The sequence below is a fragment of the Jatrophihabitans sp. genome (assembly GCA_036389035.1).
In the GTDB taxonomy this organism is placed as follows: domain Bacteria; phylum Actinomycetota; class Actinomycetes; order Mycobacteriales; family Jatrophihabitantaceae; genus Jatrophihabitans_A.
This window is the reverse complement of sequence record DASVQQ010000031.1, coordinates 1-90722: the sequence shown is the minus strand read 5'-3', so window position 1 is coordinate 90722 and position 90722 is coordinate 1. Positions and strand designations below refer to the sequence as shown.

At 69.1% G+C, this 90722-nt stretch carries 83 protein-coding genes and 1 tRNA gene; 37 read left to right on the top strand and 47 right to left on the bottom strand.

Annotation, left to right across the window (positions count from 1 at the left end):
- The 4 genes from VF557_16740 to VF557_16725 all read right to left on the bottom strand — a co-directional run.
- Positions 1-996, bottom strand: a 996-nt coding sequence (locus tag VF557_16740; protein HEX8081861.1) for an excinuclease ABC subunit UvrA, incomplete at its 3' end; no start/stop codon positions are given.
- Between the two features lie 33 nt (positions 997-1029).
- Entirely contained in the window at positions 1030-1479 is a 450-nt protein-coding gene (locus VF557_16735; protein ID HEX8081860.1) for a pyridoxamine 5'-phosphate oxidase family protein, read from the bottom strand.
- 9 nt (positions 1480-1488) lie between these two features.
- Positions 1489-1899: a VOC family protein gene (locus tag VF557_16730; GenBank protein HEX8081859.1), complete on the bottom strand. Its 411-nt coding sequence runs from the start codon at positions 1897-1899 to the stop codon at positions 1489-1491.
- Between the two features lie 5 nt (positions 1900-1904).
- A complete protein-coding gene (locus tag VF557_16725) occupies positions 1905-2354 on the bottom strand; it encodes a helix-turn-helix transcriptional regulator (GenBank protein HEX8081858.1) in 450 nt (149 codons plus the stop codon).
- A gap of 370 nt (positions 2355-2724) precedes the next feature.
- On the opposite strand from VF557_16725, the gene VF557_16720 reads away from it, so the two are divergent.
- The 3 genes from VF557_16720 (at position 2725) to VF557_16710 (ending at position 5668) form a co-directional block, all read left to right on the top strand.
- Positions 2725-3075: a hypothetical protein gene (locus VF557_16720; protein ID HEX8081857.1), complete on the top strand. Its 351-nt coding sequence runs from the start codon at positions 2725-2727 to the stop codon at positions 3073-3075.
- A 43-nt stretch (positions 3076-3118) separates the two neighbouring features.
- Positions 3119-3430, top strand: a complete 312-nt coding sequence (locus VF557_16715; GenBank protein HEX8081856.1) for a hypothetical protein — start codon at positions 3119-3121, stop codon at positions 3428-3430.
- Positions 3431-3658: 228 nt separating this feature from the next.
- The gene (locus VF557_16710) at positions 3659-5668 is read left to right on the top strand and encodes a DUF4157 domain-containing protein (GenBank protein ID HEX8081855.1); all 2010 of its coding nucleotides are present in this window, start codon (positions 3659-3661) and stop codon (positions 5666-5668) included.
- Between the two features lie 23 nt (positions 5669-5691).
- Here VF557_16710 and VF557_16705 read toward each other — a convergent pair whose 3' ends face one another.
- Together VF557_16705 and VF557_16700 are read right to left on the bottom strand one after the other, a co-directional pair.
- Entirely contained in the window at positions 5692-6060 is a 369-nt protein-coding gene (locus VF557_16705) for a cupin domain-containing protein (protein ID HEX8081854.1), read from the bottom strand.
- A 39-nt stretch (positions 6061-6099) separates the two neighbouring features.
- Positions 6100-6510, bottom strand: coding sequence for a GNAT family N-acetyltransferase (locus tag VF557_16700; protein HEX8081853.1), 411 nt, complete (start codon positions 6508-6510; stop codon positions 6100-6102).
- Between the two features lie 121 nt (positions 6511-6631).
- On the opposite strand from VF557_16700, the gene VF557_16695 reads away from it, so the two are divergent.
- The 5 genes from VF557_16695 to VF557_16675 all read left to right on the top strand — a co-directional run bounded on the left by VF557_16695 (position 6632) and on the right by VF557_16675 (position 11485).
- Positions 6632-7642: a 1-aminocyclopropane-1-carboxylate deaminase gene (locus VF557_16695; protein HEX8081852.1), complete on the top strand. Its 1011-nt coding sequence runs from the start codon at positions 6632-6634 to the stop codon at positions 7640-7642.
- 53 nt (positions 7643-7695) lie between these two features.
- Positions 7696-9354 (top strand): DUF885 domain-containing protein, encoded by a 1659-nt coding sequence (locus VF557_16690; GenBank protein HEX8081851.1) that lies wholly within the window; start codon positions 7696-7698, stop codon positions 9352-9354.
- Positions 9351-10103 carry a glycerophosphodiester phosphodiesterase family protein gene (locus VF557_16685; GenBank protein ID HEX8081850.1) on the top strand — a complete coding sequence of 251 codons (753 nt, stop codon included), beginning with the start codon at positions 9351-9353 and terminating at the stop codon, positions 10101-10103. Before VF557_16690 ends, VF557_16685 begins: the two co-directional genes overlap by 4 nt.
- A gap of 76 nt (positions 10104-10179) precedes the next feature.
- Positions 10180-10905: a thymidine kinase gene (locus VF557_16680; GenBank protein ID HEX8081849.1), complete on the top strand. Its 726-nt coding sequence runs from the start codon at positions 10180-10182 to the stop codon at positions 10903-10905.
- Between the two features lie 214 nt (positions 10906-11119).
- Entirely contained in the window at positions 11120-11485 is a 366-nt protein-coding gene (locus VF557_16675; GenBank protein ID HEX8081848.1) for an RNA polymerase-binding protein RbpA, read from the top strand.
- Positions 11486-11648: 163 nt separating this feature from the next.
- Here VF557_16675 and VF557_16670 read toward each other — a convergent pair whose 3' ends face one another.
- The 3 genes from VF557_16670 to VF557_16660 are packed head-to-tail and all read right to left on the bottom strand — an operon-like array spanning position 11649 to position 15734.
- Positions 11649-12398, bottom strand: a complete 750-nt coding sequence (locus VF557_16670; GenBank protein ID HEX8081847.1) for a polyprenol monophosphomannose synthase — start codon at positions 12396-12398, stop codon at positions 11649-11651.
- Positions 12379-14100: an apolipoprotein N-acyltransferase gene (lnt, locus tag VF557_16665; GenBank protein ID HEX8081846.1), complete on the bottom strand. Its 1722-nt coding sequence runs from the start codon at positions 14098-14100 to the stop codon at positions 12379-12381. Before lnt ends, VF557_16670 begins: the two co-directional genes overlap by 20 nt.
- Positions 14097-15734, bottom strand: coding sequence for an amidohydrolase family protein (locus VF557_16660; GenBank protein ID HEX8081845.1), 1638 nt, complete (start codon positions 15732-15734; stop codon positions 14097-14099). The genes lnt and VF557_16660 overlap by 4 nt, the downstream gene beginning before the upstream one ends.
- Before the next feature lie 106 nt (positions 15735-15840).
- On the opposite strand from VF557_16660, the gene VF557_16655 reads away from it, so the two are divergent.
- Positions 15841-16875, top strand: coding sequence for a LacI family DNA-binding transcriptional regulator (locus VF557_16655; protein ID HEX8081844.1), 1035 nt, complete (start codon positions 15841-15843; stop codon positions 16873-16875).
- Between the two features lie 193 nt (positions 16876-17068).
- Here the strand turns inward: VF557_16655 and VF557_16650 are convergent, their stop codons facing one another.
- Positions 17069-18058: a carbohydrate kinase gene (locus VF557_16650; GenBank protein ID HEX8081843.1), complete on the bottom strand. Its 990-nt coding sequence runs from the start codon at positions 18056-18058 to the stop codon at positions 17069-17071.
- A 39-nt stretch (positions 18059-18097) separates the two neighbouring features.
- Between VF557_16650 and VF557_16645 the strand changes: the two genes are divergently transcribed.
- Positions 18098-19030: a 5'-3' exonuclease gene (locus VF557_16645; GenBank protein ID HEX8081842.1), complete on the top strand. Its 933-nt coding sequence runs from the start codon at positions 18098-18100 to the stop codon at positions 19028-19030.
- Between the two features lie 4 nt (positions 19031-19034).
- On the opposite strand, the gene VF557_16640 is transcribed toward VF557_16645, so the two are convergent.
- The 10 genes from VF557_16640 to VF557_16595 all read right to left on the bottom strand — a co-directional run bounded on the left by VF557_16640 (position 19035) and on the right by VF557_16595 (position 29538).
- Complete coding sequence (locus VF557_16640; protein ID HEX8081841.1) at positions 19035-21836, bottom strand: DEAD/DEAH box helicase; 2802 nt, start codon at positions 21834-21836, stop codon at positions 19035-19037.
- A gap of 70 nt (positions 21837-21906) precedes the next feature.
- Positions 21907-22083: a hypothetical protein gene (locus VF557_16635; protein ID HEX8081840.1), complete on the bottom strand. Its 177-nt coding sequence runs from the start codon at positions 22081-22083 to the stop codon at positions 21907-21909.
- A 123-nt stretch (positions 22084-22206) separates the two neighbouring features.
- Complete coding sequence (locus VF557_16630) at positions 22207-23691, bottom strand: MFS transporter (GenBank protein ID HEX8081839.1); 1485 nt, start codon at positions 23689-23691, stop codon at positions 22207-22209.
- On the bottom strand, positions 23673-24584 hold the full coding sequence (gene tatC, locus VF557_16625) for a twin-arginine translocase subunit TatC (protein ID HEX8081838.1): 912 nt from the start codon (positions 24582-24584) through the stop codon (positions 23673-23675). The genes VF557_16630 and tatC overlap by 19 nt, the downstream gene beginning before the upstream one ends.
- Positions 24581-24775, bottom strand: coding sequence for a hypothetical protein (locus VF557_16620; GenBank protein HEX8081837.1), 195 nt, complete (start codon positions 24773-24775; stop codon positions 24581-24583). Before VF557_16620 ends, tatC begins: the two co-directional genes overlap by 4 nt.
- A gap of 11 nt (positions 24776-24786) precedes the next feature.
- Entirely contained in the window at positions 24787-25743 is a 957-nt protein-coding gene (locus VF557_16615; GenBank protein HEX8081836.1) for a WYL domain-containing protein, read from the bottom strand.
- The gene (locus VF557_16610; GenBank protein HEX8081835.1) at positions 25740-26780 is read right to left on the bottom strand and encodes a WYL domain-containing protein; all 1041 of its coding nucleotides are present in this window, start codon (positions 26778-26780) and stop codon (positions 25740-25742) included. Before VF557_16610 ends, VF557_16615 begins: the two co-directional genes overlap by 4 nt.
- 80 nt (positions 26781-26860) lie before the next feature.
- Complete coding sequence (gene pafA / locus VF557_16605) at positions 26861-28219, bottom strand: Pup--protein ligase (GenBank protein ID HEX8081834.1); 1359 nt, start codon at positions 28217-28219, stop codon at positions 26861-26863.
- Positions 28220-28294: 75 nt separating this feature from the next.
- Positions 28295-29008 carry a zf-HC2 domain-containing protein gene (locus VF557_16600; GenBank protein HEX8081833.1) on the bottom strand — a complete coding sequence of 238 codons (714 nt, stop codon included), beginning with the start codon at positions 29006-29008 and terminating at the stop codon, positions 28295-28297.
- Positions 29005-29538 carry a sigma-70 family RNA polymerase sigma factor gene (locus VF557_16595; GenBank protein HEX8081832.1) on the bottom strand — a complete coding sequence of 178 codons (534 nt, stop codon included), beginning with the start codon at positions 29536-29538 and terminating at the stop codon, positions 29005-29007. The genes VF557_16600 and VF557_16595 overlap by 4 nt, the downstream gene beginning before the upstream one ends.
- Before the next feature lie 185 nt (positions 29539-29723).
- Between VF557_16595 and VF557_16590 the strand changes: the two genes are divergently transcribed.
- Positions 29724-30245 (top strand): Rieske (2Fe-2S) protein, encoded by a 522-nt coding sequence (locus tag VF557_16590; protein ID HEX8081831.1) that lies wholly within the window; start codon positions 29724-29726, stop codon positions 30243-30245.
- Between the two features lie 116 nt (positions 30246-30361).
- On the opposite strand, the gene prcA is transcribed toward VF557_16590, so the two are convergent.
- The 6 genes from prcA to arc all read right to left on the bottom strand — a co-directional run bounded on the left by prcA (position 30362) and on the right by arc (position 37268).
- Positions 30362-31249, bottom strand: coding sequence for a proteasome subunit alpha (prcA, locus tag VF557_16585; GenBank protein ID HEX8081830.1), 888 nt, complete (start codon positions 31247-31249; stop codon positions 30362-30364).
- Between the two features lie 69 nt (positions 31250-31318).
- Entirely contained in the window at positions 31319-32098 is a 780-nt protein-coding gene (gene prcB / locus VF557_16580) for a proteasome subunit beta (protein HEX8081829.1), read from the bottom strand.
- Positions 32099-32172: 74 nt separating this feature from the next.
- Positions 32173-32379 (bottom strand): ubiquitin-like protein Pup, encoded by a 207-nt coding sequence (locus VF557_16575; GenBank protein HEX8081828.1) that lies wholly within the window; start codon positions 32377-32379, stop codon positions 32173-32175.
- 111 nt (positions 32380-32490) lie between these two features.
- A complete protein-coding gene (gene dop, locus VF557_16570) occupies positions 32491-34008 on the bottom strand; it encodes a depupylase/deamidase Dop (GenBank protein ID HEX8081827.1) in 1518 nt (505 codons plus the stop codon).
- 156 nt (positions 34009-34164) lie between these two features.
- Positions 34165-35490, bottom strand: coding sequence for an MFS transporter (locus VF557_16565; GenBank protein HEX8081826.1), 1326 nt, complete (start codon positions 35488-35490; stop codon positions 34165-34167).
- Positions 35491-35525: 35 nt separating this feature from the next.
- On the bottom strand, positions 35526-37268 hold the full coding sequence (gene arc, locus VF557_16560) for a proteasome ATPase (GenBank protein ID HEX8081825.1): 1743 nt from the start codon (positions 37266-37268) through the stop codon (positions 35526-35528).
- A 181-nt stretch (positions 37269-37449) separates the two neighbouring features.
- On the opposite strand from arc, the gene VF557_16555 reads away from it, so the two are divergent.
- On the top strand, positions 37450-37743 hold the full coding sequence (locus VF557_16555; GenBank protein HEX8081824.1) for a ferredoxin: 294 nt from the start codon (positions 37450-37452) through the stop codon (positions 37741-37743).
- Positions 37744-37766: 23 nt separating this feature from the next.
- On the opposite strand, the gene VF557_16550 is transcribed toward VF557_16555, so the two are convergent.
- The gene (locus VF557_16550) at positions 37767-38720 is read right to left on the bottom strand and encodes a tRNA (adenine-N1)-methyltransferase (GenBank protein HEX8081823.1); all 954 of its coding nucleotides are present in this window, start codon (positions 38718-38720) and stop codon (positions 37767-37769) included.
- A 68-nt stretch (positions 38721-38788) separates the two neighbouring features.
- Positions 38789-39985, bottom strand: a complete 1197-nt coding sequence (locus VF557_16545) for a site-2 protease family protein (GenBank protein HEX8081822.1) — start codon at positions 39983-39985, stop codon at positions 38789-38791.
- 100 nt (positions 39986-40085) lie between these two features.
- Between VF557_16545 and lepB the strand changes: the two genes are divergently transcribed.
- Together lepB and VF557_16535 are read left to right on the top strand one after the other, a co-directional pair.
- Positions 40086-40865, top strand: coding sequence for a signal peptidase I (gene lepB / locus VF557_16540; protein HEX8081821.1), 780 nt, complete (start codon positions 40086-40088; stop codon positions 40863-40865).
- 108 nt (positions 40866-40973) lie between these two features.
- The gene (locus tag VF557_16535) at positions 40974-41999 is read left to right on the top strand and encodes a RecB family exonuclease (protein ID HEX8081820.1); all 1026 of its coding nucleotides are present in this window, start codon (positions 40974-40976) and stop codon (positions 41997-41999) included.
- A 51-nt stretch (positions 42000-42050) separates the two neighbouring features.
- Here the strand turns inward: VF557_16535 and VF557_16530 are convergent, their stop codons facing one another.
- Positions 42051-42746: an HAD family phosphatase gene (locus VF557_16530; GenBank protein ID HEX8081819.1), complete on the bottom strand. Its 696-nt coding sequence runs from the start codon at positions 42744-42746 to the stop codon at positions 42051-42053.
- The gene (gene metH, locus VF557_16525; GenBank protein ID HEX8081818.1) at positions 42743-46327 is read right to left on the bottom strand and encodes a methionine synthase; all 3585 of its coding nucleotides are present in this window, start codon (positions 46325-46327) and stop codon (positions 42743-42745) included. Before metH ends, VF557_16530 begins: the two co-directional genes overlap by 4 nt.
- A gap of 140 nt (positions 46328-46467) precedes the next feature.
- On the opposite strand from metH, the gene VF557_16520 reads away from it, so the two are divergent.
- Entirely contained in the window at positions 46468-47331 is an 864-nt protein-coding gene (locus VF557_16520) for a PAC2 family protein (protein ID HEX8081817.1), read from the top strand.
- 171 nt (positions 47332-47502) lie between these two features.
- Positions 47503-48402, top strand: coding sequence for a PP2C family serine/threonine-protein phosphatase (locus VF557_16515; protein ID HEX8081816.1), 900 nt, complete (start codon positions 47503-47505; stop codon positions 48400-48402).
- Here VF557_16515 and VF557_16510 read toward each other — a convergent pair.
- Positions 48359-49048: a hypothetical protein gene (locus VF557_16510; protein ID HEX8081815.1), complete on the bottom strand. Its 690-nt coding sequence runs from the start codon at positions 49046-49048 to the stop codon at positions 48359-48361. The two genes, VF557_16515 and VF557_16510, sit on opposite strands and share 44 nt — an antisense overlap.
- 22 nt (positions 49049-49070) lie before the next feature.
- Positions 49071-50303 (bottom strand): cysteine--1-D-myo-inosityl 2-amino-2-deoxy-alpha-D-glucopyranoside ligase, encoded by a 1233-nt coding sequence (gene mshC / locus VF557_16505; protein ID HEX8081814.1) that lies wholly within the window; start codon positions 50301-50303, stop codon positions 49071-49073.
- A 66-nt stretch (positions 50304-50369) separates the two neighbouring features.
- Here mshC and VF557_16500 point away from each other — a divergent pair, with 66 nt between their 5' ends.
- Positions 50370-50819 carry an SRPBCC family protein gene (locus VF557_16500; protein ID HEX8081813.1) on the top strand — a complete coding sequence of 150 codons (450 nt, stop codon included), beginning with the start codon at positions 50370-50372 and terminating at the stop codon, positions 50817-50819.
- Between the two features lie 42 nt (positions 50820-50861).
- On the opposite strand, the gene VF557_16495 is transcribed toward VF557_16500, so the two are convergent.
- Genes VF557_16495 through VF557_16475 form a run of 5 tightly spaced genes read right to left on the bottom strand, consistent with a single transcriptional unit; the run spans position 50862 to position 54874 of the window.
- The gene (locus tag VF557_16495) at positions 50862-51620 is read right to left on the bottom strand and encodes an SCO1664 family protein (protein ID HEX8081812.1); all 759 of its coding nucleotides are present in this window, start codon (positions 51618-51620) and stop codon (positions 50862-50864) included.
- Complete coding sequence (locus tag VF557_16490; protein HEX8081811.1) at positions 51613-52185, bottom strand: DUF3090 domain-containing protein; 573 nt, start codon at positions 52183-52185, stop codon at positions 51613-51615. The genes VF557_16495 and VF557_16490 overlap by 8 nt, the downstream gene beginning before the upstream one ends.
- 10 nt (positions 52186-52195) lie before the next feature.
- A complete protein-coding gene (locus VF557_16485) occupies positions 52196-52924 on the bottom strand; it encodes an MSMEG_4193 family putative phosphomutase (protein ID HEX8081810.1) in 729 nt (242 codons plus the stop codon).
- Positions 52925-52932: 8 nt separating this feature from the next.
- Complete coding sequence (locus tag VF557_16480; GenBank protein ID HEX8081809.1) at positions 52933-53775, bottom strand: undecaprenyl-diphosphate phosphatase; 843 nt, start codon at positions 53773-53775, stop codon at positions 52933-52935.
- Between the two features lie 37 nt (positions 53776-53812).
- On the bottom strand, positions 53813-54874 hold the full coding sequence (locus VF557_16475; GenBank protein ID HEX8081808.1) for an LLM class F420-dependent oxidoreductase: 1062 nt from the start codon (positions 54872-54874) through the stop codon (positions 53813-53815).
- A 102-nt stretch (positions 54875-54976) separates the two neighbouring features.
- Here VF557_16475 and VF557_16470 point away from each other — a divergent pair, with 102 nt between their 5' ends.
- From VF557_16470 to VF557_16455, 4 genes are all read left to right on the top strand, one after another.
- Positions 54977-55945, top strand: a complete 969-nt coding sequence (locus VF557_16470) for an aldo/keto reductase (protein ID HEX8081807.1) — start codon at positions 54977-54979, stop codon at positions 55943-55945.
- Between the two features lie 86 nt (positions 55946-56031).
- Positions 56032-58059 (top strand): AAA family ATPase, encoded by a 2028-nt coding sequence (locus VF557_16465; protein HEX8081806.1) that lies wholly within the window; start codon positions 56032-56034, stop codon positions 58057-58059.
- Between the two features lie 144 nt (positions 58060-58203).
- Positions 58204-59781 carry a molybdopterin-dependent oxidoreductase gene (locus VF557_16460; protein ID HEX8081805.1) on the top strand — a complete coding sequence of 526 codons (1578 nt, stop codon included), beginning with the start codon at positions 58204-58206 and terminating at the stop codon, positions 59779-59781.
- 123 nt (positions 59782-59904) lie between these two features.
- Complete coding sequence (locus VF557_16455; protein ID HEX8081804.1) at positions 59905-60135, top strand: DUF5703 family protein; 231 nt, start codon at positions 59905-59907, stop codon at positions 60133-60135.
- Positions 60136-60145: 10 nt separating this feature from the next.
- Here the strand turns inward: VF557_16455 and VF557_16450 are convergent, their stop codons facing one another.
- On the bottom strand, positions 60146-61504 hold the full coding sequence (locus VF557_16450; GenBank protein ID HEX8081803.1) for a M20/M25/M40 family metallo-hydrolase: 1359 nt from the start codon (positions 61502-61504) through the stop codon (positions 60146-60148).
- 61 nt (positions 61505-61565) lie between these two features.
- On the opposite strand from VF557_16450, the gene VF557_16445 reads away from it, so the two are divergent.
- Positions 61566-61649 (top strand) — tRNA-Leu (locus VF557_16445).
- A gap of 117 nt (positions 61650-61766) precedes the next feature.
- Here VF557_16445 and VF557_16440 read toward each other — a convergent pair.
- Positions 61767-62057, bottom strand: a complete 291-nt coding sequence (locus VF557_16440; protein ID HEX8081802.1) for a hypothetical protein — start codon at positions 62055-62057, stop codon at positions 61767-61769.
- A 407-nt stretch (positions 62058-62464) separates the two neighbouring features.
- Here VF557_16440 and VF557_16435 point away from each other — a divergent pair, with 407 nt between their 5' ends.
- The 4 genes from VF557_16435 to VF557_16420 all read left to right on the top strand — a co-directional run bounded on the left by VF557_16435 (position 62465) and on the right by VF557_16420 (position 65891).
- Complete coding sequence (locus VF557_16435) at positions 62465-63142, top strand: SAVMC3_10250 family protein (protein HEX8081801.1); 678 nt, start codon at positions 62465-62467, stop codon at positions 63140-63142.
- An 81-nt stretch (positions 63143-63223) separates the two neighbouring features.
- Positions 63224-64369 carry a TerD family protein gene (locus VF557_16430; GenBank protein ID HEX8081800.1) on the top strand — a complete coding sequence of 382 codons (1146 nt, stop codon included), beginning with the start codon at positions 63224-63226 and terminating at the stop codon, positions 64367-64369.
- 22 nt (positions 64370-64391) lie between these two features.
- On the top strand, positions 64392-64946 hold the full coding sequence (locus tag VF557_16425) for a hypothetical protein (GenBank protein HEX8081799.1): 555 nt from the start codon (positions 64392-64394) through the stop codon (positions 64944-64946).
- Between the two features lie 363 nt (positions 64947-65309).
- On the top strand, positions 65310-65891 hold the full coding sequence (locus VF557_16420; GenBank protein HEX8081798.1) for a hypothetical protein: 582 nt from the start codon (positions 65310-65312) through the stop codon (positions 65889-65891).
- Positions 65892-65897: 6 nt separating this feature from the next.
- On the opposite strand, the gene VF557_16415 is transcribed toward VF557_16420, so the two are convergent.
- From VF557_16415 to VF557_16405, 3 genes are all read right to left on the bottom strand, one after another.
- Positions 65898-66677 carry a class I SAM-dependent methyltransferase gene (locus VF557_16415; protein HEX8081797.1) on the bottom strand — a complete coding sequence of 260 codons (780 nt, stop codon included), beginning with the start codon at positions 66675-66677 and terminating at the stop codon, positions 65898-65900.
- Between the two features lie 222 nt (positions 66678-66899).
- Positions 66900-68141 (bottom strand): MFS transporter, encoded by a 1242-nt coding sequence (locus VF557_16410; protein HEX8081796.1) that lies wholly within the window; start codon positions 68139-68141, stop codon positions 66900-66902.
- Positions 68138-68686, bottom strand: a complete 549-nt coding sequence (locus tag VF557_16405) for a helix-turn-helix domain-containing protein (protein ID HEX8081795.1) — start codon at positions 68684-68686, stop codon at positions 68138-68140. Before VF557_16405 ends, VF557_16410 begins: the two co-directional genes overlap by 4 nt.
- A 343-nt stretch (positions 68687-69029) precedes the next feature.
- On the opposite strand from VF557_16405, the gene VF557_16400 reads away from it, so the two are divergent.
- From VF557_16400 to VF557_16385, 4 genes are all read left to right on the top strand, one after another.
- Positions 69030-69581 (top strand): DUF4177 domain-containing protein, encoded by a 552-nt coding sequence (locus tag VF557_16400; GenBank protein HEX8081794.1) that lies wholly within the window; start codon positions 69030-69032, stop codon positions 69579-69581.
- A gap of 119 nt (positions 69582-69700) precedes the next feature.
- The gene (locus tag VF557_16395) at positions 69701-70687 is read left to right on the top strand and encodes an asparagine synthetase A (GenBank protein ID HEX8081793.1); all 987 of its coding nucleotides are present in this window, start codon (positions 69701-69703) and stop codon (positions 70685-70687) included.
- Positions 70688-70803: 116 nt separating this feature from the next.
- Positions 70804-71487, top strand: a complete 684-nt coding sequence (locus VF557_16390; protein ID HEX8081792.1) for a response regulator transcription factor — start codon at positions 70804-70806, stop codon at positions 71485-71487.
- The gene (locus VF557_16385) at positions 71488-72801 is read left to right on the top strand and encodes an ATP-grasp domain-containing protein (GenBank protein HEX8081791.1); all 1314 of its coding nucleotides are present in this window, start codon (positions 71488-71490) and stop codon (positions 72799-72801) included. It abuts the gene before it with no gap.
- A gap of 59 nt (positions 72802-72860) precedes the next feature.
- Here the strand turns inward: VF557_16385 and VF557_16380 are convergent, their stop codons facing one another.
- From VF557_16380 to VF557_16365, 4 genes are read right to left on the bottom strand one after another with little or no spacing between them, the layout of a single operon-like run.
- Complete coding sequence (locus VF557_16380) at positions 72861-75992, bottom strand: amino acid adenylation domain-containing protein (GenBank protein ID HEX8081790.1); 3132 nt, start codon at positions 75990-75992, stop codon at positions 72861-72863.
- 15 nt (positions 75993-76007) lie between these two features.
- On the bottom strand, positions 76008-77792 hold the full coding sequence (locus VF557_16375) for an amino acid adenylation domain-containing protein (protein ID HEX8081789.1): 1785 nt from the start codon (positions 77790-77792) through the stop codon (positions 76008-76010).
- Positions 77793-77818: 26 nt separating this feature from the next.
- The gene (locus tag VF557_16370; protein HEX8081788.1) at positions 77819-78037 is read right to left on the bottom strand and encodes an MbtH family protein; all 219 of its coding nucleotides are present in this window, start codon (positions 78035-78037) and stop codon (positions 77819-77821) included.
- On the bottom strand, positions 78030-79298 hold the full coding sequence (locus VF557_16365) for a glutamate synthase-related protein (protein HEX8081787.1): 1269 nt from the start codon (positions 79296-79298) through the stop codon (positions 78030-78032). The genes VF557_16370 and VF557_16365 overlap by 8 nt, the downstream gene beginning before the upstream one ends.
- A 236-nt stretch (positions 79299-79534) precedes the next feature.
- On the opposite strand from VF557_16365, the gene VF557_16360 reads away from it, so the two are divergent.
- Complete coding sequence (locus tag VF557_16360; protein ID HEX8081786.1) at positions 79535-80713, top strand: hypothetical protein; 1179 nt, start codon at positions 79535-79537, stop codon at positions 80711-80713.
- A 113-nt stretch (positions 80714-80826) separates the two neighbouring features.
- Here the strand turns inward: VF557_16360 and VF557_16355 are convergent, their stop codons facing one another.
- The gene (locus VF557_16355) at positions 80827-81822 is read right to left on the bottom strand and encodes a TauD/TfdA family dioxygenase (protein HEX8081785.1); all 996 of its coding nucleotides are present in this window, start codon (positions 81820-81822) and stop codon (positions 80827-80829) included.
- Positions 81823-82005: 183 nt separating this feature from the next.
- On the opposite strand from VF557_16355, the gene leuC reads away from it, so the two are divergent.
- From leuC to VF557_16325, 6 genes are all read left to right on the top strand, one after another.
- Positions 82006-83382, top strand: coding sequence for a 3-isopropylmalate dehydratase large subunit (leuC, locus tag VF557_16350; GenBank protein HEX8081784.1), 1377 nt, complete (start codon positions 82006-82008; stop codon positions 83380-83382).
- 10 nt (positions 83383-83392) lie between these two features.
- Positions 83393-83998 (top strand): 3-isopropylmalate dehydratase small subunit, encoded by a 606-nt coding sequence (gene leuD, locus VF557_16345; GenBank protein HEX8081783.1) that lies wholly within the window; start codon positions 83393-83395, stop codon positions 83996-83998.
- 103 nt (positions 83999-84101) lie between these two features.
- Positions 84102-84452, top strand: coding sequence for a nuclear transport factor 2 family protein (locus VF557_16340; GenBank protein HEX8081782.1), 351 nt, complete (start codon positions 84102-84104; stop codon positions 84450-84452).
- A 9-nt stretch (positions 84453-84461) separates the two neighbouring features.
- The gene (locus VF557_16335) at positions 84462-85568 is read left to right on the top strand and encodes a branched-chain amino acid aminotransferase (protein ID HEX8081781.1); all 1107 of its coding nucleotides are present in this window, start codon (positions 84462-84464) and stop codon (positions 85566-85568) included.
- On the top strand, positions 85565-86824 hold the full coding sequence (locus tag VF557_16330; protein HEX8081780.1) for a Zn-dependent hydrolase: 1260 nt from the start codon (positions 85565-85567) through the stop codon (positions 86822-86824). Before VF557_16335 ends, VF557_16330 begins: the two co-directional genes overlap by 4 nt.
- A partial coding sequence (locus VF557_16325) for an amino acid adenylation domain-containing protein (GenBank protein ID HEX8081779.1) occupies positions 86821-90722 on the top strand: 3902 nt, incomplete at its 3' end. The genes VF557_16330 and VF557_16325, both read left to right, overlap by 4 nt.

Here is a 90722-nt window from a genome sequence, read left to right as displayed (position 1 = left end):
GTCTCGGATCTCCATCGCGCAGGCATCGGCGATGTTCACCTTCCCGATCTTCGACGAGCGCGCTTCTTCGCTGAGCCGGGTGCCGTCGCAGTCCGGGCAGGTGGTGAACGTGATCGCCCGCTCGACGAAGGCGCGGATGTGCGGCTGCATCGCGTCGACGTCCTTGGCGAGCATCGACTTCTGGAGTTTCGGGATCAGGCCCTCGAAGGTCAGGTTGATCCCCTCGACCTTGATCTTCGTCGGCTCCTTGTGGAGCAGGTCCTGCAGCTCCTTCTTGGTGTACTTCCGGATCGGCTTGTCGGGGTCGAAGAAGCCACAGCCGCGGAAGATGCGGCCGTACCAGCCCTCCATGCTGTAGCCGGGGATCGTGAGCGCGCCTTCGTTCAACGACCTGCCCTCGTCGTAGAGCTGCGACAGATCGATGTCCGTGACCGCGCCGCGGCCCTCGCATCGCGTGCACATGCCGCCTGTGCGGGTGTAGGTCGCCCTCTGGGTCTTGGTCTTGGCGCCCCGCTCGATCGTGATCCCGCCGCTCGCCCGGACCGAGGGGACGTTGAAGGCGAACGCGCTGGGCGACCCGATGTGCGGCTGCCCGAGCCGGCTGAAGAGGATGCGCAGCATCGCGTTCGCGTCGGTGGCCGTGCCGACCGTGGAGCGCGGGTCCGCGCCCATGCGCTGCTGGTCGACGCTGATCGCGGTGGTCAGCCCGTCGAGGACGTCGACGTCGGGCCGCGCCAGCGTCGGCATGAAGCCCTGCACGAAGGCGCTGTAGGTCTCGTTGATCAGCCGCTGGGACTCCGCGGCGACGGTGCCGAACACCAGCGAGCTCTTGCCCGAGCCGGAGACCCCGGTGAACACCGTCAGCCGGCGCTTCGGGATCTCGACGCTGACGTTCTTGAGGTTGTTCACGCGCGCGCCGTGCACGCGGATCAGGTCGTGGCGGTCGGGGTCGCGCAGCGCGGGCGACTGCGGGTCCGTCCTGGTGGCCATGCTCATCGTCCCTCCATCTGTTCAGACCGGTCAGCTGTGTCAGACCAGCCAGGTGCCGTCGCGCATGAGCGTCCGGCCCGCGATCTCGTTCGCCTCACGCCACGCCTGCACCCGGACCGGCCGCAGCACGAAGAAAACGTATCCCGTGCTGCGGCGCGGATCCCAGTCAGCCTGTGCGACGTAGGCCTCGCCCAGCACATCGTCGGCCGCGACGTCGACCGCCTTCTCGATGACGGCGTCGATCATCACCACGTCGCGGGTCGGTCCGACGCCGAGCCGGGCCTGGCCGGACGCAGTCAGGTTGCGCGCGGTGGTCGAGGACCCGTCGACCGCGATCACGACTCGCTCGTCCACCCAGGCCAGCGAGACGGGCACGAGGTACGGCGCGCCTGCGGCCGAGGCGGTGGCGACCCAGACGTCGATCGCCTGGGTCGCCAGCATCGCCAGCGTGTCGGCCTTGCGGGTCTCACCGTCTCGGGCTTCGCCCATCACGACGGCTCAGCGCAGTTCCTGGATGCGGATCAGGTTTCCCGCGGGGTCGCGGAAGGCGCAATCCCGAATCCCGTACGGCTGCTCGGTCGGCTCCTGGACGACGTCGACGTCGCTGGCCTGCAGCTGGTCGAAGGCGCCGTCGAGGTCCTTGGTGGCCAGCAGGATCCAGCCGTAGGTGCCCTTGGCCATCATCTCGGTGATGACGCGGCGCTCGTCGTCGGTGATGCCGGGGTCGACTGCCGGCGGCGCCAGCAGGATGGAGGTGCCGGGCTGGTCGGGCGGGCCGACCGTGATCCAGCGCATCCGGCCCTGACCGACGTCGTTGCGGACCTCGAAGCCGAGGACGTCGCGGTAGAAGGCCAGTGAGGCGTCGGGGTCGTCGTGCGGAAGGAAGGTGGTGTGAATGGTGATGTCCATGGCAGTCACGTTAAGCCCGGCGCGGAGACGGGCGCTTCTCGATTCCTGATCGGTCTGGTCACCTGCTTGGCCACGCACGGCGGCAACTCCGGAGCTCCCTGCGCCGCCAGCCGCCGGTAGGTGCTGGGTGGCATGCCGACCAGCTCGGTGAAGCGAGTGCTGAAGGTGCCCAGCGACGAGCAGCCGACCGCGAAGCAGACCTCGGTGACGCTGAGGTCACCGCGCCGCAGCAGCGCCATCGCGCGCTCGATGCGCCGGGTCATCAGATAGCTGTAGAGCGATTCGCCGTAGGCGAGCTTGAACTCGCGGCTGAGGTGCCCGGCCGACAGGTGCACCCCGCGGGCCAGCGCCTCGACGTCCAGCGGCTGCGCGTACTCCCGGTCCATCCGGTCGCGGACCCGGCGCAGCAGTGCGAGGTCGCGCAGGCGCTGCGCCTCGGCGGGTCTGCTGGTCACCTGTGCGATCGTGCCACGTCGCGCCGGATTGCCCCGCCCGGCGGCCCTCGCACCCCCGCCATCTCTATAGGCTCCGCGAAACCCGTACGAGTGCAGGTATTCCACCCAGGAGGAACCCAGCGGTCACTATCAGGAGTTGGCGCCAGCACAAGGTTCGGGCCTTGCCGTGGGACTTCGGACAAATGGCCTGGCAGGGGACCTCTTCGGGCTGTTCCTACCGGCACGCGATCACCACTACGACCCATGGCCTCAACGCGCCGACGCCTGATCGAAACCCGGGTGCCGGTCAACGGCCTGGAACCTACACTTCGACCGGAGGTATGCCTCCTTCAACTGGTTGTCACTACTGCGAGAAGTTCTGAGGTCAGCGATGGCGAGCCGTGCGTTACAGGAGCTCGATGAACTCGTCGACGAGCGACTGAGCCGGTGGGACATCCGCCGCCAACAGGACGGTGACAGAGTCACCTACGACGTTTCCTCACCCGATGGCAGGCGAGTCGAACTGGGCCAAAACCATAGCGTGCATCTCTGGTTGTCCCTGCCACAGGGCTGGCGCTCGGATACCGCCGGCGATGACGTGGAGAGCCTGGTCCATGACTTCAACGAGTACATCAGCATGGCTGACGCCATTCTGCGGGGGCAGCTGGTTGTCCCGCCCCGTGAGCCGGGTTCTCGGCGCCAACGGTGGGTGGTTCCCGAATTCGACCTGTTCATGAGATGACTTGCCATTCCAACCCAGGGAATGTGCCCGGCGAGGTTGTGGAATGAAGCAACTTACAAAAAACGAGCTCGAAGAGTTGGACCGGCTCTGGGATGAGTTGGGACGGCTCTTTCCCTATACCGGTGGCCCGCCGATGACGGACGACGAGGTGATCGAGGCATCCCTGGATGCGATGTTGGCAGGAGTCGTCAGTAGCGGCGGTGGAATGACTCGTGATGGCTTGGCCCTGTTCGAAGAGGCCGTTGCCTGGAAGGCTCGCTCCCCAGCGCTGCAGAGCATCCTCGATCGCGTGGCGGCCGTTCTGGGGCTGGATGAGGATACTCAAGGCGAGGCCGGTGATGATAAATCGCGTTAACCGGGCAAAAGCCAGCTCGGCGTGTAAGCTGCCCGTGAAGCAGTTTCGGGCACACGTAGGAACTCACTGGTCATGGGACAGGATCGGCCTCAAGCGACGCCAACGCGTGCGCGTGGCTCTGCTGACCGGTCCGACGACTCCCTGCATGACCGTGCCACCGAGGTCGCCGAGTACGCGGCCCCCGTGCTGGACCAGCAAGCCCTCGCGCTGCCCGCACCAGGACTTGGCGTGGCAGGACTGGACGTGGCAGGACTGGGCGTGGCAGGACTGGCGGTCGCCGGCGGCGCCGGCCCGCTGCTGCGAGAGCTGTCCGGCGCAGCCGACCCGCTCGGCGGCAACCCGATTCCGGACGGGGTGCTATCCGCTCTGCGCCGGCGCAAGGGCGGCGGCCGGCCGCTGACCCCCGGCATGGCCACCGAGATCGGCCAGCAACTGGGCCCGGCGGCCAGCGCCGCGCGGATCCACACCGACGGCGAGGCCGATCACATCGCCCGATCGGTGCAATCGGTGGCGTTCAGCTACGGCTCGGACGTGTACTTCACCCAGGGCGCCTACTCCCCTGACTCCCAGTCCGGTCAGCGGCTGCTGGCCCACGAGCTCTCCCACGTCCGGCAGAGCGCGACCGGCTCCTCCGGTGGCGGGCCGATCGTCGGCGCGGCCAATGACCCCGCCGAGCACGAGGCCGACCGCAGCGCCGACCAGGTTCTGGGCGCGCTGCGCCGGCAGGCGGTCGGGCGTGGCACCCCGGCCTGCGACCATGCCAGTCACCCCGAGCACAGCGGGCACCTCGCGGTGTCGGTACTGGCGAGAACGACCCTGGCCAGCTCCACCGGTGAACTGGTGCGCCGGGCCTATACCGAGCAGGAGCGCCCGGGCATCCTGCAACTGGCGCAGCTGGAGAACTCCCAGGAGCGGCTCATCGCCCTGGAGGCGCACAACTGGTCCAGCGCCGACACCATCGCACTCGCCTCGCGGAAGCCGGCGCCGACCTACGCCGAGCTGAACTCGATCATGGCCAAGCTGACAGCTGCTCAGCTCGCCCAGATCCAACCGAGCTGCGCCAGCCTGGCCGAGGTGCTGGCGCTGGTGGCCACCGCGTGGCCCGCCGCCGACCTCGCCCGGCACGCCGCCTTCGACCCCCGCCCGACAGCGCCCGAGCTGCAGGCGGTGATCGCGTTCTTCACCCCGGAGCAGGTCGATTACGTGATGAACGTCAGCTCCAGCTGGGCTGACATCGTGGGCTACGCGGGCAGCGGCTGGTCGGCCGAGGACCTGGCGGGCACGGCCAGTATCCAACCGGCGGCGTCGGTGAGCCAGTTCCGGACCATCGTCAGCCGATTCAGCTGCGCCCAGCTCGACAAGCTGATGGAACCGTCCGCCTTCACCTGGGACAAGCTGACCGAGCTGGCCGAGGCAGCGGAGCCGGACCCGCAGTCGCCGGCGCTCACCCTCAAGGATGTGCTCGTCGCCTGCAACTCGCTGATCAAAGAGGACGTGGCGGCCCTTGACGAGCTGGGCCTGAAGGTGTCGGCACGCCGATATCAGGCCCTGGTGATCGGCACCGACTCCCTTACCGAGATCGACTACAGCCAGGTGATGGACTACCTCAAGGACGCTCGCTGGTTCAGCATCTGCTTCGACACCGCTCAGCGGCTGTTCGACGATCTGGGCGATGTGGCCGCCAACTCCTCGGACGGCGCCCGGGACGCCAAGTATGCCCAAGCCGACCAACGCAAACGGGCTCACCTGCTGGAAACCCACCTACTCGCCGCGAGCGCCGGCGGCACGCCGATGATCTTCAACATCCACATGGGCGGCCACGGTTTCAGCCTCACCGTCATCGGCACGAAGGTCTATCAGCTGGAGGCCTTCGCCTCCCACGCCGACGATGACGCCGACGTGCTGAAGAACTTCGAGGACCTCAGCGCGTCGCTGGTGACCAGCATCCGCTCCAACAACACCTACGGCATCGCCGAGGTCACCGCGGCGATCGTCGACATGACCTCGACCAGCCGCAAGAAGCGGACCGCGGCAGCCCAGGTCATGGGCTGGAACCCGGGACCGTGCGGGTTCATCGACCTGAAGACGGACACCATCACCGACCCGATGGCGATCTGGTGGGAGTCGGCCAGCCTGCACAGCAACGCCCAGATCGTCACCAACATCGCCCTGCGCATTCAGCGGCAACGCGCGGAGATCCGCAAGAAGTTCGGCATCAAAGACGACGATGACGCCTAAGGGCCGCTGACCGCTGCCAGCCGCTACGCCAGGGAGTCGTCGTAGCCGGCCGTCAGCGGGCCGCCGGCGGTGCCGGTGTTGACCACGCCGGCCGGCTCGATCAGCACCGCGCGCACCTCGCCGTCGGCGACCGGGCAATGCTCGACTCCGCGCGGCACCACGAACAGCTGGCCGGGCCGCAGCGTCACGTCGCCGTCCCGGAGCTGGATTCGCAGCTCGCCGTCCAGCACCAGGAACAGCTCGTCGGTGTCGTCATGGGTGTGCCAGATGAACTCACCCTGCAGCTTGACGACCTTGATCTCGTAGTCGTTGAGCCGAGCGACCACCTTCGGCGCCCACTGCTCGGAGAACGCGGACAGCTTCTCGCCGAGATCGACGGGGACGTTTGCCATGGGCAAAGCTTGGCAGAATCGACAGCGACCCGTGAGGGGTCAGCCGCCCTCGAGCCAGCGGCCGACCACTTTGCTCATGCCGACGGTCTGCGGCCGGAAGCCGAGCGTCTCGTAGAAGGCCTGCATGTCGTCGGTGAACAGCCCGACGTGCTGGCCGGGCACGGTGGCCAGCAACCGGTTGACCACCTCGCGCCCGACGCCGCGCCGGCGGTACGGGGTCGCCGTCCAGATGTCGACCAGGTAGGCGTTGCAGACCCCGTCGCTGAGAATCCGGCCGTTCGCCACGAACTGCCCGTCGCAGCGTCCGAAGATCACGGCGTGGGAGTTCTGGTGCGAGACCCGGTACTGCTCGGGAGTGCGCAGGTTGTCGAAGTCGTCGGCCACCAGGGCCTGCTTGAGCGCCGACCAGTCCACGTCGTCCAGCTCGGAGGAGAACACGATCTCAGCCACCGGCTGAGCATCTCATCCGCCGCGGGTCGCCTCAACGACCGGTGGCGCACCTAGGCTGGTCGCGGCGCCACCAGCGCCGTCCACCTGGCGCCGAGGCGTCCGAGATCAGGAGTCGTAGAAGATGGCCTTGAGCGACTTTCCCCGCTATCCGCTGCTCTTCGGGCCGAGCCCGGTGCATCCGCTGGAGCGCCTGAGCGCCCATCTCGGCGGCGCCCAGATCTGGGCCAAGCGCGAGGACTGCAACTCCGGCCTGGCCTACGGCGGCAACAAGACCCGCAAGCTGGAGTACCTGGTTCCCGAGGCGCTGGCGCAGGGCGCGACCCACCTGGTCTCGATCGGCGGCGTGCAGTCCAACCACACCCGCCAGGTCGCGGCGGTCGCGGCCAAGCTCGGGTTGCAGGCCCGGCTCGTGCAGGAGAGCTGGGTGGACTGGCCCGACTCGGTCAACGACCGGGTCGGCAACATCCTGCTGTCGCGGATCATGGGTGCCCACGTCCAGCTCGTCGAAGCCGGTTTCGGCATCGGCTTCAAGCAGAGCTGGGAGAACGCCCTGGCCGAGATCACCGACGGCGGCGGCGTGCCCTACCCGATCCCGGCAGGCGCCTCCGACCACCGGCTGGGCGGCCTCGGCTTCGCGAACTGGGCGTATGAGGTGCAGCAGCAGGAGGCCGAGCTGGGCGTCTTCTTCGACACCATCGTCGTCTGCAGCGTGACCGGTTCCACCCATGCCGGGATGATTGCCGGGTTCGCCGGGCAGGACCGGCCACGCCGGGTGCTGGGCATCGACGCCTCGGCCAAGATCACCGAGACCCGGGCCCAGGTCGAGCGGATCGCGCGCAACACCGCCGAGCTCATCGGCCTGGAACGGGAACTGCGCGACGACGAGATCACCGTGCTGGACGGCTGGGCCGGTGACTACTACGGCATTCCGGTCCAATCCACCCTGGACGCGATGCGGCTCACGGGCAGCCTGGAAGGCGTGATCATCGATCCGGTCTATGAGGGCAAGTCGATGGCCGGGCTCATCGACCTGGTCAGCACCGGTGAGATCGCGCGCGATTCGATCGTGCTGTACGCCCATCTGGGTGGCCAGCCGGCGATCAACGCCTATAGCGCGCTGTTCAAATCCTGACAGTGCAGCAACCAGTGCAGCCAACAGTGCCGTTCCGCGACTACCGTCTGGCCATGACCTCTGAACACTTCACCAAGATCGCCAACGACGCGGTGGCCTCGTTATGCGCGCATTACCCCGATACGGCCACCATGCTGGGTGATCACAGCCATGACGACCAGTTGAGCGATCCGTCGGCTGCCGCCGGACAGCGCCGCGCCGACGAGCTCCGCTCGCTGATCGCGCGACTGGACGAGCTGCCGGCCGACCAGCTGGACACCGCGGACGCCGTCGACCGTGACATCCTGCGGACGGCGTCGGAAAGTGAGCTGCTCAGCCTGACAGACCTTGACGAGGCCAGCTGGAATCCGATGGTCCACAACCCGGGGCAAGCGTTGTACGCGCTGCTCACCAGAGACTTTGCTCCGTTGCCGGAACGGTTATCCGGCGTGGCCGGCCGGCTGCGCGCGGTTCCGGACTACCTCGAGGCGGCCCGCGGCCGGTTGAGCGGCATGTCCGCAATTCACGTCCAGACCGCTATCGGGCAGTTCGAGGGCACCCTTGCCCTGATCGAGGGCGAGATTCCCGCGGCGATAGCCGAGACGGGCGGCAGCCCGGACCTGTCGCAGGAGATCAGCCGGGCGGCGGCGGCGGTACGCGAGCACCAGGACTGGTTGCGTGCCGAGCTGGCCGGAGCGCAGCGGCCCGCCAGGCTCGGCAACGATCTCTACGCCAGCAAGTTGGAGCTGGTGCTGGCCACCCCGTGGCAGCCCAAGCTGTTGCTGGAGCAGGCCTACCGCGATCTGGACCGGGTCGAGAGCGAGCTGGCCGACCTGGTCGGCCAGACCACCGGGTCGGCGAACCCCGACCGGGCCGCGATCGCAGCCGAGTTCAACCGGTTGGCCGCCGACGCGCCCACCAGCGAGACCATCCTGCAGCTGTGCCGGGAGGCGATGGCCGAGACCACCGACTTCGTGCGCAAGCACGACCTGCTCACCCTGCACGACGATCCGGTGGAGATCATCGAGATGCCCGAGATCGATCGCGGCGTGGCGGTGGCCTACTGCGTAGCGGTCGGGGTGCTGGAGACCGCGCCGCTGGCCACCCAGTTCGCGGTCTCGCCCACGCCGAAGGACTGGTCAGAGGATCAGGTCCGCTCGTTCTACCGCGAGTACAACAACCACATGCTGCACAACCTCACCATCCATGAGGGGATGCCCGGCCACGTGGCGCAGCTGTCGCACAACCAGCGTTACCAGGGCGCCAACCCGATCCGCGGGGTGTTCGGCAGTGACTCGTTCATCGAGGGCTGGGCGGTCTATGCCGAGGAGCTGATGGCCACCCTGAAGTACCGCGGCGAGATCTCCGCCGAAGCGGCCGCGGCGGTGCGCATGCAGCAGCTGAAGATGCAGCTGCGTGCCATCCTGAACACCATCATGGACGTGTCCTTCCACTCCGGTGACCTCGACCAGCGCGAGGCCATGGAGCTGATGATGACCCGCGGGTACCAGGAGGAAGGCGAGGCCACCGGCAAGTGGCGTCGGGTGCAGCTGAGCTCGACCCAGCTGTCCTGCTACTACGTCGGCTACCTCGAGGTCCTGCAGCTGGTCGCCGACCTGCGCCAGGCCCACCCGTCCTGGTCGGACCGGCAGCTGCACGACACCATGCTGAGCTTCGGCTCGCCGCCGGTGCGCTACCTGCGCCAGCTGTTGGGACTGCCGCCGGCCGCATGAGCTCACCACCCCGGCCGGCGGTCGGAATCGCCCACCGGGGCTTCTCCCCGGACGGCGCCGAGAACTCGATGGCGGCCTTCCAGGCTGCCGTCGATCTCGGCTACCGGCACCTGGAGACCGACGCGCGGGTGACCGGCGACGGGGTAGCGCTCGCCTTTCACGACCCGATCCTGGACCGGGTGACCAACTCACACGGGCAGCTGCGGCAGCTGAGCTGGCGAGAGGTCAGCGCGGCCAGAATCCTGGACCGGGAGCCGATCCCCCGGCTGGAGGAGGTGCTGGACGCGTTCGGCGAGGTCAGCGTCAACATCGACGTCAAGTCCGACGCCGCGGTCGGGCCGACGCTGGACGCGATCCGGCGCACCAACTCCTGGCGTCGGGTGCGGCTGGCCTCCTTCTCTCCCGCCCGGTTGCTGCAGCTGCGCCGCAGCGCCGGGCCGGCGACGCCGAGCGCGCTGACCGCCACCGAGGTGGCCGCGCTGAGCCATGGCCGGTTCGGCCCGCTGTCCGGGCCGCCCAGGCGTGCCGGCCTGGCCGCTCAGGTGCCGCCGCGGGTCGGACCGCTGCAGGTCGTCGGGCCCCGGTTCATCGCCGCCGCCCGGGCCCGCGGCATCGAGGTGCACGTCTGGACGGTCAACCTGCGCGCCGAGATGGTCCGGCTGCTCGACCTCGGGGTCGACGCGATCGTCACCGACCGGGCGGACCTGCTGCGCGAGGTGCTGCGCGAGCGCGGCCAATGGCAGGCCTGAGCGGGTAGGCGAGACTCGGGTAAGCCGGTGACGTCGTGCACGGCTGAGCCCGCTACGGCGGGTAATCTCGCAAGTCGTGCCTGCCATCCGTGCCGACCTGCCCCCTGGCCGCGACAGTGCCCTGGCCGCGGTGCCCGCGGCCGGCAACCGCCGCGAGATACCGATGCCCGCTCACCTGAAGTTCTTCTACGGGCCGATGGACTGCGGCAAGTCCACGCTGGCCCTGCAGGTCGATCACAACCACGCCCGGCAGGGCCGGTCCGGGCTGATCCTGACCCGCTATGACCGCTCGGGCCGGGCCCGGGTCACCACCCGGGTGGGGCTCAGCCACGATGCCATCGAGGTCACCGACGAACTCGACCTGTGCAAGCTGGTCCGCCAGAACTGGGCGCTGGGCCGCCGGGTCGATTACCTGATCGTCGATGAGGCCGGCTTTCTCAACCCCGAACACGTCGACCAGCTCGCCGAGCTGGTGGACGAATACCACGTCGATGTCTACTGCTTCGGCCTGGCGACCGACTTTCGGAGCCTGCTGCTGCCCGGCGCGAAACGGCTGATGGAGCTGGCCGATGAGATCTCCGAGATCCAGGTCGAGGTGCTGTGCTGGTGCGGCATGCCCGGCAAGCACAACGCCCGCGTCATCGCCGGCCGGGTCACCCGCGAAGGCGACACGGTGCTGGTGGCCGACACCGTCGCGACCGGCGGGAACGACGTCAGGTACCAGGTGTTGTGCCGCGCGCACTACCGCCGGGGTGACCTGGGTTCCGCCCCGACGCTGGGTGAGCAGCTGACCCTGGACTGAGTGCTCCCGGCCCGCTCGCCGACGTGCCGGGGACCGGTCATGGGCAGTCGGCGGGGAGAGATGGGTCTCAGTGTGCCATCGATTACGGCAAAAAGTGCAAACTGAGCGCTAGACTGCCAGTTCCCCCCGCTACGGTCGCTAGGCTGTGGGGAATCATCTGCCGGGACTGTTCGTTGGAAACTCGGTACCCATGCATGGGTGAGGAGTGATCACAATGGCCGATCGTGTACTCCGGGGCAGCCGCCTCGGCGCTATCAGTTACGAAACCGAATACGCCGCCGAACCGGCGCCGCGTCAGCACATCAAGTTCAAGTGCGAACGCGATCACGAGTTCAGCGTTCCTTTTGCTCACGATGCCGAACTGCCCGCGACCTGGGAATGCCGCCTCGACGGCACTACCGCCAAGGCCGTGGACCTGCCGGAACCGGAGCCCAAGAAGGTCAAGGCCCCGCGTACCCACTGGGACATGCTGATCGAGCGGCGCACCATCGCCGACCTCGAAGAGGTGCTCGCCGAGCGCTTGGACGTGCTGCGTGCCCGCCGTGGCGGCTCTGGCGCGAAATCCCCCAAGACCGCCTGAGCCAACCCCGACCCCCTAACCCGGGGTCAGCTTCGAACCGGCCCGACATTCCGTCGGGCCGGTTTCTTAGTTCGGCGGGCTTTTGGTTCGGCGGGCTCTTGGTTCGAGCGGGCTTAGTCCGTCGGGGGGTTCTCAGGTCGGCCGGGTTCTGGCTCGGCCGGCTTCAGTCGGACCGGCTGCCGACGGACTCCCGGGTCCTGCCCACCAGCCTGCGCAGCTGAGCGACCCGGTGCGCGGCACCCCACTCGGTGACCCGCAGCAACGCCTCCCGGACGATGTTCCCGCTCATCTTCGACTCGCCGCGCTCACGCTCGGCGAAGGTGATCGGAACCTCGGTTACCCGGAACCCTGCCTGCACGGCACGCCAGGCAAGGTCGACCTGAAAGCAGTAACCCTCCGAGGCGATCGAGGACAGGTCGATCGTCTGCAACACCGAACGCCGGTAGGCCCGGTATCCGCCGGTGGCGTCGTGCAGGTCGATGCCGAGCGCCAACCGGGTGTAGAGGTTGCCGCCGCGGGAGAGCAGCTCCCGTGACCGGGGCCAGTTCAGCACCTGGCCGCCGGGCACCCACCGCGAGCCCAGCACCAGGTCCGAGTGTCCGATGGCGGCCAGCAGCCGGGGCAGCTGCTCCGGCGCGTGCGAGCCGTCGGCGTCCATCTCGACCAGGACGTCATAGCCGGCAGCCAGCCCGAGCCGGAAGCCGGCCACGTAGGCCGCTCCCAGCCCGGCCTTCTGGTCGCGGTGCAGCACCTGGATCTGGGCGTCGTTCGCGGCGATCTCGTCAGCCACGGCGCCGGTGCCGTCCGGGCTGCCGTCATCGACGACCAGGATGTCTGCCTCGGGCACCGCGGCCCGCACCCGGTCCACGATCGGCGGCAGGTTCTCGCGTTCGTTATAGGTGGGGATGATCACCAGCGTCCGAAGTCGCTCCCCCGGCCCTGCTGCCGACCTGCTCGCGGCCTCGGTCACCCGTACCCCTCTCCTGTCGTCCCGATCGTGCCGCCGGGGCGCCACCGCGGATCCGGCGTGCCAGCCGCCGGTTCAGCCAGCCGCCGACCACCAGTCCGAGCAGGCCCAGGGCGACCAGAGTCCACTCGGCAGCCGCGCCGGTCCGAGTGGCCAGCGTAGTCGAACGGGACAGCGGCACCGTCCGGACCAGCACATCGGCGGTGAACAGCGGCCCGGACGCGGCCAGCATCCGCCCGTCGGCCCCGATGATCGCCGACTTGCCGCTGGTCGCCACCTGCACGACCGTGCGGCCGTGCTCGACGGCACGCAGCCGGCTCATCTCCAGCTGCTGGTAGGTCTCGGCGCTGTGGCCGAAGGTGGCGTTGTTGGTCTGCACCACCAGCAGCTGGGCGCCGGCCCGCACCGAGGAGGTCACCAGCGAGTCATAGGCGATCTCGAAGCAGATCACGTCACCGACCGGGAACGGGGTCTGGGTCAGCAGGCCGTCGCCGGACCCGGCCACCATGTCCCGGCTCACCAGGTCGACCTTGTCGCTGACGGCGCGGGCCAGCGACCGCAGCGGGATGTACTCCCCGTACGGCACCGGGTGCCGCTTCACGTACCGCTGGCCGGGTCCCGGCGCGGCCGAGTCCGACGGCATCCAGACGATGCCGGCGTTGGTGACGTGGGTGGGCCCGGGGCCGTCGATCAGGGCGCCGACCAGGATCGGCACGCCGACCGCGTCCACCGCGCGCTGGATCACCGCCGCGGCGTCGGGGTTGGTCGTCGGATCGATGTCAGAGGCGTTCTCGGGCCACAGCACCAGGCTCGGCCGGGGCGACCGGCCGGCCTTGACGTCGGCCGCGAGCTTGAGGGTCTGGGCGACATGGTTGTCCAGCACCTGGCGCCGGCGGGCGTTGAACTCCAACCCCCGGTCCGGCACATTGCCCTGGACGGCGGCCACCGTGACGCTGCGGCCGGCCCCGTCCGGACCGGGTTGGGCGCCCGGGGCGGGCGGATCGGCCGGGCGCAGCGGGTAGGCCAGCGATCCGCCGACCAGCACCACCAGGACGGCGGCCGCCAGCTGGCCGGCGCGCCGCGCGAGGTCGGGGTCTGACAGCTCGCGCCGCGCGAGGCCGGTGTCGGACACCTTGTGTCGATCGCCCAGCACCGCGGCCGCCAGCAGCGCGCCGATCAGCGCCACCGCGAAGGTCACCAGCGGCGCGCCGCCCAGCGCGGCGAACCATTTCAGCGGTGACTGGGCCTGGCTGAACGCCCAGCGGCCCCAGGGGAAGCCGCCGAAGGGCAGCCGGCCGCGCAGCGCCTCCTGCGCCACCCACAGGGCAGCGGTGAGCACGGTGCCGAACCGCACTCGCTGGACCACCGGCAGCGCCGCGCCGAGCAGTATCAGGAACCAGGTCTGGGAGAACACCAGCACCAGCCATGGCACCGCGCCGACATAGGTCGCCGTCCAGTGCAGCATCGGCAGGAACAGTCCGGCCCCGTAGACCAGGCCGAGCAGCGCCCCGCGGCGCGAGCGCTGACCCGACACCGCGATCGACAGGCCGGCCACCGACAGGAACGCCAGCGGCCAGATCCCGACCTTCGGAAAAGCCGCGGCGCCCAGCAGGCCGGACCCGGCGGCCAGCAGCAGTCGGTAGATCACGGCAACTCACCCGAGTCGAAGATCTGCCGGCCGCGCACCACCGTGCGCAGGCACCGCGGCAGGTCCAGGCCCGCGGCCAGGTCCGGCAGGCCGGGAACGCCGGAGCGCTCGTCGGTGCTCCACTGCGACAGCCGCTCGTCGGGGGCGTCCACCCCCAGCGGGCCGGCCGCGAAGACGGCGTAGCTGGCCGGGGCGCCGGGAGCCAGCACGCCCGAGCCGTCGGAGTCGGCGCGGGCGGCCCGCCAGCCGCCGCGGGTGTGCGCGGTCAAGGCCGCGCGCGGGCTCAAGGCGTGCGCGGGGTTGCTCGGATGGACCGCGGCCCGCACCCCGCCCCACGGATCCACCGGCGTTACGGGTGAGTCCGCCCCGAAGGCCAGCGGCGCCCCGGCGGCGGCCAGCGCGGCCAGCGGGTTCAGCCGGCGGGCCCGCTCGACCCCGAGCCGCTGGGCGTACATCCCCGAATCGCCGCCCCAGCTGGCGTCGAAGGCGGGCTGCACCGACGCGATCAGGCCGGTGCCGGCCAGCGCGGCCACGTCGGTGATCAGCTCGGCGTGCTCGATCCGGTGCCCGGCGGCCGAGACCCGCGGGCCGAGCCGGTCAGCGGCCAGTCGCATCGCCGCCACCACCTGGTCGGTGGCGGCGTCGCCGATGGCGTGGAAGCCGCCCTGCAAGCCGGCCTCGGTGCACTCGATCAGATGCTCGGCCAGCTCGGCGGTGTCATAGCGCAGGTAACCGCATCCGGTGTCGCCGGCCGGCAGCTCGCCCAGGTCGACATAGGGGTGCAGCATGCCGGCGGTGTGCGAGCCGATCGAGCCGTCACAGAACAGGTCACCGCCCGCGCCGATCGCGCCGAGTTCGGCAGCCGCCGCGGCGCCGCGCAGCTCGCCCCAGTACCCGTACACCTCCGGATAGGGCTCGTCCTGGGCGTGACCTGCCCCGCCCGCTGCTCCTGCCACCAGCGCCAGCAGGCCGGCCAGGTCCTCGGCACTGGAGATCTCCGGGCCGGCCATCTCGTGGACGGCAGCCACCCCGTGCGCGGCGGCGTGGCGCAACGCGATCCGCTGCAGCTCGCCGCGCTGGCCGGCGGTGATGGCCGACCGGGCAACCGCCCGCGCCGCGTGGTGGGCGGCCTTGGTGAGCCGGCCGTCGGCGGAGTAGCCGTCCAGGCCGGCGATGCCCGGGACCGAAGCCAGCAGGGCCGAGGACACCACCGCCGAATGGGCGTCGGTGCGGGCCAGGTACACGACGCCGCCGTAGCTGGCGCGGTCCAGCTCCGCTGCGGTCGGCGCCCGGCCCTCCGGCCACCGGGTCTCGTCCCAGCCCGAGCCGAGCAACGGCCGGCCACCGCTGGACCGGGCGGCCCGCTCGACTGCTCCCAGCGCCTCGGCCAGCGACCCGGCGGACCCCAGCACCAGCCCGCTCAGCGACAAGCCGGTGTCGGTGGTGTGAAAGTGCGCGTCGACGAACGCCGGGATCACCAGCGCTCCGTCGAGGTCCACAACGCGGTCGGCCGCCATGGTCGAGGCCGAGGCGTCGTCGCCGAGCCAGGCCACCTCCGCGTCCGAGACCAGCAGCGCGCTGGCGTTGCGGGCCCACGAGCTGTAGATCCGTCCGTTGATCAGCAAAGTGCGCACCACGCGAGTGTGCCAGCCCTATCTGTGGGCGGGTCGAGACGTCAGCGCTGGCTCTGGTGTGCCCCATCGCATACGGTGCCGTAAAGACTTACAGGAGGCTCGCCCCATGTCAGCCAGTATCGAGGACGTAGCAAAGCTGGCGGGCGTCTCGATAGCCACCGTGTCGCGCTCCCTGCGAGGACTTCCCGACGTCGCGGCGGCCACCCGGGACAAGGTGCTGACGGCGGCCCGGGAACTGGACTACGTCGCCTCGCCGTTCGCCGCCCGGCTGGCCAGCGGCCGGTCCTCGACCCTCGGCGTGGTGGTGCCGTTCGTCAACCGGTGGTTCTTCGCCGAGGTGCTCGGCGCGGTCGAGTCGGTGCTCAGCGCCGCCGGCTATGACCTGCTGCTGCACAACCTGGGCGACAGCAAGGGCCGCGAGCGGTTCTTCTCGGTGCTGCCGATGCGCAAGCGGGTCGACGCGGTGCTGGTGGTCAGCCTGGCCCTCACCGACGACGAGGTGGCGGCGCTGAACACCTTGCAGTTGCCGGTGGGCGTGCTCGGCGTCAAGCACCCAGGCCTGTCCTCGGTCCGGATCGACGACGAGGTGGCGGCCCGGACCGCGGTGGAACACCTGCTGTCGCTGGGCCACCGCCGGATCGCGCTGATCGGCGGCGACACCGACGACCCGATGCGCTTCACTCCCCCGCACCACCGCGGCACCGGTTACCGCAAGGCGCTGCTGGCGGCCGGCGTGACCCCGCCGGAGAACCTGGAGTGCCTGGGTTACTTCACGGTCGCCGGCGGTGAGGCCGCGATGCTGACCCTGCTGCAACGCGACGAGCGCCCGACCGCGGTGTTCGCCGAGTCCGACGAGATGGCCTACGGCGCGATCCGCGCGATCAGGCGTTCCGGGCTGCGGGTGCCCGAGGACATCGCGGTGATCGGGTTCGACGACCACGCCACGGCCGACCTGATGGACCTGACCACGATGCGCCAACCCGTCGGCGAGCAGGGCGCGCTGCTGGCGCAGTCGCTGCTGACGGCCCTGATCAAGGAGGCCGAGCCGACCGACGTGGTGCTCGAGACCGAGCTGGTGGTCCGCGGCAGCACGGTGGCCTCGGCCAGCGTGTACGCCGACCCGGCCGGATCCGTCGGCTGACACCCCCGCCCGATCACTTGCCTGATACCCCGCCCGGCCTTGCGCGAGGCTCCTAGGCCGCGATGCGTATCGACTTCGGTCGCCCAGCCGATCAAAACTGATACGGGTCCGTCGGCGGCGATCGTGGAGCCCAACTGAAGCCCAGCTGATGACAGCCTGGGGCGATGCGTATCGATTTCGGTCGCCCAGGCGATCAAAACTGATACGGGTCCGCCTGAGCGGCGGCCAGCTCGGCCGCGGTCGGCGGGTTCGCGCCGGCCCTGGCGCAGGTCAGCGCCGCCACCAGGATCGCCTCGGTCACCGCTGCCGCCACCACCGCCTCAGCCGCGGTGCCACCTGGGCCGTCCCGGCCGGCGCCGGCTCGACCGACATAGCCGCCGGCTGCCAGCGCGTTGATCAGCCCGGCCATGAACGCGTCGCCGGCGCCCACCGTGTCGATGACCTCCACCGGCCGCGACGGCACCATCCCCACCCGGTCCTCGCTCGCCAGGTAGCGGGCCCCCCGGCCGCCGTCGGTCATCACCACGATCGAGGCGCCGAGCGAGCGCCACCGGCGCAGCACGCTCTCGGCGTCCTGCCCGGGATAGAGCCAGTCCAGGTCCTCGGCCGAGGCCTTGACGACGTCGGCGAGCCCGACCATCGCCTCGACCTGCTCGAGGGCCGACCGGTGGTCGGGCAACAGGTCGGGCCGGATGTTGGGGTCATAACTGATCACCACCGGCTGCCGGCCCCGCCGCCGTCGCAGCTGGTCACAGATCACGCCCGCGCCGGGCTCGGTCCAGGACGCCAGCGAGCCGGTGTGGATCCAGGAGGTGTCGGCCGGCATCCGATCCAGCTCGGCGGCGCTCCACTGCCAGTCGGCGGTGCCGGTCCGGTAGAAGTCATAGCCGGCGTTGCGCTCGGCGTCCAGGCTCACCACGGCCAGCGTGCTGGCCTCAGCGGCGTTGACCGCATAGGACAGGTCCACGCCGTTGGCCTCGGCGTGCGCGCGCAGCTGCCTGCCGAAGGCGTCCCCGGACAGCCGGGCCAGCAGCTGCGCCGGCTGGCCGAGCCGGGCCAGCCCGATCGCGACGTTGAACGGGCTGCCACCTGGGTGCGCCAGGTAGGTCTTGGGCCCGGCCGAGGCCGCGGTCGCCGGGTCCATCACCAGATCGATCAACGCCTCGCCGATCACACACACCATGCGACGACGCTATCGCGCGCGGAAGTTATCGTGTGCCGGGTGACCCGTGTGATGCTCCTGGACTCAGCCAGCCTGTACTTTCGCGCCTTCTACGGCGTCCCCGACACCGTGACCGCCCCGGACGGCATGCCGGTCAACGCCGTCCGCGGCTTCACCGACATGGTCTCTACGCTGATCACCCGCTACCAGCCGACCGACTTCGTCGCGTGCCTGGACTACGACTGGCGCCCGGCGTTCCGGGTGGCGCTGCTGCCCTCGTACAAGGCGCACCGGGTGGAGTACACCACCGGCAGCGGCAGCCCGGACGTGGAGGCGGTTCCGGACCTGCTCGAACCCCAGGTGCCGGTGCTGCTGGCGGTGCTCAAGGCGGCCGGCCTGTGCTCGGTCGGCGCCGAGGGGTTCGAGGCCGATGACGTGATCGCCACGCTGGCCCACCGCTACGGCGGGCAGGGCGTGGAGGTGGACGTGGTGTCGGGCGACCGTGACCTGATCGACCTGGCCACCGACCGGGTGCGGGTGCTCTACACCGGCAAGGGCATCGCCAACATCGTGGCGTTCACGCCGGATGAGGTGCAGGCCCAGTACGGCGTGCCGGCCGGCCACTACGCCGACTTCGCGATGCTGCGTGGCGACCCGTCGGACGGGCTGCCCGGGGTGGCCGGCATCGGCGCGAAGACCGCGGCGAACGTGGTGGCGCAGTTCGGGACGATCGAGCAGATCGTGGCCGCGGCCCAGTCCGGTGACCAGGCGATGAGCCCCTCGGTACGGGTGAAGGTGCTAGCGGCGCTGGACTACCTGGCAGTCGCCCCCGCGGTGGTGCGCGGTCGCACCGACGTCCCGGTGGGCGAGCTGCAGACCAGGATCCCGGCCACGCCCGCCGACCCGGAGATGCTGACCGCCCTGGGTGAGCGGTTCGGCATCCAGAGCGCGATCGACCGGCTGACCAGCATGCTGGCCAAGGTCGGCGGCTGACCTATTACAGCTGCTGGGCGATCACCCCGCGCCGCAGCGCTGTGCAGGCTGCCGCCGCGGTGGCCCTGATGCCGGGGTCGATGGCGTCGGCGCGGGCGAGTTGCTCCAGCAGGTCGAGCAGCTGGCGCATCCAGCGCACGAAGTCCCCGGCCGGCAACCCGGTGCCGTCATCGGACATCGAGCTGAGCACCCGGTCCAGCGAGTCGCCCTTGGCCCACCGGTAGCTGGCCCAGACGAAGCCGAGGTCCGGTTCGCGCGACAGCGGCAGCTTGTGGGCCGCCTCGCGCTCGCTGACCTCGCCCCACAGCCGCAGGGTGTCGCTCAGGGCCTGGCGTAGCGGCCCGCTGGGCAGCTTCGGCGCGGACGGCTCGTCCCGGCGGGCCTCATAGATCATCGCTGAGCACACCCCGGCCAGCTCGGCGGCGTTCAGCCCGGACCAGGCGCCGCCGCGCAGGCACTCGGCGATCAGCAGGTCGGACTCCGACCAGATCCGCGAGAGCTGCCGCCCAGCCGTGGTGATGGTGTCCTCAGTGGTGATCGTGTCGCCGTCCTCGGCGGCCGGGCTCATGTACCCGCGCTCGGTGAGCAGCGCGCAGACCTGATCGAAGGTCCGCGACAGCGAATGTGTGCGGCCCTCGGCCCGGTGCCGCAGCGTGTCGTTCTCCCGGCGCAACCGGCCGGCCCGCTCGGCCCACCGGGCGTGCTCCTCACGGTCGTCGCAGCCGTGGCACGGATGCCGGCGCAGCGCTACCCGCAGGTCGGTCAGCTCGGCGTCGTCGGCGGCGCCGTTGCGCTCGCGCCGCCGGTGGCCGTTCTTCGGGTCGGCGATCCTGAGATTGCGGATCGAGGAGGCGACATCCCGGCGGGCGGCCGGGCTGCGGTGGTTGAAGTGCTTGGAGATCGGCAACCGGCCGAGCACTTCGACGGCGTGCGGAAAGTCCATCGGGGTGACCGGGCCGGCCCAGCGGTCCTCGGTGACCACCAGCGGTCGCGGGTCGGCCAGCGCCGAGGTCCCCGGGTCCACCACCACGGCAAGGCCGGCGCGGCGCCCGGACTGGATCCGGATCACGTCGCCGACCGACAGCGCCTCCAACGACTGCACGACCGCGGCCCGGCGGTCCGAGACTCCCTTGCGCGACAGCGACTTCTCCCGCTCGGAGATCCGGGTGCGCAGCTCCTGGTACTCGGCGAAGTCGCCCAGGTGGCAGTGCATCCGGTTCTCGTAGTCGGCCAGCGCCTTCTCGTTGCGGGTGATCTGACGGATCAGGCCGACCACCGAACGGTCGGCCTGGAACTGCGCGAAGGAGGACTCGAGCAGCGCGCGGGCGGTGTCGCGGCCCACCTGAGACACCAGGTTGATCGCCATGTTGTAGGACGGGCGGAACGACGAACGCAGCGGGTAGGTGCGGGTCGAGGCCAGCCCGGCCACCCGCGCCGGGTCGATCTCGGGGCTCCACTGCACCACCGCGTGACCCTCGATGTCGATGCCGCGCCGGCCGGCCCGCCCGGTCAGCTGGGTGTACTCCCCCGGCGTCAGGTCGGCGTGGGTCTCGCCGTTGAACTTCACCAGCCGCTCCAGCAGCACCGACCGGGCCGGCATGTTGATGCCCAGCGCGAGCGTCTCGGTGGCGAAGACCACCCGCACCAGGCCGCGGACGAACAGCTCCTCCACGACCTCCTTAAACGCCGGGATCATGCCCGCGTGGTGCGCGGCGATGCCCCGCTGCAGGCCGTCGGAGAACTCCCAGTACCCCAGCACGTCCAGGTCCTCGGCGGCCAGGTTGGCCGTCCGGTTCTCCACCAGCAGCCGGATGTCCTCGCGCTCGTCATCGGTGGTCAGCCGGAGGTTGGCCGCCACGCACTGCCGCACGGCGGCGTCGCAACCGGCCCGGCTGAAGATGAAGGTGATGGCCGGCAGCAGCCCCTCCCGGTCGAGCCGGCTGATCACCTCCGGACGCGACGGCGGGCGCCAGCGCAGGCCCGGCCCGCCGCGGTAGCGGCCCCGGTGGGTCAGCTCGGTGGTGCGCATCCGCTCCCGGACGTGGCGCAGCAGCGTCGGATCGACCCTGACCCCGCTGTGCCCGCCGGCGTGCCTGTCATCGTGCCCGCCGGCGTCCTGCGGCAGCTCGGTGTCCTCGGCGAACAGGTCGAACATCCGGTTGCCCACCAGCATGTGCTGCCACAGCGGCACCGGCCGCTCCTCGTGGACGATCACCCGGGTGTCGCCGCGGACCTCGACCAGCCAGTCGCCGAACTCCTCGGCGTTGGAGACCGTCGCCGACAGCGACACCAGCCGCACCGAGTCGGGCAGGTGGATGATCACCTCTTCCCAGACCGCGCCGCGGAACCGGTCGCCGAGGTAATGCACCTCGTCCATCACCACGAACCCGAGGTTGGTGAGGGCGTCGCTGCCGACGTAGAGCATGTTGCGCAGCACCTCGGTGGTCATCACCACGATCGGCGCGTGCGGGTTGATCGCGTTGTCGCCGGTCAGCAGGCCGACGTTGGCGGGGCCGTAACGCTGCAGCAGGTCGTTGTACTTCTGGTTGGACAGCGCCTTGATCGGCGTGGTGTAGAAGCATTTCTGGCCGACGGCCAGGGCCAGGTAGATGGCGAACTCGCCGACCACCGTCTTGCCGGCGCCGGTCGGCGCGCAGACCAGCACGCCGTACCCCTCCTCCAGCGCCTGGCATGCCTGGATCTGAAAGTCGTCGAGGTCGAAGCTGTAGCCGCCCTGGAACTCGAACACCCTCGGAAACTTCGTCCGCTGACGGGACTGGGCGTACCGCTGCGCCGGCGAGGACATGGTTCCAGCGTACGGGCGCCTTCCGCGCGACTTCTGCCGTTTGTCAGCGACGGTTGCCAGCCGCTCTGGCTCAGTCGGCCAGTTCGGCCGCCCCGTCGCAGCGGAGCAGGATGGTGGCGGCGTCGGCGCTGGGCAGCAGCACCACCAGCGTCGCCCAGCCGGGTTCGGCCGCGCTGAGCGTGGCGCGGCGGTCAGCCGCTGCCCGTCGGCGGCGGGCAGCGGCCGGATCGGGTGCCGGCCGGCTCACCTGTCGCCGCCGGGGCTGGGTGGGTCCGCTACCGGGTAAGGCCTCATGCGTCGAACCTTAATCGAACACAGGTTCGAATGCATCACGCCACGCCTGCGGGTCAGGCAACATCCGGCGAGAACATCAGGCGGCGGCCCGCGCGCCGCCCTCGCCGGCCAGATCCGCGCCGGTGCCCCGGTCGCGCAGCAGCCCGTCGCCGAGTGCCAGCAGCAGCGCCAGCACCAGGAACAGCACCGCCACCAGCAGCCCGCGCTGCAGGGCGTGGTGGTAGTCGCCGTTGCTGGCCGCCAGCTGGGCGTAGAACACCGACCCGACCGCCGCGATGCCGATCGAGGCGCCGATCCGCTGCCCCACCTGGATCAGGCCACCGGCCGTGCCGCCCTGGTCGACCGGCACCTCGGACAGCGTCAGCGTCTGGTTCGGCGAGATGACCATGCCGGAGCCGACGCCACCCACCAGCAGCGGGGCGATCAGCGCCCAGCCGATGATGGAGACAGGCGCCTCGCGAACCACCAGGATCACCCCCAGGTAGCCGATGACCACCAACCCCAGGCCGGTGGTCACCAGCCCGCGGCCGAACCGGTGCACCACCCGGCCGGACAGTCCGGCGGCCAGCCCCGAGCCGATCGCGAACGGCAGCGAGACCACACCGGCCAGCAGCGCCGAATAGCCCAGGCCGAACTGCAACAGCAGGGTCAGGACGAAGAACAGCGAGGTGAAGCCGGCGAAGTAGACCGTGATCATCGAGCTGCCGAAGGTGAAGGACCGGCGGCGGAACAGCGTCAGGTCGATCAGGGGGTCGCGGCCCCGGTCGCGGTAACGCATCTCCCAGGCCAGGAAGCCGGCCAGCAGCAGCGCCGCCAGCGGCACCAGCAGCCACTTGGCGCTGCCCTTCCACTGCTGCTCCTGCACGAAGGGCAGCAGCAGCGCCACCACGCCGGCCCCGAGCAGCAGCACCCCGACCGGGTCCAGATCCTGACGCCGCTCGCGCTGCTCGGCCGAGGCTCGCGGCAGCAGCCGCATCGCGAACGGCACCAGCAGCAGGCCGATGGGCAGGTTCACGAAGAACACGTACCGCCAGCCGTGCGTCTCACCGAAGATCTGGATCAGCAGGCCGCCGATCACCGGCCCCATCGCGGTCGAGATGCCGACCATGGCGCCGAACAGGCCGAAGGCCTTGCCCCGCTCGCGGCCGCGGAACAGCTGCTGGATGAGCGCGCTGATCTGGGGCGTCAGCAGTCCCGCGGCCAGCCCCTGGCTCAACCGCGCGATCACCAGCCAGGTCGGGTTCGGCGCCGCCCCGCAGAGCACGCTGGCGAACGTGAATGCCAGCATGCCGAAGAGGAACAACCGCCGCCGGCCGCGGGCATCGCCCAGCCGGCCGGCCGGCACCAGCAGCAACCCGAAGGTCAGCGAGTAGCCGGACAGCACCCACTGCAGGGCCTCGCCGGAGGCGTCCAGGCCCACGTTGATCGAGTGCAGCGCGACGTTGACGATCGAGACGTCCAGCAGCACCATGAACCCGCCGGCCAGGCAGACCGCCAACGCCTTCCAGCGGTTGGGGTCCGGGACGAAATCGTCGGCTTCGCTCAGGGCAGCTCGCTCCATCCCGGATCAGCGGCCCGGGCAGTGCCGGGCAGCTTCTCGGGCAGCGGGTCCACCGGGGAGGCGACATCGTCGGGCAGCTGCTCGGCCTCCGCCTCAGCCTCGCGCCGGGCCAGCCGCCGGTCGTGCAGGAAGCACCACAGCACGGCAAGCTCGAAGAGCAGGCACATCGGCACCGCCATCGCGATCATGGTGAACGGGTCGGCCGACGGGGTCGCGACGCCGGCGAACAGGAAGATCAGGAAGATCCCGAGCCGCTGGCCGCGCTTGAGCAGCGAGAACGGCAGCACCCGCACGGCGTTGAGCATCACGATCAGCAGCGGCAGCTCGAACGAGGCCCCGAACACGGTCAGCATCAGAATCACGAACGAGATGTAGTAATTGACGTCCAGGCCGGCCTGGGTACCGCTGCCGGCCTGGGTGATCAGCACGTTCAGGCCCTTGTACAGCGTCAGGTAGGCCAGCGTCATGCCCAGGGCGAACAGCACCGTGGAGATCGCGACGAAGGCGACCGTCCAGCGTTTCTCGTGCCTGCGCAGGCCGGGGGTGACGAAGGCCCACAGCTGGTAGAGCCACAGCGGCGCGGTGAGGATGGCGCCGGCCACCACCGAGACCTTGAGCCGGATGGTGAAGCCGTCCAGCGGCGCCCGGAACAGCAGCTTGCACTGCTCCTCGCTCTGGTTGAGGGCGCCGAGGCGGTGCTCGAAGGGGATGTTGCAGTACGGCTGCTTCAGCAGCGCCAGCAGCGGGTTGTAGATCAGCCAGCCGACGACCGCGCCCAGGGCCACGATCAGCATCACGATGATCAACCGCCTGCGCAGCTCGCGCAGGTGGTCCAGGACCGACATCCGGCCTTCGGGATTGGCCTTCGCCGAGCGCCTGAGCGACCGGGTCATCGCAACCTGTCCGCCGAGGCCTGCAGTTCGGCGCCCAGCCGGGTCAGCTCGGCCATCAGCTGCTCGAGCCTGGCGCGTTCGGCTTCCAGCCGACGGGACTTCCAGCTGATCTCATAGCCGGCGAAACCGAGCATGACCACGGCGAACAGGACGGCGAACGTCCACGCCCCGGCAACGATCCAACCCTGCATGATTGGGCAGCTTACTGTCCGCGGTAGGCGGCCAGCGCCTGCGTGGCCGAGGCCTCGACGTCACGGGCCAGCCAGTCCGGCGCCAGCACGGTGACCGCGCCCCCGGAACGCCGGACCAGCGCCGCCACCCAGGCCGGATTCGCCACCCGCAGCGTCACCCGCTGTGCCTCCTGCAGCGCCGCGTCGGCCGGGGTCACCGTCTCGCACGGGTAGTAGTCGCTGACCCACTCCCAGCCGGGTCCCAGCCGCAGCTCGACCAGCAGGTGCTCCGGCGCCGGCCGGTAGACCCCGGCGCTGACGTCGGTCAGGGTCACGTTGGCGGGCACGTTGGCCGGTTCGTCCAGCAGCGTCGCGTCCTCGATCCGGTCCACCCGGAAGATCCGCATGCTCTCGGCCCGGCGGCACCACGCTTCCAGGTAGCCGATCTCCTCGGCGATGAAGACCCGGACCGGGTCGATGACCCGGCGGGTCGTCTCGTCCCGGTTGGCGGAGTAGTAGTCGAGTTCGACGGCGCGCTTCTGCTCGACCGCCTGCCGGGCCAGGTTCAGCCAGCGATCCCGGCCGGCCAGCCTGATGTCCACCGCGTCGGCGTCCAGGTGCTGACCGGCGGCCGCCTCGATCTTGGTCAGGGCCCGCTCGGCAGCGCCGCCCTGGGTGGCGCCCGGGACGTCGGTCAGGGTGCGCAGGGCCACCGCCAGCGTCATCGCCTCGGTCGCGGTCAGCTTCAGCGGCCGGCTCAACCCGCCGTCGTAGGTGACCGACACCGTGTCACCGTCGAACATCAGGTCGATCAGGTCCTCGGGCCCGGAGCTGCGCCCGCACAGCCACAGCATCTCCAGCTCCTTGCGCAGCTGGTCCTCACCGATCCCGAACGCGCCGGCGGTCTCGCTGATCGAGGCCACCCCCTGGGACAGGATGTAGGGCACCAGGGCCAGCAGCCGGGACACCTTGTCTCCGGTGTCGGTCACCGGCCACCTCCTGCCAGCGCCGCGCCACCGGCCACCACCGCGGGCTCGTCCCGGGCCTCGGGCCGGACGCTCGGCGGGCCGCCGGTGACGCCCTCGAGCAAGGCGATCACAGCGGTCACCAGCTCCGGCGGCTCGAGCGCGACGGCATCGGCGCCGGCGCCGGCCACCAGCCCGGCAAGCCGGTCCAGGTCGCGGTAGTCCAGCGTGAGCACGTCTCCCGCGGGGGTGCTGTCCACCTGCCGGGCCTGCCGCCGCAGCTGCCCGCCCCGGCCGGGCGCCACCCGGACCCGGGCCAGCTGGTCGGGCTGGTGGTTGTCGCCCCGGACCAGCTCGAGCATGTCCAGATCCTCCGGACGGCTGGTCTCGGCGACGGCGGTCAGCGTCCTGACCTCACCGACGATGCGATCGAGCCGGAAGCTGCGCACGTCGCCGCGCCCCCGGTCATAGCCGACCACGTACCACCGGCCACGCCAGGACAGCACCCCCCACGGCTCGACGGTCCGCTTCTGGGGCGCGGGCGAGGACTGCTTACGGTGGGCGAACTGCACCACCCGGCGCTCGGACACCGCCGCGACCAGGTCCGGCAGGGCCGGCTCGTTGCCCGGCAGCGGCGGCAGCGCGTCCGCGCCCGGCGGCTCCTCTATCTCGATCCCGGCGGCCCGCAGCTTGATCAGGGCGGTCCGGGCCTCGGTGGCCAGCGACGCGGTGCTCCATAGCCGGCCGGCCAGCCCGACGGCGGCCGCCTCGTCGGCGGTGAACTCGATCGGCGGCAGCTCGAAGTCCTGCCTGGCGATCCGGTAACCGTCCTCGGTGTCGAAGATGGAGTTGCGGCCGGTCTCCAGCGGGATCCCGAGCTCACGCAGCTCGGCCTTGTCCCGCTCGAAGCTGCGCTTGAACGCCTCGTCGGGGTTGGTGGAGTCCTCGGACACCTCATAGCCCTCGACGGTGTCGCGGATCCGGTCCGCGGTGATGTACTGCCGGGTCGAGAGCAGGCACAACACCAGTGAGACCAGTCGTTGCTGCCGACGCGCCGCCATGTCCGACAACGGTAGGCGACGGCCGCGCCCGTGCGGCGCGCCACCCCGAGCGGACTGCCGGGTTCGTCGAGCCTGGGCGTTCACATCGAGGCAATCAGCTTCTCGACCCGATCATCGACCGCTCGGAACGGGTCCTTGCACAGCACCGTCCGCTGCGCCTGGTCGTTCAATTTGAGGTGGACCCAGTCCACCGTGAAATCGCGCCGGGTCTCCTGGGCACGCTTGATGAACTCCCCGCGCAGCTTGGCCCGGGTGGTCTGGGGCGGCACGCTCTTGGCCTCGAACACCGCCAGGTCGGTGGTCGTCCTGGTGACCGCGCCGCGGTTGGCCAGCAGGTAGTACAGGCCCCGGTCACGCCGGATGTCGTGATAGGTGAGATCGAGCTGGGCGATCCGCGGCGAGGACAGCGGCAGGTCATAGCGGTGCCGGTAGCGCTCCAGCAGCTGGTACTTGGTGGCCCAGTCGATCTCGCGGTCGATCAGGCTCAGGTCACCGGACTCGACCGCTTTCAGGGTGCGGCCCCACAGGTCGAGCACCTGCTCGGTGACCGGGTCCGAGCCGGTGGCGTCGACGAAGGTCCGGGCCTTCTCGAAGTACTCCCGCTGGATCTCGCTGGCGCTGGCCTGCCGGCCGTTGGCCAGCTTGACCTGCCGGCTGCCGGTCAGGTCGTGGCTGATCTCGCGGATCGCCCGGATCGGGTTCTCCAGGGTCAGGTCCTTGAAGGTGATCCCCTGCTCCATCATCCGCAGCACCAGGTCGGCGCTGCCCACCTTGAGCAGGGTGGTGGACTCGTTCATGTTGGAGTCACCGACGATGACGTGCAGCCGCCGGTAGCGCTCGGCGTCGGCGTGCGGCTCGTCGCGGGTGTTGATGATCGGCCTGGACCGGGTGGTGGCCGAGGAGACGCCCTCCCAGATGTGCTCGGCCCGCTGGCTGAGGCAGTACACCGCCCCCCGGGGCGTCTGCAGCACCTTTCCGGCGCCGCAGATCAGCTGCCGGGTGACCAGGAACGGGATCAGCACGTCGGCCATCCGGCTGAACTCACCGTGCCGGGCCACCAGGAAGTTCTCGTGGCAGCCGTAGGAGTTGCCGGCCGAGTCGGTGTTGTTCTTGAACAGGTAGATGTCGCCGGCGATGCCCTCGTCGTTGAGCCGCTTCTCGGCGTCGATCAGCAGGCCCTCCAGGATCCGCTCACCGGCCTTGTCGTGGGTGACCAGGCTGAGCAGCGAGTCGCATTCGGGGGTGGCGTACTCAGGGTGGCTGCCCACGTCGAGGTAGAGCCGGGCGCCGTTGCGCAGGAAGACGTTGGAGGACCTGCCCCAGCTCACCACCCGCCGGAACAGGTACCGGGCCACCTCGTCAGGACTGAGCCGGCGTTGACCTTCGAAGGTGCAGGTCACACCGTATTCGTTCTCGATACCGAAGATACGTCGCTGCACGAGCCCAGCCTAGTCAGCGAACGGGTGAGATGCGCGCCTTGTGCTTGCGTCATCGCACATCCTTTTCGGCCGCCGCTACAAGCGCAACCGGAGCACCGGGCGGCCCTGGCCGTCGGACACCTCGATCCGGCTGATGCTCTGGCGCGGCCACGGGCTGGTCCTGGTGATCTGGACGTCCTCGTCCGGCTGCGGCGCCCAGCTGCCGAGATCGACCATCTCACCGCCCCGGTTGAAGATCACCATCCGGTAGGTGGTGTACGTCCGGCGCGGGTAGTGGCCGCTGCCGTCGGAGTAGCCGCAGACCAGCTTGACCCGGGTGCCCGAGCCGGATCCGGTCAGCTGCACGGTGGCGTGCACCCCGGCGGCGTTCGGCCCGACCGGTTGCATCACCAGGGTCTGCGGCCGGTGCGTGTGTTGCCAGCCCAGCACCCCGGCGGTGGCCAGCAGGGCCAGCAGGCAGGCCGCCGCGGCCACGAGTGAGCCGATCCGCCAGGCCCGTCGCCGCCGGCTGACCGTGACCTGGCGCAGCAGTCTGGGCAGCAGCGTGTCCGGCGGCGGTTCCGGGAACCAGGCCGAGAAGTCGGCACGGCTCAGCACCTGCGGCAGGCCACCGAGCTCGGCGATCCGGTCACTGCAGATCGGGCACCGCGTCAGGTGCCGTTCGAAGGCCTGGCGCCGCTCGGCGTCCAGCGCGCCCAGCAGGTAGGCGGCGTCGTCGAACTCGAAGCGGGCATGTTCGGCATCGATGCCACCAGAACCCGGGCGGTCGTGCTCGTCCGGGCCGGTCATGGCAGGGCTCCGATCTCGTTCAGCGCCAGCTTGAGGGCTCGCAGCGCGTAATGCGAGCGAGACTTCACGGTCCCCTCCGCGATCTGGAGATGGTAGGCGGCCTCGCGCACGCTCGATCGCCGGTAGAACAGCTCGACCAGGACGGCCCGGTGCTCGGGGCTCAGCCGCAGCAGCGCGTCGGCGATCAGGCGGGATTCGATGAGGGCGTCGGTGTGGTCGGCGACCGGGGACTCGGGAACGGCCGACACCAGCTTTTCCGGGCGCACGCTGCGTGAGCGCCATTCGTCGATCACGATGCGGCGGGCCACCGTGTACAGCCAGCCGCGGGCCGCACCGGTCTGCTCGGCCGTGAAGGCCGGGCTGTCGGGGTGGCGCCAGGCTCGCAGCAGGGTCTCCTGCACCACGTCTTCGGCGGCCTGGCGGTCGCCGCCGGTCAGCCGCACCGCGAAGGCCCACAGCGCCGCCGCGTGCTCGTCATGCAGAGCCTGCATGAACTCACGCTCATCGACCGCGCTGCGATCGGCTGGCATCCGGGCTCTCTCTCCTGACGGTCGGTGTGGCGGCGGTCGGTCAGCGTAAAAGCCACCCGGAATACATACGGCCGAGCTGCCCGGGCGGTTCAATTCTGCTCCAGCTGAACCGATCGAGCGCCGAATCCGTTGGCATTACTTGAGCGAGCAATAACAGTGACGAGCACAGGACTTGGAGTCGGTTGATGAGCAAAGAGCACAACGACGAGCACTCGCCGGCCACGGGTGTCAGCCGCCGCAGCGTGCTGGCGGTCGGCGCCGTGGGGATACCCGGGATCGCCCTGATCGGCTGCTCGCAGGCGAAGTCGCCCACCAGCGAGCCGACCGTGGCGACCAGCGCACCCGCTGGCACCGGCTCCAGCGCGGCCACCGGGTCCACCAGCGCCGCCGCCCCCAGCTCCAGCGCGGCCGCCTCGGGCAAGTCGCTGGCCAAGCTGTCCGACATCAAGGTCGGCGAGGCCATCTCGGCCCGCGGCCCGGACGGCGGGGACATCATCATCACCCGGCCGACCGACACCACGGTTGCCGCGTACAGCGCGATCTGCACCCATGAGGGCTGCACGGTGATACCGGCCGGCAAGGAGCTGGACTGCCCGTGCCACGGCTCGCTCTTCGACCTCAAGGGCGCGGTGCTGCGGGGCCCGGCCCGGGCGCCGTTGGATTCGGTGAAGGTCAGCCTGTCCGGCGACGACGTGGTGGCCGGCTGAGTCTCGCCGGCGGGCGTCCAGCGCCAGCCCTCAGGCGTCCGCACCAGTTCTCAGGCGTCGCGCACCAGGTAGATGATCTTGCCCCGCTCGTCGGCCTCAAGGTGGTCGCGGCTGGGTCAGGACTCGTCCGGGCCGGCCGGCGTCGGCGGGGTGTCGGCTCCGGTGGCCTCGTCAGCGGTGCCCAGGCCCCCGGTGCCAGTGCTCGTGCCCTCAGCGGCCCCGCCGCCCTCGACAGGACCGGTGGACTCGACCAGCGTGCCGTCCGCCGCGGTGACCTGGGACCGCGGCTCGGCCGCGACGGAGCCGTTGGCCGGCAGCAGGCTGCTCAACGCGGGGCCGACGATGCGCCGGAACTTGCGGTTGCCCCGGTTGCGATCCAGCACCGCCACCTCGAGGCTCTCAGCCACCAGCACCCGGCCCGCGCCGCCCTCGCCGCCGACCGAACCCAGCGCCTGGACCGCGACCGACACCGCTTCGGCCAGCGGCAGGTTGGCGCGGTAGGACTTCTTGAGCGCGCCGGCGACCGTGTCGGCCTGGCCGCCCATCACCAGAAAGTCCGGCTCGTCGACGATGGTGCCGTCATAGGACAGCCGGTAGAGCTGGTCCTCCCCCGCCACCGGGCCCACCTCGGCCACGCACAGCTCGACCTCGTAGGGCTTCTGCTGCTCGGTGAAGATCGAGCCGAGGGTCTGGGCGTAGGCGTTGGCCAGCGCCCGGGCGGTGACGTCCCGGCGGTCGTAGGAGTAGCCGCGCAGGTCGGCCAGCCGGATGCCGGCCACCCGCAGGTTCTCGAACTCGTTGTACTTGCCGACCGCGGCGAAACCGATCCGGTCATAGATCTCAGACACCTTGTGCAGCGCCGAGCTGGTGTTCTCGGCGACGAACAGCACGCCGTCGGCGTAGGTCAGCACCACCACGCTGCGGCCGCGAGCGATCCCCTTGCGGGCGTACTCGGACCGGTCGCGCATGATCTGCTCGGCCGAGGCGTAGAACGGCATCGACATGAGATGTTTCTCCGGTTCCTAGGTTCGACAGCCGGCGGCTGGCCGTTGATGACGGAGTCGTGCGGTGGCTCAGGAGCCGGGCGCGGTCGCGCGACGTTCCAGCAGCGCCCGCACCACGGCGTCCAGGCTGCTCTCGGCCACCCGGCGGGTGCCGTCGGCGGTGGCCGCGTAGACGACGGGGTAGATCCGCCTGGTCAGGTCCGGGCCACCGGTTGCCGAGTCGTCGTCGGCCGCGTCGTAGAGGGCCTCGACCACGACCGCGACCGCCTCCTCCTCGCTCAACCCCGGGCGCCAGAGCTTCTTCAGCGCGCCCTTGGCGAACACCGAGCCGGAGCCCACCGAGTGGTAGTACTGCTCCGGGTAGCGCCCGCCGGTGACGTCGTAGCTGTAGATCCGCCCGGCGGTGGCCGAACCCTGGACGGCCGCGCTGTCGACGTCATAGCCGGCGAACAGCGGCACCACGGCCAGACCCTGCATGGCCGCGCCCAGGTTGCCCCGGATCATCGTCGCGAGCCGGTTGGCCTTGCCGTCGAGGGTGAGCGCGGTGCCCTCGATCTTCTCGTAATGCTCGAGCTCGACCTGGAAGAGCCGGACCAGCTCGATCGCGATGCCGGCGGTGCCGGCGATGCCGACCAGGGAGTGCTCATCGGCGGCGAAGACCTTCTCGATGTCGCGCTGGGCGATCAGGTTGCCCATGGTGGCGCGCCGGTCACCGGCCATGATCACGCCGCCGTTGAAGGTCGCGGCCACGATCGTCGTGGCGTGCACCGCCCCCGCGACGTGCCCGGCCGGCCCGTTCACGGCGTGCGCGCGGTGGCCGGGCAGCAGCTCGGCGGCGGCTGCCGACATGAATTCGACGAAGGACGACGAGCCGGGAGCCGTCGCGTACCGCAGTAGTCCATGAGCCTTGTCGCCGTGACCGCTCACTGGCCGCCCTTTTGGACGAAACTCCGGACGAAGTCCTCAGGGTTGGTCTCGAGCACCTCGTCGATGTCGTCCAGGATCGCGTCGACGTCGTCGCTGAGCTTCTCGTGACGCTCGGCGATATCGGTGCTGGTGTCCTCGGCTACCTCGTCGACATCCGCGCGCTGCTTGGCGGGACGGGACTGCCCACCTTCGTGACTGGCCATGATTACCTCCGCAGACCCGCCAGGCGGCGAGTACTCCTCGACACTAGTAGTTCAGGCTGCGCGGTTGCCGCGTGGATCGGCAATTAGCTGTGAATGTTGGCATAGCGAAAGTCAGCGGCCCAGCAATTCCTGCACCAGTGACTGCGCGGTCGGGCACCGGTCCAGCAAATCCTGCACGTGCGCCTTGGACCCGCGCAGCGGTTCCAGGGTGGGCACCCGGACCAGCGACTGCTGCCCGACGTCGAAGATCACCGAGTCCCAGGACGCCGCGGCCACCGCGTCGGGGTACCTGCGCAGGCATTCGCCGCGGAAGTAGGCCCGGGTGTCGGTCGGCGGCTCGTTCATCGCGGTGACGGCCTGGTGCGGGTCGATGAGGGTGCGCATCGAGCCCCGCTGGACGAGCCGGTGGAACAGGCCCTTGCCGGGCCGGATGTCGGCGTACTGCAGGTCGATGGCGTGCAGCCGGGGCGAGGACCAGTCCAGGCCGTCCCGGTCGGCGAAGCCGCGCAGCAACCGCAGCTTGGCCACCCAGTCCAGCTCGCCGGCCAGCAGCATCGGGTCCTCGGCCAGCCGGGTCAGCACCGACTCCCACTCGGTGAGGACCTGCGCGGTCTGCGGGTCGACGTCGCTGCCGTAACGGTCATCGACGTACTTGCGGGCCCGCTCCAGGTACTCCACCTGCAGTTGCAGCGCGGTCACCGTCCGGCCGTCCTGCAGCCGCATGGCGTGCCGCAGCGACGGGTCGTGGCTGACCGCCCGCAGCTCTCGCACCGGTTCGACGATCCTGAGGTCATCGCCGAGCCAGTGGTCCTCGATCATCGCCAGCACCAGCGACGTGGTGCCGACCTTGAGAAAGGTGGACAGCTCGGCGAGGTTGGCGTCGCCCAGGATCACGTGCAGCCGCCGGTACTTCTCCGCGTCGGCGTGTGGCTCGTCCCGGGTGTTGATGATCGGTCGCTTCAGGGTGGTCTCCAGCCCCACCTCGACCTCGAAGAAGTCGGCCCGCTGGCTGATCTGGAACTCGTGGTGGTGGCCGTCCTGGCCGATGCCGACCCGGCCGGCGCCGCAGACGACCTGCCGGGTCACGAAGAACGGGGTGAGCTGGCTGACGATGGCGGCGAACGGGGTCTGCCGGCTCATCAGGTAGTTCTCGTGCGCGCCGTAGGAGACGCCTTTGTTGTCGGTGTTGTTCTTGTAGAGCGTGATGGTGGTGCCGCTGAGCCGTTCGACCTGCCGGGCCGCCGCGGTCATCACCAGCTCGCCGGCCTTGTCGAAGCGGACGACGTCCAGCGGTGAGGTGACCTCCGGCGTCGAGTACTCCGGGTGGGCGTGGTCGACATAGAGCCGGGCGCCGTTGGGCAGCACCACGTTGGCCAGGCCGGCGTCCTCCTCGTCGTCGAGGAACTGCTCGGCGACGTTGTTCGGGCCGGACAGGTCGAAGCCCCGGGCGTCGCGCAGCGGGGACTCCTCCTCGAAGTCCCAGCCCGGGCGCCGGCGGCGGCCGCCGGGCAGCAGCGAGGCGTAGCCGTTGACGACCTGGGCCGAGAGCAGCATCGCGTTGGCGTTGGGGTTGGCCGGCAGGCTGATCCCGTACTCGACCTCGGTGCCCATCACCCGGATGACACTCACTCGATCTCCCTGCTCTTCGCGCAAGCGCTCATCGCTGGACTCGCTCCGCTCCTCGCTCGCTGGCGCTCGCTGCGATGCTCACTCGATCTCCCTGCTCTTCGCGCAAGCGCTCATCGCTTGACTGGCTCGCTGCGATGCTCACTCATGAGAGCAAGGCTACGTGCTCGGCTCGCCGGGCGGGGTCGGGCTGTTGCTCGCCGGCGCGCTGCGGCGCTGCCGTTCGGCCAGCACGAACTCGTCCGTGCGGGTGTCGTAAGAACGAAAGCGAGGCAGGGCCGCGGCCGCGGCGCCGACTCCCAGAACGCACAACATGCCCCCGCTGGCGATGGCGAACCGCACGCCGCCGACCGCCATGAACCCGGCCCGGGCATTGCCCAGCGTGGGGCCGATCGAGTAGGACAGCAGCTCGATGCCGGCCAGTCGGCCGCGCAACTCGTCCGGAATGGTCTGGTCCCAGATCATCGCGCGGAAGGTGCCCGACACCATGTCGGCGGCGCCGGCGCAGGCCAGGAACACCAGCACCAGGCCGAGGTTGGGCATCAGGCCGGCCAGCCCGATCGCCGCGCCCCAGCACAGCGCGGCCACGATGATCGCGAGCCCGTGCCGGTGCACCCGGCGGACCCAGCCCGAGACCAGACCGGCCAGCAACGCGCCCACCGAGTCCGCGGCGTACAGCAGCCCGACCGCGTGCGGGGCGCCCAGCTCGGCGGCGAAGAACGGGAACAGCGCCATCGGCATCGCCATCGTCATGGCGATGGTGTCGATCAGGTAGGTGCCCAGCAGGTCCTTGCGCCCGATCGCGTACCTGACCCCCTCGCCGACGCTGGCCAGCGTGGCCCGGATTCCGGGAACCACCGTGCTGAGCGTGCGGGGCAGCGGGGTCAGCCGCAGGAAGACCAGCAGGGACAGCGCGAAGCTGGCCACGTCGACGGTGTAGGCGAGGCTGATGCTGGTGCTGGCCAGCACCCCGCCGAGCATGGTGCCGGCGATGCCGGCCACCCCCCAGGCCTGGTTGTTGACCATGCTGGCCGACGGGATCTCGGCGTGCGGCACGTACCGGGGCAGCATCGCGTCCAGGCTGGGCCGCTGCAGGGAGCTGGCCGAGACCGCGCCGGCGGCCATCAGGTAGATCACCCACAGCTTCGGCTGCGGCAACAACGAGTTGAGCAGCAGCACCAGCGTGCAGGCCAGCGCGCCCAATTCGGAGACCAGCACCACCTTGCGCCGGTCGAACCGGTCCGCGATCGCCCCGCCGAGCAGGCCGACCGCGACGATCGGGACGAACTCGACCGCGCCCACCAGGCCGACAGCCACCGTCGAGTCGGTGAGCCGCATGATCTGGATCGGCACCGCGATCATGGTGAAGTACGTGCCGAAGACGGAGATGCTGGCGGCGATGGTGCGCAGCCTGAAGTCCCGGTGACGCCGCAGCGGCCCCAGGTCGATGACCTGGGACCGCAGCCGCTGCCGCCATCCGCTCACCCGGGAATCATCGCGGGTGCCTCAACTCGATATCGCTACAGGTACTGCCCGGTGTTGGAGATGGTGTCGATGGCCCGCCCCGACTCACTGCCCTTGCCGCCGGAGATCAGCGTACGGATGTAGACGATCCGCTCGCCCTTCTTTCCGGAGATGCGGGCCCAGTCGTCGGGGTTGGTGGTGTTGGGCAGGTCCTCGTTCTCGCGGAACTCGTCGACGCAGGCAGCCTGCAGGTGCTGCATCCGCAGGCCGCGCTGGCCGGTGGTGAGCAGGTCCTTGATCGCCATCTTCTTGCCCCGGTCGACGATGTTCTGGATCATCGCGCCGGAGTTGAAGTCCTTGAAGTACAGGGTCTCCTTGTCGCCGTTGGCGTAGGTCACCTCGAGGAAGCGGTTGTCCTCGCTCTCGGTGTACATCCGCTCCACGGTGTGCTGGATCATCGCGTTCACGGTGGCCTCGCGCGAGCCGCCGTGCTCGGCGAGGTCCTCGTCGTGGATCGGCAGGGACGTGAGGATGTACTTGGCGAAGATGTCGCGGGCCGCCTCGGCGTCCGGACGCTCGATCTTGATCTTGACGTCCAGCCGGCCGGGTCGCAGGATGGCCGGGTCGATCATGTCCTCGCGGTTGGACGCGCCGATCACGATCACGTTCTCCAGGCCCTCGACGCCGTCGATCTCGCTCAGCAGCTGGGGCACGATGGTGTTCTCCACGTCGGAGGACACCCCCGAGCCGCGGGTCCGGAAGATCGAGTCCATCTCGTCGAAGAACACGATCACCGGGGTGCCTTCGCTGGCCTTCTCACGGGCCCGCTGGAACACCAGCCGGATGTGGCGCTCGGTCTCTCCGACGTACTTGTTCAGCAGCTCCGGGCCCTTGATGTTGAGGAAGAACGAGCGGCCCTTCTCGGTGTCGCCGCGCACCCTGGCCACCTGCTTGGCCAGCGAGTTGGCCACCGCCTTGGCGATCAGGGTCTTGCCGCAGCCGGGCGGGCCGTAGAGCAGGATGCCCTTGGGCGGGCGCAGCTGGTGCTCGCGGAACAGGTCGGCGTGCAGGAACGGCAGCTCCACGGCGTCGCGGATCTGCTCGATCTGCTTGCTGAGCCCGCCGATGTCGGTGTAGTCGATGTCGGGGACTTCCTCCAGGACGAGTTCCTCGACCTCGCTCTTGGGAATCCGCTCGTAGACGTAGGAGGACCGCGGCTCCAGCAGCAGCGAGTCGCCGACCCGCAGCGGCGAACCGCGCAGGACGTCGGCGATGTGGACGATCCGCTCCTCGTCGGTGTGCCCGATCACCAGGGCCCGGTCGCCGCCCTCGAGGATCTCCTTGAGCATCACCACCTCGCCGGCCCGCTCGTGGCCGCGTGCCTGGACGATGTTCATGGCCTCGTTGAGCATGACCTCCTGGCCGTGCTCCAGGGTGTCGATGCCGACCTCGGGAGAGACCGCGACCCGCAGCTTGCGGCCGCCGGTGAAGATGTCGACGCTGTGCTCGTCCACGGCTTCGAGGAAGACGCCGTAGCCGGACGGGGGCTGCGCGAGCCGGTCGATCTCCTCTTTGAGGGTGACCAGCTGGTCGCGGGCGTCACGCAGCGTGTCCGCCAGCCGCTCGTTGCGGTCGGTCAGCGAGGCCACCCGGGCCTGGGTCTCGACCAGCCGGTCCTCGAGCGCGCGGATCTGACGAGGAGACTCGGCGATACGGGCGCGCAGGATCTGTATCTCATACGCGAGCTCCGCCGCATCCGGCTTGCCAGAGCCTCGATCGGTGCCGAATTCTTCCGCCATCTAAGTACCCTTTCGATGGAACTGCCTGAGCAGTGAGGGCCGCTGCTCGATTTTCACCCTACACACGCAGAGTGAATCCGCGAGGCAACTACTGTGATGTGCAGGTATCAATCCAGTACGCTGCCGCCGAACCGGGCAACCTCGCGGTGGCGGAGCAGATCTCGCGCAGTTAGGACCGACGGTGGCAGAGGACGGCACGGACTCCGAAGTGCTCGAAGTGTGGATCGATCAGCAGCTGTGCACCGGTGACGGACTGTGCGTGCAGTACGCCCCGGAGGTCTTCGAGTTCGATGTCGACGGCCTGGCCTACGTCAAGGACGCGGCGGGTGAGCTCAAGCAGAGCGACGGCGCCAGGGTCGGCGTGCCGGCCAATCTGAGACTGGACGTCATCGACTCGGCCAAGGACTGCCCTGGCAACTGCATCCACGTGGCCCGGGCCGCCGACGGCGTGCTGGTGGCCGGCCCGGACGCCTGAAGCCGGACTTCTGAAGGGCGTGCTCAGGGCAGCGGCATCCGGTCCGGCCGCTGGTCGGCGTCAGGCTCCGGCGGCTCCACCACCACGCCGAACGCCACCTCGAGCTCGACCGTCTTGGCCGGCCGGCGCTGCCGGGTCGGCGCCACCACCCCGGGCGCCAGCCGCCGGGCGGTGACCAGGAAAGCGGTGTGGCCCTGCATCCGGTGATCGGGCCGGACCGCCAGGCCCACCACGTGCCAGTTGCGCACCAGGCACTCCCAGGCGTGCGGCTCGGTCCAGCCGCCCTCGTCGCGCAGCGCCTCGACCAGCCGGGAGAGCTGGGTGGTGGTGGCCACGTAACCGATCAGCACCCCTCCCGAGCGCAGCGCCGGGCCCACCGCGCTGAGCACATCCCAGGGCGCCAGCATGTCGAGGATGACCCGGTCGACCACCTCGGACGGCGGGTGCTCGCCGAGGTCGGCCAGCCGCAGGTCCCAGTTCTCGGGAGCGCCGCCGAAGAACGCGTCGACGTTGCGCCGGGCGTGCTCGAGGTGGTCGGCCCGGCGTTCGTAGGAGATCACCGTGCCGGTGGGCCCGACCGCCCGCAGCAGCGAGCAGGTCAGGGCTCCCGAGCCCGCTCCGGCCTCCAGCACCCGCGCTCCGGGGTGGATGTCGCCCTGGGCCACGATCTGGGCCGCGTCCTTGGGGTAGATCACGGCGGCGCCGCGCGGCATCGACAGGACGTAGTCGCTGAGCAGCGGGCGCAGCGCGAGGTAGCCGGTGCCGGCGGTGGAGAACACCACCGAGCCCTCCTCGACGCCGATCAGGTGGTCGTGGGAGATGGCGCCCCGATGGGTGTGGAACTGCTTGCCCGCCTCGAGCGTGACGGTGTGCAGCCGTCCCTTGGGATCGGTCAGCTGCACCCGGTCACCGACCCGGAACCGGGCTGGGTCGGTGGTCTGGTCGGCTGTCACATCGAGCACGGAAGAAGAAACCAATCTGTCAAAAGTCTAAAGTAGAGCTGGACGGTTAGCACCAGGAAGGCTAATCGGTTCAGGCAGCGATGTCAGTTCAGCGACTGCCGCTGCGGCTTGGGGCTGGGCAACCCCAGGGCCCGCGCCAGGTCGACCGCCGTGACGATCCCGCGAGCCACCCCGTCCCTGCCCACCACCAGGTACTCGGAGGCGGGGTGCGCCCGCAGGGTGTCGATGAGCGGCTCGCCGTACAGGTCCTCGGCCAGCAACATGCCGGGCTGGAGTTCCCGGGCGACCTCGGCCAGCGAGGTCCACGGCCGCCGGTCGGCCGGGATCTTGGCGATCTGGGACTCGTCCACGAGGGCCCGGCTGCGGCCCTGCCCGTCGATGACGACGATGCCGGTGGCGCCGGTCACCGCCGTCTGCCGGACCGCCTCGGAGACCGGGGTGTAGGGCGGCAGGTACAGCGAGGCCCGCAGCAGTTGACCGAGCCGCAGGCTCGCCGCGCGGGCGCTGAGCTCTGCCATCCGCAACGACTGGCTGGCGCCGAACCACAGGAACGCGACCACCGCGAACCCCATCACCGTCGAGACGACCGTGGCCATGTCAGCCGGCGAGTCGCCGCCGAGCAGCGCGTGGCCGAACACGACGGCCAGGCCCAGCAGCACGGCCACCACGCGACCGGACCAGGCGGCGATCCGCACACCGGTCAGCCGGGAGCCGCCCAGCTTCCAGATCAGCGCCTGCACCAGCCGGCCGCCGTCCAGCGGCAGGCCGGGCAGCACGTTGAACACCGCGATTATCAGGTTGCTCCAAGCCAGCAGCAGCAACAGCACCGCGACCGCCGACTGCGATGCCGGCAGCAGGCTCGTCGCCCAGCAGCCCACGGCCAGCAGTAGCGACACCAGCGGTCCGGCCGCCGCGATCGCGAACTCGTCCCGGGGCCGGCTGGCCTCGCCCTCGATCTCGGACACCCCGCCGAGCAGGAACACCACGATCCGACGCACCGGCAGGCCGATCACCTTGCTGACCACTGTGTGCCCCACCTCGTGCAGCAGCACCGAGGCCGCCAGCAGAACGGCGAACAGCAGGCTGAGGGCGTACGAGAACCCCTCCGAGGCACCCGGGATCTGCTGGCGGAGAAAGCCCGCGTAGCTGATGGTGATGAAGCCCGCCACCAGCACCCAGCTCGGCGTGACGAAAATCGGCACGCCCAGCACCGAGCCGATCCGGAGCAACCAGCCATTGGCGTTGACTCGCGGGTCAGGCGCTGACCGGGGGCTGCTCACCCGTTTGATCCTACGAGGTGAGGGTCACGACCAGGTCTATCGCGCCACGCAGGCGGCCGGCGGCCAGCCGCCGAGCCCGCAACGGTTTAGCCTGACGGCTGTGGCAGAACGTGAGCGATCCGCGGACGCGGGGTCCGAACCGGACCTGCGTGCCCGCATCCAGGCCAGGGTCGCCGAACGGCGGGCGGGCCAGGCCGCGGAGCATGGGTCTTCTGGCGCGTCCAAGCCGTCCGAGCCGTCCGAGCCGTCCGGGCCGTCCGGGATACCTGGGCCGGCAGGGGCGTCCGGAGCACCGGCAGCCGCGGTATCGGCGAACGGCCCGGCCGGAGCCGATCGGCCGGGCACCTGGGTCGGCCGGCTGACCCGCACGCTGGGATTCCTGCTCGCCGTCGCGGTCACCGTCGTGGTGTTGCGAAGCTTCGTGGTCACCTCTTATTACATCCCGTCGGGCTCTATGGAGCCGACGCTGCACGGCTGCCAGAACTGCCAACCAGACCTGGTGCTGGTCGACAAGCTGTCCTACCGGTTCAGCTCGGTGGCCCGGTCCGACGTGGTGGTCTTCGACCGGCCGCCACTGGCCCCGCCAGAGGCGCCCGAGCTCATCAAGCGGGTGATCGGCCTGCCGGGCGAGACGGTCAGCGGCCGGAACGGACGGGTGTTCATCGGCGACAAGGCGCTCGCCGAGCCCTACGTCCATCCGGCCTGCGGCGGGACCGCGGACTTCGCTGCCGTCAAGGTGCCTGAGGACCAGTACTTCGTGATGGGCGACAACCGCTGCGACTCGCTGGACTCCCGGGTCTTCGGGGTGATCGCGGGTTCGAGCATCGAGGGCCGGGCGGTCGCGGTCAGCTGGCCGGTCAAGCACCTGCGCTGGCTATGATGGGTGCTGGCAGTGAAAGCGTTGAACTGGCTGGTCACACTTCGCCGTCGAGCCGACGCGCGGAGCGGTTCGGCAATTCTGTCAGTGCCGCCACCTAGTCTTGCGGCCATGACCCAGACCGAGTTGCTGGACGCGGCCCCGGGCGAGCAGGCCTTGCTGGCACCGAGCGAGCTGACTCCGCCGGCGCCGGGCGAGCTGACCCCGGGCGAGCAGACCACGCTGGCCGGGCCGCCGACCGAGCTGACCGCGCTGCCGCCGGCCATCCTCGGCTCGCTGTCGCCGTCGCGGGCCGCCGACTTCAAGACCTGCCCGCTGCTCTACCGGTTCCGCAGCATCGACCGGCTTCCCGAGACGCCGAGCCGGGCCGCGACCCGTGGCACCGTGGTGCACGCGGTGCTGGAGCACCTGTATGACCTGCCCGCGGCCGAGCGCACCGTCGAGCAGGCCCAGGCCGACGTGGCGCCGTCCTGGCAGCAACTGCTCGAGGCCCATCCCGAGCTGGCTCAGCTGTTCGACGACGACGAGCAGGGCGCCGAGCTGGCCGCCTGGCTCGAGTCGGCCCGAGAGCTGGTGAAGAACTACTTCGCGCTGGAAGATCCGCGACGGCTCGAGCCGGCCGCTCGCGAAGAGCTGGTCGAGGTGGTGCTGGACGGCCTGCGGCTGCGCGGCTACATCGATCGGCTCGACATCTCACCGGCCGGTGACCTGCGGGTGGTGGATTACAAGACCGGTTCGATCCCCCGCGAGGCCTTCGAGGCCCGGGCGCTGTTCCAGATGAAGTTCTACGCCCTGGTGCTCTGGCGCACCCGCGGCGTGGTGCCCCGCCAGTTGCGGCTGATCTACCTCGCCGACACCGACACCCTCAGCTACCAGCCCGAGGCCGAGGAGCTGGCGCGCTTCGAGGGCACCCTGCAGGCCATCTGGAAGGCGATCGCCGCGGCGACCCTGACCGGTGACTTCAGGCCCAGCCCGTCGAAGCTGTGCGACTGGTGCAGCCACCAGCAGCTGTGCCCGGCCAAGGGCGGCACCCCGCCGCCTTTCCCGTTCGACGCGCTGGCCCAGACGATCAGCGACCGGCAGGCGGTGACCGGCCCCAGCGCCGAGGTAGGCGCAGCACCCGAGCCGCCGGTCTAGTCAGAACGTTCCGACCAGAGCGTCAGGGCCGGCGCATCGGCTTGTGACCGGTCAGAGTTCGGCGTAGTCCGAGATCAGCGCCCGCAGGTCGGCAACCGACACGGCGGCCAGGTCATCGAGCACGGTCCGGCCCGGCGCGGGGGCCAGCGGCACCTGATTCTGCACCGCGAGCACCACGCATCCCGCGGCCTCGGCCGAGGCGACACCGGCCGGCGAATCCTCGATCGCCACACACCGCGACGGCTGCACCCCGAGCCGTTGAGCCGCGGTCAGGTACGCCTCGGGGTCAGGCTTGCCCCGGGCCACCTGATCGCCGGTCACCATGGTGGCGAAGGTGCCGGCCGGCAGCTGTCCGGCCACCGACTGCGCCAGGGACTGGTACGACATGGTCACCATGGCGCACGGCACCCCGGCCGTCCGCAGCTCGCCCAGCAGCCGGCGCACCCCCGGACGCCAGACAACCTCGCGCTCGACGGCGGCCACCACCTCCGCCAGCAGCCGGTCCACGATCTCGTCCAGCGGCAGCGCGACGCCGCCGTGCTCGCGGAGGTAGGCGGCCGACACCAGCAGCGGGTTGCCTACCAGGGCAAGGGCGTGCGCGTCATCCCAGCTGCCGCCGAAGGACTCCACCAGCCGGTACTCCGCCGCGAACCAGGCCGGCTCGGTGTCGACCAGGGTCCCGTCCAGGTCCCACAGCACGGCCTGCAGGCCGCCGTCCAATGCCAAACCGCCGGTCAGGTCGTTCACTTGGCGGCGAAGTACTTGGCCTCGGGATGCGCCACGATGATCGCCGAGGTGGACTGCTCCGGCACCAGCTGGAACTCCTCGGACAGCTCGACCCCGATCCGCTCCGGCTTGAGCAGCCGGAACAACTGCTCCTGGTCCTCCAGGTTCGGGCAGGCCGGGTAGCCGAAGGAGTACCGGGAGCCGCGGTAACCCTGCTTGAAGATCTCGTCCAGTTCCTGGGAATCCTCAGCCGAGTAGCCCAGCTCCTCGCGGACCCGGCGGTGCCACAGCTCGGCCAGCGCCTCGGTCAACTGCACCGAGAGCCCGTGCACCTCCAGGTAGTCGCGGTAGTTGTTCGCCGCGAACAGCTCGTTGGCGAACTCCGAGATCCGCGCGCCCATGGTCACGACGTGAAAGGCCACCACGTCGGTCTCGCCGGACTCGCGGGAGCGGAAGAAGTCGGCCAGGCACAGCCGCCGATCCCGGCGCTGGCGCGGGAACTCGAAGGACTCGGCCTCACCGCCGTTCTCGCCGAGGATGATCAGCTTGTTGCCCTCGCTCACGCAGTGGAAGTAGCCGTAGACCACCGCCGCCTCCAGGACGCTCTCGGTCTGGAAGCGCTCCAGCCAGTACCGCAGCCGGGGCCGGCCCTCGGTCTCGACCAGCTCCTCATAGCTCGGGCCCTTGCCGCCGCGGCCGCCCTTGAGGCCCCACTGGCCCATGAAGGTGGCACGCTCGTCCAGCAGGGAGGCGTACTCGGCCAGCGCGATGCCCTTGACCACCCGCGAGCCGAAGAACGGCGGGGTCGGCACCGGCACGTCGGTGGCCACGTCCGAACGAGTGCCCTCCAGCGGGTCCTCGACGGCCTCCTCGGCGGCGCGCCGCTCGGCCGCGATCCGCAGCGAGCGCTCGCGGCGGGCCTTGCGCTCGGCCAGCTTGCGACTCTCCTCGTCGGAGAGCTTGGTGTCATCCGGGCCGTTCGGGTCGACGGCGACGCCGCCCCGGCGGACCGCCATCAGCGCGTCCATCAGCCGCAGGCCGTCGAAGGCGTCGCGGGCGTAGCGGACGTCGCCGGTGAAGATCTCGCTCAGGTCCTGCTCGACGTATGCCCTGGTCAGCGCGGCGCCGCCGAGCAGCACCGGGAACTTCCCGGACACCCCGCGGGAGTTCATCTCCTGCAGGTTCTCCTTCATCACCACGGTGCTCTTGACCAGCAGCCCCGACATCCCGATCGCGTCGGCGTGATGCTCCTCGGCCGCTTCCAGGATCGCGGTGATCGGCTGCTTGATCCCGATGTTGACGACGGTGTAGCCGTTGTTGGACAGGATGATGTCGACCAGGTTCTTACCGATGTCGTGCACATCGCCCTTGACGGTGGCCAGCACGATGGTGCCCTTGCCGTCGGTGTCGGCCTTCTCCATGTGCGGTTCCAGGTAGGCCACCGAGGTCTTCATCACCTCGGCGGACTGCAGCACGAACGGCAGTTGCATCTCGCCGCTGCCGAACAGCTCACCGACCGTCTTCATGCCCGACAGCAGCGTCTCGTTGATGATCTGCAGCGGGGTCTGGGTGAGCATGGCCTCGTCCAGGTCCGCCTCGAGCCCGTTGCGCTCGCCGTCGATGATCCGGCGCTGCAACCGCTCGTCCAGCGGCAGGAGGGCCAGCTCCTGCGCGCGGGAGGCGGCCGTGGACTGCGAGGAGACCCCCTCGAACAGCTGCAGGTACCGCTGCAGCGGGTCATAGGCCTCGTTCACGGTGCCGTCGTCGTTCACGCTCTCGGGGCGGCGGCGGTCATAGACCAGGTCCAGCGCCACCTCCAGCTGCTCGGCCGGGATCTTCGACATCGGCAGGATCTTGGAGGCGTGCACGATCGCCGAGTCCAGGCCGGCCTCGACGCACTCGTGCAGGAACACCGAGTTCAGCACCTGGCGGGCAGCCGGGCTCAGTCCGAAGGAGACGTTGGACAGCCCCAGCGTCGTCTGCACCTCGGGGTAGCGCCGCTTCAGCTCCCGGATCGCCTCCATCGTCTCGATGCCGTCGCGGCGGGTCTCCTCCTGGCCGGTGGCGATCGGGAAGGTCAGGCAGTCGAGCATGATGTCGCTCAGCGGGATGCCCCAGTTGCCGGTCAGGTCGTTGATCAGCCGCTCGGCGACCGCGACCTTGTGCTCCCGGGTCCGGGCCTGGCCCTCCTCGTCGATGGTGAGGGCGACCACGGCCGCGCCGTGCTCCTTGATCAGCGGCAGCATCCGGGCGTAGCGCGAGGTCGGGCCGTCGCCGTCCTCGAAGTTGACCGAGTTGACGATCGAACGGCCGCCGACCATCTCCAGGCCCGCCTCGATGACCTCCGGCTCGGTCGAGTCCAGCATCAGCGGCAGCGTCGATGCGGTGGTGAACCGGCCGGCTATCTCGCGCATGTCGGCGGCGCCGTCGCGTCCCACGTAGTCGACGTTGACGTCCAGCAGGTGCGAGCCGTCCCGGCTCTGGGAGCGGGCGATCTCCACGCACTCGGAGTAGTCGGCGTTGAGCATCGCCTCCCGGAACGCCTTGGAGCCGTTGGCGTTGGTGCGCTCGCCGATCATCAGGACCGAGGCGTCCTGGCGGAACGGCACGCTGGCGTAGAGCGAGGCCACCGACGGCTCGGACCTGGGCTGCCGCCGCGCCGGCGTGAGACCGGCCACCCGCTCGGCCACCTGCCTGATGTGCTCGGGCGTGGTGCCGCAGCAGCCGCCGACCAGGCCGGTGCCGAACTCGGTGACGAAGGAGGCCAGCGAGCTGGCGAGCTCCTCGGGAGTGAGCGGGTACCAGGCGCCGTTCGGGCCGAGCTGGGGCAGGCCGGCGTTCGGCATCACCGACAGGTTGATCTTGGCGTGCTGGGACAGGTAGCGCAGGTGCTCGCTCATCTCGGCCGGGCCGGTGGCGCAGTTCAATCCGATCAGGTCGATTCCCAGCGGCTCCAGGGCCGTCAGGGCCGCGCCGATCTCGGAGCCCAGCAGCATGGTGCCGGTGGTCTCGACGGTGACCTGGGCGATGACCGGCAACTGCCGGCCGGACGCCTCGATCGCCCGCTTGGACCCGATGATGGCGGACTTGGTCTGCAGCAGGTCCTGCGAGGTCTCGACCAGCAGGACGTCCGCGCCGCCTTCGATGAGGCCGGTGGCCTGCTCGAAGTAGGCGTCGCGCAGCTTGGTGAAGTGGACGTGGCCCAGCGTCGGCAGCTTGGTGCCCGGCCCGATCGAGCCGATCACGAAGCGCCGGCGCTCGGGCGTGGAGTGCCGGTCGGCGACCTCGCGGGCGATCCGCGCGCCGGCCAGGGCGAGCTCGTGGATCCGGTCGGCGATGTCGTACTCGGCGAGGTTGGCCCAGTTGGCGCCGAAGGTGTTGGTCTCGACCGCGTCGGCGCCGGCCTCGAAGTAGGCCTCGTGCACGCCGGCCACCACGTCGGGCCGGGTGACGTTGAGGATCTCGTTGCAGCCCTCCAGGTCCTCGAAGTCGGCAAGGCTGAGGTCCGCGGCTTGCAACATGGTGCCCATCGCGCCGTCGGCGACCAGCACTCGTTCGGTCAGGGCGGACAGAAAGGGGTCGCTCGCGGGATCCAGAGGCACGCCGACGAGTTTACCGGGCTCAAGGGGCGCCGACGTCAGCCTGCGTGCTAGGACCGGCGGTGCGTCGCGGTGCTGCCGGTCACCCAAGGTCACGGCCTGTTGCCGCTCCAGCCGCAGGCGTGGAGTCCTAAGCTGGGCAGATGACGGAATTCGAGAACTGGCCGGAACTCAAGGACCCGGTTCTCGTCGCGGCCTTCGAGGGCTGGAACGACGCCGGTGACGCCGCCACCGGCGCGATCGAGCACCTGGAGCTGACCTGGTCGGCAACCCCCTTGGCCGCGCTGGACCCGGATGACTACTACGACTTCCAGGTGAACCGCCCCACGGTCTCGCTGGTGGACGGCGTGTCGCGCCGGATCAGCTGGCCGACCACCCGGCTGTCGGTGTGCCGGCCGGCCGGCGCGGACTTCGACCTGGTGCTGGTCCGCGGCATCGAGCCCAACATGCGCTGGCGCGGCTTCTGCGAGGAGTTGCTGGAAATCATGCGCGAGCTGGGGGTGCGGACCGCGGTCACGCTGGGCGCGCTGCTGTCGGACTCCCCGCACACCCGGCCCACCCCGGTCACCGGCACCTCCTACGACACGGCCAGCGCCACCCGGTTCGGCCTGGACCGGTCCCGCTACGAAGGCCCGACCGGCATCGTCGGCGTGCTGCAGGAGGCGTGCGTGCGGGTCGGCATCCCGGCGATCTCGTTCTGGGCCGCGGTGCCGCACTACGTGGCACAGCCGCCCAATCCCAAAGCCACCATCGCCCTGCTGCACCGAGTCGAAGAGGTGCTCGACATCGCGGTGCCGCTGGGCGAGCTGCCGGCCCAGGCCGATGACTGGCAGAAGCTGGTCAACGAGATGGCCGCCGAGGACGAGGACGTGCGCGAGTACATCCGCAACCTCGAGGAGCGCGACGACGACGGTGAGATGCGCGAGGCCTCCGGCGATGCCATCGCCAAGGAGTTCGAGCGCTACCTGCGCCGGCGTGACAAGGGCGGCCCGCCGGGCTCGATGTGAACCCGGGACCTCGCAGGTCACAGACCTCGCAGGTCATAACCGGCGGGCGACTGCCCGGGCCAATACACTGCCAACTCGACCAGGCGCCCGAACACCTGAGTGACAGGCCTCTGACCGGGCGTCGAGCCGCTTGACGCAACGAGAACCGCAACGAAGGGACGCCGCCCACCGATGCTCACCTTGCGCTGGGGTTCGGCCACCGATGTCGGCCGGGTACGCACGCTGAACGAGGACAGCCTGCTGGCGGTCCCCGGCCTGTTCGTGGTGGCCGACGGCATGGGTGGGCACGCCGCGGGCGAGGTGGCCAGCCAGCTGGCGGTCGCCGAGTTCGCCCGGCTGGCCGAGCAGGCGCCGATGCGCGCCGAAGACCTGACCGAGACGGTCCGGCAAGCCAACGAGCACATCCTGTCCGCGAGCTCCGAGCGCGATGACCGGCTCGGAATGGGCACCACCCTGACCGGGGTCGGCGTGGTGGGCACTGAGCGGGGCGAGCGGCTGGCGGTGTTCAATGTCGGCGACTCGCGGGTCTACCGGCTCACCGAAGGCCGGTTCGGCCAGCTGACCGTGGACCACTCGGCGGTTCAGGAGCTCGTCGACGCCGGCCGGCTCAGCGCGCAGGCGGCCCGGTCCCATCCCCGGCGCAACGTGGTGACCCGGTCGTTGGGCTCGAACCCCGGCCCGGCGCCGGACGTCTGGCTGGTGGAACCGGTGGCCGGAGACCGGTTCCTGGTCTGCTCGGACGGCCTGACCGGCGAGCTGGAGGACCACGTCATCGCCGACCTGCTGACCACCACCCCTGACCCGCAGGCGGCGGCCGACGAGCTGGTGCGCCGGGCCCTGGCCGCCGGCGGCAACGACAACGTGACCGTGGTGGTGCTCGACGTGGTAGAGGTGCTCGACACCGAGGCGCCGCCGGCCGCGACCGCGACGATGCCGGCCGTGACCGCGCAGCCAGGGGCCACCGAGCCGGGGGCCACCGCGACGATGCCGGCCGCCGAACTCGGGCTGCCGCCGACGACGCCGATCCCTACCGCGGTGCTGCCGAGGATTCCCGGCGCGCAACGAGGCTGACCAGCACCGGAGCGGCCAGCGCGGTGTTGTCGACCACCACGTCGGCACGCCGGGACGGCTGGCAGCCGGTGAGGTAATGGCGCTGGGCGTGCAGGTAACGCGCCAGGCTGGGGTGCTCCGGGTCCGGATCGGAGCCGTCCCTGATCGCCATCCGGCGGGCTGCCTCACCGAAGCCGACCTGAAGGAAGACCGACAGGTCCCACGCGCCGGCGAGCTCGTCGCGATGCAGGAAGATCCCGTCCAGCACCAGGACCGCGCCGGCCGGGGCGTCGGCCAGCGGCGGCGCGAGCACCTGATCGGTCGCCAGGTCGTGCCCGGCCGGCCGGTACCGGCGGCTGCCGCCGGGCCCGAGCGGAGCCAGCACCTCGGCCCACAGCCGGGGGTAGTCATAGGAGTCCAACCAGAAGCCGGTCGCCGACGCGCGGCCCCGCCGGTAGCGGATCTCGCGGACGTGGTGAAAGTCATCCAGGCGTACCCGGATGACCGGCCGGCCCTGGTGGCGCAGGACGGCGGCCAGCTCGTCGGCGAAGCAGGTCTTGCCGGCCCCGTCGACGCCGTCCACGCCCACCCGGACGCAGTCGGCCGCCGCCGGCGGGACCAGCCCGGCGACCAGTTCGAGCAGCCGCTGACGTGCCGGCCAGCTCACCAGAACGCCCCGCGCCGACCGGCTACAGCTTGACGCCGAGCAGGGCGTCCACGGTGCGGGCCACCAGGTCCGGGGCCGCCGGGTCGGCCGCGCCGGCGGTCTGCTCCAGCGTCAGCCTGGCCCACCGGTCCAGCGCCGTGATCGCCCCGCCGGTGTCCAGGTCATCGGCCAGCCGGTCGCGCACCCGATCCAGCACCGGCAGGGCCGCCGGGCCGGCCGCCGCCGAGCAGGCCTGGCGCCAGGTGGCCAGCCGCCGCTCGGCGGCCGGCAGCCGGCCGCCGGTCCACTCCCGGTCGCTGCGGTAGTGCCCGTCCAGCAGCGCCAGCCGGATCGCCATCGGGTCGACGCCGGCCCCGCGCAGCTTGGAGACGAACACCAGGTTTCCCCGGGACTTGCTCATCTTCTCCCCGTCCAGCCCGATCATGCCGGCGTGCACGTAGTGCCGGGCGAACGGCCACTCGCCGGTGAGCGCCTCGGCGTGCGCGGCCGAGTGCTCGTGATGGGGGAACCGCAGGTCCGAGCCACCGCCCTGCACGTCGATGCCCATGCCCAGCCGGTTGCGGGCGATCACCGAGCACTCGACGTGCCAGCCCGGCCGGCCGGCCCCGACCGCGGTGTCCCAGAACGGCTCGCCGTCGCGGCGGCCACGCCACAGCAGCGCGTCCAGCGGGTCCTGCTTGCCGGGCCGGTCGGGGTCACCGCCGCGCTCGGCGAACAACGTGAGCATCCGCTCGCGGGAGTAGCGGGACTCGTAGCCGAAACGGCCGCTGGCCGACGTCCGGGCGTAGATGTCACCTTCTAACCGGTAGGCGTGGTCATCGGCCAGCAGCTTGGCCACCGCCTCGGCGATCTCGTCCATCGACTCCACCACGCCGACGTACTCGGTCGGCGCCAGCACCCGCAGCGCGGCCATGTCCTGGCGGTACAGCTCGGTCTCGCGCTCGGCCAGCTCTGACCAGGTCACGCCGGTCGCGGCCGCCCGCTCCAGCAGCGGGTCGTCGATGTCGGTGACGTTCTGGACGTAGTGCACCCGGTGCCCGGCGTCCAGCCATTGCCGCTGCACCAGGTCAAAGGCCAGGTAGGTCGCGGCGTGCCCCAGATGGGTCGCGTCATACGGGGTGATCCCGCACACGTAGAGCTTGGCGGTGGAGCCCGGCGCGGTGGCCCTGACCTCGTCCGCCGCGGTGTCATAGAGCCTCAGCGGCCGCGGGTCTCCCGGCAACGCCGGCACGTCGATGGTGGGCCAGGACTGCATGCCAGTACGGTAGCCGCCGCTGATTCCGATGCCATCCGCCGGGCGGTCCTGGGGTAGAACTTGGCGGTGACTACCTCCTCGCGCTACCTGGTGTCGGTGACCAGGCTGATCCAGGCCGATCGGCAATGGCTGTTCGACGTGCTCGCCGACCCGGCCCAGCACCCGTTGATCGACGGCTCCGGTTCGGTGAAGGCCGTCCGCCCGGGCGGTCCCGCCCGGCTCAGCCTGGGCGCCACCTTCTCGATGGACATGCACCTGGCGGCGGACTACCGGATCCGCAACACCGTGGTGGAGTTCGACGAGCCGGCGCTGATCGGCTGGCGGCACTTCAACGGCCACATCTGGCGGTATCGGTTCACCGAGGTGGCCGGCGGCACCGAGGTCACCGAGGAATGGGATGCCCGCGGCGCGCCGAACCGGCTGGCCCTGGTGCTGCTGCGGTTTCCGCAACGCAACCGGGCCGGCATGATCGCCACCCTGGACCGGCTGGCCGAACTGGCCGGCAGCCGCGACTAGCAACGTCAAACACAGCGGGTACGGCTAGTACGGCGGGTACGGCTAGTACGGCGGGTACGGAACTGCCGGCCAGTCGGTGGGCGGCATCGGAAACTTGCCCTTGGCCAGCAGCCGCTGCACCCGCCGCCGGGCCGCCCGAACCTCTGCCGTGGTGAGCAACCGCGACAACCGCTCGCCGAGGTCCTGCTCGAGCAGCCCGGCCAGCCGGCGCAGCACGTCGACGCCCTCGTCCGGGATCGGGTCCCCGGCCCACTGCCACAGCACGGTGCGCAGCTTGTTCTCGGTGCCGAAGCTCACCCCGTGATCCACGCCGTAGACGTGCGGCTCCGGCTCCGGCAGGTCCCCGACGACCGGCAGCAGGTGTGAGACCTTGCGGTCGGAGTTGTTGACCACCGCGTCCAGCAGCGCCATCCGCTGCAGCGCCCGGGACCGTCCGGAGTTGATCGCGTCCACGATGTCGAAGGAGTCGTCGTGGGCGATCCACAGCTGCACCATGCCGGTGCCCATCGGCCCCTCGCGCAGCACGGTCGGCGGCACCGGCTCCCAGCCGGTCGCCGCGGCCACCAGGTAGGTCGCCACCTCGCGCTCGGCCAGCGTGCCGTCCGGAAAGTCCCACAGCGGCCGCTCCCCCACGACCGGCTTGTACACGCAGGCCGCCGCCACGCCGTCGAGTTCGATGCCGCAGTACAGGGTGGCGTTGGAGGCCGTGGTGATCCGGCCCTGGATCGTGATCTCGCCTCGTTCGAGCAGCTCCAGAGCGTCCAGCACCGGCATCGCCACCGGCGGGGTGAGCTCAGTCACTCGACCCCAACCGGACTTGCCGCCGGTAGCCGTTGCTGCGCGGGCAGACGTGACCGGCCGAGTCCAGCGGCTCGTTGCACAGCGGGCACGGCGGCCGGCCGGCCGCGATCACCCGGCGGGCCCGCTCGATGAAGTCGACGGCAGCCTGGTGCGCCAGCCGCACCCGCAACGCGTCGGGACCGTCCTCGATGTCTTCGAGCAGGCTGGCCTCGGCCTCTTCGGGCGTCTCCGCCGGCGCCTGGGCCTCGACGATGATCAACCCGGATTCGGTGTCATAGGCCAGTCCCATGGCCGCCACCCGGAACTCCTCGTCGATCGGGTTCTCCAGCGGCCCGGTGTCGGGCGAGACCGCCTCGGGCACCTCGAAACCGGTGCGGGTGGCCACCTCGGTGATCAGTTGCTCCAGCCGCTCGGCCAGCACCAGCACCTGTGACTTCTCCAGCGCCACGCTGACGATTCGGCTGTCGTCGGCGGCCTGCAGGTAGAACACGCGTTCGCCGGGTTGGCCGACGGTGCCTACGACGAAGCGTCGCGGCTGATCGAAGAAAAAGAACTGACGGCTCATTGCGATCAGCCTAGACGGCTCCGGCTCCGGCACCACCTCCGACGGTCGCATCCGAGGATGCGGCCCGCCGCCTGCGGGCGCCGGCCCTCGGCTTGGGCGGCAGGAACCGGCTGAGGTCGCCGGTGGTGTCGTTCATGCTCAGCACGAACGGCCGGCCGGCGGTGTAGCGGATCGCCGACACCGAACACGGATCGACCACCAGCCGCTGGAACAGGTCCAGGTGCAGGCCCAGCGCGTCAGCCAGGATGGCCTTGATCACGTCGCCGTGGCTGCAGGCCACCCAGAGCGCGTGGTCGCCCTCGCCGGCCGCCAGTTGGGCGTCGACGCCGCGGACCGCGCGGACCGCCCGCTCAGCCATCGCGGCCATCGACTCGCCGCCGGGAAAGGTGACCCCGGACGGGTGCGCCTGCACCACCGCCCACAGCGGGTCCTTGGCCAGCGACCTGATCTCGCGGCCGGTCCAGTCGCCGTAGTCGCATTCCAGCAGCCGCCGGTCCGAGCGCTGGGGCACCGTCCGGCCGGCCGCCTGCTGCGCCCGGGTGACCGCCCGGGCGGTCTCGGCGCAGCGTTCCAGCGGGCTGGTCCGCACCGCCGCCAGCGGCAGCACCGCCAACCGGTCGGCGACCGCGGCCGCCTGTGCCTGGCCGCGCTCGTCGAGGTGCACCGCCGGCGTTCGTCCGGCCAGCACCGGACCGGTCATCGCGGTCAGGCCGTGTCGCAGGAGCAGGACAGTGGGCATGCGTCGGCCTAGGTCGCCGACACGGCGCCGCTGGCCAGCAGCCCGAGCAGCAGCACCCCGAGCGCGACCCGGTAGACGATGAACGACATGGTGGAGTGCCGGGAGACGAACTTCAGCAGCCAGGCGATCGAGGCCAGCCCGACGATGAACGAGATCACCGTGGCCACCACGGTCACCCCCATTCCGGGCGCGCCCTCCTCGCCGATCTTGCGGGCCTCGAACAGGCCGGAGGCCACCACCGCCGGCACCGACATCAGGAACGAGAACCTGGCCGCCGTCACCCGGTCCAGGCCCTGGAACAGTCCGGCGGTGATGGTCGCCCCGGACCGGGACACCCCCGGGATCAGGGCAAGGGACTGGGCCACGCCCACCACCAGGGCGTCCTTGGTGGTGATGTCCTCCTCCGTCCGGGTCTGGGTGCCGCGCCGCTCGGCGACCAGCAGCACCAGCGCCAGCACGATCAACGCGCTGGCGATCAGCCACAGATTGCGGGCCCCGGTCTCGATCTGTTTGGAGAAGATCAGGCCGAACACCCCGACCGGGATGGTGGCCAGGATCAGGTACCAGCCCATCCGGTACTCCAGCGAGCCGCGGACCCGGCTGTCGACCAGGCCACGCAGCCAGGCCACCGAGACGTGCAGCAGCTCCCGCCAGAAGAACAGCACCACCGCGGCCATCGTGCCGAGCTGGATGACGGCGGTGAAGGCGGTGAAGCCGGGTTGGTCGACGTCGGGGTTCAGCCAGGCCTGCAGGATCCGCAGGTGCCCCGTGGAGGAGATCGGCAGGAATTCGGTCAGCCCCTGCACGACGCCGTAGAACGCCGCCTGCAGGACGGACACCTCGGCGCTCATCGGGCGCCCGGGCCGCTCAGGAGCGGTCCGAGCCGGCTCACGTCGCGGCCCCTGACTCGCGCAGCGCCTCGGCGGCTGTCCGCAGGCTGGTCAACCGTTCCTCCAGGGTGGCGGCGTAGGGCATCACGTTGAGCGTGGTCACCCCGGCGGCGGCGAACTCCGCCATCCGCTGGGCGATCCGGGCCGGCGGGCCGAGCAGCGAGGTGGAGTCGATGAACTCGAACGGCACCGCGGCCGCGGCGCCCTCGTAGTCGCGGGCCAGGTAGCGGCTCTGGATTTCGGCGGCTTCGGCCTGGTAGCCCATCCGCACCGCGAGCTGGTTGTAGAAGTTGACGTCCTTGCTGCCCATGCCGCCGATGTAGAGGGCGGCGTAGCCGCGGACCGGCTCGGCCAGCGCCTGCAGGTCAGCGCCCTCGGCTGACACCAGCAGCGGCACGCTGGCCACCACGTCGAAACCGTCGAGGTCCTTGCCGACCTTGGCGCGACCGGCTGAGATCAGCGCCAGCTGCTCGGCGGCGTAGCCGCCGGTGGAAAAGAAGATCGACAGCCAGCCGTCGGCGATCTCACCGGTCAGCTCGAGGTTCTTGGGGCCGACCGAGGCCAGGTAGATGGGGATGTGCTCGCGGACCGGGTGGACGGTGAGCTGCAGCGCCTTGCCGGGGCCGTCGGGCAGCGGCAGCGTGTAGTGCCGGCCCTCGTAGCGCACCCGCTTGCGGCTCAGCGCCAGGTTGACGATGTCGACGTATTCCCGGGTGCGGGCCAGCGGCTGGGAGAACCGGACGCCGTGCCAGCCTTCGGAGACCTGCGGGCCCGACACCCCGAGCCCCAGCCGGAACCGGCCCCCGGACAGGGTGTCCAGGGTGGCCGCGGTCATCGCCGCCATCGCCGGGCTGCGAGCCGGGATCTGCAGGATCGAGCTGCCCAGCCCGATCTGCTCGGTCTGCGCACCCACCCAGGCCAGCACCGTGGGCACGTCCGAGCCGTAGGCCTCGGCCGCCCAGGCGCAGGAGTAGCCGAGGACATCGGCTTCCCGGGCCAGGGCCAGGTTGTCGGCATCGTTGCCCATGCCCCAGTAGCCGAGGTTCAGTCCGAGTTTCACGCCGGTCACGATACGACAACGGGCAGCGGCTACCCGTCGGTAGGGCAGGCATGGCGGTGCGCGTCCCGACCGGCGCCCGGCCGGTGCACTAGGTTCTGCCCCGTGGAACTGCGCGCGCTGGGACGGAGCGGCCTCAAGGTGTCCCGGCTGGGCTTGGGGACCATGACCTGGGGAGCCGGCACCGACCCGGACGAGGCCGCGGCCATCCTGGTGGCCTTCCACGACGCCGGCGGAACCCTGGTCGACACGGCGTCCTCGTACTCCCAGGGCGACTCCGAGCGCATCCTGGGCGCCCTGATCGCCGACGTGGTGCCCCGGTCGGAGTTGCTGCTGGCCTCCAAGGCCGGCCTGAGCTGGGACGGCGATCAGCGGTCGGTGAACACCTCCCGCGGCGCGCTGCTGGACGCCCTGGACGCGTCGCTGACCAACCTCGGCGTCGATCACCTGGACCTGTGGCAGGTGCACACCGTCGACCAGAGCGTGCCGGCCGAGGAGACCCTGTCGGCGCTGGACGCCGCGGTCAACTCCGGCAAGGTGCGCTACGCGGGGCTGTCGAACTACTGCGGTTGGCGTACCGCCCAGGCCGCGACCTGGCAGCGGGCGGTGCCGGGCCGGACGCCGCTGGTCTCCAACCAGGTGCGGTACTCGCTGCTGGAGCGCGGCGTGGAGCGCGAGGTGCTGCCGGCCTGCGCCGAGCTGGGCCTGGGGATCCTGGCGTACTCGCCGCTGGGCGGCGGCGTGCTGACCGGCAAGTACCGGCACGGGGTGCCCTCGGACTCCCGCGGCGCGGCGCAGGGCCGCAGCCTCGCCAGTTACTCCGACGGCCGGCAGGTGGGCATCGTCGAGGCGGTGGCCACCGCCGCGGACGGGCTGGCCACCTCGCCGATCACGGTCGCGCTGTCGTGGCTGCGCAACCGGCCCGGGGTGGCCGCCGCCATCGTCGGCGCCCGGACCCTCGGCCAGCTGACCGCCGCGGTGCAGTCGCTGGCCGTCGAGCTGCCGCTGGAGATCCAGCTGGCCCTCGATGACGTGTCCGCGCCCTGGTTCGGCTACCCCGAGGACGTCCGCTGACCGGAGCGTCTCCGACTGAGCACCCGGCCGATCAGGCGTTCGCCGCGTTCTGCTCGGCCGGGTTGTGGCCGGGGCTGGGCACCACGTTGGCGGCCGAGCTGGCCGAGGCCGGCATCCGCGGCCCGCAGGATGTCAGCGTCGCGGCGCTGATCCGGCTGCCCAGGGTGGGCCAGCTCCGGGCCGGCCGGTTGTTCTCGGCGTACCTGGCCGCCCAGCCGGCCTACGAGGTGGTCCAGCTGCTGCTTGCCGCCGGCCTGCCGGCCCGGCTGGCCGGGCGGGCGGTCGAGGTGTTCGGGGCCGGCGCGCACCGGCTGCTGCGCGATGACCCGTGGCGGCTGCTTCAACTGCCCGGGGTGGACGTGCCCGACGCCGACGCGCTGGCCCGGGTGGCGATCGCCGGCGTCGAGCTGTCGGACCCGCGCCGGTCCCGGGCCCTGGTGGGCTTCGTGCTGGCCCGGGTGGCGCGCGAGGGCCACACCGTGTGGCCGGTGTCGGAGGTGCGCCTGGATCTGGAGCTCTACCGGATCCCGGACCCGGACCGGGCGATCGCCGACGCCTGCGCCGGTGAGGCGGTGCGGGCGGCGGCCGTCCAGCCTGCTGGGCCGGCTGGGCCTGCTGGGCCTGCTGGGCCTGCTGGGCCTGCTGGGTTGGTGGAGTCGGCTGGGCCTGCGCCGTTGGCGGCCGAGCCGATGCTGGCGCTGGCCCGCTACGCGGCGGCCGAGGCCGAGATCGCCGAGTCGGTGCACCGGCTGGTCGGCTCGGCCAAGCCCTTGCTGCCGCCGGCCAAGAAGCCCCGCCGGTCCAAGAAGAGCGCCGCCGCGAAGTCCGACATGCCGGCCACCGCGACGCCAGCCGCGCCCGCCGACCAGGACCGTGAGCCGGACGGGCTGGATGAGGTGCAGCGCAGCGCGGTCGGCAACGCCCTGACCCACGGGGTCAGCGTGCTGACCGGCGGCCCCGGCACCGGCAAGAGCCGGACCGTGGCCACCGTGGTGCGCGAGGCCGCCCGGGTCGGCAAGTCGGTCGCGCTGGCCGCGCCCACCGGCCGGGCCGCCAAGCGGCTGGCCGAGCTCTGCGATGCCGAGGCGATGACCATCCACCGGCTGCTGGGCGTCCAGCCGCGCTCCGGCGACAGCGGAGAGATCGACTTCAGCGCCGGGTTCGCCCGCGGCGCGGACTGGCCGCTGGATGAGGACCTGGTGGTCGTCGACGAGGCATCGATGCTGGACGTGGAGCTGGCCGCGGCGTTGCTGCGGGCCTGCGCCGACGGCACCCACCTGATGATCGTGGGTGATTCGGCGCAGCTGCCCTCGATCGGGCCGGGCCAGGTGCTGGCCGACCTGATCGCCTCCGGCGCCGTCCCGGTGGTGGAGCTGGCCACCCTGTACCGCCAGGACGCCGGTGGCGCGATCGCCCGGCTGGCCACCGCGGTGCGGTCCGGCCAGCTGCCGGCGGTCGACTCCCCCGATCGCGAGGTGGTGATCGTCCCGGCCCGCGGGTCGGCCGACTGCGCCCACCGGGTGGTGCAGCTGATGACCGACTCGATCCCGCGGGCGCTGGGAATCGAGGCCGATCAGATCCAGGTCGTCACCCCGGTGCACCGCGGCCCGGCCGGCACCATCGAACTCAACGCCGCCCTCAAGGCCCGGCTCAACCCCTCGCCCTTTCGCAAGAGCGCCAACCGGTTCGACCCCGGTGACCGGGTGGTGGCCACCGCCAACCACCTCGAGGCCAGCCCGACCGGTTTCGCCAACGGCGAGGTGGGCACGGTGACCGCGGTCCGCGACAAGGTGGTCACCATCGACTTCGGCACCACGACCCCCGCGCTGGCCGAGGTGTCGGGCAAGACGCTGGCCGACATCAGCCACGGCTGGGCGATCACGGTGCACCGGGCGCAGGGCTCGGAGTTCCGGGGCGTGATCGTGGTGTTGCCGCCGGAGGCCGGGCGGATGCTGTCCCGGCCGCTGGTCTACACCGCGCTGACCCGGGCCCGGGCGCACCTGTCGGTGGTGCACGGCAGCGGCCCCGCGCTGGCCCGCGCCGTCCGCGACATCGGGGCCAAACCCCGCCGGACGATGCTGGTGACGGCCCTGCACTCGGCCTCCGAACGCTGACGCCCCGCCCAGCTGGCGAGCCGGGTCAGCTGGCTGATCGTTGGCCGCGCAGCAGGGCGACACACCAAGCAGCACCCTGCCCCGGGGCCAACGATCGGCGCGGTCCCGCCAACCGAGGCCGGCGGGCCGGGTCAGAATGGACAGGTGACCCTCCCCCTGCGCCGGCTCGCGGTTCCGGCCGCGGTCGGCCTGCTGGCCGCCGGCGTGGCGGTCGGCGTCGGCGAGCTGGTCGCCGCCCTGCTCCGGCCGGCGGCCTCACCGGTGATCGCGGTGGGCAACCGGTTCATCCTGCTCACCCCCGAACCGGTGAAGAGGTGGGCGATCGAGCAGTTCGGCACCGCTGACAAGGCCGTCCTGCTGGGCGGGATCTATGCGGTGCTGGCGGTGCTAGCGGTGTTGATCGGGCTGCTGGCGATGCGGTCCCTGCGGCTGGGGCTGGCCGGCATCGCGCTGCTCGGGGTGCTGGGCGGCTATTGCGCGCTGACCGCCAACGCCTCCCGCACCAGCGACGCGCTGCCCTCGATCGTCGGGGCGCTGGCCGCGATGGCCGCCCTCGCCGCGCTGGTCCGGGCCGCCGCCGGCACCGCGTTCGAGCCCCGCCCACCGGGGGCTCTGCTGGCCGATCGGCGCCGGTTCCTGCAGGGCGGGCTGATCGGCGCCGGCCTGGCGGTGTTCGGAGTTCTGGGCGGTCGGGCGCTACAGCGTCGCCGCTACGACGTCTCGGCGGCCCGGGCGGCGATCCGGCTGCCCGAACCGGTGTCGGGCCCCGGCTCGTCGCCCTCGGCCGGGGCCGCCGGCGGCACGGCCGGCGCCAACAACTTCGACCTGGGCAAGAACGGGTACCCGTTCCGGACCCCGGTGGACCGCTTCTACCGGATCGACACCGCGCTGAGGGTGCCGCAGCTCGATCCCGACACCTGGAAGCTGCGCATCTCCGGCATGGTCGAGCGGCCCTTGACGCTGAGCTTCGCCGATCTGCTGGCCAGACCGCTGGTGGAGCGTTGGATCACCCTGGCCTGCGTCTCCAACGAGGTGGGCGGTGACCTGATCGGCAACGCGACCTTCCGCGGGGTGCTGCTGGCCGACCTGCTCCGCGAGGCCGGCATCTCGCCGCGCGCCGACCAGCTGGTCGCCTCGTCCAGCGACGGCATGACGATCGGCTCGCCGACCGCGGTGGTGATGGACGGCCGGGACGCGATGCTGGCCGTCGGCATGAACGGCGAGCCGCTGACCGCCGCGCACGGCTTTCCGGTCCGGATGGTGGTGCCCGGCCTGTACGGCTACGTCTCGGCCTGCAAGTGGATCACCGAGCTGCGGGCCACCACCTTCGCCGACTACCAGGCCTACTGGGTGAAGGGCGGCTGGGCGGCCCAGGGGCCGATCAAGCTGGCATCCCGGATCGACCGGCCGGTGCCGCCGGGAGCCGTCGCGGTGGGTTCGACGGTGCCGGTCGCCGGGGTGGCCTGGGCCCAGCAGGTGGGCGTCTCCCGGGTGGAGCTGCAGGTCGACGACGGCGCCTGGCAGCCGGCCAGGTTAGCGCCGGTTCCGTCGGTGGACACCTGGCGGCAGTGGGTCTACCTCTGGACGCCGGAGTCGGCCGGGCAGCACCGGCTGCGAGTGCGGGCCTTCGACCAGGACGGCAACCCGCAGGTCACGGCGGACAGCGACCCGTTCCCGTCCGGCGCGACCGGGCTGCACACCGTGACCGTGCGGGCGCGCTGACGGCGGTGCGGCCTGGCGCGCCGCCGGCCAGGCCACCACGCTGATCAACGGCCTCCGGCCCGCCGGTCGAAGTAGGCGGCTGTCGCTGGACAGCGGGCGGCCTGGCAGGGGCACAATTGAGCCATGCCGACCCAGACCATGGCGGACGCCGACCCAGACTGGGAGTACGCACCGCTGCGGATCCCCTCCGACGTCACGAGGGTGAACGCGGCGGTGCGGCTCGCATTGCACGCCGAGTACGGCGGCTGGGAACTCGCCCGCGTACGCAGATACTCCGACGGCTCGCGTCAGGTCCTGCTCAGGCGCAAGCGACGGGCCGCCGAGCCGGTGCCGATGCCGGGCCTCAGCGCCTGACTCGCACCGCTCAGCAGCTGCGCAGGAACCGATCCAGCACCCGGACGCCGAACTGCAGCGCGCTGACCGGCACCCGCTCGTCGATGCCGTGGAACAGCGAGGAGAAGTCCAGCTCGGGCGGCAGCAGCAGCGGTGAGAACCCGAAGTTGCGGATGCCGAGCAGCGAGAAGGACTTGGCGTCGGTGCCACCGGACATCAGGTAGGGCACCGGCACGCCGTTCGGGTCCTCGGCCTTCAGGGCCGCGGCCATCGCGTCCACCACGGCGCCGTCGAAGCCGGTCTCCACGGCGATGTCCTTGGTGATGAACTCGCGGCTGACGTGCTCGCCGATCAGCTCGTCGATGGTGTCGAAAAGCTCGGACTCGTAACCCGGCAGGAACCGGGTGTCGATGGTCGCCTCGGCGCTGGACGGAATCACGTTCGCCTTGTAGCCGGCCTGCAGCATGGTCGGGTTGGCCGTGTTGCGCAGGCTGGCGCCGATCATCCGGGCCATCGCGCCGAGGTGCTTGAGCGCGGGCTCCGGATCATCGGGGTCGATCGGCAGCCCGGTCACCTCGCCGAGCGTGGTCAGGAACTGCCGGACGGTCGGGGTGACGTGGATCGGAAACTCGTGCTGGCCGATCCGGCTGACCGCCTTGGCCAGCTCGGTGACCGCGTTGTGGCCGTGGATCATCGAGCCGTGCCCGGGCCGCCCCTCGGCCCGCAGCTTCAGCCAGCCGATGCCCTTCTCCGCCGTCTGCAGCGGGTACAGCCGCAGGTCGGCGCCCACCGTGACCGAGAAGCCGCCGACCTCGCTGATCGCCTCGGTGCAGTCGGCGAAGTAGTCGGGGTGGTTGTCCACCAGCCAGTGCGCGCCCTGCTTGCCGCCGGCCTCCTCGTCGGAGACGAAGGCCAGCACGATGTCGCGCTCGGGCTGCACGCCGGTCCGGGCCCACTCGCGGATCACCGCCAGGGTCATCGCGTCCATGTCCTTCATGTCCACCGCGCCCCGGCCCCAGACGTAGTCGTCGGAGATCTCGCCGGCGAACGGGTCGACCGTCCACTCCGAGGCGTCGGCCGGCACCACGTCGAGGTGGCCGTGGATCAGCAGCGGCGGCCGGTCCGGGTTGCTGCCGGTGACCCGGGCGATAGTCGAGGCGCGTCCCGGCGCGGCCTCGAGGATGGTCGAGGCGATGCCGACCTCGTCCAGCTTCTCGGCCACCCACTCCGCGGCCGGTCGTTCGACGTGGGTGGGATTGGAGGTGTTGATCCGGATGAGCTCGGTCAGCAGGGTCGCCACCTCGTCGGCGGCGGTCACGGTGTTCTGTCGGCTCTGCGGGCTCTGGCTCTGCGGGCTCTGGCTCTGGCTCTGCTCGGCTGCGGAGGTCATGAGTAGTTCCTACCAGTGCCCGGGATGGGAATCGACTTCGGCTAGACTCCTGCTCGCACTCGTCCGGGTGGCGGAATGGCAGACGCGCTAGCTTGAGGTGCTAGTGCCCTTAACGGGCGTGGGGGTTCAAGTCCCCCCTCGGACACGCTGGTTGAGACAGCCTCAGGGCCCTGGTTCCGCGGAAACGCTGGGATCGGGGCCCTGTGTCGTCCGGCGGCAGACTCCCCCCGTCCGGCTCGTGATACTGCGTTGATACTTCTGCTTAGAGAACGTCATTGCCGTATGCCTCAACCAGACGATGACGGACGTCGGCGATTTGCGTGGCTACCGCATCCCAGCCCATGCCGGGGACCGCAGTCTCGTATCGAAGCGGGGCGAAGTAGTACGAATCTTCAGTATCCATGTCCTGTAGCGACTGGGCGAGGTCAGTTGCGAACGTTCGACCGATCCCCTGAGCGCCTTCCAGGCGGCGAATCAGGTGCACCAGGCCTTCCAGGTAGGTGAGTGCGGCACCAAGGTCCTCGGTAGCAACTGTCGTTTTCTGCTGAGTCATGAAGTCGCTCCGTAGATAAGCGCGGCGAGGCGAGTGGCTGCCTCACGCTGAAGGGGGGTCCTGCGTGCGAGTGGGACGTCAATGTGATGCGTACCTTGGCGTGGTCAAGCTCCGCCGCGACGTCTCCCCATTGTCGCCAACATGGCGACCATGACTACTTACAGCCGACGAGTTGGTGGAGCGCGTGCGGCTGCGCCAGCAACTCCCGCAGCCGTTGGTGGGTTCGGTAACTGGCTGGCGCGTGATTCATCTCAAAGGACGCGGCTCGTTCGCTCGAACGATTTTGTCAGGCGTCGGCTTGTGCACATAACTACCGGCCGGTGGCGGCCATGCGGGCACGTCGCCGACGTTTATCAGTAACCGAACGCGCTGTGTCAAAGACACTGTTGAGCTGAGACACTCGGATCATGAGTGCAGAAGCGTGGGATGTCTGGCCGAAGCCGTTTATGTACCTGTCGCCGCCCAAAATTGACTCTCTGTTCGCTCAAATCGACCCAGGCGTCCTTAAAGGCATCGCCAAGAAGCTGACCATCAATCTGAAGATGATCACCGCTGAGTTCAGCCCTGCGCCGCGACCTGACACACTCTCGTCCCGCCTAAAGATTGTTTTGGCCCACTTAGAACAGAAGTCGCTAATTGGAAGCATTGACCAGCCGGGTCCCTACCTCTGGGGATCGATTCCAATGAGATGGGGACCGTATGGCATGGAGGCAAGTGCCAAGGTCGTCTTCTTCGGCGGTCAGACGCCGGAGACCATAATTGGTCTGGGAGGGTCGATAGAGCACAGCTTTGGTGGCAGCGGAAAGTCGCCGACCCACTCCAGCTCCGGGACAGGCGCTTTGCTTAACGCTCTTCAGCGAGACGGTGCGCTAGGCCCGACGGCGGCCGACGACCCTTACGGCGACGCTGGCCCTGATTGGGAACTCCGAGCGACCGAGCTAGCAGCAAGCCAGGCTAAAGGGCCGCTGCAAGAGGTTGAGTTTGTAGCGAAGCGGTTGGTTTGGGGCGCAGCGAGCAACGACTTCGGTTTGCAAGCTGACCAGGTGATTTTGGCCAGCCCACTTTACGTCGCGCAGGCCAACTAGCTCCTGCTCCGCTCGGTCAGAGCAACCAAGGCCCTACTCCGATCCCATGCGGCATCATGACCATTCATGACGAGCATGAGCATGGGCTCCAACATCGCGGTCGGCGCCGACGCTGTTCGCGCGACGCTCACCTGGGCAGGAGGCCCGGTCGACCTCGACGCCTCTGCGCTGCTGGTGACCGATACGGGCAAGGTCCGCTCCGACGCCGACTTCATCTTCTACAACCAGCCGCAGCACGCCGCGTCCACGATTCGGCACGTCGGAAAGGCGCCCGGCGCCGACACCCTCGAGATCCGGCTTTCCGGCATCGAGGCCGTCATCGATCGGGTTGTCCTGGTCGGCTCCGCGGACGGCGGCACCTTCGGTCAGGTTCCGCAGTTCGCGCTACGGCTCAGTGATGCCGACACCGGCGCCGAACTGGCCGTGTTCGCCATGACTGCCACCTCCGAGACCGCGTTCATTGGCGGCGAGCTGTACCGCCGTAACGGGCAGTGGAGGTTCCGGGCGATCGGGCAGGGCTACTCAAGCGGTCTCGCCGGCCTGGCCACCGACTTCGGCATCACCGTCGACGACCAGCCCGCACCGCCTGCGGCGCCGACCACGCCATTCATGCCACCCACGCCGCCACCGGTCGCCACCGGCCCGGTCAACCTCGACAAAGGCCGGGTCGATCTTCGCAAGAACCAACGCGTCAGCCTCACCAAGACCGGCGCGCCACCGCTGACCTCGGTCGTCATGGGGTTGGGCTGGGACCCGGCGCCGGGGCGGCGCAACATCGACCTCGACGCCTCCGTCATCGCATTCGACTCCCAGTTCCAGGCACTGGATCTGGTGTGGTTCAGTCACAAGAAGGCCTTCGGCGGCGCGATAAAACATTCCGGCGACAACCTCACCGGCCAGGGCGCGGGCGACGACGAGCAGATCAAGGTCGATCTCGGCAAGTTGCCGTTGGCGGTGAAGTACCTGATGTTCACCATAAACTCATTCCGCGGGCAGAAGTTCACCGAAATCGAGCGGGCTTTCTGCCGCCTCGTCGATGCGCGGACCAACACCGAACTGGTCCGTTTCGATCTGTCCGAATCCCAGCCGAACACCGGCGTGTTGATGGTGACGCTGTCACGCACTCCGACAGGCGTCTGGGAGATGCAGGCGTTGGGTGAATTCTCTGACGGCAAGACAGTGCGGGCCATGGTGGGGCCCGCGACAGCGGCGCTGCGGCGCCTGTGAGCTCCCGGGCCGGTGATCATCGATGACCTCGGAGTGCGCGACGCTGCGACTCGAACCTGCCGTCGCGACAGGCGCCTTCCTCGACGGCAACATCATGCGGCAACCCGAGTCACACTTCCTCGATCTGGTGGTCGACGGCCAGTCGATGCGCACACTGGCCGCGGAGCAGGCTCAGGATTACGTGACAGAGCTGAACCGGCCCTGGCTCCATGAGGTGGCGAACACGGTGGACAGGTTCCTCGGTCGCCGCGCTGACGAGTTCCCAGCGCCGGGGCGCGTGGCATTGCTGGTCTGCCCCCACGACGGGGACCTCGGGTGCGGACAGCTCACCGCGGCCCTCACCTTCGGGGCCGCGGAGGTCACCTGGTCAGACTTTCGGTGGGAGGACGATCGCTTCGACCCCCGTCCGGAGGAGCATCTCGACCAGGCCCTCACCTTCAGCCGCGCCCAGTACGAGAGCGCCTTCGCCGACGCCTACCGGCGGCTGGCCGCCTTTTCCTACGACGAGTTGGCGCACCGCGGGCGGAGGTTCCTGTGGCCCTGGCAATGGGGCTGGCGGCTCCCACCGCGAGTGTGAGACACAGGCCAAGAACGCAGGATGTTCTCAAAACCGAGGACTACCGCGCGCCTCGGGACGGTGGCATCGGCCGTCTCGGCACGATCCGGACAGCGCGCCATCGGAGTTGATTCACCCGATCTCAGCAGTTCTGCCCGGTAGGAGCCGGAGTAGCGATTAAGCTCTCCGCTCATGTCGATCACACGCTCCTCAAAGGTTTGCGCCCTCACCGGTGCTTTAGTACTGCTTGCCGGCTGCGGCGGCTCCTCCTCCGATTCCACAGACGGCGCCAGGACATCGTCGAGCAGCACGGCGTCGAGCACGGCGACCGCCTCGTCGAGCGCGCCGACGGCTTCGCCGTCCCCGACCGTCACCCCGGCGACCGTGGTCCAGCTGAAGAAGATCGTTCTGCAGGCAGCCGATCTGCCCGGCGGCTGGCAGGCCAGTCCCGCGGAGCCGGAGAGCAACGACAGCTCTACTCAAGAGTTGATGAAGTGCGTCGGCGCCAAGAACACCGATGAAGACAAGGTCGCCACCGCCGACTCCGACGACTACAGCCTCGGCGACGCGACGATCTCCTCCTCAGCCAGCAGCTACAAGTCACAGAGCTCGCTGGACAGCGACCTCGCGATGCTCAAGAGCCCGAAGCTCGTCCCCTGCTACAACCAGGTGCTCAAGAAGGAGCTGGCCACGTCGTTGCCGGAAGGCGCCGACCTGGGAGCCGTCTCCGTGAAGTTCACACCCGGTCCCGGTTCGGGACCAGCCAACGTGGCCGGCTCGGGCACGGCGACCGTGTCGGTCACGGTCGGGGACGAGCCACTGAAGGTGTACATCAGTTTCATCTACCTGACCGGCCCGCTGATGGAGGTCGAGGTCAGCGCCGAGAACGTCGGTTCGCCGCCACCCGCCGCGGCGCTGCAGGCTGCGGTGAAGGCTGTCGCTGACCGGGCGGCCGGCAACAGCTGATGGGTTTCACAGCCGCCGGGCGCGGAGCACTCCGGTCAGCATCGGGAGGATGAACTCACCGCGGGCAGTCTCGGGTCGGCTCGCGAGGTAAGCGCGGATCCGAGCCAGGGTGGCCTCCCGTTCCGGCGCCGGCATGACCAACAAACCTGCCTTCGTCGCTAACGTCGCGACCAGGGAGTCCGCGGTACGGCACTGCCCGTGCGGGAACTCGGCCTGCTCCGGCGAGCCGAACCGGGCGGCCACGCCCGCCTCGCGACGGTGGGCATCAGCCGTCTCGGCTCGCCAGTCGCTGAGCGTGTCACGCGGGCCGATGGCCGCGCTGCCGCTGACCCGCTTGAGTCCGGCAACCCAGTCCACCCGGTTGTCGAAGACGTTCCACAGACCAGCCAGGATGCCGCCGGGTGTGAGGACCCTGGCTATCTCGGGTCCAGCGACCTCCATGTCGAACCAGTGCAGGGAATTGCCGGCCACCACGGCATCGATGGACCCGTCCGGCAGCGGTATCGCCTCGGCGCTGCCCGGCAGCGCGCGAACAGTCGGCAACGCGCGGCGCAACTCGGCCAGCATCGCCGGATCGGGCTCGACCGCCACGACGTCGGCGCCCAGCATGACCAGCGCCGCGGTCAGCTTGCCGGTTCCGGCGCCTAGGTCGAGCACCCGCGGGCCGGACGCGGGCTCCAGCGCCCAGCTCACCGCGGCCGGCGCGTAGTTCGGGCGGTGCTCTGCGTACGCGACCGCCGCGGCGCCGAACGACGAGCTGAGAAGTAACCGGTCACCCTGGTCCATGCGATCACTATGCCTGTCGGCGCGTGGCCCGGGCGGGCAACCGTTGCTGATCTGCTGCGCCTCGAGGGTGGAGAGCCGACTCTGCAGATCTGAAGCTCGTCTGGGCGGTGCTGCCGCCTCGTGCCGCGCCGTCAACGGATCGCTCCAATCAATGGCGGCTCAGGAACACCCGGATTTCAGACTCTAAGCGGCGCGCTCGTCGTGCCAGTCGATCTAACGGAGTCAGCGGGCAACCACGGGCTTAAGAGTTCGGACCCGCATGCAGGCGAATGAACGGGCGGCGATGATTCCGGCTACCAAATAGAGCACCGCGGCGCCGTTGAGCAGCGGGAGCAATCCCAGCGTAGTAGTGAGCAGCCCCGCGCTCAGCATCCCGATTCCCTGGCCGGCGTTGATGGCCAGGTTGAGCGCGCTGAACGCCCGGCCGCGCTCCTCCTCGCCCACCGCTCGCTGGAAGATGCTCACCAAACCGGTCACCACCGCGATTCCTGGTGATCCGACGAGGATGAACAACGCGACGTACAAGGCCCAAGCCGTCGTCAGCGACGGCGCGTTCCACAGCACCAGCTCGATCAGAGCTATTGCCGTCGCCGCCCAGGCGACCAGTTTGCCGGGCGCGACGTTGCGTGGCAACAGTGCCAGCGCCACGCCGCCGGCGATCGCCCCAATGGCCTGGACGCCACGCAGCAATCCAATCTCGGCTGGTCCTCCATGCAGCCGCTGGACCACGAACACGATGAACAGCACCACGAAAATGCCCTGAGCGATCTGCACCGTCAGAGCAACGAGCAGGCCGGCGCGCAACTGCCGTGACCGCAGCACCGTCAAAAAGCCTCCATAACCGGTTGCCACCACCTCGGATCCGGACTGCGGCTGGTTTGCGGTTCTGGGTCCGGTCGAGTCCAGCCGCCAGATCAGCACGGCGGCACAGCCGTAACTGATCAGATCAACGACGACGATGAGCTTGAGATTGCCGGTCGCCAGCAGCAGACCGCCGAGCGGTCCACCGATCAGCCGGCCGAGATTCTGGTTCATACCTATGAGCGCGTTCGCCGACATGAGTTGCCCGGCTGGCAACAGTGCGGGTAGCAGCGCGTTCTTGGCTGGGTCGAAGATCGTCAGCAGTACCGCCTCTACCAGGATCACCAAGTAGAGGATCGGTAGATCGGCGCGGCTGTCGACGAACCAGAGCGGAAGCAACGCCGCCGCCTGTAGCAGCGACACGGTCAGCAGCAGTCGCCGACGATCCCAGCGGTCAGCGAGCCGGCCAGCGAGCGGAGCCAGCAATATGCCAGGCAGTAGTTCGACCAGGAACACCGCCGCCATGCCGAGGGCAGATCCGGTGAAGTCGTAGACGACGATCGGGATGGCGATCAGCAGCAGCCAGTCCCCGCTGTCGGAGATCAGCCCCGCCGTCCACAGTGAACGGAAGTCCCGGTGCCGCAGTGGAGCCGGCGGCTTCATCGCCAATCGTTCCGCGGGAACGCGGTGAGCCCGACGTGCGCGAGCTCGGCGCCCGCGGGCGCGTCGGCCCGCGTTGCGGCGATGAAGGGCCGGATGAGCTCGTCCAACTGGCGAGTGAGGGTCTGCAGTTCTGCTGGTGTCACCTTCAGCGTGTAGGAGGCATAGCTGTCAGCCTCACGCCATTGAGGGGACGCGCTGCTCCGCCTTGCGAGGTAATCACGGGCTAGGCGTTGATCGCGTTGAAGCGACGCCGCCGAGAGCGCCGCCGCACTGGCAGCCTCCGGAGTGCTGGGTGGTGGATCGTCGTAGTTGAAGCTGGTGATCGTCGCTCGCCACGGTCGCTCTCGCCCGTCTGTCGACTTCTGCGGCTGGACCAGGTTGTGCTGGGCCAGGACGCGCAGGTGATAACTGCAATTGGAGGCCGTATCACCGACTGCACGGGCGCACGCTGACGCTGTCGCCGGCCCCCTTGAGGCTAGGTAGGTCAGCACATCCAGGCGCACCGGATGGGCGAGAGCATCGAGAACGGCTTTTTCAGACGACACAGGGGGCCTCCCAGACGTGAAAACACCTTTCACAGTAGAAGTCCGACCAAAAGTATGCAATGCTCTTTCACATCTCGCAGTAGGGACGGTGTCAGTGTCAGCGTCAGATAGTGCGCGCCTCGCCAGCCACCGGTCCGGCACTTTGTGAACGGCAGTCGGCCCACAGGAGTGTCTCGTGCGTCCGCGGCAGGCATTAACTGCTACCCGCGGTTGAGTGGGACGAGTACGGAGCCTCACTAACACCAGAGCGGAACCTGACTGACTCAAACCAGAATCGTCAGGTGCTTTCGCCAAGCCATGTGCGAGCATCGGCACGCTGCGGCGTGTGCCGTGTGCTGCCGAGATGGCCGGCGCCCAGAAACGATCGGGGGACGTTGAATTGGGCAACCTAGAATTTGCGAAAATATTGATCCGGATTAGAATGCGATCCGGTGTCACCCAGCAACAATTAGCTGATCTCTCTACGATCAGCACCCGCACGATCCGCGACCTTGAAAAGGGCCGGGTAAGTCATCCACGCCGAGAGACTGTTCGATTGCTCGCTGACGCCCTGCGAGTAGACCACCGGGCTCGGCAGGCCCTGGAACGGTCGGCGTCGGAACAGGGCGTGTCCAAAGGACTCTATGAGGACTCCTACCCCAGCTTCGCGTCAGGTGAGAACACAGACCCGAACGGATGGCTGCCAACGCAGGCTCGCTTCGAGTACAAGACGCTCCATCTGAAGGTAGCGAAGCCGTCACCATTGTCCGACCTTGACGCCGACGTGCTGAACGAGGAGGCCAAGAGCGGCTGGCGACTGATCACAGTCGATGCCGGCATCGCCTTCTTGGAGCGCGGATTCAGCGAGGCGTACTCAGCCTCCCCCGCGATGGGCGATCCTGAAATTCAGCTGTAACTGCCTGTCTTCTTCCGTAGAAGTGCCGGTAAGGCGCATTCAGACACCTACCATCTAAAGACAAATAATGATTATCCAAAAAGGCAGGAGCACTAATGGTAGTAGGCCATGATACGGCGATGAAGATAGTGCCAGTAGTGCCCGGGCCGCATGAGCATCTCACTTCGACGACTACCCAAGCGATACTGCGCATTCAAAGTCGGATCCTCGGATTTGCCCGTGAGTTCTTGATGGAGCGAGGATTCGTCGAGTTGCTGCCCCCCATCATCGGGCCCGTCACCGATCCTGGTATCCGCGGCGCGAAGCAGGTCGACGTCGACTACTACGGCCATCGGTACAAGCTGATGAGTAGCGCATTCGTCTACAAGCAGTCTGCCCTGCTGGCGTTCGACAGGATCTTCTACGTTGCTCCGAATGTGCGGTTGGAGCCGCTGGAGACGGCCTCGACGTCGAGGCATCTCGCAGAATTCCACCAGTTGGACCTCGAGATGGCCGAGGTGAGCAGGGAAGAGGTCATGGACCTCGCCGAGGCACTGCTCAAGCACATGGTGCGTGCCATGCTGGCTCACTGTGAGCCGCAATTGGCTGAACTCGGCCGGGATCCGCGTGCCTTCGACGGGTTGCTGGGCACGCCGTTCGCCCGGCTGCCGCATGCCGCGGCAGTGTCACAGCTTATTGCGGGCGGGCACCCGCAGAACCCCGGAGCCGAGATCGACTGGGTGGCAGAGCGGATCCTGTCCGAGCAGTCCAGCGGACCGATCTTCCTGACTGACTACCCGAAGGGTTCGCGTTGCTTCCTCGAACGGGAAAGCCCGGATCGACCTCAGATCTTGCGAACCTTCGACTGCCTGATGCCTGAAGGCTACGGTGAAGTCATCAGTGGCGGTGAGCGCGAGTCGCATTACCCGACACTTATCACGCGGATGCGTGAGACAGGCGAGAACCCCTCCAAGTACGGCTGGTACTTGGAAGAGGTGAAGAAAGGGATTCCGGCGAGTGCTGGATTCGGGCTCGGCATCGAGCGGTTCACGCGCTACCTCACCGGTGCGGAACACATCTGGCAGACCTCGGCCTTTCCCAAGGTTCCGGGTGTGTTCTCAGCATGATGAGATCCCAGGAGCACAACACAGTGCCAAGCGTCAGCAGTCGTGGTAGCAGGGTCGCTACGTCTGGGCTGATCAATCAGGAACCTGTCACCGCCTCAACGCCCGCCGTGCCCAGAGTGGTGCTGGTGGACGGGGACCCAATCTCCCGGCAGGTGCTCGGTGGCACGCTTCGCGCCGGCGCCGGAATCAGCTTGCTCGGTTCGGTCGACAGCCGCATGCCGGTCGGCGACTGGCCGGTCACCCGGCTGGATCTGGCCATTCTGGTAGCAGGTCCTCGGGAGAATCACGTCCTGATGGCGCAGGAACTGGCCGCCATCGGGACGCGCGCGCTGATGATCGGCATGGACTGGACCAAGCCGAGGATCGACGCGGCATTGAGCTCCGGCGCCGCCGGCTGTCTGAGCAAGGATTGGGCGTTGCACAATCTCTGCACAGCAGCTCAGGCCGCCGCCTCCGGCTACGTCGTGCTATCGCCGGATCTTGTCGACCTGTGCGTGTCCACCGGAGCCATGGTGGGCGGCCGGTTTCTGGAGAACCGGCTGGGCGGGCTGACCCAGCGCGAGCGCGAGGTGCTTACCCTACTCGCCGAAGGCCTGTCGACGACCGAGGTGTCCCAGACGCTTGTGGTGTCGCCGGCGACTGTGAAGAGCCATGTCTCGCACTCGCTGACCAAGCTGGGTGTGCGCAATCGACTAGAGGCGGTGCTGCTCATGCAGGCTGCGATGGGATGCGGATTGGACGGAGTGGACAATGCTGTTCCGTCTCGTAACAGCTACACCTGGCAGAGCGAGGACATTTAGGTGACATCAGCAACGGACTACCAGCCGGGTGCGGCAAGCGAGTCGATCCAGTACGTGTTGGTGGGTTACAGCGGCGACCTGCTGACCTACCTGGACCTCTTCCTCCCAGCCGACAGCGTCTTGGTCGTCGAAGAGCCCGAGGTGATCCGCAACCGCGGCGCTCAAGAACGTGTCGCCGATTTCCGATGCGTTGTAGGCATTCTGGCGGCGCCCGCTCAGGACGAGGACAGCGCGGAGAAGTTGCCGAGCGAGGTCTCGATGCCACCTCACGTGCGTGCAGTCGTACCGGCACATGACTACGCAGTGGTGGCGGCCGCGTCACTGGCGCAGGCATGGGGTCGGCCGGGCGCCGGCATCGACGCGGCCCGGGTGTTCCGCGACAAGTCGTTGCTCCGCGAGACGGCCGGCAAGGCGGGCATCGCGCAGCCAGAATGGTTGCTGGCATGCAGCGCGGCCGAGGTCGCCGACTTCCGGGCAAAGGCGGGTGGCCGCTGTGTCATCAAGCCGACCAATCGGCAGTCCAGCGAAGGCGTCCAGTTGCTCGGTCCGGACGACGATGTGGCCGCAGCCTGGGACTACGCGCTTGCCGGCGGCGGCCGCGGCACGGTGATGCGAGCCGAGCACTTCACGCACGCGCGGTGCTTGGTGGAACGGATGCTCGACGGCCCGGAGATGAGCGCGGAGCTACTGCTGCAGGACGGCCAGGTGCGCTTTTTCAATGCAACGCTCAAACGGGTGTTGCCTGGAAGGCATCCTGTCGAAATGGGTCATGTGGTTCCCGGCCCGGACGCCGGCGGTGTGAGCGACCGGCTGAAGGAAAGCATGTGCGCGCTTGCCGAGGCGGCCGGCTTCTCATCCGGTTTGATGCACGGCGAGTGGATAATCGAGGACGGTGTACCGCAGCTGGTCGAGTGTGCCGGGCGGTTGCCCGGTGACCATATTCACAAGCTGATCGAGCTGGCCTATGACTGGGACCTGTTGAGGAACTGGTTCGCCGTGTTGCAGGGTGACCCGCCGGTTGCCCTGTCGGCGCCTGTGCGCGGATCTGCGATTCGCTTTCTGTCGGCGCCGCCTGGTCGGGTACACGCCATCCACGGTGTGGATCAGGCCAGGACGCTGCGCGGAGTGCACAGCGTCGCGGTGCAGGTCGCAGCCGGTGACACCGTCGAGGCAGTCCGTAGCTCGTGGGAACGCCTGGGATATGTCATAGCGACCGGCGCCGACGGTGCTGCCGCCGAGCGCGTATCAGCGGACGCCCAGCAGCTGGTCACCATCGAGACGCTCCTGCCACCAGAGGCAAGCCGACACCCGTGACCGGCGTGTAGCAGGGCGCCGAATGAGAGCCCATCCCTTGGTGCCACTGGATTCCCGTGCTACGAACGGGCCGGCGGCAGGCTGTCGACCGGTGGCACCGGCGACAGCCACTCGGTGAGCTGCTCGCTCAAGCCGGCGACGGTGGGCTTGCGGAACAGGGCGGCGACATTCAGTTCCACGTCGAACTCCGCGCGCACCCGGCTGACGAGCCGGATCGCCAGCAGCGAGTGACCGCCCAGTTGGAAGAAGTCGTCGTGAATGCCGATCTCGGGCACAGACAGCACATCGGCGAAGAGTGCGCAAAGCAGCTGCTCCTGGATATCACGAGGCGTGCCGCGTGCCGTCGTGCCGTAGTCGGGTTCGGGTAACGCCCTGCGATCGAGCTTTCCGTTCGGCATGATCGGGAATCGTTCGAGTGTGACGAAGGCCGCGGGGTGCATGTAGGTCGGTAGCACGCTGGACAGCTGCCCCCGCAGTTGCGAGGAGTCGATGCTGGCGCCGGATCGAGCGATCAGGTATGCCACCAGCCGCTTGTCACCGGGTCGGTCCTCGCGAATTACCACCCGGGCTTCGGCGACGTCGTCATGGTTCGCGATGGCGGCCTCGACCTCGGCGGGCTCGATTCGGAACCCGCGGAGTTTGAACTGGTCATCGGCCCGGCCGAAGAACTCCAGCACCTCGTCCGAGGTCCAGCGGACCAGATCACCGGTGCGGTACATCCGCTCCCCTGCAGTGTCGTACGGGTTGGCCACGAAGCGCTCGGCGGTCAAGCCGGCCTGCCCGAGGTACCCATGGGTCAGCCCGACACCGGCCAGGTACAGCTCACCGACCGTGCCGGAGGGGACCACCTGCAGGTTGGCATTCAGGACGTAGAGCTGTTTGTTGGCCACCGGTCGGCCGAGCGGAATCGAGGGCCGGTCGATGTCGGCGGGTTCAATCCGATGCCAGACCGTCACCATCATGCATTCCAATGGCGAATAGGCGTTGACGATTCGGAGTTCGGGGTAGTCCCGCATCGCCGTGCGCATGTGCGACATGGACGCTGCCTCGCCACCGGTCAGCAGTTGCCGGGTCCTGTCGAACAGCCCGGGATGCTCGTCGAGCAGGTAGTTGAGCAGGCTCGCCGAGAAGTGCGCGGTGCTCACCCTGTGCTCGGCCATCAGCCGCGCAATGATCGCGGGCTCCGGTACGGCGCCCGGCTGCAACACGCAGGTGGCGCCTGCCAGCAACGGACCGAGCAGCTCGAAGGCAAAGGCGTCCCACGACAGGGGCGAGCACTGCAGGACGACGTCGCCGACGGCGAACTGTGCGAAGTCCTGGGCAGCGAGAGTGCCGACGATGCAACGATGAGATGCCATCACCCCCTTTGGGTGACCTTGAGAGCCAGAAGTGAACATCAGGCACGCGACGTCCTCGGGGGTCATCCCGACCTGGAAGTCCAGGGTGGCATGTTCGGCGATCGCGGCGGCGTCAGCGTGGACATCCACGATACGCACACCCGCCGGGCGCAACCGGTCGGCGAGGCCGGATTGGGTGATCAACACCGACGCTCCGGTGTGGGCCAGTGCCCAGGCCAGCCGCTGCTCGGGATGGCTCGAGTCGAGCAGCACGTAGGCGCCACCGGCTTTCATCACCGCCAGGATGGCCACCACCAGCTCGACACCGCGCTCGAGATGGACGCCGACCCAGCCGCCGGGCCGCACACCCAGCCCGCTCAGGTAGTGACCCAGCCGGTTGGCGTCTTCGTTGAGTTGGGCGTAACTTACTCGCTGATCACCGAAAATCAGCGAGACGGCATCGGGCGTTCGGGCGGCTTGGTCCTGGAACAGGTGATGGATGCACTTGTCCGCTGGAACGGCGACACCCGGGCCGGCCCAGGCTCTGAGCAGCCGATCCCGATCGGAGTCCTCCAGCGGTTCGATCTCAGCCAGCCTTCGGTCCGGCTGGGTAGCCACCAGCTCCAGCAACCGCGGCAGCCGGTTGGCCCAGTCGTTGACATCGGCCCCGTCGAAGAAGTTCGGACGGTAGTGCAGGCGCAACACCAGCCTGTCACCCGGCACGACGACGAGCGTGAGCGGGTAGTGGGAGGTCTCCCGGACGCTCAGCTCGTCGATCCGCAGGCTGCCCAGGTCCAGGTCGGCGATGCGATCGCCACTCAGGTAGTTCTCCAGGGCAACCGTAGTGTCGAACAGAGCACCGTCTACGCCCGCCGCCCGCTGGATGTCGGACAGGCCGAGATGGTCGTGCTCTAGCAGCGCAAGGCGCTGGTCCTGAATCCGGGACAGCAGATCTGCGATCGTGTCCTGTGGCGCGAATCGCGCCCGCACCGCAACGGTGTTGGCCATCATGCCGATCATCGTGTCGGCACCGGACAGGCCGGCCGGCCGGCCGCTCACCGTGCAGCCGAACACCACGTCGGCGCGGCCGGTCAGCTGTGCCAGCTGGATAGCCCAGACCGCCTGCACGATGGTGTTCAGCGTGACACCCTGCTCGCGAGCACGCGCCTGGACCGCAGCCGTCGCCGATTTCGACAGCTCCACCGTCACGACCTCGGGCGCACGGCTCGGGCCGACGGCCGTGCGGGCCAGCCGGGTTGGTTCCACACCGGCGAGATACGCCTGCCACGCCGCCCGGGCACCGGCGCCGTCCTGGCCGGCCACCCAGGCCAGGTAACTTCGAAACGGCGCCACCGGCGGTGCCGGCTGCCCCGCGTACAGGGTGAACAGCTCCTGCAGGACGAGGGCGATGGACCAGCCGTCCAGCACGCAGTGATGCGCTGTGATCACCAACCGGTGTCGGTCGACTGCCTCGCGCACCAGCAGAAAGCGCAACAGCGTGGACCCGGAGATGTCGATCCCCCGCGCCCAGTCCTGATCCAGCGCCGCGGTTAGGGCAGCATCCCCCTGACCAGACAGCATGATGTCGGTCCAGTCCAGTGCCGCCTCACGCCGCACCACCTGGACGGGGTCTCCGGACCTTCGGTAGCGGAACCCCACCCGCAGGTTGGGATGGCAGCGCAGCAGCGCGGTGGCGGCAGCCTGCAATCGGCCGGCGTCCACCGGACCATGCAGCGTGCTCAGATACTGCGCCACATACAGGTTGCGTTCCTGGCGATCAAGCAGGGCGTGGAACAGCAGTCCTTCCTGAAGCGGTGACAGCGGCAGGATGTCCTCAACCGGTGACGGTCGCATGCGCTACTCCAAGGGTCAGAGGGGCTGCAGCTCGGATTCGATTTCCTCGATCTCCGATCGGCTCAATGGCTGGCTATCCGTAGTCGGCCGGCTGGGCTGGCCGGCCACCGCCACCGACCTAGCGTGCTCGGCCAGTGCCGCAACGCTGGGCTGCTCAAGGACATCCTTGGTCTCCAGGCCGATTCCGACTCGGCGAGCCAGTCGAACCACCTGCATGGCAGTGATGCTGTCGCCACCGAGGGCGATAAAGCTGCGGTCGATGCTCGGTGCGGAAATGGCCAGAACTTCGGCCACCAGGCCGGCGAGCAACTGCGCGCTTACCTTCGCACTGGGCTCGTGCTCACCGGAGACGGACTGACCGGGCAGTGCCGACGGGCCGGCGGCAGCTTCGAAGTCGGGTGGCACAAGGGCACTGCGGTCGAGTTTGCCGTTCGATGTCAGGGGTAATTCGGTCATGGGTATCCAGGTCGTCGGCACCATGTAGTCCGGTAACCGTTCGCGCAGATAGCGCTCCAGCTCGTCGACGTCCCAAGCTCTGCTGACCACGAAGCCCGCCAATCGGATGCCGCCGCCCGGTGCCTGGCAGGCGAGCACCGCGGCTTGCATGACAGCGGGGTGAGCAGACAACACCGCTTCAATCTCACCCAACTCGACCCGATGACCGCGAATCTTGACCTGGCCGTCGGCCCGGCCGGCGTACTCGATGACGCCGTCGTAGCGGATCCGTCCGAAGTCTCCGGTCCGGTAGACGCGCGCGCCCGGTGGGCCGAACGGGCTGGCCACGAACCGCTCGGCAGTCAGTCCCGGACGGGCGACGTAGCCTTCGGCCAGCTGCACGCCGCCCAGGTAGATCTCTCCGAGTTCCCCCGGTGGCAGCGGACGCAACCGGGCATCGAGCACGTATACCTGGCAATTGCGGATCGGCCGGCCGATGGGCACCGTGTCGCGGTCCGCATCCGGCTGGCAGGGCCACGCCGTGATCGCGATAGTGGCCTCGGTCGGGCCGTACAGATTGTGTAGCTGTGCAGCAAGCAGTTCGTGGTAGCGGTCGCGCACACCCACCGGCAAGGCCTCGCCGATACACAACACCCTTCGCAGCGACGCGCAGCTCGCGGCGGTCTCCTCGCTGAGAAACGCGCGCAGCATGGACGGAACGAACTGCACGGTGGTGACGGCGAATCGCTCGATCAGTTCGGCCAGGTATTCCGGCTCACGGTGCCCGCCAGGCTTCGTGAGCACCAGCGTTGCGCCGTTCACCAGCGGCCAGAACAGCTCATAGACAGACACGTCGAAACTTGCGGGAGTCTTCTGCAGCACCCGGTCATCCGGACCCAACGGGTAGGCGTCCTGAACCCAACGCAGATGGTGCACGACCGCGGCCTGGCTGACGATCACCCCTTTCGGCTGACCGGTAGAGCCTGAGGTGTACATCAGGTAGACCGCGTCGGCAAGCGCCGATCCCGCGTCACCGTGCGGCGTGACCCGCACCGTGCCCAGCGCGGAAGTCAGCATGCAGGCCGGGGCCGTGTCGGCCACCAACTGCTCCAATCGCGCTGCCGGCGTGCCGGGATCTACCGGCAGGTAAGCGGCGCCGACCTTCAGCACACCCAGCAGGGCGATCACCAGGTCGAAGGACCGTTCGATCTTGACGATGACCACGCTGCCCTTAACGACGCCCCGGACCGTCAACTCGCCGGCCAGGATCGCCGCCCGCGCGTCGAGTTCCCGGTAGCTCAGGTACCCGGCTTCGGACAGCACCGCGATCCCGTCCGGCGTGCGGACCACCTGCTCGGCGAACATGGCCTGCACGGTTGTCGCAGGCGCGGTCATCGGCAGCCCGGGTCGGAGTGGTCCACCGGCGCAGCGGGCCGAAGGTCAGTCCAGTTGGCGTCGATCCAATCCAGACACGCCTGCCGGCCATCGTCGCCGAACACGGTCCTCCAGCCATCGGGAATCGACATGGCACCCGGCCAGAGCGAGTACTGCCGGCGGTCGTTGACCAGCACCCGGTAGACACCCGCCTCGTCCTCGAAGGGATTAGACATCGGACAGCATTCCTTCCGGTAGTTGGACCGCCGAGCCCTGATCGATGCCCACGTCCTCGCCGGTCAAGGCGATCGGCGCGTACTTGCCGAGCGCGCTGATCAGCAACTGCAACTCGAACTGCAGGCATTCGACCAGGCGCTCCAGCCCGGACTCGAGATCGGTGTCGGCCGCGATCAGGGCCGCCCGGCCGAGACCAACCGCCCGGGCGCCGAGCGCCAGGCACTTGACCACCCTGCTGCCCTCCCACATGCGCCCGGTGACGAGCAGGCAGAACGGCGGCCGGCCGATGGCGCGCAAGCAATCCGCCAAAGGCAGGCCGACGTGATCGAGGAACGCCGACGGCGCCCAGCCGGTACCGCCCTCAGCTCCGTCGACGGTAACCGAGTTCGCGCCGGCGTCCCATGCGATCCGTGCGGCATGGGCCACATCCCGGCCAGGATGCAGTTTGACCCAGACCTTGGCCCGAGGATAGTTGTTGCGCATCAGGTGGATCTGCTGACGCAGGATCTCCTCGGTGTAGGTGCCCGGGCTGCTGCTGCGCAGGAACAGCCCGTCACATACCTGGTCCAAGGCATACTGCTCGGAGACTGCGGCGGCCGCGACCTGGTCCAGGATGGTCATCCCGCCCAGGCCAGGTTTGGCGCCCTGACCGACCTTCAGCTCGAACGCGAGCCGACCCGAGTCCAGGAACGGCTGTGCGGACGGGTCGCTGTAGACCAGGTTCCACACCTCGGCGTCGGCGTCCTCGGTGCTCTGCTGGATGACCACACCGCCGTATTCGTCAGGCAATTCGTCGCCGTAGGCGTTGAGCCGGGTCAGCAAGGTCCTCGCTCCGGAGGACCCCAGGCGACCATAGCCGATGACCGGCACGATGTTCTCGCCGATCACCATCGGAATGCCGAGCCGACCGGCCTGCCGGCTGACCGACACGCCCAGGTCGGCGCGGGCCGCACGCGTCGAGCCGAAGGCGGATAGGAACAGCGGCAGCCGGGATCGGAACCCCCCGACGTCGGTCTCCAGTTCTACGTCGGTGTAAAGCGGCTCGCGGCCGAGCTCGATGAGCTTCTCTAGCCGCTGCTCGACGAAGATTGGCGGCAGCACTCGTAGCGCGTCGAGCGCGTCGAACGGTGCTGCGCCGGTCGCGCCGTGCAGGGTGCCACCGTAGGTTTCAATCTGCGGGAACGCGCTCGCTCTGCCGTTCTTGGCACGATCCCGGACCTCGGCTTCGGCGAACCCCGGGGCGTTCAGAACTAATCGCATCTATTCTGCTCCCGCCGAATTCATGGATGAACATCGACGCTAGCCGTCAGGCCGACTGGCGCCCGGCACTTTGTCGGGAAGAAGACCGGAAGTTTCCCAAGATCTCCTCCCAGAGTGGAAGGAGCGCGATCTTTGATTGATTGACGTTTCCCATTGAGGCATGGCTCGATTGAATGAATCGACCCTGATGGGACATCGACTCCGATGAACCGCCCGACAAATGACGCGACAATGAAATGAAAGGCGTGATGATGGAACAGCGGCGAGTATCCATTTTTGATACAACTCTTCGTGATGGTGAGCAGGCACCAGGAAACTCGATGGTGCCCAGAGCCAAGCTGGATCTCGCGTTGCGGATCGAGGCTCTCGGCGTCGATGCTGTCGAGACCGGGTTCCCGGCTTCCTCGCCCGCCGAGGCCGAAGCCACCCGGTTGATCTCCCAGGCACTGACGACGGCACGGTTCACCACCTTCTGCCGAGCGGTACGACAGGACGTCACCGTTGCGGTGCAATCCGGTGGGACGGCGCGACACGAGGTTCAGGTGCTGGCCACCGCCAGCGATCTGCACCTGCAACGCAAGCGGCGAATCACGCGCAAGGAAGCCGTCGGCGAGGTCATCGACACAGTCAGCTACGCGGTGGCCACCGGTGTCGAATCGGTGTCCGTCGGGCTCGAGGACGCCTCTCGCGGTGAGGACGAGCTGCTGCGTTCCCTCGTCGAAGCCGGTGTCGGAGCGGGTGCAACGTCCGTCGCGGTCGGTGACACCTCTGGCTGCCTGACTCCCGGGCAGTACGGCGAGCTGATTGCCAAGATCCGGGAGTGGGCACCGGCAGAGGTGAAGATCGCCACTCACTGCCATAATGACTTCGGCCTGGCAATGGCCAACACCCTCGCCGGGCTGCAGGCCGGCGCCGACGGCGCCCAGGTCACCCTCGGTGGCATCGGCGAGCGGGCCGGCAACGCGGCGATGGAGGAGCTGATCGCGTTGCTCACGTACAAGAGCGACGAGCTGGGCCTGCGTACGGAGGTCGACCCCAAGGGGATGTACGCCGCCTATGGCAAGCTGCGTCAGGTCATCCACCTGGAAGAGCCACGCAACAAGGCGATCTTCGGAAGGTACGCATTCGGCAGCGCGGCCGGTATCCACCAGCAGGGAATGCTGCGCGATCCGGCCACCTACGAGTTCGTGGAGCCATCGAAGTTCGGCCGGGAGCGGTCCATTCTGATCGCCCGACACTCGGGCCGCTCGGTGCTGCGGCACCTGCTCGACCAGTTCGACATCGACCTTGCCGAAGAACGGGTCGACGAGCTGTACCGCGTGCACATCACCGACCGACCGGGTGGTGACTGCGAGGACATGTCAGTGCTCAAAGAGCGACTGGCTGAGGAGCTGTTCGCGACCAAATCAGCCTGACTGGGCCTCTGTTCACAGGACTACCGGCCCCACGGCCCAGCAGGCGCCGCCGCGGGGCTGGTAGTCCTTGCTGTGCTGACAATTGCTATCGCGAAGCTGATTCGCCAGCAGGCTCAGTCGTCGATACGTCCCGGGACGCCATCCTTCCAGTGCGCGGCGTACCGGTCGGCCGTCGCGGAGTCACGAAAGGCATAGGTCTTGAGCAGCCACCGGGTTGCCGCGCGATCCCGGTCGATGATCTCGATCAGGTCCCGGCTGTGCAGGCCGTCCTGGTTGGCGAACACCAGCAGGTCACCGACCCGCATGCGGTGCCGCTTCTTATCCGCCATCACCAGGGCATCCTTCAATGCGATCAGCGCGTCCTTGGCTTCGGTCGGCGCACCGTCGGTCACCGTTGTGGTCGTGTCCAGATAGCGAATGCTGCGCTCATTCTCCAGGATCGGATGGTCCTCGGACTCGCGTTGCCGGCTGTTGGTGTTCCGGGAGTAGACATCGAACGGGGTGTGGAAGTACGGCTTACGTAACACCTCTTCGACCTGGGGCGACAGGTGCGCCAGCAACGCCCGCCCGCTGACGAAGGTGGTGTAGATGACCTCGTCGTCCGGGCAGCGCATGCCGAGCAGCGAAATGAAGTCCGCTCGCGCCCAGTGCGCCGTCCGGTCGTTGTGGAACGGCAGTTCGCTGTCGCTGTAGCCGGTTTTCTGGCCGCGATAGCGCGTGTTTGCGACCACGTCAGTGAAGAAGTCACCGTTGTTGCGGCTGCCGTAACACATCAGCGGAGTGCCGGAGAGCTTGGCCAGCAGCGCCAGGAACGCCTCGCCGACAAAGGTCTGCTTCTTGGCGTACTTATCACCGAGGGGATCCTCGCCGCTCAGCTCGGGTATGTGCTCATCGATCGGGCAGTTCCGCAGCATGTGCGCGTCCGAGACACCGGACTCACGCTCCTTCCGGATGCCGGTGCACACCTCGCGAAAGAACGCCGGGGCCGTCACCTGGTCGAGCGCACGCGCGAAGCCGGGATAGTCGAGGTAGGGATTTCCGGGCACCGCCTTGAGAACATGCAAGATCTCGTCGTGTTCAGCTGGGGTCAGTTCGTAAATGGGCTGCATAGGAAGAACTATGCGAGAACCCCTTGAGCCGTTCATCGGCCGCGCGGCGTACCCCCCTCCGCCACAGGTGGAGCAGGTTCCTCCAGAGGCTCTTGACCACTTATGCCGGATAGCGGTTGTGTGGAAAGAGCGAACTCGCGCGTCGGTTAGGCGTGCGCCACTGGCGAGTCGAGAGGCAGTCCTATGACAGGCCAGACTATGGCCAGCAAAATTTGGCAATCGCACGTGGTACGGCAGGAGGGCGCCGGAACGGATCTCCTCTACATCGACCTGCAATTGCTGCACGAGGTCAACACGCCGCAGGCATTCGACAGCCTGCGGGCGGCTGGGCGTAACGTGCGCCGCCCCGAGCTCACCGTCGGCACCGAAGACCACACCACGCCCACTGTGCTGGCCGAGGATTCGGATCCGGTCCGGCGTAACTCACGCCGGGTGATGGCCGACAACTGCGCGGAGTTCGGGATTCCCCTGCACCGCCTGGGCCAGCTGTCCCAGGGCATCGTGCACGTGATCGCGCCCGAGCTCGGCTTGGTGCGTCCCGGCATGACGATCGTCTGCTGCGATTCGCACACCACCACTCTGGGAGCATTCGGGGCGCTTGCCTTCGGCATCGGGACGAGCCAGGTCGAGCAAGTGCTCGCCACCCAGGTCCTCATGATGGCTCGGCCGCGGAACATGGCGGTCACGGTGAGCGGCTCGCTGCCGGCCGGCACGACCGCCAAGGACTTGGCGCTTGCGGTGATCACCAAGGCGGGCACCGCGGCAGGTCAGGGCCATCTGGTCGAGTACCGCGGCGACACGGTCGCCAGACTGTCCATGGAAGGCCGGATGACCGTGTGCAACCTGGCTGTCGAGATGGGCGCCCGAGCCGGCATGGTCGCACCCGATGAGATGACGGCGGCCTATCTCAAAGGGGTGGCCCGGGTGACCGGGGCCGATCGAGACCGCTGGGCGGACCTGTGCACCGACGCCGACGCCCGGTTCGACAGCGAGCTGGCGCTGGACGCCTCTTCGATCGGCCCGAACGTCTCGTGGGGCACCAATCCGAGTCAGTGCGTGCCCATCGACGGTCAGATCCCGGACCCGGCGGAGCTGGATGACCCAGACGAACGGGCCATGGCTGAGCGGGCACTTCGGTACATGGATCTGCGCCCCGGCACCGCGATGCGGGATATCGCGGTGGATATGGTGTTCCTCGGATCGTGCACTAACTCCCGGATCGAGGATCTGCGGGCCGCAGCCCAGGTGCTGCAAGGCCGCCAGGTGGCGGTGGACATGGTGATCGTCGCCGGCTCGGCCCGGGTTCGGCAGCAGGCTGTGGCAGAAGGGCTCGACAGCGTGTTTGCCGCGGCTGGCGCCGACTTCCGCCCAGCGCCCGGCTGCTCGATGTGCGTGGCGCTGGGCGAGGACCGCTTGGCACCCGGCCGGCGCGCGGCCTCCACCACCAACCGTAATTTCGAAGGCAGGCAAGGCGCCGGCGGGCGCACCCATCTGGTGTCGCCACCGGTCGCCGCCGCCACCGCAGTGGTCGGCCGGCTCGCCGCGCCGGATGACCTGTGAGGCAAGGGTCATGATTCAGTTCAGCGTGCATACCGGCACCGCGGTGCCGCTGCGCCGCAGCGACGTCGACACCGACCAGATCATTCCAGCGCGCTTCTGCACCAATACGGCACGCGCCGGTTTCGCCGATGGTTTGTTCGCCGACTGGCGAGCCGATCCGGCGTTCGTGCTGGACCATCCGCGCTATCGCGGCGCCTCGGTTCTGGTGGCCGGAGAGAACTTCGGCGTCGGATCATCCCGTGAGGCAGCCGTGTGGGCCTTGCGCGATTTCGGCTTTCGAGCGGTGATCGCACCACGCTTCGGCGATATCTTCTGTGAAAATTGCCTGATGAACGGGCTGCTCCCGGTCCAGCTGCCAGCTGACGTAGTGGCCCGGGTCTGGCGGGCGGTCGAAAGCGACCCGGCCACCCGGATCACCGTCGACCTCGTCGAACTCGAAGTCCGAGTGCTCGATGTGACGCAGCCATTCACCTTCGGCCCTGACCATCGCGAGCGGCTTCTCCGGGGCCTTGATCCGGTTGACGTGATACTGCGGCACGAGATCGACATCGCTGCTTATGAGAAAGCTCGACGCGCAACTCCGCTCACTACTGACCCGTGCCGGGCACCGACGTGAAAGTCACTGTACAGCCGTAACTGCCGCAATCCTGCCGACCTACGTGCCGCATCAGCGAGTTTGTGGCATTTAGCCTCATCCTATCCATCACTAGGAGTAGACGATGGCACCAGAAGCCGTACGAGAAATGTATCGACTGATAGACGCACGGGAGTTCGGAGCATTTGCCGAGCTATATGACAAGGATGCCGTCTATTACCGTCCCGGCTGTGACGCCTTGGTGGGCCGTGAGCAGATCGAGCACTACTACGACAAGAAGCGAAACATCCGAAGTGGCAAGCACACCGTGTCGCGAGTTGTGCAGGATGGCCAGACCATTGCGGTGGAGGGCAGCTTCAGCGGTGTCCTGGACGACGGTCGCGAACAGGAACACCGTTTCGCGGAGTTCTTCGAACTGTCCGATGACGGATTGTTCACCCGACGCGACTCCTTCCTCTTCGTCACCACTTTCTAAGGACACTTCATGACAACGACCAGCGTTGCCGCTACCAGCGAATCACGTGCCAGCGAGCAACAGGGCGAAGCGGGAATTCAATCTGCTCAGATCGGCGCCTTCACCGAGCACATGGTGAGCATGCGGTGGACTCCGGAAACCGGGTGGTCAGATCCAGAGGTCACCGATCACGCTCACCTGACCCTGTCCCCGGCCACAGCCAGCTTCCACTACGGCCAGTCGATCATCGAGGGCCTCAAGGCGCACCGCCAACCGGACGGCTCGCTCGCGGTGTTCCGGCCGCGTGATCACGCCCGTCGCCTGCAGCGCTCGGCGAGCCGGTTGTCCATGCCGCCGTTGGCCGAAGAGATGTTCTTACAGGCGATCGAGGAACTCGTCCGCGTCGATCAGGCCTGGGTGCCTGACGATCCAGGCTTCAGCTTGTACCTGCGTCCGTTCATGTTCGCCTCGGAGATCAACCTGGTACCGCGACCGGCACGCGAGTTCACCTTCATCGTCATCGCATTCGTGATCGGCAATTACTTCGGCGAGGGCGCCGACAACCTGTCGGCCTGGGTGTGCCGCGACTACCCGAGAGCCTTCCCAGGTGGGACCGGCAACGTCAAATCGGCCGGTAACTACGCCCCCACGTTGCCGGCTCAAGAGGCCGCGGCAGCCGCCGGCTGCCACCAGGTCGTTTGGCTGGACGCCGTTGACCGTCGCTGGGTCGAGGAGATGGGCAGCGCGAACATCTTCTTCGTCCGTGGCTCGAGTCTCGAAGCCGTCGTCGTCACGCCCGACCTGACTGGGAGTTTCCTGCCCGGCATCACGCGTGACACGGTGTTGAAGGTGGCGGCGCAGCTGGGCTACCGCACAGAGCAGCAGCAGGTCTCGGTGGACCAGTGGCGGTCGGAGTCCGAGTCAGGCCGAATCACCGAAACCTTTGCGTGCGGCACCGCTGCGGTCGTCACGTCGGTGGCCCGGGTCCAGGACGGCGACCAGAGCTGGATGATCGGCGACGGCAAGCCCGGACCGGTCACCCGGGCGATCCGCCAAGCCATCCTCGATCACCACCGCGGGCTCTGCGATGATCCTGAGGGCTGGCGCTATCCGATCGCGCCTGACGCGCGCGCATGACAACCGCGCAGGATCTCCAGCTCCGCATCGACGGTGCGAGGTTGCTGGATCAGCTGGACCGCTTGCGGGCCGTCGGCGCAACCGTGGACGGCGGCGTGTCCCGGTTGGCTTTCACAGCGGCTGATGTGGCGGGTCGCGACTTGGTCGCTGACTTCATGCGCGCAGCGGGCTTGGAGGTCCGGGTGGATCCGGCTGGCAACCTGATCGGATCCCGGGCCGGCCGGCTGGCCGGGCTACCGGCGCTGGTCCTCGGCTCACACCTGGACACTGTGCCCGGTGGAGGCGCCTACGACGGCGCGTACGGTGTGGTGGCCGCGGTCGAGGTGCTGCGAACCCTGCGCGATCGCCAGATCCAACTCGACCGCCGGGTCGACGTGGTCGCTTTCAGCAACGAAGAAGGCGCCTCCGGCGCTCCGGCAATGTTCGGCTCCCGAGCCGTCGCAGGCCGGGTCACCGCCGATGAGTTACGTCAGACGGTGAATGACGGCCGGACGGTGGCTGAACTTCTCGACGGTGCCGGCGGCGACAGCGCCCGGATCGAGCAGGCGCGCTGGCCAGCCGGCACTACCAGCTGTTATCTGGAGTTGCACATCGAACAGGGCCCGATCTTGGAGGCCCAAGGCCTGCACATCGGTGTCGTGGAGGGTATCTCCGGCCGGCAGACGGTGGAGATCACCGTGCATGGTGAGACCAACCACGGCGGCACCACCCCGATGGAGTCGCGCAAGGACGCCTTGGTCGCCGCGGCCGAGGTGGTGCTCGCGGTTCCTGGGCTGGCCGGCGAACACGGCCTTGTCCGGGTGGCTACAGTCGGCGATTGCCGTGTCCAGCCCGGTGCATGGAATGTCATCCCGGGCCAGGCGCGGCTGGTGGTGGACCTGCGCGACCTGTCCACCGAGGCGATGATCGCCGCCCTGGCCGAACTGCGGCGTCAGGTCGCCCAGGTCGCGAGCCGAACCGGCACTGACATCGAGGTGACGCCGTTGCAACGAATCCCAGCGGCACTGTGTGACAAGCAGCAGTTCCAGCTCATCGAGGAGGTGGCGAGCAGCTTGCGACTGCGGTACCGCTCCATGCCCAGCGGCGCCGGTCACGATGCGCAGTGGATCGCTGAGATCGCCCCGATCGGCATGGTCTTCGTGCCCAGCCACGGTGGGGCCAGCCACGTCGCCCGTGAATGGACCGATCCAGCCGACCTGATCAACGGCGCCGACGTGCTGCTCGGCTGCACGCTGGCGGAAGGAATGGCGAAGTGACTTCGCAACCAGCCCAGCCGGCGCCTTCGGCCCGGATGGCCACGGCCATCCAGCGTGGCATGTGGCTGGCGTGGAGGCTCGATCCCGACAGCGTCGCCTACACGGTTGCCACCGCGGCCAGGCTGACCGGCCCGCTCGACGTCCGGGCGCTGCAGGACGGTCTGGACGAGGTCTGTCACCGGCATGAGATTCTGCGGACCACGTTCAGCTTGCTGGACAATGACCTGATCTCGGTTGCCCATTCCAGCCACGTGGCGATTGACCTCACCGACCTGAGCACGTTGCCGATCGAGCAGGCAGCGCAACAGGCGACCCACCTGGCCAAGGCTGCGCTGACAATCCCGTTCGACCTGCAGCATGGCCCGCTGGTGCGAGCCGTGCTGCTGCGCCTGCGGCCGGAGGAGCACGTGCTGGTGCTGTCATTGCATCACGCGGTGTGCGACGGCTGGTCGATGCAACTGCTGCTTGCTGAGTGGGGCCAGGAGTACGGCGCCCGAACGGGCCAGCACGGTCCACCGGTCATCGGCCACGTCGAGCGCTACTGGGATCACGTCCCAGCCGCAGCCGACGGCTTCGCCGTGGACCTGGGCTACTGGCGGGAGCAACTACGCGGCGCCGGCCCGCTGGACCTGCCCGCACCGACCGTGCCACCGGTAGCTGGTGCAGCCGGTCACCAGTTCCAACTTGACGCCGCGCTGTTGTCGCAGGTCGACGAGTGCGCTCGGGACACCGGCACCACCCGCTACGTCGTGCTGCTGGCGGCGTTCAGCGCCACGCTCGCCCGGGTGTGCCGCACCGGCGACGTGAGCGTGGGCACGACTGTCTCGACCCGCTCCACCATGGAGTCGCACGAAGCCATCGGACCGCTTTTCAACACCGTGGTGCTGCGTACTGCGCTGAGTCCTGAAGCATCGTTCTCCGACGTCCTGGACGACGTCCGAGAAGTGGTGATCTCGGCGCTGGAGCACTGTGCGATCCCCTTCGAGCAGGTGCTCAACGCCGTCCGGGCCGACGCGCGCTCGACCACCCGCAATCCGCTATTCAACGTCTTCTTCGAACTGGATCACGACGACGAGCGGCCGCTGGAACTGCCGGGCCTGACCAGCGAGAATCTGCGAGTCGGTTACGACGAGCCGAAGACCGCCTTGATGGTGGCGCTGAAGCCGGATGGCAACGGTCTGCGCGGTTGGATCAGCTACCGGACCGACACCTGCGACGTCGCCCTGGTCGCCATGGTGGCAGCTGCCTATCCGACCTTGCTGCAGGACGCGGTGCGCGACCGGCATCGAGCTGTGTCCGAGCTGAACCTGCTGCCGGCAGCCGCCGCGGCAATGGTCACCGAGCAATTTCCCGATGGCGGCAAGAGCGACGTGCCCGGCATCGCAGTCCATCAGTGGTTCGAGCGGCAGGTCCTTGAGAGCCCGCATGCAATCGCCGTCCGAGAGCTCGACGGCAGGGCGGTCCAGCTGACCTATGCCGAACTCAACAGCCGGGCCAACCGACTCGCCCGGCGCCTCGTCAGCCTCGGTGTCGAGCCGGAATCGCGGGTTGCGGTGCTGCTGCCGCGTTCAGTGGACCTGCTCGTCGCCTTCCTTGCCGTATGGAAGGCCGGCGGCGCCTACGTGCCACTCGATCCCAGCTTTCCAGCCGCCCGCCTGCGCTATCAGGTACGCGACAGCGGCGCTGCCGTCCTGATCACCCGGACCGACCTGGACGCGATCGGCGCCGGCCTCGAGCTGGCGATCGTGCGTACCGACGGCGACGCCGACACGATCGCCGAGCAGGCCGACGGCAACCTGGACCGGCCAAGCCTGCCCGGGACGCTGGCCTATGTCATCTACACCTCCGGCTCGACCGGCGCCCCCAAGGGCGTCCTGGTCGAGCACCATGGCCTGGTCAACTTTCTGCACTGGTGCGTTCAGCGCTACGCCGATCTCGGTGACGGAGGAGCACCGCTGTTCTCCTCGGTCGCCTTCGACATGGTGGTGCCCAACCTCTACACGCCACTGCTCATGGGGCAGTCGGTTCACATCGTAGGCGAGGACGTTACGCCCGACCGGCTCGGCGAGGTGCTGGCATCGGCGGCGCCGTACAGCTTTGTCAAGCTCACACCGGGCCATCTGCAGCTGCTCAGTTGGCAGCTGACTCCGCGGCAGGCCAGCGGTCTGGCCCATCAGCTGGTGGTGGGAGCCGACGCGTTCCCGGCGAGCGTGCTTCAGGCCTGGCGAGTCCTGGACCCGGACACGCCCGTGCTGAACGAGTACGGACCGACGGAGGCGTCAGTGGCTAACTGCGTCCACGAGACCGGCCGCGGCTCCAGCGCGGACGGCTCGTCGACGCTGCCGATCGGCAGGCCCATCCCTAACACCACGATCTACGTGCTGGCTCAGAACGGCAAGCCGATGCCGATCGGCCTTGCCGGCGAGCTTTACATCGGCGGTGACTGCGTCGCCCGCGGTTACGCCAACAAGCCGGCGGTCACCGCACGCAGCTTCGTACCCGATCCCTTCGGCCCGGCCGGCGCCCGGCTGTACCGCACCGGTGACCTGGGACGCTGGCGGCCCGACGGCGAGCTGGAGTTCCTGGGCCGGATCGATGACCAGGTGAAGATCCGTGGCTACCGGGTCGAGCCAGGCGAGGTAGAGGCAGCGCTGGTCGCGCATCCTGCGGTGACGCAGGCGCTGGTCACCGTCTCGGCCACCCCAGCCGGGCAGCACGCGCTCGTCGCTTACGTCGTCGCCGCGCACGAGGCGAGCCTGGACACCTCGCAGTTGCGATCTGACCTCAGCGCGAGCCTGCCAGACTACCTGGTTCCCTCGGCCTTCGTCAGGATCACAGACATTCCATTGACCGAGAACGGTAAAGTCGATCGCTCGACGCTACCCGAGCCTACCTGGGAGACTGGTTCCGCCGAGCCCAGCTCAGACCTCGAACGCGCGGTCACCGACCTGCTGAGCCAGATCTTGGACGTTCCGATCGGGCGGCACGACAACTTCTTCGAACTGGGCGGTAACTCCCTGTTGGCTCTGTGCGCGACCGAACGGCTCAAGCAGCGAGTGGGCAGCACGCTGTCGTTCCTGGACTTCCTCGACTCCCCCACCGTTGCCGGCATCAGCGCTGCCATCGCCGCTCCGGCGACCGACGGCGACTCTGCGCAGCGCTGCCTGGCTCCGCTGAATTCGGACGGGCCGGGCATGACCACTGTGTTCGTGCATCCGTTGGGCGGAACCGTCTTCTGTTACCGCAACCTCATCGATGCGCTGCGCGGCGTGGCCCCGCTGTACGGACTGACCCTCGCCTCGCTGCTAGGCCCCGAACCGAAGGAGCAAAGTCTTGAGGAGCTGGCGGCGCGTTATGCCGACGAGATCGCAGAATCAGTAACCGGACCAGTGGTCGTGGCGGGTTGGTCAGCCGGCGCGATCACCGCTTTCGAGACGGCGTGTCAGCTGCGGTCGCTGGGAGTAGAGGTGGCCCTGCTTGCGTTGCTGGACCCCAGCGCGCCGGACGAGAGCGCCGCATGGCGGCGCTACGTCCGTCAATTGCGGCAGCTGCGATCACGGCTGGGCACGGCACCTGAGTACGAACGCGCTGCCGAATTCGAGAAAGCCCTCGGCTCAGACCTGTTCCTATCAATGGGCATCGATCCCTCGACCTGTCGCGATTACTCCCTGTTCCCACAGGATGTGCTGGAGATCTGGCAACACCAGCTCGAGCTGCTTGCCTTTTACGAACCGGCGAAGTATGACGGCCCGGTCGCCGTACTGACCTCGCAGGAGCCGGAGTCAACCCAGCAGTCAGACCACCTCGACAGCTGGCAGGACCATTTCACCGAAGCGGTGCAGCACCACACCGTCGACGGCGACCACCTCTCGATGATGCAACCGCCGGCCGTCGGGGC

Bases quoted from the DNA above. Each gene is read 5' to 3' on its own strand.
- VF557_16735 (HEX8081860.1), bottom strand. From the start codon at position 1,479: ATGGGCGAAGCCCGAGACGGTGAGACCCGCAAGGCCGACACGCTGGCG.
- VF557_16730 (HEX8081859.1), bottom strand. From the start codon at position 1,899: ATGGACATCACCATTCACACCACCTTCCTTCCGCACGACGACCCCGAC.
- VF557_16720 (HEX8081857.1), top strand. From the start codon at position 2,725: ATGGCGAGCCGTGCGTTACAGGAGCTCGATGAACTCGTCGACGAGCGA.
- VF557_16715 (HEX8081856.1), top strand. From the start codon at position 3,119: ATGAAGCAACTTACAAAAAACGAGCTCGAAGAGTTGGACCGGCTCTGG.
- VF557_16705 (HEX8081854.1), bottom strand. From the start codon at position 6,060: ATGGCAAACGTCCCCGTCGATCTCGGCGAGAAGCTGTCCGCGTTCTCC.
- VF557_16695 (HEX8081852.1), top strand. From the start codon at position 6,632: ATGGCCTTGAGCGACTTTCCCCGCTATCCGCTGCTCTTCGGGCCGAGC.
- VF557_16690 (HEX8081851.1), top strand. From the start codon at position 7,696: ATGACCTCTGAACACTTCACCAAGATCGCCAACGACGCGGTGGCCTCG.
- VF557_16685 (HEX8081850.1), top strand. From the start codon at position 9,351: ATGAGCTCACCACCCCGGCCGGCGGTCGGAATCGCCCACCGGGGCTTC.
- VF557_16675 (HEX8081848.1), top strand. From the start codon at position 11,120: ATGGCCGATCGTGTACTCCGGGGCAGCCGCCTCGGCGCTATCAGTTAC.
- VF557_16655 (HEX8081844.1), top strand. From the start codon at position 15,841: ATGTCAGCCAGTATCGAGGACGTAGCAAAGCTGGCGGGCGTCTCGATA.
- VF557_16650 (HEX8081843.1), bottom strand. From the start codon at position 18,058: ATGGTGTGTGTGATCGGCGAGGCGTTGATCGATCTGGTGATGGACCCG.
- VF557_16640 (HEX8081841.1), bottom strand. From the start codon at position 21,836: ATGTCCTCGCCGGCGCAGCGGTACGCCCAGTCCCGTCAGCGGACGAAG.
- VF557_16630 (HEX8081839.1), bottom strand. From the start codon at position 23,691: ATGGAGCGAGCTGCCCTGAGCGAAGCCGACGATTTCGTCCCGGACCCC.
- tatC (HEX8081838.1), bottom strand. From the start codon at position 24,584: ATGACCCGGTCGCTCAGGCGCTCGGCGAAGGCCAATCCCGAAGGCCGG.
- VF557_16620 (HEX8081837.1), bottom strand. From the start codon at position 24,775: ATGCAGGGTTGGATCGTTGCCGGGGCGTGGACGTTCGCCGTCCTGTTC.
- VF557_16610 (HEX8081835.1), bottom strand. From the start codon at position 26,780: ATGGCGGCGCGTCGGCAGCAACGACTGGTCTCACTGGTGTTGTGCCTG.
- VF557_16600 (HEX8081833.1), bottom strand. From the start codon at position 29,008: ATGACCGGCCCGGACGAGCACGACCGCCCGGGTTCTGGTGGCATCGAT.
- VF557_16595 (HEX8081832.1), bottom strand. From the start codon at position 29,538: ATGCCAGCCGATCGCAGCGCGGTCGATGAGCGTGAGTTCATGCAGGCT.
- VF557_16590 (HEX8081831.1), top strand. From the start codon at position 29,724: ATGAGCAAAGAGCACAACGACGAGCACTCGCCGGCCACGGGTGTCAGC.
- prcA (HEX8081830.1), bottom strand. From the start codon at position 31,249: ATGTCGATGCCGTTCTACGCCTCGGCCGAGCAGATCATGCGCGACCGG.
- prcB (HEX8081829.1), bottom strand. From the start codon at position 32,098: ATGTCGGCAGCCGCCGCCGAGCTGCTGCCCGGCCACCGCGCGCACGCC.
- VF557_16575 (HEX8081828.1), bottom strand. From the start codon at position 32,379: ATGGCCAGTCACGAAGGTGGGCAGTCCCGTCCCGCCAAGCAGCGCGCG.
- arc (HEX8081825.1), bottom strand. From the start codon at position 37,268: ATGGCGGAAGAATTCGGCACCGATCGAGGCTCTGGCAAGCCGGATGCG.
- VF557_16535 (HEX8081820.1), top strand. From the start codon at position 40,974: ATGACCCAGACCGAGTTGCTGGACGCGGCCCCGGGCGAGCAGGCCTTG.
- VF557_16520 (HEX8081817.1), top strand. From the start codon at position 46,468: ATGACGGAATTCGAGAACTGGCCGGAACTCAAGGACCCGGTTCTCGTC.
- VF557_16515 (HEX8081816.1), top strand. From the start codon at position 47,503: ATGCTCACCTTGCGCTGGGGTTCGGCCACCGATGTCGGCCGGGTACGC.
- mshC (HEX8081814.1), bottom strand. From the start codon at position 50,303: ATGCAGTCCTGGCCCACCATCGACGTGCCGGCGTTGCCGGGAGACCCG.
- VF557_16490 (HEX8081811.1), bottom strand. From the start codon at position 52,185: ATGAGCCGTCAGTTCTTTTTCTTCGATCAGCCGCGACGCTTCGTCGTA.
- VF557_16485 (HEX8081810.1), bottom strand. From the start codon at position 52,924: ATGCCCACTGTCCTGCTCCTGCGACACGGCCTGACCGCGATGACCGGT.
- VF557_16480 (HEX8081809.1), bottom strand. From the start codon at position 53,775: ATGAGCGCCGAGGTGTCCGTCCTGCAGGCGGCGTTCTACGGCGTCGTG.
- VF557_16455 (HEX8081804.1), top strand. From the start codon at position 59,905: ATGCCGACCCAGACCATGGCGGACGCCGACCCAGACTGGGAGTACGCA.
- VF557_16450 (HEX8081803.1), bottom strand. From the start codon at position 61,504: ATGACCTCCGCAGCCGAGCAGAGCCAGAGCCAGAGCCCGCAGAGCCAG.
- VF557_16440 (HEX8081802.1), bottom strand. From the start codon at position 62,057: ATGACTCAGCAGAAAACGACAGTTGCTACCGAGGACCTTGGTGCCGCA.
- VF557_16435 (HEX8081801.1), top strand. From the start codon at position 62,465: ATGAGTGCAGAAGCGTGGGATGTCTGGCCGAAGCCGTTTATGTACCTG.
- VF557_16430 (HEX8081800.1), top strand. From the start codon at position 63,224: ATGGGCTCCAACATCGCGGTCGGCGCCGACGCTGTTCGCGCGACGCTC.
- VF557_16425 (HEX8081799.1), top strand. From the start codon at position 64,392: ATGACCTCGGAGTGCGCGACGCTGCGACTCGAACCTGCCGTCGCGACA.
- VF557_16415 (HEX8081797.1), bottom strand. From the start codon at position 66,677: ATGGACCAGGGTGACCGGTTACTTCTCAGCTCGTCGTTCGGCGCCGCG.
- VF557_16410 (HEX8081796.1), bottom strand. From the start codon at position 68,141: ATGAAGCCGCCGGCTCCACTGCGGCACCGGGACTTCCGTTCACTGTGG.
- VF557_16400 (HEX8081794.1), top strand. From the start codon at position 69,030: ATGGCCGGCGCCCAGAAACGATCGGGGGACGTTGAATTGGGCAACCTA.
- VF557_16395 (HEX8081793.1), top strand. From the start codon at position 69,701: ATGAAGATAGTGCCAGTAGTGCCCGGGCCGCATGAGCATCTCACTTCG.
- VF557_16380 (HEX8081790.1), bottom strand. From the start codon at position 75,992: ATGCGACCGTCACCGGTTGAGGACATCCTGCCGCTGTCACCGCTTCAG.
- VF557_16375 (HEX8081789.1), bottom strand. From the start codon at position 77,792: ATGTTCGCCGAGCAGGTGGTCCGCACGCCGGACGGGATCGCGGTGCTG.
- VF557_16370 (HEX8081788.1), bottom strand. From the start codon at position 78,037: ATGTCTAATCCCTTCGAGGACGAGGCGGGTGTCTACCGGGTGCTGGTC.
- VF557_16365 (HEX8081787.1), bottom strand. From the start codon at position 79,298: ATGCGATTAGTTCTGAACGCCCCGGGGTTCGCCGAAGCCGAGGTCCGG.
- VF557_16360 (HEX8081786.1), top strand. From the start codon at position 79,535: ATGAAAGGCGTGATGATGGAACAGCGGCGAGTATCCATTTTTGATACA.
- VF557_16355 (HEX8081785.1), bottom strand. From the start codon at position 81,822: ATGCAGCCCATTTACGAACTGACCCCAGCTGAACACGACGAGATCTTG.
- leuC (HEX8081784.1), top strand. From the start codon at position 82,006: ATGACAGGCCAGACTATGGCCAGCAAAATTTGGCAATCGCACGTGGTA.
- leuD (HEX8081783.1), top strand. From the start codon at position 83,393: ATGATTCAGTTCAGCGTGCATACCGGCACCGCGGTGCCGCTGCGCCGC.
- VF557_16340 (HEX8081782.1), top strand. From the start codon at position 84,102: ATGGCACCAGAAGCCGTACGAGAAATGTATCGACTGATAGACGCACGG.
- VF557_16335 (HEX8081781.1), top strand. From the start codon at position 84,462: ATGACAACGACCAGCGTTGCCGCTACCAGCGAATCACGTGCCAGCGAG.
- VF557_16330 (HEX8081780.1), top strand. From the start codon at position 85,565: ATGACAACCGCGCAGGATCTCCAGCTCCGCATCGACGGTGCGAGGTTG.